General features: G+C 72.7%; 78 protein-coding genes, 5 pseudogenes and 1 riboswitch. Of the genes and pseudogenes, 54 read left to right on the forward strand and 29 right to left on the reverse strand.

Going from position 1 to position 99,206, the window contains the following annotated elements; genetic code table 11:
* Together ABZZ79_RS31395 and ABZZ79_RS31400 are read left to right on the forward strand one after the other, a co-directional pair.
* Positions 1-354, forward strand: a 354-nt coding sequence (locus ABZZ79_RS31395; protein ID WP_356694548.1) for a methionine adenosyltransferase domain-containing protein, incomplete at its 5' end; no start/stop codon positions are given.
* A 655-nt stretch (positions 355-1,009) separates the two neighbouring features.
* Entirely contained in the window at positions 1,010-3,157 is a 2,148-nt protein-coding gene (locus ABZZ79_RS31400; RefSeq protein WP_356694550.1) for a primosomal protein N', read from the forward strand.
* A gap of 165 nt (positions 3,158-3,322) precedes the next feature.
* On the opposite strand, the gene ABZZ79_RS31405 is transcribed toward ABZZ79_RS31400, so the two are convergent.
* Complete coding sequence (locus tag ABZZ79_RS31405; RefSeq protein ID WP_356694552.1) at positions 3,323-3,862, reverse strand: hypothetical protein; 540 nt, start codon at positions 3,860-3,862, stop codon at positions 3,323-3,325.
* Positions 3,863-4,145: 283 nt separating this feature from the next.
* Between ABZZ79_RS31405 and fmt the strand changes: the two genes are divergently transcribed.
* Together fmt and ABZZ79_RS31415 are read left to right on the forward strand one after the other, a co-directional pair.
* Positions 4,146-5,078 (forward strand): methionyl-tRNA formyltransferase, encoded by a 933-nt coding sequence (fmt, locus tag ABZZ79_RS31410; protein ID WP_356694554.1) that lies wholly within the window; start codon positions 4,146-4,148, stop codon positions 5,076-5,078.
* A gap of 144 nt (positions 5,079-5,222) precedes the next feature.
* Entirely contained in the window at positions 5,223-6,653 is a 1,431-nt protein-coding gene (locus tag ABZZ79_RS31415) for a transcription antitermination factor NusB (RefSeq protein WP_356694556.1), read from the forward strand.
* A gap of 485 nt (positions 6,654-7,138) precedes the next feature.
* On the opposite strand, the gene ABZZ79_RS31420 is transcribed toward ABZZ79_RS31415, so the two are convergent.
* Positions 7,139-9,292 (reverse strand): MMPL family transporter, encoded by a 2,154-nt coding sequence (locus ABZZ79_RS31420; RefSeq protein WP_356694558.1) that lies wholly within the window; start codon positions 9,290-9,292, stop codon positions 7,139-7,141.
* A gap of 134 nt (positions 9,293-9,426) precedes the next feature.
* Between ABZZ79_RS31420 and rpe the strand changes: the two genes are divergently transcribed.
* The 7 genes and pseudogenes from rpe (at position 9,427) to ABZZ79_RS31455 (ending at position 15,838) form a co-directional block, all read left to right on the forward strand.
* Positions 9,427-10,113: a ribulose-phosphate 3-epimerase gene (gene rpe / locus ABZZ79_RS31425; protein ID WP_356694560.1), complete on the forward strand. Its 687-nt coding sequence runs from the start codon at positions 9,427-9,429 to the stop codon at positions 10,111-10,113.
* 107 nt (positions 10,114-10,220) lie between these two features.
* The gene (locus ABZZ79_RS31430) at positions 10,221-11,264 is read left to right on the forward strand and encodes a sugar-binding domain-containing protein (protein WP_356694562.1); all 1,044 of its coding nucleotides are present in this window, start codon (positions 10,221-10,223) and stop codon (positions 11,262-11,264) included.
* Positions 11,265-11,304: 40 nt separating this feature from the next.
* Positions 11,305-11,682, forward strand: coding sequence for a ribonuclease domain-containing protein (locus ABZZ79_RS31435; RefSeq protein WP_356694564.1), 378 nt, complete (start codon positions 11,305-11,307; stop codon positions 11,680-11,682).
* A complete protein-coding gene (locus ABZZ79_RS31440; protein ID WP_356694567.1) occupies positions 11,679-11,996 on the forward strand; it encodes a barstar family protein in 318 nt (105 codons plus the stop codon). The genes ABZZ79_RS31435 and ABZZ79_RS31440 overlap by 4 nt, the downstream gene beginning before the upstream one ends.
* Before the next feature lie 129 nt (positions 11,997-12,125).
* Positions 12,126-13,568, forward strand: a complete 1,443-nt coding sequence (locus ABZZ79_RS31445) for a GuaB1 family IMP dehydrogenase-related protein (RefSeq protein WP_356694688.1) — start codon at positions 12,126-12,128, stop codon at positions 13,566-13,568.
* A gap of 326 nt (positions 13,569-13,894) precedes the next feature.
* Positions 13,895-15,375 (forward strand): annotated as a pseudogene (locus ABZZ79_RS31450) (amino acid permease).
* 10 nt (positions 15,376-15,385) lie between these two features.
* Positions 15,386-15,838 carry an Lrp/AsnC family transcriptional regulator gene (locus tag ABZZ79_RS31455; RefSeq protein WP_356694569.1) on the forward strand — a complete coding sequence of 151 codons (453 nt, stop codon included), beginning with the start codon at positions 15,386-15,388 and terminating at the stop codon, positions 15,836-15,838.
* On the opposite strand, the gene ABZZ79_RS31460 is transcribed toward ABZZ79_RS31455, so the two are convergent.
* Positions 15,827-16,303 carry a hypothetical protein gene (locus ABZZ79_RS31460; RefSeq protein WP_356694571.1) on the reverse strand — a complete coding sequence of 159 codons (477 nt, stop codon included), beginning with the start codon at positions 16,301-16,303 and terminating at the stop codon, positions 15,827-15,829. The genes ABZZ79_RS31455 and ABZZ79_RS31460 overlap by 12 nt on opposite strands.
* A gap of 148 nt (positions 16,304-16,451) precedes the next feature.
* Positions 16,452-16,583, reverse strand: a pseudogene (locus tag ABZZ79_RS31465) (GntR family transcriptional regulator); the annotation flags it as partial.
* 3 nt (positions 16,584-16,586) lie between these two features.
* Between ABZZ79_RS31465 and ABZZ79_RS31470 the strand changes: the two are divergent.
* From ABZZ79_RS31470 to ABZZ79_RS31480, 3 genes are all read left to right on the forward strand, one after another.
* Positions 16,587-16,970: a DUF742 domain-containing protein gene (locus ABZZ79_RS31470; protein ID WP_356694573.1), complete on the forward strand. Its 384-nt coding sequence runs from the start codon at positions 16,587-16,589 to the stop codon at positions 16,968-16,970.
* Between the two features lie 287 nt (positions 16,971-17,257).
* On the forward strand, positions 17,258-18,046 hold the full coding sequence (locus ABZZ79_RS31475) for a carbon-nitrogen hydrolase family protein (RefSeq protein ID WP_356694575.1): 789 nt from the start codon (positions 17,258-17,260) through the stop codon (positions 18,044-18,046).
* Between the two features lie 53 nt (positions 18,047-18,099).
* Positions 18,100-19,815 carry an NAD(P)/FAD-dependent oxidoreductase gene (locus ABZZ79_RS31480; RefSeq protein WP_356694577.1) on the forward strand — a complete coding sequence of 572 codons (1,716 nt, stop codon included), beginning with the start codon at positions 18,100-18,102 and terminating at the stop codon, positions 19,813-19,815.
* Positions 19,816-19,850: 35 nt separating this feature from the next.
* Here the strand turns inward: ABZZ79_RS31480 and ABZZ79_RS31485 are convergent, their stop codons facing one another.
* Positions 19,851-20,567 (reverse strand): DUF5995 family protein, encoded by a 717-nt coding sequence (locus ABZZ79_RS31485; protein ID WP_356694579.1) that lies wholly within the window; start codon positions 20,565-20,567, stop codon positions 19,851-19,853.
* Between the two features lie 161 nt (positions 20,568-20,728).
* On the opposite strand from ABZZ79_RS31485, the gene ABZZ79_RS31490 reads away from it, so the two are divergent.
* Both ABZZ79_RS31490 and ABZZ79_RS31495 read left to right on the forward strand, forming a co-directional pair.
* Positions 20,729-21,871: a glycoside hydrolase family 6 protein gene (locus tag ABZZ79_RS31490; RefSeq protein WP_356694690.1), complete on the forward strand. Its 1,143-nt coding sequence runs from the start codon at positions 20,729-20,731 to the stop codon at positions 21,869-21,871.
* Between the two features lie 93 nt (positions 21,872-21,964).
* Positions 21,965-22,423, forward strand: a complete 459-nt coding sequence (locus ABZZ79_RS31495) for an acyl-CoA thioesterase (RefSeq protein WP_356694581.1) — start codon at positions 21,965-21,967, stop codon at positions 22,421-22,423.
* Here the strand turns inward: ABZZ79_RS31495 and ABZZ79_RS31500 are convergent.
* Positions 22,383-23,603 (reverse strand): MFS transporter, encoded by a 1,221-nt coding sequence (locus ABZZ79_RS31500; protein ID WP_356694692.1) that lies wholly within the window; start codon positions 23,601-23,603, stop codon positions 22,383-22,385. The genes ABZZ79_RS31495 and ABZZ79_RS31500 overlap by 41 nt on opposite strands.
* 183 nt (positions 23,604-23,786) lie before the next feature.
* On the opposite strand from ABZZ79_RS31500, the gene ABZZ79_RS31505 reads away from it, so the two are divergent.
* Entirely contained in the window at positions 23,787-24,965 is a 1,179-nt protein-coding gene (locus ABZZ79_RS31505) for an ROK family transcriptional regulator (protein WP_356694583.1), read from the forward strand.
* An 812-nt stretch (positions 24,966-25,777) separates the two neighbouring features.
* On the opposite strand, the gene ABZZ79_RS31510 is transcribed toward ABZZ79_RS31505, so the two are convergent.
* The 3 genes from ABZZ79_RS31510 to ABZZ79_RS31520 form a co-directional block, all read right to left on the reverse strand.
* Positions 25,778-26,530, reverse strand: a complete 753-nt coding sequence (locus ABZZ79_RS31510) for an SDR family oxidoreductase (protein WP_356694585.1) — start codon at positions 26,528-26,530, stop codon at positions 25,778-25,780.
* 101 nt (positions 26,531-26,631) lie between these two features.
* Positions 26,632-27,522 carry an RNA polymerase sigma-70 factor gene (locus ABZZ79_RS31515; protein WP_356694587.1) on the reverse strand — a complete coding sequence of 297 codons (891 nt, stop codon included), beginning with the start codon at positions 27,520-27,522 and terminating at the stop codon, positions 26,632-26,634.
* Between the two features lie 156 nt (positions 27,523-27,678).
* Positions 27,679-30,060, reverse strand: coding sequence for a chitinase C-terminal domain-containing protein (locus ABZZ79_RS31520; protein ID WP_356694589.1), 2,382 nt, complete (start codon positions 30,058-30,060; stop codon positions 27,679-27,681).
* A gap of 184 nt (positions 30,061-30,244) precedes the next feature.
* A riboswitch (FMN riboswitch) is annotated at positions 30,245-30,375 on the forward strand.
* A gap of 147 nt (positions 30,376-30,522) precedes the next feature.
* Here ABZZ79_RS31520 and ABZZ79_RS31525 point away from each other — a divergent pair.
* The 9 genes from ABZZ79_RS31525 to ABZZ79_RS31565 all read left to right on the forward strand — a co-directional run bounded on the left by ABZZ79_RS31525 (position 30,523) and on the right by ABZZ79_RS31565 (position 37,982).
* The gene (locus ABZZ79_RS31525) at positions 30,523-31,128 is read left to right on the forward strand and encodes a riboflavin synthase (RefSeq protein ID WP_356694591.1); all 606 of its coding nucleotides are present in this window, start codon (positions 30,523-30,525) and stop codon (positions 31,126-31,128) included.
* A complete protein-coding gene (locus ABZZ79_RS31530; RefSeq protein ID WP_356694593.1) occupies positions 31,125-31,763 on the forward strand; it encodes a nicotinamide mononucleotide transporter family protein in 639 nt (212 codons plus the stop codon). Before ABZZ79_RS31525 ends, ABZZ79_RS31530 begins: the two co-directional genes overlap by 4 nt.
* The gene (locus ABZZ79_RS31535; RefSeq protein WP_356694595.1) at positions 31,760-33,073 is read left to right on the forward strand and encodes a bifunctional 3,4-dihydroxy-2-butanone-4-phosphate synthase/GTP cyclohydrolase II; all 1,314 of its coding nucleotides are present in this window, start codon (positions 31,760-31,762) and stop codon (positions 33,071-33,073) included. Before ABZZ79_RS31530 ends, ABZZ79_RS31535 begins: the two co-directional genes overlap by 4 nt.
* A 53-nt stretch (positions 33,074-33,126) precedes the next feature.
* Positions 33,127-33,612 (forward strand): 6,7-dimethyl-8-ribityllumazine synthase, encoded by a 486-nt coding sequence (gene ribH / locus ABZZ79_RS31540; RefSeq protein ID WP_356694597.1) that lies wholly within the window; start codon positions 33,127-33,129, stop codon positions 33,610-33,612.
* A 34-nt stretch (positions 33,613-33,646) separates the two neighbouring features.
* Entirely contained in the window at positions 33,647-33,919 is a 273-nt protein-coding gene (locus ABZZ79_RS31545; RefSeq protein ID WP_031486114.1) for a phosphoribosyl-ATP diphosphatase, read from the forward strand.
* Between the two features lie 50 nt (positions 33,920-33,969).
* On the forward strand, positions 33,970-34,818 hold the full coding sequence (hisG, locus tag ABZZ79_RS31550; RefSeq protein ID WP_356694599.1) for an ATP phosphoribosyltransferase: 849 nt from the start codon (positions 33,970-33,972) through the stop codon (positions 34,816-34,818).
* A gap of 15 nt (positions 34,819-34,833) precedes the next feature.
* Positions 34,834-35,289: a PH domain-containing protein gene (locus ABZZ79_RS31555; protein ID WP_356694601.1), complete on the forward strand. Its 456-nt coding sequence runs from the start codon at positions 34,834-34,836 to the stop codon at positions 35,287-35,289.
* A 258-nt stretch (positions 35,290-35,547) separates the two neighbouring features.
* Complete coding sequence (locus tag ABZZ79_RS31560; RefSeq protein ID WP_356694603.1) at positions 35,548-36,873, forward strand: hemolysin family protein; 1,326 nt, start codon at positions 35,548-35,550, stop codon at positions 36,871-36,873.
* Positions 36,870-37,982, forward strand: coding sequence for a hemolysin family protein (locus tag ABZZ79_RS31565; RefSeq protein ID WP_356694605.1), 1,113 nt, complete (start codon positions 36,870-36,872; stop codon positions 37,980-37,982). Before ABZZ79_RS31560 ends, ABZZ79_RS31565 begins: the two co-directional genes overlap by 4 nt.
* Positions 37,983-38,105: 123 nt before the next feature.
* On the opposite strand, the gene ABZZ79_RS31570 is transcribed toward ABZZ79_RS31565, so the two are convergent.
* Complete coding sequence (locus ABZZ79_RS31570) at positions 38,106-39,974, reverse strand: AAA family ATPase (protein WP_356694607.1); 1,869 nt, start codon at positions 39,972-39,974, stop codon at positions 38,106-38,108.
* A gap of 460 nt (positions 39,975-40,434) precedes the next feature.
* On the reverse strand, positions 40,435-41,028 hold the full coding sequence (locus tag ABZZ79_RS31575) for a hypothetical protein (protein ID WP_356694609.1): 594 nt from the start codon (positions 41,026-41,028) through the stop codon (positions 40,435-40,437).
* Positions 41,029-41,211: 183 nt separating this feature from the next.
* On the opposite strand from ABZZ79_RS31575, the gene ABZZ79_RS31580 reads away from it, so the two are divergent.
* The 3 genes from ABZZ79_RS31580 (at position 41,212) to ABZZ79_RS31590 (ending at position 43,800) form a co-directional block, all read left to right on the forward strand.
* The gene (locus ABZZ79_RS31580) at positions 41,212-42,597 is read left to right on the forward strand and encodes a peptidase C39 family protein (RefSeq protein ID WP_356694611.1); all 1,386 of its coding nucleotides are present in this window, start codon (positions 41,212-41,214) and stop codon (positions 42,595-42,597) included.
* Positions 42,598-42,696: 99 nt separating this feature from the next.
* Positions 42,697-42,840: an SCO1431 family membrane protein gene (locus ABZZ79_RS31585; protein ID WP_356694613.1), complete on the forward strand. Its 144-nt coding sequence runs from the start codon at positions 42,697-42,699 to the stop codon at positions 42,838-42,840.
* 300 nt (positions 42,841-43,140) lie between these two features.
* Positions 43,141-43,800 carry a TetR/AcrR family transcriptional regulator gene (locus ABZZ79_RS31590; protein WP_356694615.1) on the forward strand — a complete coding sequence of 220 codons (660 nt, stop codon included), beginning with the start codon at positions 43,141-43,143 and terminating at the stop codon, positions 43,798-43,800.
* 46 nt (positions 43,801-43,846) lie between these two features.
* Here ABZZ79_RS31590 and ABZZ79_RS31595 read toward each other — a convergent pair.
* Positions 43,847-44,549: pseudogene (locus ABZZ79_RS31595) on the reverse strand (glycoside hydrolase family 18 protein).
* 353 nt (positions 44,550-44,902) lie between these two features.
* Here ABZZ79_RS31595 and ABZZ79_RS31600 point away from each other — a divergent pair.
* Positions 44,903-46,075, forward strand: coding sequence for an acyl-CoA dehydrogenase family protein (locus ABZZ79_RS31600; RefSeq protein ID WP_356694617.1), 1,173 nt, complete (start codon positions 44,903-44,905; stop codon positions 46,073-46,075).
* A gap of 549 nt (positions 46,076-46,624) precedes the next feature.
* Positions 46,625-46,963, forward strand: a pseudogene (locus tag ABZZ79_RS31605) (phosphotransferase family protein); the annotation flags it as partial.
* A 16-nt stretch (positions 46,964-46,979) separates the two neighbouring features.
* Here ABZZ79_RS31605 and ABZZ79_RS31610 read toward each other — a convergent pair.
* A complete protein-coding gene (locus ABZZ79_RS31610) occupies positions 46,980-47,417 on the reverse strand; it encodes a hypothetical protein (protein ID WP_356694619.1) in 438 nt (145 codons plus the stop codon).
* Positions 47,418-47,696: 279 nt separating this feature from the next.
* Between ABZZ79_RS31610 and ABZZ79_RS31615 the strand changes: the two genes are divergently transcribed.
* The 4 genes from ABZZ79_RS31615 (at position 47,697) to fxsA (ending at position 51,778) form a co-directional block, all read left to right on the forward strand.
* Positions 47,697-48,137 (forward strand): Lrp/AsnC family transcriptional regulator, encoded by a 441-nt coding sequence (locus tag ABZZ79_RS31615; RefSeq protein WP_356694694.1) that lies wholly within the window; start codon positions 47,697-47,699, stop codon positions 48,135-48,137.
* A 122-nt stretch (positions 48,138-48,259) separates the two neighbouring features.
* On the forward strand, positions 48,260-49,861 hold the full coding sequence (locus tag ABZZ79_RS31620) for an amidohydrolase (RefSeq protein ID WP_356694621.1): 1,602 nt from the start codon (positions 48,260-48,262) through the stop codon (positions 49,859-49,861).
* A gap of 523 nt (positions 49,862-50,384) precedes the next feature.
* Positions 50,385-51,176 (forward strand): polyprenol monophosphomannose synthase, encoded by a 792-nt coding sequence (locus ABZZ79_RS31625; RefSeq protein WP_356694623.1) that lies wholly within the window; start codon positions 50,385-50,387, stop codon positions 51,174-51,176.
* A 44-nt stretch (positions 51,177-51,220) separates the two neighbouring features.
* Positions 51,221-51,778: an FxsA family membrane protein gene (gene fxsA / locus ABZZ79_RS31630; RefSeq protein WP_356694625.1), complete on the forward strand. Its 558-nt coding sequence runs from the start codon at positions 51,221-51,223 to the stop codon at positions 51,776-51,778.
* A gap of 303 nt (positions 51,779-52,081) precedes the next feature.
* Here the strand turns inward: fxsA and ABZZ79_RS31635 are convergent, their stop codons facing one another.
* From ABZZ79_RS31635 to ABZZ79_RS31650, 4 genes are all read right to left on the reverse strand, one after another.
* Positions 52,082-52,456, reverse strand: coding sequence for an RNA polymerase-binding protein RbpA (locus ABZZ79_RS31635; RefSeq protein ID WP_009187548.1), 375 nt, complete (start codon positions 52,454-52,456; stop codon positions 52,082-52,084).
* Positions 52,457-52,734: 278 nt separating this feature from the next.
* Positions 52,735-54,078 carry an MFS transporter gene (locus tag ABZZ79_RS31640; RefSeq protein ID WP_356694627.1) on the reverse strand — a complete coding sequence of 448 codons (1,344 nt, stop codon included), beginning with the start codon at positions 54,076-54,078 and terminating at the stop codon, positions 52,735-52,737.
* A 52-nt stretch (positions 54,079-54,130) separates the two neighbouring features.
* Positions 54,131-54,901 (reverse strand): glycerophosphodiester phosphodiesterase, encoded by a 771-nt coding sequence (locus ABZZ79_RS31645; protein ID WP_356694629.1) that lies wholly within the window; start codon positions 54,899-54,901, stop codon positions 54,131-54,133.
* Positions 54,898-55,563 (reverse strand): hypothetical protein, encoded by a 666-nt coding sequence (locus ABZZ79_RS31650; protein WP_356694631.1) that lies wholly within the window; start codon positions 55,561-55,563, stop codon positions 54,898-54,900. The genes ABZZ79_RS31645 and ABZZ79_RS31650 overlap by 4 nt, the downstream gene beginning before the upstream one ends.
* A 99-nt stretch (positions 55,564-55,662) precedes the next feature.
* Between ABZZ79_RS31650 and ABZZ79_RS31655 the strand changes: the two genes are divergently transcribed.
* Positions 55,663-57,168 (forward strand): PLP-dependent aminotransferase family protein, encoded by a 1,506-nt coding sequence (locus ABZZ79_RS31655; protein WP_356694633.1) that lies wholly within the window; start codon positions 55,663-55,665, stop codon positions 57,166-57,168.
* 66 nt (positions 57,169-57,234) lie between these two features.
* Here ABZZ79_RS31655 and ABZZ79_RS31660 read toward each other — a convergent pair whose 3' ends face one another.
* Positions 57,235-59,064 carry a hypothetical protein gene (locus ABZZ79_RS31660; protein ID WP_356694635.1) on the reverse strand — a complete coding sequence of 610 codons (1,830 nt, stop codon included), beginning with the start codon at positions 59,062-59,064 and terminating at the stop codon, positions 57,235-57,237.
* A 40-nt stretch (positions 59,065-59,104) separates the two neighbouring features.
* Positions 59,105-59,299 carry a hypothetical protein gene (locus tag ABZZ79_RS31665; protein ID WP_356694637.1) on the reverse strand — a complete coding sequence of 65 codons (195 nt, stop codon included), beginning with the start codon at positions 59,297-59,299 and terminating at the stop codon, positions 59,105-59,107.
* A gap of 262 nt (positions 59,300-59,561) precedes the next feature.
* Between ABZZ79_RS31665 and ABZZ79_RS31670 the strand changes: the two genes are divergently transcribed.
* From ABZZ79_RS31670 to ABZZ79_RS31690, 5 genes are all read left to right on the forward strand, one after another.
* The gene (locus tag ABZZ79_RS31670) at positions 59,562-59,954 is read left to right on the forward strand and encodes an ankyrin repeat domain-containing protein (protein ID WP_356694639.1); all 393 of its coding nucleotides are present in this window, start codon (positions 59,562-59,564) and stop codon (positions 59,952-59,954) included.
* 324 nt (positions 59,955-60,278) lie between these two features.
* Positions 60,279-61,697: a HEAT repeat domain-containing protein gene (locus ABZZ79_RS31675; RefSeq protein WP_356694640.1), complete on the forward strand. Its 1,419-nt coding sequence runs from the start codon at positions 60,279-60,281 to the stop codon at positions 61,695-61,697.
* 230 nt (positions 61,698-61,927) lie between these two features.
* The gene (locus ABZZ79_RS31680; RefSeq protein ID WP_356694642.1) at positions 61,928-63,061 is read left to right on the forward strand and encodes a glycosyltransferase family 1 protein; all 1,134 of its coding nucleotides are present in this window, start codon (positions 61,928-61,930) and stop codon (positions 63,059-63,061) included.
* A complete protein-coding gene (locus tag ABZZ79_RS31685) occupies positions 63,058-64,227 on the forward strand; it encodes a glycosyltransferase (RefSeq protein WP_356694644.1) in 1,170 nt (389 codons plus the stop codon). Before ABZZ79_RS31680 ends, ABZZ79_RS31685 begins: the two co-directional genes overlap by 4 nt.
* On the forward strand, positions 64,224-65,078 hold the full coding sequence (locus ABZZ79_RS31690) for an SGNH/GDSL hydrolase family protein (protein ID WP_356694646.1): 855 nt from the start codon (positions 64,224-64,226) through the stop codon (positions 65,076-65,078). The genes ABZZ79_RS31685 and ABZZ79_RS31690 overlap by 4 nt, the downstream gene beginning before the upstream one ends.
* An 80-nt stretch (positions 65,079-65,158) precedes the next feature.
* Here ABZZ79_RS31690 and ABZZ79_RS31695 read toward each other — a convergent pair whose 3' ends face one another.
* From ABZZ79_RS31695 to ABZZ79_RS31705, 3 genes are all read right to left on the reverse strand, one after another.
* Entirely contained in the window at positions 65,159-66,028 is an 870-nt protein-coding gene (locus ABZZ79_RS31695; protein ID WP_356694648.1) for a biotin-dependent carboxyltransferase family protein, read from the reverse strand.
* A gap of 34 nt (positions 66,029-66,062) precedes the next feature.
* Positions 66,063-66,680: an allophanate hydrolase subunit 1 gene (locus ABZZ79_RS31700; protein ID WP_356694696.1), complete on the reverse strand. Its 618-nt coding sequence runs from the start codon at positions 66,678-66,680 to the stop codon at positions 66,063-66,065.
* A 68-nt stretch (positions 66,681-66,748) separates the two neighbouring features.
* Positions 66,749-67,507 (reverse strand): 5-oxoprolinase subunit PxpA, encoded by a 759-nt coding sequence (locus tag ABZZ79_RS31705; RefSeq protein WP_356694650.1) that lies wholly within the window; start codon positions 67,505-67,507, stop codon positions 66,749-66,751.
* A 475-nt stretch (positions 67,508-67,982) separates the two neighbouring features.
* Between ABZZ79_RS31705 and ABZZ79_RS31710 the strand changes: the two genes are divergently transcribed.
* From ABZZ79_RS31710 to ABZZ79_RS31725, 4 genes are all read left to right on the forward strand, one after another.
* Positions 67,983-68,675, forward strand: a complete 693-nt coding sequence (locus ABZZ79_RS31710; protein WP_356694652.1) for a GntR family transcriptional regulator — start codon at positions 67,983-67,985, stop codon at positions 68,673-68,675.
* 409 nt (positions 68,676-69,084) lie between these two features.
* The gene (locus ABZZ79_RS31715; RefSeq protein WP_356694654.1) at positions 69,085-70,611 is read left to right on the forward strand and encodes a hypothetical protein; all 1,527 of its coding nucleotides are present in this window, start codon (positions 69,085-69,087) and stop codon (positions 70,609-70,611) included.
* 31 nt (positions 70,612-70,642) lie between these two features.
* Positions 70,643-71,521, forward strand: a complete 879-nt coding sequence (locus tag ABZZ79_RS31720) for a hypothetical protein (protein WP_356694656.1) — start codon at positions 70,643-70,645, stop codon at positions 71,519-71,521.
* 38 nt (positions 71,522-71,559) lie between these two features.
* Entirely contained in the window at positions 71,560-76,179 is a 4,620-nt protein-coding gene (locus ABZZ79_RS31725; RefSeq protein WP_356694658.1) for a hypothetical protein, read from the forward strand.
* Positions 76,180-76,300: 121 nt separating this feature from the next.
* On the opposite strand, the gene ABZZ79_RS31730 is transcribed toward ABZZ79_RS31725, so the two are convergent.
* Positions 76,301-76,924, reverse strand: coding sequence for a hypothetical protein (locus tag ABZZ79_RS31730; protein WP_356694660.1), 624 nt, complete (start codon positions 76,922-76,924; stop codon positions 76,301-76,303).
* A 397-nt stretch (positions 76,925-77,321) separates the two neighbouring features.
* Here ABZZ79_RS31730 and ABZZ79_RS31735 point away from each other — a divergent pair, with 397 nt between their 5' ends.
* Genes ABZZ79_RS31735 through ABZZ79_RS31755 form a run of 5 tightly spaced genes read left to right on the forward strand, consistent with a single transcriptional unit; the run spans position 77,322 to position 85,319 of the window.
* Positions 77,322-80,195 carry a nitrate- and nitrite sensing domain-containing protein gene (locus tag ABZZ79_RS31735; RefSeq protein WP_356694662.1) on the forward strand — a complete coding sequence of 958 codons (2,874 nt, stop codon included), beginning with the start codon at positions 77,322-77,324 and terminating at the stop codon, positions 80,193-80,195.
* Positions 80,192-80,626, forward strand: a complete 435-nt coding sequence (locus ABZZ79_RS31740; RefSeq protein ID WP_356694664.1) for a roadblock/LC7 domain-containing protein — start codon at positions 80,192-80,194, stop codon at positions 80,624-80,626. The genes ABZZ79_RS31735 and ABZZ79_RS31740 overlap by 4 nt, the downstream gene beginning before the upstream one ends.
* 9 nt (positions 80,627-80,635) lie before the next feature.
* On the forward strand, positions 80,636-81,031 hold the full coding sequence (locus tag ABZZ79_RS31745) for a DUF742 domain-containing protein (RefSeq protein ID WP_356694666.1): 396 nt from the start codon (positions 80,636-80,638) through the stop codon (positions 81,029-81,031).
* 24 nt (positions 81,032-81,055) lie between these two features.
* A complete protein-coding gene (locus ABZZ79_RS31750; RefSeq protein ID WP_356694668.1) occupies positions 81,056-84,730 on the forward strand; it encodes a hydantoinase B/oxoprolinase family protein in 3,675 nt (1,224 codons plus the stop codon).
* Positions 84,711-85,319 carry an ATP/GTP-binding protein gene (locus ABZZ79_RS31755; RefSeq protein ID WP_356694670.1) on the forward strand — a complete coding sequence of 203 codons (609 nt, stop codon included), beginning with the start codon at positions 84,711-84,713 and terminating at the stop codon, positions 85,317-85,319. Before ABZZ79_RS31750 ends, ABZZ79_RS31755 begins: the two co-directional genes overlap by 20 nt.
* A 349-nt stretch (positions 85,320-85,668) precedes the next feature.
* Here ABZZ79_RS31755 and ABZZ79_RS31760 read toward each other — a convergent pair.
* The 3 genes and pseudogenes from ABZZ79_RS31760 to ABZZ79_RS31770 form a co-directional block, all read right to left on the reverse strand.
* Positions 85,669-87,323, reverse strand: a pseudogene (locus ABZZ79_RS31760) (GGDEF domain-containing protein).
* A 205-nt stretch (positions 87,324-87,528) separates the two neighbouring features.
* Complete coding sequence (locus ABZZ79_RS31765; RefSeq protein WP_356694672.1) at positions 87,529-88,719, reverse strand: lipid-transfer protein; 1,191 nt, start codon at positions 88,717-88,719, stop codon at positions 87,529-87,531.
* Positions 88,716-89,138 carry a benzoylsuccinyl-CoA thiolase gene (locus tag ABZZ79_RS31770; protein WP_356694698.1) on the reverse strand — a complete coding sequence of 141 codons (423 nt, stop codon included), beginning with the start codon at positions 89,136-89,138 and terminating at the stop codon, positions 88,716-88,718. The genes ABZZ79_RS31765 and ABZZ79_RS31770 overlap by 4 nt, the downstream gene beginning before the upstream one ends.
* 255 nt (positions 89,139-89,393) lie before the next feature.
* Here ABZZ79_RS31770 and ABZZ79_RS31775 point away from each other — a divergent pair, with 255 nt between their 5' ends.
* Together ABZZ79_RS31775 and ABZZ79_RS31780 are read left to right on the forward strand one after the other, a co-directional pair.
* The gene (locus ABZZ79_RS31775) at positions 89,394-90,239 is read left to right on the forward strand and encodes a M15 family metallopeptidase (RefSeq protein ID WP_356694674.1); all 846 of its coding nucleotides are present in this window, start codon (positions 89,394-89,396) and stop codon (positions 90,237-90,239) included.
* Positions 90,240-90,277: 38 nt separating this feature from the next.
* Positions 90,278-90,814, forward strand: a complete 537-nt coding sequence (locus ABZZ79_RS31780) for an NUDIX domain-containing protein (protein ID WP_356694676.1) — start codon at positions 90,278-90,280, stop codon at positions 90,812-90,814.
* Here ABZZ79_RS31780 and ABZZ79_RS31785 read toward each other — a convergent pair.
* The gene (locus ABZZ79_RS31785; protein ID WP_356694678.1) at positions 90,805-93,183 is read right to left on the reverse strand and encodes a TIM-barrel domain-containing protein; all 2,379 of its coding nucleotides are present in this window, start codon (positions 93,181-93,183) and stop codon (positions 90,805-90,807) included. The genes ABZZ79_RS31780 and ABZZ79_RS31785 overlap by 10 nt on opposite strands.
* 212 nt (positions 93,184-93,395) lie before the next feature.
* On the opposite strand from ABZZ79_RS31785, the gene ABZZ79_RS31790 reads away from it, so the two are divergent.
* On the forward strand, positions 93,396-95,363 hold the full coding sequence (locus ABZZ79_RS31790; protein WP_356694680.1) for an acetoacetate--CoA ligase: 1,968 nt from the start codon (positions 93,396-93,398) through the stop codon (positions 95,361-95,363).
* Positions 95,364-95,563: 200 nt separating this feature from the next.
* The gene (locus tag ABZZ79_RS31795; protein ID WP_356694682.1) at positions 95,564-96,454 is read left to right on the forward strand and encodes a hypothetical protein; all 891 of its coding nucleotides are present in this window, start codon (positions 95,564-95,566) and stop codon (positions 96,452-96,454) included.
* 79 nt (positions 96,455-96,533) lie between these two features.
* Here ABZZ79_RS31795 and ptsP read toward each other — a convergent pair whose 3' ends face one another.
* Both ptsP and ABZZ79_RS31805 read right to left on the reverse strand, forming a co-directional pair.
* A complete protein-coding gene (ptsP, locus tag ABZZ79_RS31800) occupies positions 96,534-98,204 on the reverse strand; it encodes a phosphoenolpyruvate--protein phosphotransferase (RefSeq protein WP_356694684.1) in 1,671 nt (556 codons plus the stop codon).
* A 79-nt stretch (positions 98,205-98,283) separates the two neighbouring features.
* Entirely contained in the window at positions 98,284-98,733 is a 450-nt protein-coding gene (locus ABZZ79_RS31805; RefSeq protein ID WP_356694686.1) for a PTS glucose transporter subunit IIA, read from the reverse strand.
* Positions 98,734-99,206: the final 473 nt, after the last annotated feature.

Raw genomic sequence — 99,206 nt, forward strand, 5'->3', positions numbered from 1 at the left:
TCCAAGGTCGACCGCTCCGCCGCCTACGCCATGCGCTGGGTCGCCAAGAACATCGTCGCCGCGGGCCTCGCCTCGCGCTGCGAGGTCCAGGTCGCGTACGCGATCGGCAAGGCCGAGCCGGTCGGTCTGTTCGTCGAGACCTTCGGCACCAACAAGGTCGAGACCGAGAAGATCGAAAAGGCCATCGACGAGGTCTTCGACCTGCGTCCGGCCGCGATCATCCGCGACCTCGACCTGCTGCGCCCGATCTACGCCCAGACCGCCGCCTACGGCCACTTCGGCCGTGAGCTGCCCGACTTCACCTGGGAGCGCACCGACCGCGTGGACGCGCTGCGCACGGCGGCCGGCCTGTAAGGCTCCGCACGACCCGGCCGAGGCCCGGTTCCCTTCGGGGGGCCGGGCCTCGGCGCGTGCGTGTCGGGTACGGCGGGGTGGGAGGCGTGTGCCCGGCGTGCGTGTGCGTGTCCGGTGCGGCCGGTTGGGCGGCGTGTGCCCGGCGGGACAGGAAGCGGCGCGTGCTCGGTGGGGCGGGCATCGGCGCGTGCTCGGTGGCGCTCGGCCTCGGGTGGTTCCGGGTGGTTCCGGGTGGTTCCGGGTGGTGCGAAAGGGCTGGCGCGCACCCGGTGGTGATCTCTAGTGCCCCGGCAGGCAGCGTTTGCCCGTCAAGGAGCGGCGTCCGGCGCGTGCTCTCGGTGTGCCGGGTGCAGGCCCTCGTACTGGATGTACTTGGGTCTGTGCCCGGTGCGGCGAGAGGGCGTGCCGGGCGTCGCGACGGGGCGAACGTTGCCTGTCGGGGCACTAGGCTGTGGCCGCTCTCCCGGTGCGCAGGCCGCGGTTCCTTCAGTGGAGTACGCCCGGTGCGTGCGGTGAATCTGGAATTTCTCGACCCGCTGCCGCCCTGATCTCGGGAGAGCCCTCGAACACGGCCCGGCTCCCGGGCCCCTCCGTGAGCGGCTCTCCCGCCCCGGCCGGAGTCCCGCTGTCAGTGGCATTTGGTAAGAATGCAAGCGTGAGCGGGGAGAACAAGCCGGTGGAGGGCGGTGCCGAGGGGGCGCCGCCCGAGCAGCTCGCGCTCATTCGCGAGAGTCTGCGCCAGGCCGGCAAGCCGCGGGCCAAGCCTCGGACCTGGCGCGGGGCCGCGCTCGCCAGGGAACTGCCCGTCGCACGCGTGCTGGTCGACAAGGGCGTACTGCATCTCGACCGGTACTTCGACTACGCCGTGCCGGAGGAACTGGACACCGACGCCCAGCCGGGTGTGCGCGTACGCGTACGGTTCGGGGCCGGGCGGCACCGGGTGCGGGAAGGACGCCGGGAAGGCGGCGGCCTGATCGACGGGTTCCTCGTCGAGCGGCGGGCCGAGTCCGACTACTCCGGGCCGCTGGCCGCGCTGGCCCAGGTCGTGTCCCCGGAGCCGGTGCTCAGCGAAGAACTGCTCTCCCTCGCACGGGCCGTCGCCGACCGGTACGCCGGCAGCCTCGCCGACGTGCTCCAGCTCGCCGTACCCCCGCGCAGCGCACGGGCCGAGCAGCGACCCTCGCCCGCTCCGCTGCCGCCGCCCGCCCGGCCCGAGCCCGGCCCGTGGACGCGCTACGAGCACGGCCCCGCCTTCCTGGAGTCGCTCGCCTCCGGAGGCTCCCCGCGGGCCGTGTGGAACGCGCTGCCGGGGCCGTGGTGGAGCGAGGAGCTCGCGCGGGCCGTCGCCGCGACGCTCGCCTGCGGGCGGGGCGCACTGGTCGTCGTCCCGGACGGACGCGTCGCCGCGCGGGTCGACGCGGCCCTGACCGCGCTGCTGGGCGAGGGCAGGCACGCACTGCTCACGGCGGACGCCGGGCCGGAGAAGCGGTACCGGGAGTGGCTGGCCGTACGACGGGGCAGTGTGCGGGCCGTCGTCGGGACCCGGGCCGCCATGTTCGCGCCCGTCCAGGACCTCGGGCTCGTCGCCCTCTGGGACGACGGGGACGACAGCCACAGCGAACAGCACGCGCCTCAGCCCCACGCCCGCGAGGTCCTGCTCCTGCGGGCCGCACAGGACCGATGCGGCTTCCTGCTCGGCGGGCTCAGCTGCACCGTGGAGGCCGCGCAGCTCGTGGAGAGCGGCTGGGCGAGACCGCTGGTCGCCGCGAGGGAGCGGGTGCGGAGCCTCACCCCTCTGGTGCGCACCGTCGGCGACCAGGACCTGGCCCGCGACGAGGCCGCCCGCGCCGCCCGGCTGCCGACCCTGGCCTGGCAGGCCGTCCGGGAGGGGCTGCGGCAGGGGCCCGTGCTGGTGCAGGTGCCCAGGCGCGGATACGTGCCGCGGATGGCCTGCGCGCAGTGCCGCGCGCCCGCCCGCTGCCGGCACTGTGCCGGGCCGCTCCAGGGGAGCGAGGCCGGGACGACGCGGTGCGACTGGTGCGGCAAGGAGGAGAACGCGTGGCACTGCCCCGAGTGCGGGTCCTTCCGGCTGCGCGCGCAGATCGTCGGGGCGCGGCGCACCGCCGAGGAACTGGGGCGGGCCTTCCCCAAGGTCCCGGTGCGCACCTCCGGGCGCGAACACGTGCTGGACACCGTCCCCGGGACGCCCGCGCTCGTGGTGAGCACGCCCGGGGCCGAACCGGTCGCCGAGGGCGGCTACGCGGCGGCACTGCTGCTGGACGGCTGGGCGATGCTCGGGCGGCCCGATCTGCGCGCCGGTGAGGACGCGCTGCGGCGGTGGATCGGCGCGGCAGCGCTGGTGCGGGAGCAGTCGGCGGGCGGCACGGTGGTCGTGATCGCCGACCCCACGCTGCGGCCGGTGCAGGCGCTCGTGCGCTGGGACCCCGTGGGACACGCGGTGCGCGAGCTCGCCGAGCGGGCCGAACTGGGCTTCCCGCCGGTCTCCCGGATGGCCGCCGTGTCCGGTCCGCCCGAGGTGGTCGCGGGCTTCCTCGGCGCGGTCGACCTGCCCGGCGGGGCCGAGGTGCTGGGCCCGGTGCCGCTGCCGGTCACCCCGCCCGGCCGCCCGCGCCGCCCGGGGGCGCCGCCGCCGGGCGAGCACTGGGACCGCGCGCTGGTCCGCGTCCCCACGGGGAGCGGGGCGGCGCTGGCGGCCGCTCTGAAGGCCGCTCAGGCCGCGCGGATGGCCCGGGGGAGCGACGAGGGGGTCCGGGTGCGGATCGATCCTCCCGACATCGGTTGAGGGCTGTCGGTGCCCTCGTGGGGGAGTGCTCCGCCCCCGCCAGGACGGTGCCGTCGTGGCGGGAGTGCTCCGCGCCCCCGTACCCCGCGGGAGTGCTCCGCGTCCCCGCACGCCGCTGCCCTCCCGGGCCGTCGTACGGCGGGAGGGCAGTCGGAGGCGGGAGCGTCAGCCGTTGCGCGGGCCGGGGAAGGTCGTCGGGCGGGGGTCCTCGCGCAGGGACGGGCTGCCCGCGGTCGGCTGGGTGGGCATGGAGCGGGCCGCGGGGACGGTCGGTACCGCCGGGAGACCGGTGGGGACGTTGACCGTGCGGGTGCCCGACGACTCCGTGTGCTCGGCCTCGGCGGTCGCGGGGGCGGCGGCGCGGCGGGAGCCGTATCGGCGGTGCACGGCCTGCTTGGTGACGCCGAGCGCGGAGCCCACCGCGTCCCAGGAGAAGCCGAGCGAGCGGTCGAAGTCGACCGCGGCCGTGACCAGGGTCTCGACACTGTCCCGCAGTTCCTGGGCGAGGCGGACCGTGGGGGCGGGGGCTCGTCCGTAGACGACGAAGCCCGTGGAGGGGCCGGAGCGGCGCGGGCGGTAGACGTTGCCCAGCTGGGCGGTGAGGGTGCGCAGTGCGTCCACCTGCCGGCGGACCCGCTCGATGTCCCGCACCAGCAAGTGCAGGCTGGCCCGAGCCTGGGCGTCGTGGGTTGCGTGGTCGGCCATGAACAAGCCTCTCGAACCGGCGTTGAGGAGAAGGAATCGGGGCGGGAAAGCGGCCCCTTGTGGTCAACTCTTTCTTGACCAACGCGTCTGCGCCCCGCTGGTCACGGGCTGGGGGCGTACGGGCATATGCGTACGCCGCCCGGCCACCCGCGCACCCCCCGGCCGCCGGTTCCTCCTGAGGGGGCGCCAGGTCCCCGGTGAAATCGCCGCCTGCCTCGCGCGGGCCTCGTCATAGACTTGTGCGTCGCCCGTCCGACCCCGCCCGAGAGGCCCCAACCCACACATGAAGCTTGTCTTCGCCGGTACCCCCGAGGTCGCCGTTCCCGCTCTGGACGCTCTCATCGCCTCCGGGCGGCACGAGGTGGCCGCCGTCGTCACCCGGCCCGACGCACCGGCCGGGCGGGGGCGCAGGCTGGTCGCGAGCCCTGTCGCCGAGCGGGCGGAGGAGTCCGGCATCGAGGTGCTCAAGCCGGTGAAGCCGCGCGACCCCGAATTCCTGGAGCGGCTGCGGGAGATCGCACCCGACTGCTGTCCCGTCGTGGCCTACGGCGCCCTGCTGCCGCGCGTCGCCCTCGACATCCCCGCGCAGGGCTGGGTCAACCTGCACTTCTCGCTGCTGCCCGCGTGGCGGGGGGCCGCGCCCGTGCAGCACTCCCTCATGGCGGGCGACGAGATCACCGGCGCCTCCACCTTCCTGATCGAGGAGGGACTGGACTCCGGCCCCCTCTACGGCACCGTCACCGAGGTGATCCGCCCCACCGACACCAGCGGTGACCTGCTCACCCGCCTCGCCTTCGCCGGTGCCGGGCTGCTCGCCGCGACCATGGACGGCATCGAGGACGGCACCCTGAAGGCCGTACCGCAGCCCGCCGACGGCATCACGCTCGCCCCGAAGATCACCGTCGAGGACGCCCACATCGACTGGTCCGCTCCCGCCCTGCGCGTCGACCGGGTGGTGCGGGGCTGCACGCCCGCGCCCGGTGCCTGGACGACCTTCCGCGGCGAGCGCCTGAAGCTCATCCATGTCGCCCCCACACCCGACCGCACCGACCTCGCGCCCGGCTGTCTCGCCGTCGGCAAGAACAGCGTCCATGTCGGCACCGGCTCCTACGCCGTCGAGCTGCTGTGGGTGCAGGCGCAGGGCAAGAAGCCGATGAAGGCCGCGGACTGGGCGCGCGGCGTGCGCATCGCGGACGGGGAGAGCGTCGGGTCGTGAGGCCGCCGGGGACCCGGCTGCGCGCCCGCGTCGCGAACGGCGGCGCGCTCCCGCGTGCGCCCCGGTCCTCGCGCCCGCGCACCCGCCCCGCGGCCGACGTACGCTGGGCGCAGACCGTATACAGAGATCCGGAGCACCTTTTTCGTGAGCGACACCTCCCGTCGGCCCCGTACGGCCGGCAAGCCCTACCGGCGGCCCCAGAAGGACCCCGTCCGCATCCTCGCCTTCGACGCGCTGCGCGCGGTGGACGAGCGGGACGCGTACGCCAACCTCGTGCTGCCGCCCCTGCTGCGCAAGGCGCGGGAGAAGGAGGGCCCGGAGAAGTTCGACGCACGGGACGCGGCGCTGGCGACCGAGCTGGTGTACGGGACGCTGCGGCGCCAGGGGACGTACGACGCGATCATCGCGGAGTGCGTGGACCGGCCGCTGCGGGAGGTCGACCCGCCGGTCCTGGACGTGCTGAGCCTCGGGGCCCATCAGCTGCTCGGCACCCGCATCCCCTCCCACGCTGCCGTGTCGGCCACCGTGGAGCTCGCGCGGGTGGTGCTCGGCGACGGCCGGGCGAAGTTCGTCAACGCGGTGCTGCGCAAGATCGCGCAGGACGACCTCGACGGCTGGCTGGCCCGGGTCGCCCCGTCGTACGACGAGGACCCGGAGGACCATCTGGCCGTGGTGCACTCGCATCCCCGCTGGGTCGTCTCGGCACTGTGGGACTCGCTGGGCGGCGACCGCGCGGGCATCGAGAAGCTGCTGGCCGCCGACAACGAGCGGCCCGAGGTCACCCTGGTCGCCCGGCCCGGCCGGGCCACGACCGGGGAACTGCTCGGCGAGGAGGCCGCGGTGGCGGGGCGCTGGTCGCCGTACGCCGTGCGGCTCACCGAGGGCGGCGAGCCCGGCGCGATCGAGGCCGTGCGGGAGGGCCGCGCGGGCGTCCAGGACGAGGGCAGCCAGCTCGTGGCGCTCGCCCTGGCGAACGCCCCGCTCGACGGGCCCGACGAGAAGTGGCTGGACGGCTGCGCGGGTCCCGGCGGCAAGGCGGCCCTGCTCGCCGCCCTCGCCGCGCAGCGCGGCGCCGTGCTGCTGGCGAGCGAGAAGCAGCCGCACCGGGCCGGCCTGGTCGCCAAGGCCCTGGACGGCAACCCCGGGCCCTACCAGGTGATCGCCGCCGACGGCACACGGCCGCCGTGGCGGCCCGGCTCCTTCGACCGGGTGCTGATGGACGTGCCCTGCACCGGCCTCGGTGCCCTGCGGCGCCGTCCCGAGGCGCGCTGGCGGCGCCGCCCGGAGGACCTGGACGGCTTCGGGCCGCTCCAGCGGGCCCTGCTGCGCACCGCCCTGGAGTCGGTGCGGGTCGGCGGGATCGTCGGCTACGCCACCTGTTCGCCGCACCTGGCGGAGACGCGGTCGGTGGTCTCCGACGTGCTCAAGCAGTTCCCGGACGCCGAGCTGATCGACGCCCGGCCGCTGCTGCCGGGTGTGCCGGAGCTGGGCGAGGGTCCGGACGTACAGCTGTGGCCGCATCTGCACGGGACGGACGCGATGTATCTGGCGCTGATCCGGCGGACCGCGTCGTAGGCGTCTCCCGGCGGACCGTGCCGTAGGGGTTCGCCGACGGATCGCCCCGTCTACGGGCGGATCGCCCCGTCCACGGGCGGGCCGCTCCGTCCACCGGCGGGCCTTCGCTGTGGGAGTCCACCGGTGGACCGTGCCGTAGGGGTCCCGGCCGGGGCGCTAGTGCGGGTTCACCGTGGTTTCTCGCGTAGTTCCCCGCGCCCCTCGGGGGGCTGTTCCGCCGTCCTCCTTCGATAGCGGACCTGGCCACCACACCTTCGGGTCGACGTCCGGGAACGGGGCCGTGACCAGCACCGACCGGACGTGGCCGCATCTGCACGGGACGGACGCGATGTATCTGGCGCTGATCCGGCGGACCGCGTCGTAGGCGTCTCCCGACGGACCGCCCCGTCCGCCGACGGATCGCCCCGTCCAGGGGCGGGCCACCGGCGGGCCCTCCCCGTGGGAGTCCGCCGGTGGACCGTGCCGTAGGGGTCCCGGCCGGGGCGCTAGTGCGGGTTCACGGTGGTTTCTCGCGTAGTTCCCCGCGCCCCTCGGGGGGCTGTTCCGCCGTCCTCCTTCGATAGCGGACCTGGCCACCACACCTTCGGGCCGACGTCCAGGAACAGGGCCGTGACCAGCACCGACCGGACGATGAAGGTGTCGATGAGCACGCCGAGGGCGACCGCGAAGCCGATCTCGGCGAAGGCGACCATCGGCAGCGTGCCCAGGGCGGCGAAGGTGCCGGCCAGCACCAGACCGGCCGAGGTGATGACCGCGCCGGTGGCCGCGAGCCCCGTGATCACGCCCTGCCGGGTGCCGTGGTGGGCAGCCTCCTCGCGGATGCGTGTGGTGAGGAAGATGTTGTAGTCGATGCCCAGGGCGACCAGGAACACGAACACGAACAACGGGAAGTCCGTCGACTCGCCCGCGTAGTCGAAGATGTGCCGGAACGCGAAGGCGCTGATGCCGAGGGCCGCCGCGAACGACAGGATCACCGTGCCGATCAGCAGCAGCGGGGCGATCAGCGCGCGCAGCAGGGCGCACAGGATCAGCAGCACCACGACCAGCACCAGCGGGATGATCACGATGTTGTCGTGCGTGGTCGCCTTGTCCATGTCGAGCAGCGCGGCCGTGCCGCCGCCCACCTGGGCGTCCGCGTCGGGCACCGCGTGCACGGCGTCCCGGACCCGCTCCACGGTCTGCTTCGCGGCCTCGCTGTCGGCCGGGGCGGTCATCGTCGCCTCGAACAGCACCTTGCCCTCGTGTACGGGTTTGGTGCCCGGTGGCAGCCCGAGCGAGGTCGGCACGACCCCTTCGGTCCCGGCGACGGTCAGGCCCACCTGCCGGGCCTGTGCCTCGTTGGAGATGATGACGAGCGGATCGCCGCTGCCCGCGGGGAAGTACTCCTCCGAGATCTCCTGACCCGTGATCGAGTCCGGTTTCCCGGTGAACGCGTCCGCGTTGGAGATGCCCTCCGCGCGCAACTGGATCAGGCCGAGCGAGCAGACCGCAAGGATCAGCCCCGTGATGACCCAGACCATGCGCGGCCGGTCGGACATCCGGCGGCCCATCTTCGCCCACACGCCCCGCTCATGCGGGTTCGGGGCACCGAGGTGCGGGATCACCGGCCAGAAGATCCACCGGCCGCAGATCACCAGCAGGGCCGGGAACAGCGTCATCATCGCCACCAGGGCGACGGCCACGCCGATGGCCGCGACCGGTCCGAGGCCCCGGGTGGAGTTCATCTCCGCCGCGAGCAGCATCAGCATGCTCAGCACGACGGTCGCGCCGGAGGCGATCACCGCCGGGCCCGCCCGGTGCAGGGCGAGCGCCATCGCCTCGTGCCGGTCCTCGTGCCGGCGCAGTTCCTCGCGATATCGGGCGACGAGCAGCAGCGCGTAGTCGGTGCCCGCGCCGAACACCAGGACGGTCAGGATGCCCGCGCTCTGGCCGTTCACCGTCAGCCCCGCGTACTCGGCGAGGAAGTAGATCAGCGCCTGCGCGGTGAACAGCGCGGCGATCACCGCGACCACAGGCACCAGCAACAGGGTCGGGCTGCGATAGGTGATCAGCAGCATCACGACGACGACGCCCATCGCGGCCAGCAGCAAGGTGGAGTCGATGCCCTCGAACGCCTCGGAGAAGTCCGCCGAGGTGCCGCCCGGTCCGGTGATGTGCACGGCCATCCCGCCGCCGCTCTCACCGACGACGTCCCGGATGGAGTCGACCGCGGGCGCGATCCGGTCCCAGCCCTGCTCGTCCATCGTGATCGGCACGGACACCTGCGCGGCCCGCGGAGCGACCTCGCGGTCGTAGGCCGGCCCGCGCGTCTCGTCCCCGATGATCCCGTGGTCGGTGAGCTGCTTCAGCTGCGCCACGTCGTCCTGGATCTGCGCCCGGTCCTCGACGGTGAGCCCGCTGTCCCGGGCGTAGATCACGACGGCCGGGATCTGCTCGGGCCGGAAGTCCTTGGACGCCTCCAGCACCTGCGTGGACTCCGCGGACCCCGGCAACCAGGAGGCCGCGTCGTTGTCCTGCGCGTCGCCCAGCTTCTGCGCGAAGGGCGCGGCCACGAAGAGCACGATCAGCCACAGGACGAGGACGACCCACTTCGCCCGCCGCCCGCAGACCAGATGCGCGATACCCGGGTTGCCTGTCATTGAGACCTCCCCACCAGCACCCTAGGGGCGCGAGGAACGGCGCGACCAGCCACGGGCAGCCCGCGGTCGGCGAAAAAATTCAGCCGCTCGGCACCCCAACGGCTCAAGCCGAGCGCAGCGCATAGGCTTAGGACATGGCCGCGCAGATCAACCCCAGCATCCTGTCCGCCGACTTCGCCCGCCTCGCGGACGAGGCCAGGGCGGTGGACGGAGCCGACTGGCTCCACGTCGACGTCATGGACAACCATTTCGTCCCGAACCTCACGCTCGGTGTGCCGGTCGTAGAATCCCTGGCCCGTGCGACGGACGTTCCGCTGGACTGTCATCTGATGATCGAGGCCCCCGATCGCTGGGCCCCCCAGTACGTGGAGGCGGGTGCCTCCTCGGTCACCTTCCATGTCGAGGCGGCCGCCGCTCCGGTGCGGCTCGCGCGGGAGATCCGGGCGAAGGGCGCGAAAGCCTCGATGGCACTGAGGCCGGCGACGCCCATCGAACCCTACGAGGATCTGCTGCCCGAGCTCGACATGCTGCTGATCATGACCGTCGAACCGGGCTTCGGCGGCCAGGCGTTCCTCGACATCATGCTTCCGAAGATTCGCCGCACCCGCGAGTTGATCAGCAAGCACGGCCTTGAGCTGTGGCTTCAGGTCGATGGTGGCGTCTCGGCCGCCACCATCGAGCGCTGCGCGGACGCCGGAGCCGACGTCTTCGTGGCGGGTTCGGCGGTGTACGGGGCCGAGGACCCGGCCGAGGCGGTCCGGGCCCTGCGAGCGCAGGCGGACTCGGCGACGGCCAGAGCCTCCTGGGCATGTGACCACTGAGTAGGTCTTCCTTGGCGTGCGACCACTCGGCCAAGGAAACTTGAACGGCGCCCATCAGGGCGGATCAAGTGCGCCGGATCTGCGAGGATGAGCGGCGAATCCAGAGTGTGAACAGCAGTGAGGAGATCGCCGTGTCGGGTATGTCGGCGGGCCGGTCAGCCATGCGGATGGGACCCGCTGAGCTGGTGCAGGCGGCGGCCATGGCCCGCCGCTTCTACCTCGAGGGCAAGTCCAAGATCCAGATCGCCGAGGAGTTCGGCGTCAGCCGTTTCAAGGTGGCCCGGGTCCTGGAAACCGCCCTCGAACGTGATCTCGTACGCATCGAGATCCGCGTCCCGGCCGAGCTGGACGCCGAGCGTTCCGACGCTCTCCGCGCCCGCTACGGCCTGAGACACGCCGTCGTGGTCGAGTCCCCGGCCGAGGCCGAGGAGACCCCCGACCCCGAGAACCTCGGGGAGGTCGCCGCCGACCTGCTCGGCGAGCTCGTCAACGAGGGGGACGTCCTGGGCCTGGCCTGGGGCCGCTCCACCATCCACATGGCGGCGGCGCTGGACCGGCTGCCGCCGTGCACGGTGGTGCAGCTGACGGGCGTGTACGACGCCGGGACCGCCGAGCGCGGCTCCGTGGAGGCCGTGCGGCGTGCCGCACAGGTCTCCGGCGGCGACGCGCACCCCATCTACGCGCCGATGCTGCTGCCGGACGCGGCCACCGCGGCCGCGCTGCGCAACCAGACCGGCATCGCGCGGGCCTTCGAGTACTTCGACAAGGTCACGGTCGCCTGTGTGTCCATCGGCTCCTGGGAGCCGGGCATCTCGACGGTGCACGACATGCTCAGCGACGAGGAGCGGGCGCACTACGCCTCGCTCGGCGTCGCCGCCGAGATGTCGGCGCACCTGTTCGACACGCTGGGCCGCCGGGTGGGCCGGGACCTGGGGGAGCGCTGCATCACGGTCAAGGCCGACCAGCTCCGCCGGATCCCCGAGGTCGTGGCGATCGCGGGCGGGCAGCGCAAGGCCGCCGCGATCGACGCGGTGCTCCGCTCCGGGCTCGTCACCTCCCTGGTGACGGACACCTCGGCCGCGGACTACCTGATGACCGCGGGCCCGGCCCCGAAGCCCGCCCTCAACCGGGCGGACCCGGACGGCGTCTGACGGCGTGTGACCCGGGGACGGCCGTGGCAGCATCGACGACATGCCGCTGCGGTTCGTCCCCCGGGCGCTGCTGTGCCTGCTCCTTCTGCTGACCGGTTGTTCCGGCACCGGGACCGACGCGCCGTCCCGTGCCGACGGCCCGCCGACCGCGCGGGTGGCCGAGCTGCCCGCCGAGGCCCGCGAGACGCCGGCCCTCATCGACCGGGGCGGTCCGTTCCCGTACGACAGGGCCGACGGCGCGGTCTCCGGGAACTTCGAGCACCCGCTGCCCGGGCACGAGCGTGGCTACCACCACGAGTACACCGTCGAGACCCCGGGCTCGCCCGACCGCGGCGCCCGGCGCCTGGTCACCGGGCGCGGCGGCGAGCTCTACTGCGCCGACGACCACTACGACAGCTTCCGGGCGGTGATGAGATGACGGCCTACGTCGTCGAGCTGGACCTCCACGGGGTGACGGACAAGGCGGGCCTGATGGACCGCTGCGCCGAGACCCTCGCCCTTCCCGCGTGGTTCGGCCGCAACTGGGACGCCCTCGCGGACAGCCTCTCCGACCCGGGCGTGTGGCCCGAGGAGGTCGGCGACCGCGATCTGCTGCTGCTCGTGCGCGGCTGGCGGCCGTACGCCCGCACCCGGCCGCAGGAGTGGGAGACCGCCCTCGACGTGTTCACCCAGGCGATGGGCGGGATGCCGGCGCTGACGGTGAGGCTCGCCCTTGGAGGATCCTCCCACTGACTCCCTGAGCAGCCTGGACGAACCGACCGTGTATCGCGAACCGGCTGACATGGGACAATGAAGTACGTGCTCCTTCCCCCTGGCTGACCTGTCCGGGGGCCGCCTCTGATCGACTGGGATGTGCAGCACGTGCGTTTCCTCAACGACATCCAGCCCTCCTACGACCTGACGTACGACGACGTCTTCATGGTGCCGAGCCGCAGCGCGGTCGGCTCGCGGCAGGGTGTGGACCTCAGCTCCCGGGACGGCTCGGGCACCACGATCCCGCTCGTCGTCGCCAACATGACCGCCATCGCCGGCCGCCGGATGGCCGAGACCATGGCGCGGCGCGGTGGTCTCGTGGTCATCCCGCAGGACATCCCGATCGAGGTCGTCACCGAGGTCGTCTCCTGGGTCAAGGGCCGTCACCTGGTGCTGGACACCCCGATCGTGCTGGCTCCGCACCAGACGGTCGCCGACGCGCTGGCCCTGCTGCCCAAGCGGGCGCACAACGCCGGGGTCGTCGTCGACGAGGATCACCGGCCGATCGGCGTGGTCACCGACCAGGACCTGACCGGCGTGGACCGCTTCACGCAGCTCGAGGTCGTCATGTCCAAGGACCTGCTGCTGCTCGACGCGGACATCGACCCGCGCGAGGCCTTCACCACCCTCGACTCCGCGAACCGGCGCTACGCCCCGGCCGTGGACGGCGAGGGCAGGCTGGCCGGCATCCTGACCCGCAAGGGCGCGCTGCGGGCCACCCTCTACACCCCGGCCGTGGACGCCCAGGGACGGCTGCGCATCGCGGCCGCCGTCGGCATAAACGGCGACGTGGCCGGCAAGACCAAGCAGCTGCTGGACGCGGGCGTGGACACGCTGGTGATCGACACCGCGCACGGCCACCAGGAGTCGATGATCAACGCGATCCGGCTGGTGCGGGCGCTCGACCCGCAGGTGCCGATCGCCGCGGGCAACATCGTCTCCGCGGAGGGCGTCAAGGATCTGATCGACGCGGGCGCGGACATCATCAAGGTCGGGGTCGGCCCCGGCGCGATGTGCACCACCCGGATGATGACCGGTGTGGGCCGGCCGCAGTTCTCCGCGGTGCTGGAGTGCGCCGCCGAGGCGAAGAAGTACGGCAAGCACGTCTGGGCCGACGGCGGTGTCCGCCACCCGCGTGATGTGGCGATGGCCCTCGCGGCCGGTGCCTCCAACGTGATGGTCGGCTCCTGGTTCGCGGGCACGTACGAGTCGCCCGGCGACCTCCAGCACGACGCCCAGGGGCGTGCGTACAAGGAGTCGTTCGGCATGGCCTCGGCGCGTGCCGTGCGCAACCGCACCTCCGAGGAGTCGTCCTACGACCGTGCCCGCAAGGCGCTGTTCGAGGAGGGCATCTCCACCTCCCGCATGTTCCTCGACCCGGCCCGTCCGGGCGTCGAGGACCTGGTCGACTCGATCATCGCGGGCGTCCGCTCCTCGTGCACCTACGCCGGCGCCAACTCCCTGCAGGAGTTCGCCGACAAGGCCATCGTCGGCGTCCAGAGCGCCGCCGGCTACGCCGAGGGCAAGCCGCTGCACGCCAGCTGGAGCTGACGCGCCGACATCTTCCACGACGGCCCCCGCCACCTGGCGGGGGCCGTCGTCGTGCGCGCCCGACGGCCCGCGTCACGGACCGGTCGAAAACGCCCCGAACGCAACACTCGACAGCCCTCGTGCAACGAAAGTCCACCGCTGTGCGAGGAACGCAACGATCTTGCGGACATGCGCAAGGTTGCTGCATTACGACGGCAATGCCCCGGCTCATAGGGTGCTGCGCTGTACGAGGTGTGGCGGGGAGTCCACTCGGTGTGATTCCCCGCGGGGCGGGGTGCCGCCGTATCCCCGTCCCCCCCCTGATCGGCAGCGATAAGGAGCCGCGCGTGCTCGACCAAGGCGCACCCACGCAGAACCGCAGAGAAACCGCCCCGCGTCCCCCGGGATCGGTGCGCGCCTGATGCGCAAAAAGCCCGTGGAACACCTGGTCGCCGAGGGTGTTCAGGGCGAAGGGGGCTCGCTGCGGCGCTCCCTCGGGCTGTGACAGCTGACCATGATCAGCATCGGTGCCACTCTCGGCACCGGCATCTTCGTCGTCCTCGGCGACGCCGTCCCCGAGGCCGGTCCGGCCGTCACCCTGGCCTTCGTCATAGCCGGTCTGACCGCCCTGTTCTCCGCGCTCTCCTACGCCGAGCTGGCCGGCTCCATCCCCGTCGCCGGTTCCTCGTACTCGTACGCGTACGCAACGATGGGCGAACTCGTCGCCTGGATCTGCGGCTGGTGTCTGGTGCTGGAGTACGGCGTGTCGGTGGCCGCCGTCGCTGTCGGCTGGGGCGAGTACCTCAACGAACTGCTCGATGGCACGATCGGTGTCACCATCCCCGCCTCGCTGTCCTCGGCACCCGGTGAGGGCGGCGTCATCAACCTGCCCGCCCTGATCGTCGTGCTGCTGGCGATGGTGTTCCTGCTCGGCGGGGCCCGGGAGTCCGCCCGCGCCAACACCGTCATGGTCGCGGTGAAGATCGCCGCGCTGGTGCTGTTCTGCACGGTCGGCTTCATGGGCTTCAAGTCCGGCAACTACGCGGACTTCATGCCGCTCGGCATGGCCGGTGTCAGCGCCGCGGGTGCCACCCTGTTCTTCTCCTACATCGGCTTCGACGCCGCCTCCACCGCAGGCGAGGAGGCCAAGAACCCCAAGCGGGACCTGCCGCGGGCGATCATGCTGTCGCTGGTCATCGTCAGCGCTGTACGTGCTGGTCGCGGGTGTCGCCGTCGGCGCCTGGCACTGGACGAAGTTCGAGGGCTCCGAGGCATCCCTCGCCACGATCATGAACGACGTCACCGGCCAGACCTTCTGGGGCACGCTGCTCGCGCTCGGCGCGGTCATCTCCATCGCGAGCGTGGTGCTCACCGTGCTCTACGGGCAGACCCGCATCCTGTTCGCGATGTCCCGCGACGGCCTGGTGCCCAGGGCGCTCGGCAAGGTCGACGCCCGCACCGGCACCCCGCGCCTGAACACCGTCATCGTCTCCCTCTTTGCGGTGTCCTCGCGGCGATGATCCCGCTCGGCAAGCTCGTCGACGCCACCAGCATCGGCACGCTGTTCGCCTTCGCCCTGGTCAACATCGCGGTGATCGTGCTCCGCGCCAAGCGGCCCGGCCTGGAGCGCACCTTCAAGGTCCCGTTCGGTCCGGTGCTGCCGGCGCTCGGCTTCCTGTTCTGCGCCTGGAACATGTTCAGCCTCGACACCGTGACCTGGGTGGTCTTCGGGTGCTGGATGGCCGTGGGTCTCGTGTTCTACTTCCTGTACGGCATGCGCCGTTCCCGTCTCGCGACGCCCGAGGCGTCCGCAGCTGAAGTGAAGTGAACCACCCGCAGTGCTGAACGATCTCGACGAACGCATCGTGCACGCCCTCGCCGAGGACGCCCGCCGCTCCTTCGCGGACATCGGGCAGCTCGTCGGCCTGTCCGCGCCCGCCGTCAAGCGGCGCGTGGACCGGCTGCGTGCCACCGGGGCCATCACCGGCTTCACCGTACGGGTGGACCCGGCGGCGCTCGGCTGGGAGACCGAGGGGTTCGTCGAGATCTACTGCCGGCGCAACACCTCGCCGGAGACCATCCAGCGGGGCCTGGAGCGCTACCAGGAGGTCGTGGCCGCCTCCACCGTCACCGGTGAGGCGGACGCGGTCGCCCAGGTCTTCGCCTCCGACATGCGTCACTTCGAGCGCGTCCTGGAGCGCATCGCGGGGGAGCCGTTCGTGGAGCGCACCAAGTCCGTGCTGGTGCTCTCGCCGCTGCTGCGGCGGTTCTCCTCCGGCTCACCCGCCTGACCGTTCGCGCACCACCCTCCGCTCCACCTGCGCCAGCATCCGCCGCACGGCGATCCGGTGGCCGCCGGTGCCGATGACCAGCCCCCGGTAGACGGCCCCCGCCGGGCCGGGGAAGCGGGCCCGGGTCTCGGCCCGCACCCGGGTCTGTGCCTCGCCCACCTCGTCGAGCCGGAAGACCAGGGCGTACGACGAGAAGCGGTGCCGTCCCACCAGGGCCAGCTCGTGGCCCGGAACCGCCGCGGCGACCCGGAACCCGGCCAGTGCCGAGCCCTCGGCCAGGGGCCGGGGTCCGCGGGCCGTGCGGTCGGCGCAGCCGAGCAGGCGCGCTACGAGAGAGGTCCGCCCGCCCGAGAAGGAACGGTCCGCCACCCGGCCCAGCTCGCGCCAGACGGCCTCCGGCCCGGCGGCCACGACGGCCGTGTGCGTGTCGACGTACGGCAGGGCGAGGATCTCGGCGCTTTCCACGGCGGGCACCTTTCGGCAGGCGGGCGTTGCGGCTTGTGCACAGCAGTCTCGCGCGCCCGCGCGGCCTCGGCCTCCTGCGCCGGGTGGAGCCCGAAGGGCCGTACGGGGGAGGCGAGCTCCTCCTCAAGGAGGCTCCTCGCGGGCGCGGTCAGTGGGCCGTCTTGCGGGCCAGCGCGTTGTTCCTTGTCGAGTTGTGCACGCTGAAGCTCACCGCGTCCGAGCGGTAGTGGTCGTCCGACCACTCGACGGGGCGGCCCTCCCGGGTCGTCGTCACCCGACGGTCGTGTCCGACGAGCACTGGTACGAGGACGAGGCGGGCGCGCTGGTGCGCCCCTACACGGTCACGCACGGGCGCACCCGGCCCGCGCGGGGCATCAGCGTCGATCTGTTGTCCCAGGTCACGGCCCTGGAGCCGGAGGCGGGCGGCTGGCCCGGCGTCGACCACGCCCGCACCCGGCTGCTCGCCCTGCTCGGGCCCGGCCCCCGCCCGGTCGTGGAGCTCGCCGCGGACGCGGACCTGCCGCTGACTGTCGTCCGGGTCCTGCTGGGCGACCTGGCCGAGGCGGGACTCGTGCGCATCGACGCACCCCGGCGCGCGACCGGCCCCGCCGCACAGGCCGACCCCGCCCTGCTGCGCGAGATCGTGGACCGCCTGCGCGATCTGTGAACCCGGGGCGCCGCTGCCCCCGATTCTCCGGTGGCGTCGCCCCTCGCACCACCTCTGACCAGGCACGTCAGCCGCATCCGGGCGCGGTGGCCCTCGCCGTGCGGGCCCGCTCCCCGCCGGGCGGGGCGAAGGGGGCGGGCGGGGCGCGCAACGAATCGCCGCGAGAGCCCCGACGCACGCAACGATCAGCGCACCGGCGCGCAACGGCTTCTCCTTGTCCGGGCCGCTCGGCCGCCCGTACCTTCTATGTGGCCCCCACACCCATTCGCCCCCGGTGAGGAACACGCATGCGCACCGCCCTGCTCCAGAGCTCCGGCCGCCCCGGCTCGACCGTCGAGAACCTCAAGGTCCTCGACGAGGCCGCGGGCCGCGCCGCCGCCGCTGGAGCCGCGCTGCTCGTCACGGCGGAGATGTTCCTGACCGGCTACGCGATCGGCGACGACATCGCGCGGCTGGCCGAGCCCGCCGACGGCGAGGCCGCCGACGCCGTCGCCGAGCTCGCGGCGCGGCACGGACTGGCCGTCGCCTACGGCTACCCCGAGCGGGACGGCGACACGGTGTTCAACGCGGTCCAGCTGATCTCCGCCGAGGGCACGCGACTGGCCAACTACCGCAAGACCCATCTCTTCGGCTGCTTCGAACGCGACCACTTCACCCCGGGCGACAGCCCGGTCGTCCAGGCCGAGCTGAACGGCCTCACCGTCGGCCTGATGATCTGCTACGACGTGGAGTTCCCGGAGAACGTCCGGGCCCACGCCCTGGCCGGCACCGACCTGCTGCTGGTGCCCACCGCGCAGATGCACCCCTTCCAGTTCGTCGCCGAGTCGGTCGTGCCGGTGCGTGCCTTCGAGAACCAGATGTACGTCGCGTATGTCAACCGGGTGGGGCCCGAGGGCGAGTTCGAGTTCGTCGGCCTGTCCACGCTGGCCGGCCCCGACGGTGTCGCCCGCACCCGCGCCGGCCGTGAAGAGCAGCTCGTCCTCGCCGATGCCGACCCGGTGTTCCTCGCCGCCTCCCGCGAGAACAACCCGTACCTGAAGGACCGGCGTCCCGGCCTCTACGGCTCCCTCGTCTGAGCCGCTCCCCGAGCCTCCCCCCAGTTTCGTTTCGCGCAAGGAGTCCGTACCCCATGACGTCCACCGTGCCCAACGCCGTCGAGCACGCCGACGAGCAGCAGCAGCCGCCGATCACGATGTTCGGCCCGGACTTCCCTTACGCCTACGACGACTTCCTCGCGCACCCGGCGGGCCTGGGCCAGATACCCGCGACCGAGCACGGCACCGAGGTCGCGATCATCGGTGGCGGTCTGTCCGGCATCGTCGCCGCCTACGAGCTGATGAAGATGGGTCTCAAGCCCGTCGTCTACGAGGCCGACCGGATAGGCGGCCGGCTGCGCACCGTCGGCTTCGAGGGCTGCGACGAGTCGCTCAACTGCGAGCTGGGCGCGATGCGCTTCCCGCCGTCCTCCACCGCCCTGCAGCACTACATCGACCTGGTGGGCCTCGAGACCCGCCCCTTCCCGAACCCGCTGGCCGAGGCGACCCCCTCGACCGTGGTCGACCTCAAGGGCGAGTCGCACTACGCCGAGACGGTCGACGACCTGCCGCAGGTCTACCGTGACGTCGCCGACGCCTGGAACCGCTGCCTCGAAGAGGGCGCCGACTTCTCCGACATGAACCGCGCGATGCGCGAGCGGGACGTGCCGCGCATCCGCGAGATCTGGGCGCGACTCGTCGAGAAGCTGGACAACCAGACCTTCTACGGCTTCCTGTGCGGCTCCGAGGCGTTCAAGTCCTTCCGGCACCGCGAGATCTTCGGCCAGGTCGGCTTCGGCACCGGCGGCTGGGACACCGACTTCCCCAACTCCATCCTGGAGATCCTCCGCGTCGTCTACACCGAGGCCGACGACCACCACCGCGGCATCGTCGGCGGCTCCCAGCAGCTGCCGGAGCGCCTGTGGGAGCGCGAGCCGGAGAAGATCGTCCACTGGGGGTACGGCACCTCCCTCGCCAAGCTGCACGAGAACGGCGAGCCCCGCCCGGCCGTGACCCGGCTGCACCGCACCGCGGGCAACCAGATCACGGTGACGGACGCGGGCGGTGACATCCGCACCTTCAAGTCGGCGGTCTTCACCGCCCAGTCCTGGATGCTGCTGTCCAAGATCGCCTGCGACGACGCGCTGTTCCCGATCGACCACTGGACGGCCATCGAGCGCACCCACTACATGGAGTCCAGCAAGCTCTTTGTGCCCGTGGACCGGCCCTTCTGGCTGGACAAGGCCGTCGACGACAGGGGAAATCCGACCGGCCGGGACGTCATGTCGATGACGCTCACCGACCGCATGACCCGCGGGACCTACCTGCTGGACGACGGCCCGGACAAGCCCGCCGTCATCTGCCTGTCCTACACCTGGTGCGACGACAGCCTGAAGTGGCTGCCGCTGTCCGCGAACGAGCGGATGGAGGTCATGCTGAAGTCGCTCGGCGAGATCTACCCGAAGGTCGACATCCGCAAGCACATCATCGGCAACCCGGTGACCGTCTCCTGGGAGAACGAGCCCTACTTCATGGGCGCGTTCAAGGCCAACCTGCCCGGCCACTACCGCTACCAGCGCCGCCTGTTCACGCACTTCATGCAGGACCCGCTGCCCGAGGACAAGCGCGGCATCTTCCTGGCCGGCGACGACATCTCCTGGACGGCCGGCTGGGCCGAGGGCGCCATCCAGACCGCGCTGAACGCGGTCTGGGGCGTCATGCACCACCTCGGCGGCGAGACCGACTCCACCAACCCCGGCCCCGGCGACGTCTACGACGAGATCGCCCCGGTCGAACTGCCCGAGGACTGACCGGGCCCCGTGGACCGAGGTGCGGGCGGCCGGACTCAGACGCCGGCCGCCCGCGCCTTCTCGAAGACCCCCGGCAGCGGGGTGAGCAGCATCCGGCCCGCGAAGCCCACGGCCGCGTCCAGCCGCTCGGTGAACTCCTCGGCGACATCGGGGAGCCGGCGCAGCGCCCACAGCGCACGCGCCGCGGCCCAGGTGGCGTCGCGGGCGCGCTCCAGGCTCCAGGAGCCGATCAGATGGGTGAGCGGGTCGGCGATCTGGAGCAGGTCGGGACCGGGCATCAGATCTTCGCGGACCCGCTCCTCCAGTGTCACGAGGAGATCGCCCACCCGGTCGAACTCGTCCTCCAGCTCGGCGGGTTCGCACTCCAGGCTACGACAGGCGTCCACCACGGCCAGCGCGAGATCGTGCCCGATGTGCGCGTTGATGCCCGCGAGCGCGAACTGCACTGGACGTACGCCGGGATGGCGGCGGAACTGGAACAGCGGCCGCCAGCAGGCGGGCGGACGGCGGTCGTCGGCGGCCGCGTCCACCGCGGCCAGATATCGCCGTGCGAACCGCACGTCCAGCGTGATCGCGGCCGCCGGGTCGGTGAACCGGCCCGCGTCGATCTGCCGGTCGACCTCCTCGGTGACGGCCAGGTAGACACGGTTGAACACGGCGATCCCGTCCCGTTCGGGAAGGGCCGCGTCCAGCGCGCGCATCCGGGAGACGACCGTGTCGACGGGTGTGGTGAACTGTTCTAACTGCGCCATGGGGGCAGGGTCCCAGCCATAGGCTGACCGGAGTGCCGGCGGGCCCGACGCTTCCCCAGAACGGGGGAACGCCTCCCGCCGCGCGGGAGGGGGAGAACACTGTGGCAGGCTCACGCGCCCGCCGGCCGGCCGAGCGCGGACGGGCCGTTCGGCGCCACGCGATGGTGGGGGCCGCGTCGCTGGTGGTGGCGGTCGGCACCGTCACCGGTCTGGTGTCCGCCCTCGACGACCGGAGTGGCCCCGACCAGGCCCGGCCGCCGGAGGTGACCGGCACACCCCGCCCCGAGCGGATATCCGCCCTCCCCTCGCCGTCCCCGTCCGCGTCGCCGAGTCCATCCCCCTCGCCGAGCGGGTCGAAGGAGCGCGCCCGGACGCGGGCGACGACGAAGGCGCCCGCGTCCGTGCGGACCGAGCGCCGGACGGCGAGCGCCGCCCCCGCGGACGCCCGCCTGTACCGGCACCCGGACTCCCAGGTGCTCGAATGGGTGCGCGACAACCCCGACGACCCGCGCCGCCAGGTGATCGAGTCGCGCATCGCAGGCCACCCGTCGGCGGTATGGTTCGCCGACTACACGCCCGGCAACATCACCGACCGGGTCGCCGCCGTCACCTCCGGCGGTGCCGCGCAGGGCCGTGTGCCGGTCGTCGTGCCGTACGTGATCCCGGACCGCGACTGCGGCGGCTACTCCGAGGGAGGGGCGCCCGACCTGGCCGCCTACGACGCCTGGATCGACTCCTTCGCGGCCGGCCTGGGCTCGGGCGAGGTCGTGGTGATCCTGGAGCCCGACTCCGTCGCCCAGTCCGAATGCCTCAGCGAGGCCGAGCGCGCCGAGCGTTTCGCCTCGCTCGCGCGCGCGGGCCGTGTGCTGAAGGCGGCCAACCCCCGCGCACGCGTGTACTTCGACGCGGGCCACTCCGACTGGCACGAGGCGGCGCAGCAGGCGGCCCTGCTGCGCCGGGCGGGCGCGGCCTCGTCGGCGTCCTCGGACGGCGTCTTCAGCAATGTGTCCAACTTCCAGGGCACCGCCGACGAGATCGCCTACGACCGTCAGGTCCTCGACGCGCTGGGCGGCCCGGCGGACCTGGGTGCCGTGATCGACACCAGCCGCAACGGCAACGGCGCCCCGGCGGACGGTGAGTGGTGCGACCCGGCGGGCCGCGCCCTCGGCCGCACCCCGACCCTGGCCCCGGGCGAGTCGCGGATCGACGCCTATCTGTGGGTCAAGCCGCCGGGGGAGGCCGACGGCTGCCAGGGCACCCCGGGCACCTTCACGGCCTCCTACGCCTACGAACTGGCGCGCTGAGCCCCTCCCCGGGGCCGGGCCCCCGAGGAACGGGCGTGCTGAGCGGGCGCTTAGGGTGAGGTGGTTGAACCGTCCAGCACAGGAGACCCCCTCGTGACCGCCGAAGCCCCGACCGCACCCGTCCTGTCGTACGGCCGGCTCATGCCCGTCACCGTCCACTTCGACGACCTCGACGCCCTCGGGCTGCTGCACAACGCCCGCTACCCGCTGCTCGTCGAGCGCGCCTGGGCCGAGTTGTGGCACGGGCACGGCATCACGTTCGAGGGGGACTGGGCGGCGGCCGGGGACGCCTGCAACGCGGTCAAGGAGCTGACCATCGGTTACGACGCCCCGGTCACCCGCCCCGGCGTCTATGCCGTGCATCTGTGGCTGGACCGCCTCGGCACCACGGGCCTCACCTACGGCTTCCGCTTCTGCTCGGCCGACGGCACCACGACCTACGCGCACGGCACCCGCGTCCTGGTCCGGCTCGACGCCGCGACCCTGCGCCCGGCGCCGTGGAGCGAGGGGTTCAGGGCCGCATGTCGCGAACTGCTTCGGCCGGCCGGCTGACCTTCGGCCGGTTGCGGTCCCCGGCGCGCAGCACGCCCGCGAGCGCGGCCAGCGCGCCCGCCAGCACGGTCACCAAGGCGAACGACACCGTCAGGCTGGTCGCCTGGGCCAGGCCGCCCGTCGCGCCCGGCGCGACCAGCCCCGAGGTGTACGTGATCGTCGCGACACCGGCGATGGCCTGGCTGGGGTTGGGCCCGCTGCGCCCGGCCGCCGCGAAGCACAGCGGGACGACGACCGCGATGCCGAGCCCCATCAGCGCGAAGCCCGTGATGGCCACCGCCGGGTGACCGGCCAGGACGATCAGCAGACCGCCGAACCCGGCGACGAAACCGCCCGCGCGGACCGTACGGACGGCGCCGAACCGGTCGATCACCTTGTCCCCGGCGAACCGGGCCAGGGCCATCGTGAGCGTGAAGCCTGTGGTGCAGGCGGCGGCGAGACCCGCCGAGGCCTCCAGCCGGTCCTCCAGATACACCGCCGACCAGTCGAGGCACGCACCCTCCGCGAACATCGCGCAGAAGCCGACGGCCCCGATCAGCAAGGCCGAGCGCGGCGGCAGCGCGAACCGCGGCGGCGGCTCCTCGTCCTCGGTGGGCTGGAGATCCAGTACCCAGGCGCAGGCCGCGAACCCGACCACGGTCAGCACACCCGCCGCCGCCGCGTGGTGCAGACGGGCGTCCACGTCGAGGTGGGCGGCCAGCGTGCCGCCCGCCGAGCCGAGCAGGGCGCCCGCGCTCCACATGCCGTGCAGGCCCGACATGATCGACCGGTTCAGGCGGTTCTCGACCTCCACGCCCTGCGCGTTCATCGCCACGTCGGACATGCCGGCCGCGGCGCCGAACACGAACAGCGCGAGACACAGCGTGGCCAGGTTCGGCGCCTGAGAGGGCAGGACCAGCGCCAGCGTCCACAGCGCGAGCAGTCCGCGCAGGGCGGTGCGGGCGCCGAAGCGGTGGATGATCCGGCCGGCGAGCGGCATCGCCAGCGAGGCGCCGAGTGCGGGAAAGGCGAGGGCCAGGCCCAGCTGGCCCGGGCTGACCGAGGCGTGGTCCTGGACCCAGGGCACGCGCGTGGCGAACGAGCCGGTCACCGCGCCGTGCACGGCGAACACGGCGGCCACCGCGTAGCGGGCGCGCATCACCGCGCGCCGGTCGACGACCCCGGACACCACGTCGTTCATCATCCGTCCCTCCCCGTGAGCCGACCACTTCGGCCCGCTCCGCCGCCGTAAACTATCAGGGACCCTGCCTGATAGATAGGGAATATGACGGGTGGCCGTGCCCCCGGCCCGGGCAGCCCGTGCAGGAAGGCTTGTCAGCCGGCCGTCATCCGTGCGGCCCCGCGCGTCTGGGAGGATCCCGGCATGGCCGCATCCCCGAGCACTGCCCGAGCCCTCAACGACCGGCTCGCCCTGAGCCTGTTGCAGGAGGAGGGGCCGCTGACGGCCCCGCAGCTCAAGCGGCTCACCGGACTGTCCCGGCCGACGGTCGCCGACCTCGTCGAACGGCTCACCGCCGCCGGGCTCGTCACCGTCGTCGGCGAGGCCGGGGAGCAGCGGCGCGGCCCCAACGCCAAGCTGTACGGCATCGTCGCCGACCGCGCCCATCTCGCCGCGCTCGACGTGCGCACCGAGGGCGTCGCCGTGGTCGTCTCCGACCTGCTGGGCCGGGTGCTCGCGGAGGCGGCCGTGCCGATCGGCGAGGACACCGGCACCGGGTCCGCGGTGGAGCAGTCCGTGGCCCTGGTCGAGCGGACGCTGATGAAGGCCGGGGCTGACCGGCTGCACACGGTCGGGATCGGCGCGCCCGGCCTGATCGACCCGGCGGGCGGCGAACTGCGCGACACCACCTCGCTGCCCGAATGGCACCGCCGACTGGTGGCCACCCTCCAGGAGCGGCTGCCCGAGGCCCGGGTCAGCGTCGAGAACGAGACCAACCTCGCGGCCCTGGCCGAGCAGTGTGAGGGGGCAGCCCGCGACCGGGCCACCTTCGTCCTGCTCTGGCTCGGCCACGGCACCGGCGCCGCCGTCGTCCTCGACGGTGCCCTGTTCCGCGGTGCCTCCGGCGGCACCGGCGAGATCGGCTTCCTGCCCGTCCCCGGCACCGACGCCCTGCCCTCGCGCACGGACTGCCGCGGCGGCTTCCACTCCCTGGCCGGGGCCGAGGCGATCGAGCAGCTGGCGGACGAGCACGGGGTGCGGGGGGAGGCCGTGGGGGCGGAGCCGCGGGCCGCGGCGCAGGTGCGGGCGGCCGTGGCCGACGGCGCCGACGCCTTCCTCGACGTCCTCGCCGCGCGGATCGCCCTCGGGGTCGCCTCCGCCATCGCGGTACTCGACCCGGGATGTGTCGTGCTCGGCGGCGAGGTCGGTCAGGCCGGGGGAGAGGAGCTCGCACGGCGGGTCGAGGAGCGGGTCCGGCGGATGTCGCCGTTGGACATCGAGGTCCGGCCCGGTGTGCTCGGCGGCGCCGCCGTCCTGCGCGGGGCCCTGCTCACCGCCCGCGACCGGGCACAGGACACGCTGTTCGCTCCACCGGAGCGGTGAGTCGCGCCGGGCGGTTCAGGCCCACGGAGCGATGAGGCCCGCCGGGCGGACTGGGCCGATGGTGTGGACCTGGTGGCGGGTGAGGCGGACTGGGCCGATGGGGTGGATCTGGTGGCGGGTGAGGCGCACTGGGCCGACGGAGTGGAGCCGGTGGCCGGGCCAGGCGGACCGGGCGGTTCGTTCCCACGGAGCGGCGGGGCCCACAAGCGGTCCAGGCGCCGCGCGCAGCGCTGACGCCCACCGACCGGGTCATACGCCACGGGACAGCGGGGAGCGCCGACCGGTGCGGACCCCGGTAGGCCCTGCGGCCCGCCGACCTGTGCGGAGCCCCTACGCCTCGCGGCCCGTCGGTCCGTGCGGACCCGGTACGCCCCGCGGCTCGCTGACCTGTGCGGAGCCCGTACGCCTCGCGGCCCGCTGGCCCGCTGGCCCGTGCGGACCTGGTACGCCCGTCGACCCCGTTCGGAGCCTGTACGCCCCGGTCAGCCCGTCAGCCCGTCAGCCCTGCGGCCCGCTGGCCCGTTTTGCACCTGGGTCGCCCTGCGGCCTGCTGGCCCGCTGGCCCGTGCGGACCTTGTACGGCCCGCTGGCCCGTTCGGGGCCCGTCGCCCCGCCAGCCCTGCGGCCCGCTGGCCGGTTCGGGAGCATCAGGGCCCGCGGCCCCCCGGCCCGTTCGGAGCCCGCACGCTCCGCGGCCCCCCGGCCCGTTCGGAGCCCGCACGCTCCGCGGCCCCCCGGCCCGTTCGGAGCCCGCACGCCCCGCGGCCCCCCGGCCCGTGCGGACCCGTATGCCCCGCGGCAAGCCGGCCTGCTCAGGCCCCCCGACCGCCGAAGCGGCGCTCCAGGTACTGCTCGAACGTGCCCTTGCCCAAGGCGTGTTCCGGGGTGAGATGGCCGCCCGCGCGGAAGCCGCGGTAGGCGGCGCCCCACAGCGGCACGTTCAGCGGGGCCCGGCGGCGGCCCTTCGCGGCCAGGTAGGCGCGGGCCAGCGACTCCATGGTGCGCACCTCGGGCCCGCCCATGTCCTCGACCCGGCCCGCGGGAGCCCCGAGGGCCAGCTCGGCCAGCCGGTCCGCTACCTCGGCGACCTCCACCGGCTGGGCGCTGATCCGCGCGGGCAGCGGCATCACCGGCGACTTGGCCAGCATCTCGAACAGTTGGACCAGCAGATCGTGGAACTGGGTCGCGCGCAGTGTGGTCCAGCCGAGCCCAGACCGCTCGATGAGCTGTTCCACGGCGAGCTTGGTCCGGTAGTAGGGGAAGGGCACCTGGTCCACCCCGACGATGGAGATGTAGACGAGGTGGCCGACCCCGGCCCGGCGGGCCGCCGCGATCAGGTGGGCCGCCGCCTCCTCGTCACCGCCGCGCGGAGTGCTCGCGCAGTGCACGATCGTGTCCACGCCCGTCACCGCCGCGTCCAGTCCACTGCCGCCCTCGCGCAGGTCGACGGCGTACGGCTGGGTGTGCCGACTGAGTACCCGCACCTCGTGGCCGTCCGCCCGCAGCCGCTCGGTGACGAGCCGGCCTAGGGTTCCGGTACCGCCGGTCACCAGGATCGTGGTCATGCCGTTCAGCCCCTTCGTAGCTCCGGCGCCCCGGTCGGAGCGCCCTTCACCAGCTGGGACCGCGCAGCCCCCGGGAAATGTGACAACCCGGGGCGGCTTTTCTAGGAACGCGTCAGCTGGCGCCGTACGAAGTCCAGCTTCTGTGGGTTCAGCACGTTGCGCACCTCGCCGATCAGCCCGTCGCGCAGCTCGACCGCGGCCACGCCGACGACCTCCTCGCCCGCCCAGGCCACGACTGCGGCCGCGCCGTTGATCTCGGCCGTCCTGAAGGTGATCCCGGTCAGGTACCGCTCGGAGATGCCCAGCAGGAAGCGGACGACCTTGTCCCGGCCCTCGATCGGCCGCAGGGCCGCGGTGACCTTGCCGCCGCCGTCGCTGAAGAAGGTGACGTCGGCGGCGAGGATCTTCTCCAGGCCGGCCAGGTCGCCCTCGCGGGCGGCGTTCATGAAGGAGGTGACCAGCTCGTCCTGGAGGTCGGGCGCCGGCTCGAACCGGTGCTCCTCCTCGGCGATGCGTCGGACCGCCCGGTGATAGAGCTGCCGGCAGTTCGCCTCGCCGAGGTCGAGCACGCCCGCGATCTCCCGGTGGCCGTAGCCGAACGCCTCGCGCAGCACGTACACCGCTCGCTCGGTCGGCGTCAGCCGCTCCAGCAGGACGAGCATCGCCAGCGACACGGCCTCGCGCTGCTCGGCGGACTCCAGCGGGCCGAGCGTGCCGTCGGAGGTGACCACAGGCTCCGGCAGCCAGGTGCCGGTGTAGGTCTCGCGCCGGGCCCGCGCCGAGGTCAGCCGGGTGAGGCAGAGGTTGGTGACGACCTTGGCGAGCCAGGCCCCGGGACGCTCGATCTCCGTGCGGTCGGCGCCGCTGAAGCGCAGCCAGGCGTCCTGGACCGCGTCCTCCGCCTCGTCGGCGGAGCCGAGCAGACGGTAGGCGAGGCCGAACAGCCGGGGGCGATGCGTCTGGAACTCCTCGGCGAGCGCGATGACGGTCATGACTTCACCCTGCCACGAGGGCCCCCCGTCGGGTCGACGGCGAGGCCCAGGGGCTGCCCCGGTCGGCGGGGCGGACTTCGTGGCGCGGGGGCTTGAGGAGACCCGGCGGCGGGGCAAGGGCCGTCGTCACCCGCCGCCGGGCCCGTTCAGCGGGGTTCAGCAGGCGCCGAGGTCCTGCCACACACCCCATTCACCGGTGCCGCCGGGCTCCTCGCCCTGCGTCCACCACTTCGCCTTCCACGAGTGCCCCTTGTGGGCGACCGTAGTGCCGCCGGTGTAGGTGCCGGTCGCGCTCCAGGCCGGGGCCGTGCAGGTGCCGCCCGTCGGTGTGGGCGTCGGGGTCGGCGTCGGGGTGGGGCTGCCCGTCGGCGTCGGCGTCGGCGTGGGGGTCGGGGTCGGGGTGGGCGTCGACGTGCCCGGGTCGACCACGGTCGTGCCGCGTGCCAGGTCGCCGGCCAGTGCGTACGTCTTCCCGCCGAAGGTCACCGTCCAGTTCGACGGCGTGGAGACGGGCAGGTAGTACACGAAGTCCAGCTCCACCGAGGCGCCCGGCGCCAGCGTCTGCCAGCTCGGCAGCTTCAGCGACACACGGTTGTAGACGCCCTTCAGACCGCCGACGTTGCTGCCCGTGTGGTCGCTGCGGATCACCGAAGTGCCCCAGCCGGACTGGTCCTTGGCGTTGGCGGGTGCGGAGGTGCCGTAGTCGAACTGGAACTCCGTGCCGCCCGGCAGCGCCACCGAGGTGTTGTTGGTGATCTTCAGCTTGGGGCTGATGGGGTAGTTGGAGTCACCGAGGGGGAACTGACCGAATTCCACGTCGATGTCGACGGCCTGGGCCGGAAGACCGGTCGTGGAACGCTTGGCTCCGTACGGAGCCGCGGACTTGAACTTCTCGTACATCGCCGTGGTCAGGATCGAGCCCGGCTCGTACTGGCCCTTGGCCGCGTTCCATCCGTAGTCGCCGGCGAGCTCCCAGATCATCGTTCCGCCGATGCCGTTGGCGACGACGTAGTCCGCCTTGGCGTTCACCGACTGCTCGTCCTCGGTGGACAGGAAGACCTTCTTCTCGGCGTTCCACAGCCAGGGCGCGACCAGGGTGGAGTCGTACTTGCGGGCGTAGGTGCCCGTCAGCCTGGTGTCGGCCGGGAAGCCGTACTTGGTGACATAGTCGCCGACGACACCCTTCTCAAGGTTCTTGGCGTGCCACATAGGATTCGAACCAGCCGGCGACTCCTTGCCGTTGGTGTCGAGGTCGTGCCAGAGGTTGTCGATGCCGCCGGCGCCGTCACCGCACTTCGTCAGGCCGGACCCGGCCGGGCAGGTGGTCGTCGCGGCCTTGCCCCACAGGCCGTCCGTGCCGCCGGTGACGTTCTTGAATCCGCGGGTGTAGTACGGCAGGCCGATGTTGATACGGCCGGCCGGCATGGAGCCGCGGAAGTAGTGGACGGCCCAGTCCGTGTTCAGATAGCCGATACCGCCGTATTGGGAGGTGGAATACACGCCGGCCGCGGCGAGTTCGGCATCCTTTCCGTCGTCGAACAGGGAGGCGTTCGGGCCGACGTACTCGTTCCAGGCGCCGTGCAGGTCGTAGGACATGATGTTGACGTAGTCCAGGTATTTCTGGACCTGGAAGGTCTCCATGCCGCGCAGCAGATATCCGGAGGAGGGCGCGGCCACCGAAAGGAGATAGTGCCTTCCGTCGGCGGCGCCCGCGCGGTCGAGCTTCTCGCGCAGGGTCTTCATCAGGGCCGCGTAGCCCTTGACCAGCCCGGCCCTGCGTGCGTTGGAGAGGGACCAGTCGAGCGGGTTGCCCGCGTCCTTCATCGTCGTCGGGTACTCGTAGTCGATGTCGACGCCGTTGAAGCCGTACTTCCTGATGAACTCGACGGATGAGTCGGCGAAGGTGTTGATGCCCGCCTGGTTCACCGAACCGTCGGCGTTGGTGGCCATCGAGTAGAAGCCGCCGGAGTTCACCCGGCTGCCGTCATCGGCGAAATAGCCGCCGGTCTCGGCCCAGCCGCCGACAGAGACAAGGGTCTTGACGTTCGGGTGCTGTTTCTTGAACTTGTTCAGCAGATTGAAGTGGCCCTTGTAGCCGAATGCCGGGTCCATCTCGGCGCCCGCCACGCCCGGCCAGGTCATTCCGGTCGCGGAGTTGTTCGCGCTGTCCGAGCCGACGGAGATCCTGTGGGAGCCGTCGATGTGCGCGAAGGCGTAGTTGAGGTGGGTGACCTTGTCCCAGGGGATGTCGGAGGCGAGGTAGGCGGGGGTGCCGTCCTTGCCGGTGCGCCAGCCGGTGAAGTAGCCGATGACGCGGCGCTGGTGGTCGGCGCCCATCTTCTCGCGCCCGTCGGCGTCGTAGACGGAGCAGTAGGGGACATCGACGCCAGGCGTCCTGTAGAGGCCGTCCGGGCGACAGGAGTCCTGGTCGGCGGCGTGGGAGACGGTGGCCGGGAGGCCGGCCAGCACCAGACCCGCGGCAGCGGCGGCGGCCGCGAACAGGGCGGGTCTCGCTTTGTTGCGTGAGGGGGACAGCAATTCGGTTCCTCTCCACGGAAGTTGCGCAGACCCTAGAGAGGACTAGACCAATGCGTCCATAGGTATGGACCAATCCGGTGCTCCGGTGGATGTCGAGTCCTCGTCGAGCGTTCTGTGAGCCACCCCACAAACATCACCCGCATGGACGAGTGCTCTCCGTGGCAGACTGGGGCTGTACCAGTAGCAGCGCACTCCGGGGTCGGTGAAAGTCCGAACCGGCGGTTACAGTCCGCGACCCGGTCGCCTCCAGCGGCCGGTTGACCAGGTGAAATTCCTGGACCGACGGTTAAAGTCCGGATGGGAGGCAGTGCGCGGCGGGCGAGCACATCTGTGCGCGTCGCCGTACCGGTTCGCTTTTGGGCGAGCTCTGTCCGGCGTCGCCCCCGGTGTATTCGTTCGCTCTCTCTGTCGTCATCGACAGGCCCCGGAGTCCGTGCCCGAAGAGGCAGGAGGACCCGGGAAGTGTTCACCGGAATCGTCGAAGAGCTGGGTGAAGTCACCGGCGTCGAGACTCTCGACGACGCCTGTCGCTTCCGGCTGCGCGGACCCGTCGTCACCGAAGGCGCAAAGCACGGTGACTCCATCGCGGTGAACGGCGTGTGCCTCACCGTCGTGGACCACGAGGGCGACGAGTTCACCGCCGACGTCATGGCCGAGACCCTCAAGCGCTCCAGCCTGGGCGCCCTCGCCGTCGGCTCGCGCGTCAACCTCGAACGGCCCACCGCCGTGGGCCACCGCCTCGGCGGACACATCGTGCAGGGCCATGTCGACGGCACCGGCGCGGTGCTGGGGCGCACCCCCTCGGAGCACTGGGAGATCGTGAAGATCTCCCTGCCCGCCGACCTCGCGCGCTATGTCGTCGAGAAGGGCTCCATCACCGTCGACGGCATCAGCCTCACCGTCGTGGAGGTGGGGGCCGACTACTTCACCGTCAGCCTCATCCCCACCACGCTCGCCCTGACCACGCTCGGCCTCAAGCAGGCCGGCGACCCGGTCAACCTCGAGGTCGACATCATCGCCAAGTACGTCGAGCGCCTGCTCACGACGGGCCGGGGGGAGGGGGCGTGAGCTGGCTCAACTCCGAGGCGTTCGTCCTGTTCGACCAGCACATCATCTGGTCGGACATGGCCGGCAACGTCCTCGGACTGATCGCCCTCACCCTCGGCTGGCGCCGCTCGGTGTGGAGCTGGCCCGTGCAGTTCCTGGCCGGCCTCGTCCTCTTCGGCGCCTTCTACGGCCACCTCACCGGCAGCGCCGGCAAGCAGGTCGTGGTCATGCTCATCGCGCTCTACGGCTGGTGGCAGTGGAGCCACCGGGGACGGACCACGGACGGTCACATCTCCGTACGCTTCGCCACCTGGACCGAGCGCGCCGTCATGGCCGCCGCGGCCGCCGCCGGCACCGTCGCCGTCGCGCTGCTGTTCAAGGCGTACCCGACCCTGTCCTGGGACCCCTGGCCGGACGCCTACATCTTCGTCGGCACGATCGTCGCCATGTACGCACAGGCCCGCGGCATGGTCGAGTTCTGGCTCGCCTGGCTGCTCGTCGACCTCGTCGGCGTGCCGCTCAACTTCGCCAACGGCTACGCCTTCTCCGGTTTCGTCTACGTCATCTACGGCGCGCTCGTCCTGTGGGGCCTGCGCGATTGGTGGCTGCGCTCCCGCACCGGCGCGCGGCCCGCCCTGGAAGGAGCGCCCGCATGAACACCACACCCGTCCTCTACAGCACCGACGACCTCGACGACTTCGTCCTCGACCCGATCGAGCGCGCCATCGCGGACATCGCGGCCGGCCGCCCCGTGGTCGTCGTCGACGACGAGGACCGTGAGAACGAGGGCGACCTCGTCGTCGCGGCCGAGCACGCCACCCCCGAGATCGTCGCCTTCATGATGAGCGAGTGCCGAGGTCTGATCTGCGCCCCCATGGAGGGCGACGAGCTGGAGCGGCTCGAACTCCCGCAGATGGTCGCCGACAACACCGAGTCGATGAAGACCGCGTTCACCGTCTCGGTCGACGCCTCCGCCGTGTACGGGGTGACCACCGGCATCTCGGCCGCCGACCGCGCCACCACCCTCCAGCTCCTGGCGAGCGGCACCGCCCAGGCCGACGACTTCGTCCGCCCCGGCCACATCTTCCCGCTGCGCGCCAGGCCCGGCGGCGTCCTGACCCGCAACGGCCACACCGAGGCCGCCGTCGACCTCGCCCGCCTCGCGGGCCTGCGCCCGGCCGGCGCCATCGTGGAGATCGCGGGCGAGGACGGCACCATGCTGCGCCTGCCCGAGCTGATCCCCTTCGCCCGCAAGCACGGCCTGACGATCATCTCCATCGAGGACCTGATCGCCTACCGCCGCTCCACCGAGCCCACCGTGCGCCGCGAGGCCGAGACCCGGCTGCCCACCGCCCACGGCACCTTCACGGCGTACGGCTACCGCTCCAGCGTGGACGGCGTCGAACACGTCGCCCTCGTCCACGGCGACCTCGGCGACGGCAAGGACGTCCTGGTCCGGGTGCACTCCGAGTGCCTCACCGGCGACATCTTCAGCTCCCAGCGCTGCGACTGCGGCCCCCAGCTCGACGCCTCCCTGCAGCGCATCCAGGCCGAGGGCCGGGGCGTGGTGGTCTATCTCCGCGGCCACGAGGGACGCGGCATCGGCCTGCTGTCCAAGCTGCGCGCCTACGAACTCCAGGAGCGCGGCCGCGACACCCTGGACGCCAACCTGGAACTCGGCCTGCCCGCCGACGCCCGCGACTACGGCGCCGGCGCGCAGATGCTGAAGGACCTCGGGGTCGTCAGCGTCCGGCTGATGACCAACAACCCCGACAAGACGAACGCGCTCGTCCGGCACGGCATCGAGGTCAGCGAGCGCGAGCCGATGCCCGTGAACGCGGGCGAGCACAACCTCCGCTACCTGCGCACCAAGCGGGACCGGATGGGACACGATCTGCCCTGGCTGGACACGCCCGCCGCGGCAGGCTCCGCGGCAGCGTCGACGTCCACCTGCAGCAACCAGTAATTGACCGGACACCTGCGAATTCCAGTTACAGACCAGCGAGGAGACACAAGACCGTGAGCGGCAAGGGCGCACCCAACCTGTCCGTACGCAACGTGGGCGACCTTCGGGTCGCCGTCATCGCGGCGCAGTGGCACGAGAAAGTGATGGACGGACTGGTCGACGGCGCCCTGCGCGCCCTGCACGACCTCGGCATCGACGAGCCGACCCTGCTCCGGGTCCCCGGCACCTGGGAGCTCCCCGTCGTCGCCAAGGTGCTCGCCGGCCGCGGCTACGACGCCGTCGTCGCCCTCGGCGTCGTCATCCGCGGCGGCACCCCCCACTTCGAGTTCGTGTGCCAGGGCGTCACCCAGGGCCTGACCCAGGTGTCCGTCGAGACCGGCGTCCCCGTCGGCTTCGGAGTGCTCACCTGCGACACCGAGGAGCAGGCCCTGGACCGGGCCGGTCTGCCGGGCTCCAACGAGGACAAGGGGCACGAGGCGGTCACCGCCGCCGTCGCCACCGCGGCCACCCTGCGTTCAGTATCTGAACCGTGGCGCTGACCGATGCCGGGGACCGCGTAGGGTGAGGACCACCATGTCCAAGAAGACGTTCGAGGAGCTCTTCACCGAGCTCCAGCACAAGGCCGCCAACGGCGATCCCGCCACCTCCCGCACCGCGGAACTGGTGGGCAAGGGCGTCCATGCCATCGGCAAGAAGGTCGTCGAAGAGGCCGCCGAGGTCTGGATGGCCGCCGAGTACGAGGGCAAGGAAGCGGCCGCCGAGGAGATCTCCCAGCTGCTGTACCACGTCCAGGTGATGATGGTCGCCCGCGGCATCTCCCTCGACGACGTCTACGCCCACCTGTAAGCACCCCGCACCTGCCCGCCGCAAGACATCACGCAAAGGAAGCCGACCTCATGCTGCGCATCGCCGTCCCCAACAAGGGTTCCCTCTCCGGCCCTGCGGCGGACATGCTGCATGAGGCCGGCTACCAGCAGCGGCGGGAGTCCAAGGAGCTGCGGATCGTCGACCCGGAGAACGAGGTCGAGTTCTTCTACCTCCGCCCCCGCGACATCGCGATCTACGTCTCCTCCGGCCGCCTCGACATCGGCATCACCGGGCGCGACCTGCTGATCGACTCCGGCGCCAACGCCGAGGAGATCCTGCCGCTGGGCTTCGCCCGCTCCACCTTCCACTACGCCACCAAGCCCGGCACCGCCAAGGGCGTCGAGGACCTCGGCGGCATGACGGTCGCCACCTCCTACGAGGGCATCGTCGCCAAGCACCTCGCCGACAGCGGCATCGACGCCGCGGTCGTCCACCTCGACGGCGCCGTCGAGACCGCCATCGAACTGGGTGTGGCCGAGGTCATCGCGGACGTCGTCGAGACCGGCACCTCGCTGCGCAACGCGGGCCTGGAGGTCATCGGCGAGCCGATCATGAAGTCCGAGGCGGTGGTCGTGCGACGCACCGGCGCCGACACCGAGGACCCCAAGGTGCAGCAGTTCCTGCGCCGCCTCCAGGGCGTCCTGGTCGCCCGGACGTACGTGATGATGGACTACGACATCCGCGCCGAGCACCTGGAAGCGGCCGTCGCCATCACCCCCGGCCTGGAGGGCCCGACCGTGTCCCCGCTGCACAACGAGGGCTGGGTCGCCGTCCGCGCCATGGTGCCGACCAAGGAGGCGCAGCGGATCATGGACGAGCTGTACGCCATCGGCGCCCGGGCCATCCTGACCACCGCCATCCACGCCTGCCGGCTCTGACGGGGCAGGTTCGGCATGTCGGAACTTCCCGCCCTCCCCGTCACCTTCCGGCCCAGCCGCACCCGCGCGGTGCTGCTGACGGCCGCCACCGCGATCTTCGTGGTCGTCTCGGCGGTCGCCCTGCTGCTGGAGCGCCTCGGCCCCGGTGAGCGCGTCAGCTTCGTCTTCACCGCCGCCCTGCTGTCCGGTGCCGTGCTGATGCTGGCCCGGCCCAGGGTCGTCGCCGACGAGAGCGGGGTCACCGTCGTCAACTTCGCCAGCACCCGCCGCCTGGACTGGCGGGAGATCGTCCAGGTGAACCTGCGCGTCGGCGACCCCTGGGTGTTCCTCAACCTCAGCGACGGCACCAGCCTGCCCGCCATCGGTATCCAGCCGGGCATCGCGAAGGAGCAGGCCATCGCCGACGCGCGGACCCTGCGAGCACTCGTCGAGGCCCGCTCCGGGCACGACCCCGAGGGGTCCCGGAGCTGACATCGGGGGTGATCCCGGGGCGACTCAGGGGCGTTCACCCTTGCCGCACCGGCCCATGTCCTGATTAATCTGGTGGCGGAGGCGTTCTCGCTGCGCCTCCGCCCCTGTCGCACCGCCCGGTGCACAGGGGTTCCTGCTACCCGAGGAGTGACCCCCTCCGGCGATGGACGGATCGTCCTGCAGTACCTGCGCCGCCCCCTGTCGACATAGCACGCACCCCTCGAACGGCGTACGTGCCCATGCGCAGGCGGTGGCATCATGACCACCCCCCTGCTGCTCCTGGCAGCCGCGTTCCTGCTCATCCTGGCCAACGGCTTCTTCGTGGCCGCCGAGTTCGGCCTGGTGACCGTCGAGCGCCCCGAGGCCGAGAAGGCCGCCGCCGAGGGCGACCGCCGCGCCCGTACGGTCGTGGAGTCGCTGAAGGAGCTCTCCTTCCAGCTCTCCGGCACCCAGCTCGGCATCACCATCACCTCCCTCGTCGTCGGCATGCTCGCCGAACCCGCCCTGGCCGAGCTGCTCGACGGCCCGGTCACCGCGCTCGGCGTCCCCGAGGGTGCCGTCTCCGGCGTGGCCGTGATCATCGGCATGCTGTTCGCCTCCGCCGTCCAGATGGTCGTCGGCGAACTCGTGCCCAAGAACTGGGCCGTGTCCCGCCCGATGCAGGTCGCGCGGTTCGTCGCCGGCCCGCAGCACGCCTTCGCCCGGCTGTTCCGGCCGGTGATCGCCGCGCTCAACGCGGTCGCCAACCGGCTGGTCCGCGCCCTCGGCGTCGAGCCCACCGAGGAGCTGGCCTCCGCCCGCACCCCCGGTGAACTGGTCTCGCTCGCCCAGCACTCCGCCCAGGCCGGCGCCCTGGAGCAGGACACCGCCGACCTGTTCGTGCGCACCCTGTCGCTGGCCGAGCTGACCGCCCAGCATGTGATGACCCCGCGGGTGAGGGTCAGCGCCCTGCAGTCCTCCGCCACCGCCGAGGACGTCGTCAACCTCACCCGCGCCACCGGCTTGTCCCGCTTCCCCGTCTACCGGGAGAAGATCGACGAGATCGTCGGCATGGCCCATCTCAAGGACGCCCTCGCGGTGCCCGTGCAGGAACGGCTGCGCACCCCGGTCGCCCGGATCGCCCGGCCCGCGCTGCTCGTCCCCGAGACCCTGCCGGTGCAGCCCCTGCTCGCCCGGCTGCGCAGCGAGCAGCCCATCGCCGTAGTCGTCGACGAGTACGGCGGTACGGCCGGTGTGGTCACCCTGGAGGACATCGTCGAGGAGATCGTCGGCGAGGTCCGCGACGAGCACGACGGCCAGGACACCCCCGAACTGGCCCCCGCCCCGGCGGAGGACGGCCGGCCCGCCTGGGACGTGGACGGCAGTTGCCGCGTCGACACCCTGGCGCGGATAGGCATGGAAGTGCCCGAGGGCCCCTACGAGACCGTCGCCGGACTGGTCGCCGATCTGCTCGGCCGCATCCCGGCCGCCGGTGACCGGGCCGAACTGCCCGGCTGGCGGCTCTCCGTGCGCCGCGTCGGTCACTACCGTGCCGAACGGGTGCGCCTCGTGCGCACCGCCGCCGTACGGGAGGCGGCCCGATGACCGTCCTGCAACTGCTGTTCGCCGCGCTGCTGGTTCTCGCCAACGGCTTCTTCGTCGGCGCCGAGTTCGCGCTGGTGTCGGTGCGCCGCAGCCAGATCGAGCCGCTCGGCACCGCGCGGGCCCGACAGGTCCTGCACGGACTGGAGCGGCTGCCGCGGATGATGGCCGCCGCCCAGTTCGGCATCACCATCTGCTCCCTGACCCTCGGCGCGGTCGCCGAACCGACCGTGGCGCATCTGCTGGAGCCGGTCTTCGAGTGGATTCATCTGCCGCACGGCATGATCCATCCGCTCGGCTATGTCATCGCGCTCGCGGCCGTGGTCTTCTTCCACCTCGTCATCGGCGAGATGGTCCCGAAGAACCTCGCCATGGCGGCCCCCGAGAAGGCCGCGCTCTGGCTCGCCCCCGGCCTGGTCGCCTTCGCCCGGGTCTGCGGGCCGGTCACCCATGCCCTCGGCTCCTGCGCCCAGGCCGTCCTGCGCCTCTTCCGGGTCGAACCCAAGGACGAGGTCGAGGCGGTCTTCACCAGCGTGCAGCTCGGCCGGCTCGTCGAGGACTCCGGCCAGGCCGGTCTGCTCGACCCGGAGGAGCAGGAGCGCCTGGAGGACGCCCTGGAACTGGCCTCCCGCCCGGTGACGGACGTGCTGCTGTGCCGCGAGTCCCTGGTGACGGTGGGCCCGTCGGTCACCCCGGGCCGCATCGTGGAGCTCACGGCCCGGACGGGCTACTCCCGTTTCCCCCTGGCCGCCGACAACGGGGTCTACATGGGTTACGTCCACGTCAAGGACGTCCTCGACCTGGAGGACTCCGACCGGGCCGTCCCGCAGCACGTCTGGCGCCATATGACGACCCTCCGCTCCGACCTGCCTCTGGACGACGCCCTCACGGTCATGCGCCGCGCGGGGACCCATCTCGCCCAGGTGGCCGACGCCTCGGGTCGAGTGCTGGGCCTGGTCGCACTGGAGGACGTCCTGGAGCTGATCGTCGGCGAGGTACGGGACCCGGCCCACCGGGCCCAGGCCCCGGCACCGACCCCAGCACCGGCACCGGACGTACGCGTGACGGAACCGAGGCTGACGGGGGAGCCGGAGGGAGTGCTGGCCACGTAGCCGCTCCGCTCAGGGGGTGCGGACCGGGCCGATGACACCCGTCCGCACCTCACGCGGCGGGACGGCACCGGCCCGATCCGGGCCCGCGCCGCCCGCACCTCGCAGGCCACGGCGGCAACGGCCTTACAGGGCCGACGGATCCTGGGGTCCGCGCCCCGACAGCACCTCGCCGTACGCCTGCATCAGATCCGGCAGCCGCAGCGTCGCCAGGTCGTCCCTGGACAGCGTGCCGGGATAGGCGGACAACCGCAGATCCCGGTACGCGCAGCTCTTCTCGTACAGCGTCCGCAGGAACCGGCCGTTGCCCAGCTCGTCGATCCACCCCTGGTCGACGACGTGCCCGGCGATGGACCGCAGTTCGTCGAGCGCCTCGTCGTCCCAGGCATCGCCGTTCTCCGTGGCCAGCACCTCGCCGATCGCGGTGAGTTCGAGCGGCCGGTAGGACGGGAAGTCGACCCGGGTCGTGAAGCGGGAGGACAGTCCTGGGTTCGCGGCGAGCAGCCGGTCCATGCCCTCCGGGTAGCCGGCCAGGATCACCACGAGATGGTCGCGGTTGTCCTCGGCGCGCTTCAGCAGCACCTGCAGGGCCTCGTCGCCGTACGCGTCGCCCTTGCCGTACCCGGTGTTGGAGAGCGAGTAGGCCTCGTCGACGAAGAGGACGCCCCCGAGCGCGGAGTCGATGAGTTCGTTGGCTTTCACGGCGGTCTGCCCGAGGTACTCGCCGACGAGGTCCGCCCGCTGGGCCTCCACGAGGTGGTCCCCGCCCAGCAGGCCGAGGGCGTAGAAGACCCGGCCGAGGATGCGGGCCACCGTGGTCTTGCCGGTGCCGGAGGGGCCGGAGAAGACGAAGTGCCGCTTGGGCGGCTGGACCGGGAGCCCCTGACCGGCCCGCAGCCGCGCCATGTTCAGCTGTGCGGACAGGGCCTTGACCTGGCGCTTGACCGGGTCCAGGCCCACCATGCGCTCAAGCTCCGCGAGCGCCTCGTCGAGTAACGCGGAGTCCGTCGGCCCCGCGGCCAGCGGTCCGGAGGGCACCACGGTCTTCTCCCGCACCGCCGGGTCGGGCACCGCGGGCATCGGCGCGGCCGGGGGCAGCAGATCGGGCTCGGGCAGCCGCAGATCACGGCTGTCCATGCCGAAGAGCGGGTCGAGCACGTCCAGCCCGTCCACGCTGTCCTGCCCGGCCCCGGCCAGGGTGATGGCCGCCAGGTCGGCCGTCTCGTCGTACCCGTCGCCCTCGGAGATCGCGGCGAGACGGGCGGAGGTGTCCATGAACGCGGGATCGACGCGGTGCACGGCCCGGTACAGCGGCAGCGCGGCCGCCGAGCGGCCGGTGCCCTCGTGCGCGCGGGCCAGCCAGTAGCGCAGCTCCTTGCGCTGCGGCTGCTCGCTGCGGCAGCGCATCAGCGCGGCCGACAGCAGCGGCTCGGCCTGCCCGTACGTCTCCAGCCGCACCCGGGCCATGCCCCCGAACAGCCCGGCCTCGATACCCAGCAGCGGGTCGTCGATCAGCGGGTCGGTGTGCCGGACGAGCTGCTCCCAGTCCTTGACCAGGTAGGAGCGGCAGGCGTGCAGGAACCGCACCTGCGGGTCGGCGTCCACCGGCGGCAGCCCGGCCAGCGCCCGGTCCAGCTCCGGCACATGGCGGCCGTCCAGCCAGTGCGAGGCGTGCGCGAGCAGCAGATCGCGTGGGCTCTCCAGCACCGGCTGCACCCACCAGCCCAGCCAGTACCAGGAGTTGAGGGTGCGCGCGTGCCGGGCGCGCTGTTCGCCGAAGCGGTCGCGGTGCCGGAACATCCGCAGCAGCGCGGTCGTCGTGTCGATCCGCAGTGCGTGCAGTCCGAGCCAGCCGTCCGCCATCCCGGGGTCGAGCCGTACCGCGGAGCGGAATTCCTCCTCCGCCTGCGGATAGGCGCCCATGGTGTAGGCGTCGACACCTCGCAACCAGGCGAGGTCGGCCGGGGCCTCGGGGCCCTGCATGCCGAAGTCCATCACGTCCCCCACAAGCCGTGCCCCCGCTGGTTCACCGACGGGCTGTCGCCCGCCGGCCGTCTTGCTCGAACCGCCTTGCCGCGGACCGGAGTTGCCCGACGCGACCGTCGTACGAAGGTCGCTCCGAGGGCATCGTACCTGCGCGGGTGTCGCCCGCCGAAGGGTGCGGCACCGCCCGTTCGGCGCGCGGGGCGCGGTCGGGGGGCGCACCCGTTTCGGTGACCGAGGGTGAGCGTACGGCGCCTCACAGCGCTCGGCGAGGGGTGGGAGAGCAGAACGAAGCCCCCGGTCACGGGGGAACAACCGGGGGCTTCGCGTAGATGGGGCACCTTTTCGGTGCGCACATTGAGAACGTAAGTCCTGTACGGCCCGTCGGTCAAGCGGAGTTGGGCCGTCGGTCAAACTTCCGGTGCCGCGATCTTCACAGGTTCACCATATTGTCTCAGTCCATCACGGAGTGTCACGCGGCGGTGCCGGCGGCAGGTCCGGGCAGCACCTCGTACCCCTCCGGCACCTGCCGCACCACCAGATCGGCATGAGGTTTCGAAGGGTCGTCGGCGAAGTGCCGCCGCTCCGCCGGGACCCAGCCGTCCCAGAACGCGCGCTGCTCCTCACCGTCGCGCGCCCGTCCGCGGGCCCACGCCTCTTCCGGCGGCATCTCCATCCACAGCAGCCGCGCGAGATACGGCCGCAGCGCCCGGCGACCCGCGCCGACCCCCTCGATCAGCACCACCTCGGCCGACGGCAGGGCCCGCGGCGGACCGAACCGCCGCGCGCGCCAGTCGTACGGCCGGTACGCGGCCGGTTCGGCTCGCTCCAGCGGCTCGACGACCTCCCGCAGGAAGCGGTCCGTCCAGCCGAACAGTTCCTGGTGCGTGGCGATGTCGTCCAGGCGCAGCACCGGTGCCCCGCCCAGCGCCCCGGCCAGCCGGTCGGCGAAGGTCGACTTGCCGGAACCGGCGTGCCCGTCGACGGCGATCAGCCGGACGGGGCCGCAGGACGGCGGCAGGGCGCTCAGACGGCGGGCGAGTTCGGGCAGCGAGGACGGGTGCACCCGCCCATCATCCCTGCCGGCGTCGGCGCGCCGCGGTCCAGGTCATGCCAGTGGTCGAAACCAATATTGGTGGCCGCGGCATGCCCCGAGATGCTGGTGGACGAGGGGGCCTGCGGCCATAGTTGGCGGACGCAGCCATGCATCGGGGCCGCCCCGACTCGGACACCTGGGGGTCACACACCCATGAGCATTGCCGAACAGCCGTCCCGCAGAAGCGTTCTGGCCGCTGCGGTCGCCGCCGCGGTCGTCACCGGCGCGGGCCCGGCGGCGGCGGACACCGCGGCCGAGACCGGCACCGGCACCGGCACCGACGAGGCGGGCGCCGGCCAGGCCACGGCGCGCCTCGTCGACAACCGCGCCTGGACGACGTACACCGAATGGCGCTCGGGCACCGCCCGCGGCACTCAGGCGGTCGCGGGCGCCCGGCCCGGCCTCGTGCTCGCCACCCCGGCCGGCACCGTCGACTACACCGACCCGCACACCGGCACCACCGCCACGTGGGAGTACGCGACCTGGACCTCGGCGCCGCACGCGCTGTCCGTCCCCGCGACCGAGGTCATCGCGTCCTGGAACGCCGACACCCCGGCCGGCACCTGGATCCAGGTCGAACTGCGCGGAACGTACTCGGACGGCGCGGAGACCCCCTGGTACGTGCTGGGCCGCTGGGCCGCGGGCGACCAGGACATCCGGCGGACCTCGGTCGACGACCAGAGCGACGGCCGCAGCAGCATCTGGACCGACACCTTCGCGATCGACGACGCCTCCACCGGTCTGCGGCTGACCGCGTACCGCCTGCGGCTGACGCTGTACCGGCGTCCGGGCACCAAGGCCACCCCGACCGTGTGGCGACTCGGCGCGATGGGCTCCGACGTCCCCGACCGCTTCACCGTGCCCGCCTCCACACCAGGCCTGACCAGGGAACTCGGCGTCCCGCGCTACTCGCAGGAGATCCACAAGGGCCAGTACCCCGAGTACGACAACGGCGGCGAGGCCTGGTGCAGCCCCACCTCCTCGCAGATGATCGTCGAGTACTGGGGCGCCCGGCTCAGCGAGGAGCAGACGTCCTGGGTCGACCCGGCCTTCGCCGACCCGCAGGTGTGCCACGCGGCCCGGTACACCTTCGACTACCAGTACGCGGGCTGCGGCAACTGGCCGTTCAACGCCGCCTACGCCGCCACCTTCCGGGGCCTGCAGGGCGTGGTCACCCGGCTACACTCGCTGACCGACCTGGAGACGCTGATCGAGGCCGGCATCCCGGCCATAACGTCCCAGTCCTTCCGCGCGGACGAACTGACCGGCGCCGGGTACGGCACCTCCGGGCATCTGATGACGGTGATCGGCTTCACCGCCGACGGCGACGTCATCGCCAACGACCCGGCCTCGCCGAGCAACGAGGCGGTGCGCCGGATCTACCGGCGGCGCGAGTGGGAGAACATCTGGCTGAGGACCAAGCGGTACAACACCTCCGGCAAGGTCGTCTCCGGTACCGGCGGGGTCTGCTACCTCTACTTCCCGGCCCACCCGACCCCGCGGCAGCGCCGTGTGCTGGCGGCGGTGGGCGTGCGCTGAGCGCGGCCGGGCGGGCCGCCTCCGGTGAGTGGGGCGGCCCGCCCGCCTGTGAGCAAGCTCTCGGCCGCAAAAGCCGCCTCGGGTGGCAAGGTGGACAACATGACCACGAACGCAGCCACCGCCGCCCGGGTGACCACGGGCGGGCCCACGGACGACGACGGCCCGAAGATCGCCGAGCACCTCATGGGCTGGACCCTCGTCGTGGTCGTCGCGATGCTCGTGACCCAACTCGGTCTGCTCTGATACGCCGCTTGTCCGCTCCGTCCGGGCTCGGTCCGCTCCGACGTGCCCGTCCTGCTCCGTCCCGGCCCGGCCCGGTCTGCTCCGCCCCGGCTCGTCCGCCCCAGCCCGGCGGGCCCTCCCCCGAGCAGGGCCGCCCCCGCCCCGGGTTGCGGCGTTCCGGCATCCGGCCCGGGGCCTTCGTGGCCCGGCTTCGGCCCAACCGCGTCCGTCGTGCCCGGCACTCGGACCTCTGTGACCTGAACCACCCATGAGCTGACATACTGCGGGGGTCCCGCCGCCCGTTGGATATCAGGTTCGAAATTGGACATCAGTCACCAGCGTGACGCCGACCGCCCGAGGGTCCGCGGCACCGACCGCTCGCTGGCGCGTCGCGCCGAACTCATCGCCATCGGGCGGAAGCTGTTCGCCGACACGTCCTACGACGCGCTCTCCATGGACGACATCGCCCGTCAGGCCCATGTCGCCAAGGGCCTGATCTACTACTACTTCCAGTCCAAGCGGGGCTACTACCTGGCCATCGTCGAGGACTCGGTCGCCGATCTGGTCGGCTTCGCGTCGAGCGGGCTCGAACTGCCCGCGGTGGACCGGGTGCAGCGGACCATCGAGGGCTATCTGCGCTACGCCGAGCACCACCACGCCGCCTATCGCACCATCGTCAGCGGGGGTGTCGGCTTCGACGCCGAGGTGCACGCCATCCGCGACGGGGTGCGCGAGGCGATCGTGTCGACCATCGCCGAGGGGGCGTACGGCAGACCGGAGATCGGGCCGCTGGCCCGGATGGGGCTGCTGGGCTGGGTGTGCGGTGTCGAGGGCGCCACGCTGGACTGGATCGACCGGCCCGGACTGTCCCGCGACGACATGCGCGAGCTGCTGGTGAAGATGCTCGGCGGCACCCTGCGCGCCATCGAGGAGATGGATCCCGCCCATCCGGCCCCCGAGCCCGCCCGCCGGCCCGTGTGAGCGGGGCGGGAGACCCGCTCCCGCCCCACCCCGCTTCGGTACCGGGTCAGTTGATCGCCCTGATCAGCTCACCGTTCGCGGTGTCCCCGCTCAGCTCCCAGAAGAAGGTGCCGCCGAGGCCCTGGTTGTTCTTGTACGTCATCTTCCCCGCGACCGTCGCCGGGGTGTCGTAACTCCACCAGTCGCTGCCGCACTTGGCGTACGCGGTGCCGCCGACCGTGCCGGTCGCCGGGCACTTGGTCCGCAGGACCTTGTAGTCCTCGATGCCCTGCTCCTACGTGCCCGCCGCCGGGCCGGTCGCGGTGCCGCCGGGCGCGGACCGGGTCACGCCGGTCCAGCCGCGGCCGTAGAAGCCGATGCCGAGCAGCAGCTTGGAGGCCGGGATGCCGAGGCCCTTGAGCTTGGCGATGGTCGCCGAGGTGTACAGGTCGGCCTTCGGGATGCCGCTGTAGGAGTTCAGCGCCGAGTGCGGGGCGGTGGGGCCCGCGGCGTCCCAGGCGCCGAAATAGTCGTACGTCATCGGGTTGTACCAGTTGACGTACTGCGCGGCGCCCGCGTAGTCGGCGGCGTCGATCCTTGCGCTCGTAGGTGCCCCATTCGGCGAAGTAGCCGACGACCTTCGAGCCGGCGGCCGCCTCGGCGGCGGGGGCGGTGGTCGTCGCGGTGGCGGTGCCCGCGCCGGCGAGCAGTCCGGCGCCGAGCACGGCGCTACAGAGCGCGGCGACGAGGGTACGCAGGGGAGTTCGCATCGGTGTCTCCTCGTGGGGGAGAGGGGGGACATGCGCCGACGCGCCCGCCCACGGGCAGGGCCGCCCGCTTGGCATGGACGCGATAAATACCGAGGATCCGACACCGCAGGAGGACTAGACCATTGCGTCAATGGTGCGTACCAATCTCGCCGGTTGTGCGATTACCGGAAGTAAGCGCTCGTTAACCAGTGACGCGAGGCCGCCGATCGGGCATACTCACACCGCCGAGCCGCTGGTCAGCAGCCTTCCGAGACCCGGAACTGCGAGCATCGTCCGGCACCCAGCCAGACCAGGCGGTGCCGCCCACACGATGGGCAGGGCCGCCCGTGCCCGACAGGGAGGAGAGCGTCGCCATGCCCGACCGCGCCCCGCAGCCGGTGGATCGTCAACTGCCCACCGACGAGGCCCGGGACCTGATCTCGCTCGTCCGTGACATCGCGCAGCGCGAGATCGCTCCGGCGGCGGCCGAGGAGGAGGACGCCGGGATCTTCCCGCGCGAGACCTTCACCCTGCTCTCCCGCTCAGGCCTGCTGGGCCTGCCCTACGACGCCGAGTACGGCGGCGGCGAGCAGCCCTACGAGGTCTACCTGCAGGTTCTCGAAGAGCTCGCCATGGCCCGGCTCACCGTCGGCCTCGGGGTCAGCGTGCACACCCTCGCCTCCTACGGTCTCGCCGCCTACGGCACCAAGGAGCAGCAGGCCGAGCACCTGCCCGCGATGCTCGGGGGCGGCCTGCTCGGCGCCTACTGCCTCTCCGAGCCCGCCTCCGGCTCCGACGCGGCCTCCCTGCGCACCAAGGCCGTGCGCGAGGGCGACGACTGGGTGATCAGCGGCAGCAAGGCCTGGATCACCCATGGCGGCATCGCCGACTTCTACACCGTGATGGCCCGCACCGGCGAGGAGGGACCGCGCGGTGTCACCGCGTTCATGGTGCCGGGCGACGCCGAGGGGCTGAGCGCCGCCCCGCCGGAGAAGAAGATGGGCATGAAGGGCTCGCCCACCGCCCAGGTCCACCTCGACGGCGTCCGCGTGCCCGACAGTCGCCGCATCGGCGAGGAGGGCCAGGGCTTCTCCATCGCCCTGTCCGCGCTCGACTCCGGGCGCCTCGGCATCGCCGCCTGCGCCATCGGTGTCGCCCAGGCCGCCCTTGACGAGGCCGTGGCGTACGCGAAGGAGCGCCGACAGTTCGGCCGGCCGATCGCCGACTTCCAGGGCCTGCGCTTCATGCTCGCCGACATGGCCACCCAGATCGAGGCCGGCCGCGCGCTGTACCTGGCGGCGGCACGGCTGCGCGACGCCGGTCTGCCCTTCGCCAAGCAGGCGGCCATGGCCAAGCTGCACTGCACCGACACCGCCATGAAGGTCGCCACCGACGCCGTCCAGATCCTCGGCGGTTACGGCTTCACCGCCGACTTCCCGGCCGAGCGGTTCATGCGCGAGGCCAAGGTGCTCCAGATCGTCGAGGGCACCAACCAGATCCAGCGGGTGGTCATCGCCCGTCACCTCGCGGGTCCGGAGACCCGCTGAACTGACCGGGCCGCACCACGGGCGCCGCGAGCCGCACCCACTCCGGGTCGTGGCGCCCGGGCAGGGTGCGTCCGCGGCTGGCCCAGGCGCGCATCAGGTCGCGGTAGATGGGCGGGTCCGGGGGCGGCTGCGGCGCGGCCATCGGCGGCGGAACCGATACTGCGAGGGTCGGCACGAAGGGCCGGAGCTGACGCCCGGTGGTGGTGTGGGTGGGGGTCATACAGACCCAACGCCGGGGGAGGGGCAAGGGTCACGGTCGGTGCGTTCGGCCGTCAGTTCACGGCTGACCCGATCGCGACCCGTGGCCGCTCTCGTGCGCGGTTCCTCCGCCGAGCGGCCCCATGATCGCCCTCGCGTGCGGCTCCCCACCCCGGGCGTGCGCCCCCGGTCCGAGCCCGTACGAGGTCTGGTCACCTCACACTGCCTGACGTACCGTCACCTGGGTCCGCCGTCAGGGAGGTGCGGACACCCCCTGCACGCCGTGCGGGCCGGCGACGCCCTCGGTGACGACCGGACGCGGCTCTGCGTCGACCCGCTGCGGACGCCCGGGAGATGGCCGTGCCCGCCCCGCGCGAGGTGGACCTCGGCCGGACGGTCCGGCTGCACCGCTTCCTCCAGGCCCTCACGGTCGCCACCGGACAGCCCGGCCTGCCCGGCTTCCCGCGCCGTGACCGCGTCGAGGCCCGCTGCGCGCCGCTGACCGGCCACACCCCGCGCGACATGGACTCATGCACGCTGTACGCCGCGCTGCGGCACGCGATCGTCATGCTGCGGAACACTTACCGCCGGGTGCACTTCGGCCGGAGGGCCGTACCGGACGATCCGGACACACTGAACCTGCACCACGGCAGCCTGCGTGCCATGGTGCAGGGCAGTTGCTTGAGCTGAACGCGACGGGCGCGTCTCAGGCGGCCTGGCGTCGCATCGAGGGCACCCGCATCGGGCGCGAGCCCGGGCCGCCGACGTGCGAGAAGGGCTGCATCCGCCAGTCGAGACCCTGAGGGAGCGTCAGCAGCAGGGCGGTGTCCTGCTCCTGCGGCTCGAAGGTCTCGTCGGCCGGGCGGGCCTCGGTGGCTCCTCGGCCGGTACCCGGGCACACCGTGAGCCCGAACGGGTTCCACGGCGAGGCGCACAGCGCGTGCTCCGGCAGGGACTCCTCGTCCGCCAGAAGCGCGATGGGCTGCGCGCAGTCCGGGCAGATCACCCGGAACATCTCGAAGGTGTCGTACGCGTCGTCGAAGTCATCGCCGAAGTCGTCGGATTCGACGCCCTCCGGAGCGGGCTCGACGACCGGCTGCTGCCGCTTGGGCGCGGTTCGACCAGGACGCTTAAGACTCTGCATGGGATTCTCCCCCTCGGGCTGGGCCGTGAAGGCGCTGCGGCCTCGACCACAGCAAGCACTTCCCGTCCGGCATCCGAGGTAATCACGAGACCATCACGGACGTCACCCCCGGCCTGTGGCGTTCGTCACACGCCGTCCGTGTGTGCCCGAAAACGGCGTGTCGGCGCCCCCGATCCGCTCCAGCGGGGCTCGGCCGGCCCTCTGTGAGATCACGAACCTGCCATGACCACGGCTGTCGAGGTATCCGAAGAGATCAAGCGCACTGTAGGTTCTTGCGACATGGAGGAGCTGGACCGTCAGATCGTGGAGCTGCTCGTCAAGGACGGGCGGATGAGCTACACAGACCTCGGCAAGGCCACGGGCCTGTCCACGTCGGCCGTGCACCAGCGGGTGCGCCGGCTGGAGCAGCGTGGCGTCATCCGCGGCTACGCGGCCGTGGTGGACCCCGAGGCCGTCGGCCTGCCCATGACCGCGTTCATCTCGGTCAAACCCTTCGACCCCAGCGCTCCCGACGACATCGCCGACCGGCTCGTGGACGTGCCCGAGATCGAGGCGTGCCACAGCGTCGCGGGCGACGAGAACTACATCATCAAGGTCCGCGTGGCCACCCCCCACGAGCTGGAGGGCCTGCTGGCCCGTATCCGGTCACTGGCCGGGGTCTCGACGCGGACGACGGTCGTGCTGTCCACGCCGTACGAGGCGCGCCCGCCCCGCATCTGACGACCGGGCCCCGGGCGTGCGGCGTCGTGCGGCTCGGACGGGGCGACCCTGGCCGGTTCTGCGAAGACGTGTCCGGCGCCCTGCGTGCGGCGCGGGTCCCGTGAGGCGCGAGACTGTTCCCCATGAGTGAGCGCACCGCCCCGCCGAAGACCGTCCTGCTCCGCCGAGGAGAGGTCCACAGCCCCGCCGACCCCTTCGCCACGGCCATGGTCGTCGAGCGCGGCCAGGTCGCCTGGGTCGGCTCGGAGGGCGCGGCCGACGCCTTCGCCGACGGTGTCGACGAGGTCGTCGACCTGGACGGGGCACTGGTCACCCCCGCGTTCACCGACGCGCATGTGCACGCCACGGCCACCGGCCTCGCCCTGACCGGACTCGACCTGTCCGGGGTCGCCTCCCTGGAGGCCGCCCTCGGGCTGGTCCGGGAGTTCGCCGCCGCGCGGCCCGGCGACCGGGTCCTGCTGGGCCACGGCTGGGACGCCGCCCGCTGGCCCGGTGGCCGTCCGCCGACGCGCGCGGAACTGGACGAGGCCGCCGGGGGACGCCCCCTGTACCTCTCCCGGATCGACGTCCACTCGGCGGTCGTCACCACCGCGCTGCTCGACATGACCACCGGCGTCGACCGGGCGGACGGCCCCCTCACCGCCGACGCCCACCACGCCGTACGGGCCACCGCGCTGTCCTCGGTCACCGAGGCGCAGCGCGTCGAGGCCCAGCGCGCGGCCCTCGCGCGGGCGGCCTCCCTCGGCATCGGCTCGGTCCACGAGTGCGGTGGCCCGGAGATCTCCTCCGAGGACGACTTCACCGGGTTGCTGCGCCTGGCCGCCGAACAGCCGGGCCCGCGGGTCGTGGGCTACTGGGCGGAGCAGGACGTCGCCAAGGCGCGTGAGCTGGGCGCGGCCGGCGCCGCGGGCGACCTGTTCGTGGACGGCGCCCTCGGCTCCCACACGGCCTGTCTGCACCAGTCGTACGCCGACGCGGGCCACACCGGCACCGCCTATCTGGACGCGGCGGACGTCGCCGCCCATGTGGTCGCCTGCACCGAGGCCGGGCTCCAGGCGGGCTTCCACGCCATCGGCGACGCGGCGGTCGGCGCCGTCCTGGAGGGCGTGCGCGCCGCCGCCGACAAGGTCGGGCTCGACCGCGTCCGGGCCGCCCGGCACCGCGTCGAGCACGCCGAGATGCTCACGCCCGAGCACATCGCCGCCTTCGCCGAGCTGGGCCTGACGGCGTCCGTGCAGCCCGCCTTCGACGCGCTGTGGGGCGGCGAGGACGGCATGTACGCCCGCCGGCTGGGCGTCGAGCGGGCCCGCACCCTGAACCCGTACGCCGCCCTGCTGCGGGCCGGTGTCCCACTCGCCCTCGGCTCCGACAGCCCGGTCACCCCGCTCGACCCCTGGGGCACGGTCCGCGCCGCCGCCTTCCACCGCACGCCCGAGCACCGCGTCTCAGTGCGCGCCGCCTTCACCGCCCACACACGCGGCGGCTGGCGGGCGATCGGCCGGGACGACGCGGGCGTCCTGGTGCCGGGCGCCCCCGCGGACTACGCCGTGTGGCGCACCGGCGAACTCGTGGTCCAGGCCCCCGACGACCGGGTCGCCCGCTGGTCCACCGACCCCCGCTCCGGCACCCCCGGCCTGCCCGACCTGACCCCCGGTGGTGAGCTGCCGGTATGCCTGCGCACGGTCGTGGGCGGACGCACGGTCCACGTACGGCCGGGCGAGTGATCTACCGCGGCGGGCAGCTTCCAGGCCCTGTCCACCGGCCCGCCGCCCCACCTGCGCGTCCTCCCCGCCGCCCCGCGCGTTCCGCGTGGACGCGCAGGTCAGAGGGGTGTTGACAGGTGACGGCCCGGGGCCGGTAGGTTCGGCGAAGTCCACCACAGGACGCCCGACCGGGGCACGTTCGCACACTCGCCTCCGCGCCGCTGGGTCAGGGACGGTGCGCCGCACGGCACCGCCACTGGGAACCAGGCTCAGCGCACGTGCCGCGGCGGGGGATCGTTCCGGCCGGTCGGGAAGGTGTGACCCGGGTGGGGCCCGGTCGCTCAGTAGACAACGGCTCTCGGTCGATCCGCAGCCAGCGGGTCCCAGGCCGGCCCGAAGGGCGCCGGGCCCGCATCCGCCGTCCGCGCGGGCGGCCGGCTCAGCCCCTCCTGTGACATCGCCGCGAGCATACGAACGCCAGTCACGTCATCGCAGGACGGGGCCACTATGGTGGACGCCTGCGCACGGAGAAGAAGGGGCAGAAGTGAACGACGGCGACGCGACCGGAGCGGCACAGCTCCAGGGCAGGCGTTTCGGCCCGCTCGGGACGGCCTTGGTGATCATTCCGACCTACAACGAGGCGGAGAACATCAAGTCCATCGTGGGGCGGGTGCGGGCGGCGGTCCCCGCGGCGCACGTCCTCGTGGCCGACGACAACAGCCCCGACGGCACCGGCAAGCTGGCCGACGAACTGGCCGCCGACGACGACCAGATCCACGTCCTGCACCGCAAGGGCAAGGAGGGCCTCGGCGCCGCCTATCTCGCGGGCTTCCGCTGGGGTCTCGACCGGGACTACGGCGTGCTGATCGAGATGGACGCCGACGGCTCCCACCAGCCCGAGGAACTGTCCCGGCTGCTGACCGCCCTCAAGGGCGCGGACCTGGTCCTCGGGTCGCGCTGGGTGCCCGGCGGGCGCGTGGTGAACTGGCCCAGGACCCGGGAGCTCATCTCCCGCGGCGGCAGCCTCTACTCCCGTGTCCTGCTCGACGTCCCGATCCGGGACGTGACCGGCGGCTACCGCGCGTTCCGCCGCGAGACCCTCGAAGGGCTCGGCCTGGACGAGGTCGCCTCGCAGGGCTACTGCTTCCAGGTCGACCTGGCCCGCCGCGCGATCAGGGCGGGCTACCACGTCGTCGAGGTGCCCATCACCTTCGTGGAGCGCGAACTGGGCGACTCCAAGATGAGCCGGGACATCCTGGTCGAGGCGCTGTGGCGGGTGACCACCTGGGGCGTGGGGGAGCGGGTCGGCAAGGTCGTGCACAGGCGCCGGCCGTAGCCGGGCTTATCCCGGCCTGAGCCGCGTGGGGGCACACTGGACGCATGACATCAGGTGCCCCGACCCCGACCCGGCCGGAGAGGCCCCGCCGCTCCCGGCTGCGCACGTTCCTGCCGCTGGGCATCGCCGCATGGCTGGTGCTGGAGATCTGGCTGCTGATCGTGGTCGCCGACGCGGCCGGCGGGTTCACCGTGTTCCTGCTGCTGCTCGCCGCGTTCGTGCTCGGCGCGGCGGTCGTCAAGCGCGCCGGGCGCCGGGCGTTCCAGAACCTGAACGAGGCGGTGCAGCGCGGCGGCACCCCCACGGGCAGCGGTGGCAACGGCTGGATGATGCTGGGCGGCCTGCTGCTGATGCTGCCGGGCCTGGTCTCCGACGTGTTCGGCCTGATCCTGCTGATCCCTGTGGTGCAGAGGGCCGTCGGCCGCTCCGCCGAGCGCACCTTCGAGCGCAAGCTGCGCACGGCCGGCGCGGGCTCCTTGGGGGACGCCTTCCAGCAGGCCCGTATCCACCGCCCCGACGGCAAGGTCGTCCAGGGCGAGGTCATCCGCGACGAGCCGCCCGGGGACGCCCCGCAGGAACCGCGCCCGCCGCTGACGCGGTGACGCGGCCCCGCAGGAACCGCGCCCGCCCGCTGACGCGGTGACGCTCTGAGGGGATGAGCGGACTGAGCGGACTGAGCACCCGAAGGCCCCCGGGTCGACCGGGAGCCTTCGGGTGTCCGCCGAGACTTCGAGATCCGGGCATATGTCCGTCCGGACATACGCAGACGGCGATGTTCCTCCGGACATGCACAGACGGCGATGTCCCTCCGGATAAAACGCAGACCGCGGGCGCCGTACGTCGAAACGTACGGCGCCCGCGGTCATAGTCGGCGTGCGCTGCCGCAGCCAGGGTCCAACTGGGATTTATGCGGACTTGCGGCTGTCCCGGGGGTGAACGGCGATGTTCATCGCCCCGGAGCGGAGAACCGCCAGGCGCTCCTCGAGGACCTCTTCGAGTTCCTCACGGGTGCGCCGCTCCATCAGCATGTCCCAGTGCGTACGCGCGGGCTTGGCCTTCTTCTCTTCAGGGCCGTCGCCATCCACGAGGAGTGCGGGGGCCCCGCAGACCTTGCACTCCCACTCCGGCGGGATCTCCGCCTCGACCGAGAAGGGCATCTCGAAGCGGTGCCCCTTCTCGCATGCGTACTCCACGGCCTGGCGCGGGGCCAGGTCGATGCCGCGGTCCGTCTCGTAGCTGGTCACCACGAGGCGCGTGCCGCGAAGAGCTCGCTCACTCATGAATCGTGCCTCCCGGGCTTGTCGCCCACAGGACAGGTGTCGCTGTCGTCGTCATCCGGTCAACGTCCGGTCGGCGGTAAAGATTCCCGTTCAGTTTCCCGTTCCGGGTCGTGCGTCGCCGTCGTAGCCGCAGCCTTGTCAACCAGTGCAGTACCCACCGGCGCCCGGTTTGTCACCTCTGCTAGGAGATGTCACCCGGCGTTCCTGAATCTTTGACGCGCAGTAACGGTACGCCTGGCAGGCCAAAGGCGTACACTACCGCCCTTTCGCCCTGAGCGCTAAATCTTCTCAGGAACGGGGTTGCCCGCGTCGCCGATCGCCCGGCGTACGGGAACCCGGGCCAGCAGGACGAATCCCAGCACGAAGAAGGCGACGAGCGAGATGATCGCGTCCCGATAGCTGCCTGTCAGCTGGAATGTCAGCCCGAACAGCAGCGGCCCCAGCCAGCTCATCCCGCGGTCGCTCAGCTCGTACGCCGAGAAGTACTCGGCCTCCTTGCCGGGCGGGACGAGATGGGAGAACAGCGAGCGGGACAGCGCCTGGCTGCCGCCCAGCACCAGCCCGATCCCGGCGGCCAGCACGAAGAACCACACCGGCTGCCCGGCAGGCAGGAAGTAGCCCGCGGCCAGGGTCACCGTCCAGGCGACCAGCGAGCCGAGGATCGTCCGCTTGGCCCCGTACGTGCGGGCCAGTCGGCCCAGGGCCAGCGCGCCCGCCACCGCCAGCACCTGGACGAGGAGCACCGCCGTGATGAGCGTCGACTGATCCAGATCCAGCTCCTCGGAGCCGTACACGGAGGCCTGGGAGATCACCGTCTGGATGCCGTCGTTGTAGACCAGGTAGGCCAGCAGGAAGCCCAGTGTCAGCGGGTGGCGCCGCATGTCCCGGACCGTGGCCGCGAGCTGCTTCAGGCCGGGGGCGGTCGCCTCGCGCACGGGAGTGCGGCGGTCGCGCAGCCGGCGCAGCGGGATCAGTGCGAAGGCGCCCCACCACAGTCCGGCCGAGGCCAGACAGATCCGCACCGCCATGCCCTCGGACAGGCCGAAGCTGTCGTGGGCGAGATAGAGGACGAGATCGGCGACCAGGACCAGGGCGCCGGCCGCGTAGCCGAACGCCCAGCCCCGGGAGGAGACCGCGTCGCGCTCCTCGGGAGTGGCGATCTGCGGGAGATAGGAGTTGTAGAGCATCATCGCCACGGACTGCGCCGCGTTCGCGACGATCAGCAGGGCGCCGCCGAGCAGATAGCGGTCGCCGCCCAGGAAGAACATCCCGGCCGTCGCCCCGGCCCCGATGTACGCGGCCACGCCCAGCAGCGGCTTCTTGCGGCCCGTGCGGTCGGCGGCGGCGCCCACCAGCGGCATCGCCAGCACGGAGACGATCACCGACAGGGACACGGCGTAGGGGAAGAACGCTCCGGCGCGCACCGGGATGCCGAGCGGGTGCACGAACCCGTCGGCGTCCGCCGCGGACTCGGCCACCGAGGTCAGATAGGGGCCGAGGAACACGGTGAGCACGCTGGTCGAGTAGACCGAGCACGCCCAGTCGTAGAAGTACCAGCCGCGCTGCTCGCGCCGCCGGTCCGCGGCCTCGTCGACGGCCGTCCGCACGGTGTCGGTCCCCACCCGCGCCCTCGCTTCCAAGTTCTCACGCCGCGCGCGGGCGCCGGCCGGGGCGTCAGACCCAGACGCCCCGGTCCTCCATGACCTTGCGCAGTGTTTCGATGTGATCGGTCATGATGCCATCGACGCCCAGGTCCAGGAGCCTGTGCATACGCTCGGGTTCGTTGATCGTCCACACGTGCACCTGGAGCCCCCGCGCGTGGGCCGCGCGCACGAAGCGGTGGTCGACCACCTGGATGCCCGACTGCGACTCCGGAACCTGCGCCGCGACCGCCGAGGCGCGCAGCGCGGCGGGCACACCCCAGGAGCGCAACCGCAGATTCAGCACCCCGCGCGTGCCGTACGACGTGGCCAGGCGCGGTCCGGCCAGCCGCTGGGCACGCACCACGCGCGCCTCGGAGAAGGATCCGACGCAGATCCGGTCCCAGGCGTCGGTGCGCTCGACCAGTTCCAGGAAGGGGTGCAGCGCCGACTCCGCCTTGAGGTCGACGTTCCAGCGCACCCGCGGGAACTCCGCCAGGAGCTCCTCGAACAGCGGTACAGGCTCCTGCCCCGCCACCCGCGCGCGCTGGACCTCACCCAGGGTCAGGTCCCCGATCCGGCCCGCCCCGTCGGTCACCCGGTCCAGCGTGGAGTCGTGGAAGGCCACGATCCTGCCGTCGCGCGTGGCGTGGACGTCCGTCTCGATGTACCGGTAGCCCAGCTCGACCGCACGCCGGAACTGGAGGGTGGTGTTCTCCAGGCCGTCGGCCGCCCCGCCGCGGTGGGCGAACGGTATCGGGCCGGGGTGGTCGAGGTACGGGTGGCGTATGCGCGTGCTGGTCACGGACGCAGTATGGCTCCTCGGGGTTGACCGGTGGCAACGACCGTGCTGCGGTCGGATGCCGGGGGAACGGCGAACACCCGCAGGAAGAGCTGGGCGAGCGGGCCGATGGACAGCGCGTACAGGAGCGTGCCGACCCCGATGGTGCCGCCGAGCGCGAAGCCGCTGACCACGACCGCGACCTCGATCGCCGTCCGCATCAGCCGGATCGACCGGCCGGTGCGCCGGTGCAGCCCGGTCATCAGCCCGTCGCGCGGGCCGGGGCCGAAGCGGGCGGCGATGTAGAGCCCGGTGGCGACACCGTTGAGCAGGATGCCGGCCAGCATCAGCGGCACCCGGACGGTCAGCCCGTGGGCCTCGGGGAGTGCGGCGAGGGTGGCGTCCATGGCGATGCCCACCACGAAGACGTTGGAGACCGTGCCGAGACCCGGCCGCTGGCGCAGCGGGATCCACAGCAGCAGCACCGCCGCGCCCACGACGATCGACACCACGCCGATCGTCAGGCCGGTCAGCTCGGCCAGGCCCTGGTGCAGGACGTTCCACGGCTCCAGCCCCAGGCCCGACTCCACCAGGAGAGCGGAGCTGGCGCCGTACAGGGCGAGACCGGTGTAGAGCTGGATCAGGCGGCGGACGAGCCCGCCCCGTGTGGCGCCTGTGGTGCGCAAGATGTCTCCCTGGTGGTGGAAGTGGCCTGACGCATGACACTCTGTGGCTCGGGAAACCATGCCATCCATGGCCAATTCCGGGAAGGTGGACTGAAAACCATGGCTCAGTGGACCTCGGCCGTCGGGGCGGCCCAGCTCGCCCGGCTCCTCAAGTCGCAGCAGGAGCGCCCCGCGGGCCCCGGCACCCGCCGCCCGCCCGCCTATCGCGCCCTCGCCGACGGCGTCCGGCTGCTGGTGCTGGAGGGCCGCGTCCCGGTGGCCGCCCGGCTGCCCGCCGAGCGGGAGCTTGCCCTGTCGCTGTCCGTCAGCCGCACCACCGTCGCGGCCGCCTACGAGGCGCTGCGCGCCGAGGGCTTCCTGGAGTCCCGGCGCGGCGCGGGCAGCTGGACCGCCGTGCCCGCCGGGAATCCGCTGCCCGCGCGCGGCCTGGAGCCCCTGCCGCCCGAGGCGCTCGGCTCGATGATCGACCTCGGCTGCGCCGCCCTGCCCGCCCCCGAGCCCTGGCTCACCCGCGCCGTGCGGGGCGCCCTGGAGGAGCTGCCGCCGTACGCCCACACGCACGGCGACTATCCCGCCGGGCTGCCCGCGCTGCGCACGATGATCGCCGAGCGGTACAGCACGCGCGGCATCCCGACCATGCCCGAGCAGATCATGGTGACCACCGGCGCGATGGGTGCCATCGACGCCATCTGCCATCTGTTCGCCGGCCGCGGCGAGCGCATCGCCGTCGAGTCGCCCTCCTACGCCAACATCCTCCAGCTGATGCGGGAGGCCGGGGCCAGGCTGGTGCCCGTCGCGATGGCCGAGGGACTGACCGGGTGGGACATGGACCGCTGGCGCCAGGTGCTGCGCGAGGCCGCGCCGCGCATCGCCTACGTCGTCGCCGACTTCCACAACCCCACCGGCGCCCTGGCCGACGAGGACCAGCGCCGTCGCCTGGTGGAGGCCGCCCGCTCGGCCGGGACCGTGCTGGTCGCCGACGAGACCATGACCGAACTGTGGCTGGACGAGGAGATCGCCGGGGTCATGCCGCGCCCCGTGTGCGGCTTCGACCCCGCCGGATCGACGGTCATCACCGTCGGCTCGGCCAGCAAGGCATTCTGGGCCGGCATGCGCATCGGCTGGGTGCGCGCCGCCCCGGACGTCATCCGCAGCCTGGTCGCCGCCCGCGCCTACGCCGACCTGGGCACGCCCGTCCTGGAGCAGCTCGCCGTGAACTGGCTGTTCAGCACCGGCGGCTGGGAGTCCGCCGTCGAGGTGCGCCGCGCCCAGGCCCGGGAGAACCGGGACGCGCTCGTCACGGCCGTCCGGCGGGAGCTGCCGGACTGGGAGTTCGAGGTGCCGCAGGGCGGTCTCACCCTCTGGGTGCGCGCCGGTGGTCTGTCGGGGTCCCGGCTCGCCGAGGCGGGAGAGCGGGTCGGCGTGCGCGTACCGTCCGGACCGCGCTTCGGGGTCGACGGGGCGTTCGAGGGCTATGTGCGGCTGCCGTTCACCGTCGGCGGGGCGGTCGCGGAGGAGGCGGCGGTACGGCTTGCCGCGGCTGCCCGGCTGGTGGAGAGCGGGGGGACGGCGGGGACCGAGGCGCCCCGCACCTTCGTGGCGTGAAGCCGCGTACGACATGAGAGCCGGGACGGGGGGACCCGTCCCGGCTCTCGGCGGTGCCGCGTCCGGTCAGCTCTCCGCTGCCATCGCCTCCGTCGGCACCTTGTTCACGGCCAGTTCGCCGACCGGCACCTTGTCGACCGGCACTTTCTCGATCGGCACGTTCTCGATCGGCACCTTCGTCATGGGCAACTTGTCCACGGGCACGCTGTCCAGGGAGATCTTCGCCACGGGCACGTTCTCCACGGGCACGTTCTCCACGGGCACGCTCTCCGCGGACACGCTCTCCACAGGCCCCTTGTCGAGCGGCGTCACCGGGACCGTCACCGGCTCCGGCGGTGCGTCCACCGGCTCCGGCGGTGCGTCCACCGGCTCCGGCAGGGCGTCCGCATGGGGCGAGCGCGGCGGCAGGAGGTCGAGGACGGCCTGGCGCTGGGCGTCGCTGGTGGCGTCGTCGTAGGGGTCGGGTGTGGCGGGCACCTGGAGGCGGAGCACCGGGCCGGTGCCCAGCCGGGCGTAGCCGCGGCCGGGCGGCACATGCGGGACGGGGGTGGTGTGGGGCGGGGCGCCCAGCACCGACCGCAACTGCTCGGCGGTGGCCGGTCCGAGGACGACACGCGCGCGTGTGTGCTGTCGTACGGCGTCACCGAGCAGATCGAGATGGTCGAACTGTTCGGCCACCACCACGGTCACCTGGGCGGCGCGGCCGTGCCGCAGCGGCAGCTGGAGCAGGGACAGCGGGTCCGGCTGCCCCTCGGCGGGGACATGGCCGAGCGCACCGGGGCGGTCCAGCAGGATCCACAGCGGGCGCCGGGTGTCCTCGGGCGGCGCCTGTCCCGCCTGACGGGCGCGGTTCAGCTCGATGAGCCGGCGCTCGGTCTCGTGCGCGGCCCACTCCAGGGCGGCCAGCGCCCCGGGCGCGCCGCACTCGACCGCGAGGACGCCCTCCCGGCCGGTGAGACAGGCGTACTCGCCGGTGCTGCCGCCCTCGACGACCAGCACGTCGCCGTACTGGAGCGCCTGGAGGGCGATCGAGCGGACGAGGGTGGAGGTGCCGCTGCCGGGCTGGCCCACCGCCAGCAGGTGCGGCTCGGTGGAGCGGATGCCGGTGCGCCACACGACGGGCGGGACGTCGCGCTGCTCCTCCCCGTGGGTGAGGGGGAGCGTGCGCGGCACCTCTCCGGGATCCGTGAAACCGAGGACGGTCTCGCCGGGCGAGGTGACGAACCGCTGGGCGGCGATGTCGGTGGGCAGCGGGGCCAGCACGGTGACCGTGAGCTGGTTGCCCTCCTCGTCCCAGGCGAAGTGGTACTCGCGGCCGCGCCCCGACTTGGCGGTGAGCAGCTGCTCGATCCGCGTTCGGGCGGCCGGTTCGCCGTCCGTGAAGTACGCCGGGTAGCGGACCACGAGGTGGCTGATGCGGCCCGAGTCGTCGAACTCGAAGCCGGACAGCCCCTTCTCCCAGTCGCCGCCGTGGGTGTACAGCGGGTCCGGGTCCTCGGCGGCCGAGAAATAGGGGACCAGGGCCTCGTACAGCGACTGGAGGCGCTGTGCCTGGGACTCGTCGGGGCCCTCAGGGGCGGCCGGGGTGCGGTCCCTGCCGTGCCAGGCCGCGGCCGCCATCAGGGTGATGACGGCCAGCAGCGGGCCGTACGGCACGAGCGCGACGACCAGGATCACCGACGCCACCAGGAAGAGCAGCGGTCCGCGCTTCTCCTTGGGGGTCTCGGCCCATCTGCGCCGCCCGGCGGATGCCAGCCGGCGCAGACCGCGGGTGATCGTGATCAGCGGATGGAGGACGTCGGTGGCGCTGTCGGCCGCCGTCCGGGCCAGCTCCCGGCTCCGGGCGATCTGTGCGCTGCCTGTGCTCAGGATGCGGGGGAGGGGGCGCCGGGCCACTTCTGTCTCCTGAAGGTACGTGCGGACGGGGTCTTCGGCGTCAGAACTTGATGCCGCCGAGCAGGCTCGCCAGGCTCTCGCCGCCGGCCTTGATGCTCGGCGCGATGGCCGTACTGGCCAGATAGAAGCCGAAGAGGGCCGCGACGAGGGCATGCGACGCCTTGAGTCCGTCCTTCTTGAAGAAGAGGAAGACGATGATGCCGAGCAGGACCACGCCAGACATGGACAGGATCATTTGAGTTCTCCTGGTTCGCGGGGACAGTCACCATGAGTACTTCCAGGCTCACAGGATGTATCCATACGATAAAAGGTGCAAATGGGGGAAATTCTCAATATTTCGCCCGGATGGCGGAGTCGTGGAGGCGTCGCCTGAGCAGGGAAGTTGCGTCGAACGGGTCTCGCGCTGATCTTTGCCTCGGGCGGCTCCGGTCATGTGCGCCCGCAGCCAGTACCCTGGCGGTTCACCTGAACGGCTGTAAGGAGAGGTGGACCGGCCGATGAGTGAAGCCCCCGACCCCGAGGTCGTGGAGCTCGCGACCAAGATCTTCGATCTGGCCCGGCAGGGGCGGACCGAGGCGCTCGTGGCGTATCTGGACGCGGGAGTTCCGGCCAGCCTCACCAATGACCGCGGCGACTCCCTCGTGATGCTCGCCGCCTACCACGGCCACGCCGACGCGGTGCGTGAACTCCTCGCCCGCGGGGCCGAGGCGGACCGCGTCAACGACCGAGGCCAGACCCCGCTCGCGGGGGCGGTCTTCAAGGGCGAGGAGGCCGTGATCAGGACCCTCCTGGAGAGCGGCGCCGACCCGGCCGCAGGCACGCCGTCAGCCGTCGACACCGCACGCATGTTCGGCAAGACGGACTTGCTCACACTGTTCGGAACGCACTGATCCGAACACCCTGACCAGGGAATACACGGTCCCTGGCGGGTTACGCAACGGAATACGGGGGAGGCGGTACAGGGCCGCCGGATATTTCGGTCGCGGCATCGAAGAGCGCCGAGTCATCATGACGTCGTGATTTACGGACGCGATGGCTGGGCAGGTGTTGCCGCACCGCGCGGGCCGTGATGCGGCCCGCATGGGCCACCGACGAGAGGCAGAGGAAGATGGTCTACAGCAGGCATGAGACGGCGGGCGCCCCGACGTGTTGTCACGCGGCCAGGTAAAGCACGTTTCCCGGTTGCGTCGACGCTTGATGTGAGGCTGTTTCCCATGTTCGATCCGGTCATAGCGCCCAGCGGTACGCTGCTCGGCCTGCTTCAGCGGGGCCGCGGCGACGGCACTCTGCACGCGCTCACCGCCCCGCGCGCCGAGGCACTCGCGGCGCTCAACCACTGTGTGGTGCGCGACCCCCGCCACGACTGGCAGGTGGAGAACCGCTCCCTGTACTACGCCCGTCTGTACCTCGACCTGGGCGGCGAACTCGACGCCATCGAGGCCCATCTCTTCGACCCCGAGGACATCCTCGACACCGAGGACTGCCGCACCGGCCTCGCCCTCGCGGTCCTCGGCCATCTCGCCTCCTACGGCAGGCGCGACGCGCTCGAACTGCTGCGCAGGTACGCCGCCCACGGCACCAACTGGGCCTGGGCCCTGGACGAGCTCGCCCTGCGCGACGACGACGCCGGACTGCGCTCGCTCGCCGATCCCGTGCTCGCCCGCTTCCCGCGCGATCCCGAGGGCGACGCCGAACTGGCCGCCACCGTGCGCGACGCCTTCGAGCCACGGCCCTGGCGGCTGTGGGCCGACGACTCCCGCGACTGGATCGCCACACGCGTGCGTGCCGCCCACGAGACCGGCTGCTTCGACCGCTGGCAGCGCCAGATGCGGCCGTCCGGACCCCGCCCGGGGTGGAGCGTCCAGGCGGTGTTCGACTGGGCCCAGCAGGGCATCGAACGCGGCACCGCACTGCACGTCCCCGCCGCCCGCTGCCTGAGCGCCGTGGCCGGACCCGAGGACCGCCCCGAGATCCTCGACGCCGCCCGGACCGGCACCGAGGGCGCCCGCTGCACCGCCCTGCGCTATCTCGCCGACAGCGACGACCCCGCCGCCCTCGACCTGATCGAGCAGGCCGTCACCACCGGCCCCACGCCGGTCGTGGAGGCCGCCGTCGAGTCCTACGAGCGCATGCGCAGCCTCGCCGCCGTGGAGCGCGCCCGCCGCTGGGCCCACCGGCCCGACCCGCTCGGCGCCGCCGCCGGACGGATGCTCGCCTGCCGGGGCGGGGCCCAGGACAAGGACCTGGTCCTCGGCGCCCTGCGTGAGGCCGTACGGGGCGAGGGGCCCGACGGGCCGACCCTGTGGACCCTGGTCGACGGAACCGGCCGGCTCGGCATCGCCTGCGCCGCCCCCGTCCTGCGCCACATCTACCGTGAGACGGCGTCCTCCCATCTGCGGGGCCGGGCCGCCCGCGCCCTCGCCGCCACCGACCCCTCCTTCCCCGCGGGATTCGCCGTCGAATGCCTGTGGGACTGCGAGGAGAGCACCCGCGAGATCGCCGCGAGGTACGCCGAGACCGGTGACAACCGCGTCGTCGACCGGCTCCGCCGGCTCGCCGCCGACCCGGCCGAGGAGGCCGAGGTCCAGACCGCCGTACGCAGCCGTATCGGCACCGAGACACCCCCGGCCTGAGCCCGGCCGCACCGGTACGAGGCAAGTGACGCCTTTGGCCGGAAAACCCCGTACGAGCAACACAGCGGGCGGTTCCCCGCCCGCCGGGTGAACAGGGGATGACTCGCGGGTCAGGCGCGCATGGACGCCGCCTGGCCCGCGCGGGTGCGCAGCTCAACGCTCATGGGACGTTCCCGCACCGGAAAGATCCACGTTGACGCGTCCACGTCCGGTACGGCGACAACACCCATATGCGTGTCGTCATCGTGACCGAATCCTTTCCCCCCGATGTGAACGGCGTGGCCCACTGCGCGCTCCAGACCGCCCGGCACCTCGTCGACCGCGGTCACGCACCCCTCGTCGTCGCACCGGCCACCGCCGCCGGTACCGGACCCGAGGCCGACGCCCATGCGCCGTGCCCCGTCGTCCGCATCCCGTCCCTTCCGCTCCCGGGCTACCCCCAGGTACGCGTCGCCCTCCCCAGCCGACGCGTCGCGGGCGCCATCGCCGACCACCGCGCGGACATCGTCCACCTGGCCAGCCCCTTCGTCCTCGGCGTGCGCGGCATGTCCGCCGCCGCCAAGCACGGCGTGCCCGCCGTGGCCGTCTACCAGACCGACCTGGCCGGATACGCCCGCACCTACATGGGCGCCGGCGAGGCGGCCGCCTGGCGGCGCATCCGCTCCGTGCACGCCGCCGCCGACCTCACCCTCGCCCCCTCCAGCGCCGCCCGCAGCGACCTGGAGGCCCACGGCGTGCCTCGCGTGCACCTGTGGCCGCGCGGTGTCGACACGGCCCGCTTCCGGCCCGAGCTGCGCGACGAGAACCTGCGCCGTGAGCTCGCCCCGAACGGCGAGCTGATCGTCGGCTACGTCGGCCGGCTCGCCCCCGAGAAGCAGGTCGAACTGCTCGCCGGGGCCTGCTCCCTGCCCGGCGTGCGCGTCGTGGTCGTCGGCGACGGACCGAGCCGGGCCCACCTGACCGAGGCGCTGCCCGGCGCCGCCTTCCTCGGCCGCCGCACCGGCGATGACCTGGCCCGGATCTTCGCCTCGCTGGACGTCTTCGCGCACACCGGCCCCTTCGAGACCTTCTGCCAGACCGTGCAGGAGGCCATGGCCAGCGGCGTGCCCGTCGTCGCCCCCGCCGTCGGCGGCCCCCTGGACCTCGTGGACCACGGCCGCACCGGACTGCTGGTCCCGCCGCGCGACGTCGGCGCCGTACGCGACGCCCTCGTCACCCTGGCCGCCGACCCCGCCGCACGCGCCGCCTACGGAGCCGCCGGACGGGCCGCCGTCGAGGGCCGCACCTGGGCCGCCGTCGGCGACCGGCTCATCGGGCACTACGAGAACGTGCTGCTGGCCCGGAAGGCGGTGCTGGCGGCATGACCGGTCAGTCGCTGCGGATCGTGCGGGTGGCGAACTTCGTCGCCCCCGCCTCAGGCGGCCTGCGCACGGCACTGCGCGAGCTGGGCAAGGGGTTCCGGGCCGCCGGCCACGAGCCGGTGCTCGTCGTGCCCGGTGAGCGGCACACCGACCAGGACACCGAGCAGGGCCGCGTGATCACCCTGCCCGGCCCGATGCTGCCCGGCACCGGCGGCTACCGCGTCCTCGCCGACAAGCGGCGCGTCGCCGCCCTCCTGGAGGACCTCGCCCCGGACCGCCTGGAGGTCTCCGACCGCACGACCCTGCGCTGGACGGGCCGCTGGGCGCGCCGCGCCCGGGTGCCCGCGGTGATGGTCTCCCACGAGACCGCCGACGGCGTGCTGCGCACCTGGGGCCTGCCGGAGGGCTTCTCCCGGCGCGCCGCGGACTCCCTCAACGTCCGCACCGCGCACGTCTACTCCAAGGTCGTGTGCACCACCGAGTTCGCCGAGCGGGAGTTCGTCCGCATCGGCGCCCGCAACGTCGTACGGGCCCCGCTGGGCGTCGATCTGATCGCCCGCCACCCCGCTCTGCGCTCGGCGGCACTGCGGGCCCGCTACGCGCGCGTGGACGAGACCCTGCTGGTGATGTGCTCCCGGCTGTCCGTGGAGAAACGGCCCGGCACCGCGCTCGACGCCCTGGTGGCGCTGCGCCGCCGCGGGGTGCCCGCGGTGCTGGTCGTCGCCGGGGACGGACCGCTGCGGCCCCGTCTGGAGCAGCGGGCGCGGGAGCGCGGCCTGCCGGTGACCTTCCTCGGCCATGTCTCCGACAGCGGGCTGCTCGGCGCGCTCCAGGCCTCCGCCGACGTGTGCCTGGCGCCCGGACCGGCCGAGACCTTCGGGCTCGCCGCCCTGGAGGCGATGGCCTGCGGCACGCCCGTGGCCGTCAGCGCCACCTCCGCGCTGCCCGAGGTGATCGGCTCCGCCGGAGCCGCCGCCGCCGACCACGGGGACGCCTTCGCGGAGGCCGTCGCCTACCTGCTCGACCGCCCCGACGCCGGGCGCCGCGAGGCCGCACGCGCGCGTGCCGAGTGCTTCGGCTGGGGCGCCGCCGTGGAGGCCTTCCTCGCCGCGCACGAGGCGACCGTCCTCGCGCCCCGGGACACGGTCCTGCCCGGAGGCACGGCATGAGATCCGTCCGCTACGTGGCACTCGGGGACTCCCTCACCGAAGGAGTGGGCGACCGAGTGGCAGACGGGTGGCGCGGCTGGGCCGCGCTGCTCGCCGACGGACTCGACCTGGAGTCCGTCGAGTTCACCAACCTCGCGGTCAGCGGGGCGCAGACCCGCGACATCGTGGACTCTCAGCTCCCCGTCGCACTCGCCCTGAAGCCGGACGTCGCGTCCGTCCTCATCGGCGTCAACGACACCCTGCGCTGCACCTTCGACATCCATGCCGTCGCCGCCCGGCTCGACCGGGCGTACGCGGCCTTCGCCGAGCAGGGCACGGTCGTGCTCACCGCCTGTCTGCCCGACCCCGGCGCCATGCTCGGACTGCCCGGCTCGCTGGCCCGCCCGCTGGCCCGGCGCCAGCGGGCGGTCAACACCGTGGTGCACGCGCTGTCCGAGCGCTACGGGGCCGTGCATCTGCACGCCAGCGAGGGCGGATGGCTGACCGACCGCGCCCTGTGGAGCGCGGACCGGCTGCACCCGGGCGAGCGCGGGCACCGGCAGATCGCCCTGCGCTTCCACGAACTGCTCGCCGAGGCGGGCCTGGCGAGCGGGAAGCCGCCCGAGACGGAGCCGGAGTTCCCGGAGCCCACCCGGGCGGCCGGCCTGCTGTGGCTGGCCACCGCGGGCACCGCCTGGGTGGCCCGGCGCTGCACCGACCTGCTGCCCCAGCTGCTGCGCCTCGCGGCCGACGAGACGCGTCACCGCGTGCGCGGCACCAGCGCCCGGCTCGACCTGCGCGCCGCCCACGCGGTGGCCATGGCCCTCGCCGCGCTGTCGGTGGGGGACGGGCCCGAGCCGGAGGCGGCGTAGAACGCCGGCCGACGGGGCGCCCGCACCGGTTCGTGCCGGTGCGGGCGCCCCGTGCCGCTCGCCGTTACGGCTTCCGCGGCTCAGCGGCGGCGCACCGGAACGAACCTGACCGGTGTCCCCGGCGCGGCCTGAGCGGCGGCCGGGAGGTCGGCCCGGCGTACGACGGCGACGACCGGGTAGCCGCCGGTGGTGGGATGGTCGGCGAGGAACACCACGGGCCGGCCGTCCGGCGGGACCTGGACCGCGCCGAGCACCATGCCCTCGCTCGGCACCTCACCCGCACGGGCCCGCTCCAGGGCCGGGCCCTCTGTACGCAGCCCGATGCGGTTGCTCGCGGCGGAGACGCGGTACGCGCGCGTGGTGAAGTCGCGCAGCGCCCGGTCGGTGAACCAGTCGTCGCGCGGGCCCGGGGTCACCCGCAGCACCAGCTCCGCGGGCGGGGCGGGCTGCGGGGCCACATCCACGCGCGCGTGGCACCCGGCCGCGGGTCCCAGTGGCAGGACGGCGCCGTCGGCCAGCGGTGCCGGGCCGAGCCCGGACAGCAGGTCGGTGGAGCGGCTGCCCAGCACCGGCTCGACCGCGACACCGCCGGAGACGGCGACATAGCCCCGGACGCCCGCCACGGCCGGACCGACGTCCAGCAGCGCCCCGGCGGGCACGCGCACCGGGGCGCCCCAGGCGGCCGGGCGTCCGTCCACCGTGACCGCGCAGGGCGCGCCCCCGACCGCGACGGTGACCGCGGAGCGGGGCCGCAGGGCGCAGCCGGTGAGGGTGGTCTCCAGGACGGCGGCGTCGGGCGGGTTGCCGACCAGACGGTTGACGAGCGCCGCAGCGGGGCCGTCCAGTGCCCCGGAGCGGGGCACACCAAGATGGGCGTACCCGGGCCGCCCCCGGTCCTGCACGGTGGTCAGCGCCCCGGCCCGTACGACGCACAGCGCACGATCGGTCATACGTCACCGCCGGCAGCCGCGCTCTGCCGGGCGGTCATACGTCCCCCACCGGCACGAACCGCACCCGTGCCCCCGGCGAGAGCAGCGCCGCCGGTACGCGCGCGTGGTCCCACAGGACGCTGTCGGTGGTGCCGATCAGCTGCCAGCCACCGGGGGAGGAGCGGGGGTACACGCCCGTGTAGGGCCCCGCGAGGGCCACCGCGCCCGCGGGCACGGCCGTGCGCGGGGTCGCCCGGCGCGGTACGTCGTAGCGGGGCGGCAGGCCGGTGAGGTACCCGAAGCCGGGCGCGAAGCCGCAGAAGGCGACACGGAACTCGGTGCCCGCGTGGATGCGCGCCACCTCACGTTCGGCCACGCCCCAGTGCGCGGCGACGTCCGCGAGGTCGGGTCCGTCGTAGCGCACGGCCAGTTCGACCACCTCACGCGCGCGTGGCGGTACGGGCGGCAACGGCGTGGCGGCGAGCTCGGCGGCGGTCCGGGACGGATCGTCGAGGCCGTCGAGGAGCACCGTACGGGCGGCGGGCACCAGTTCGCGGACGCTGAGCGAGCCCCGCGCGCGGCGGCGCAGCAGCTCCGCGTGCAGGGCCTCGGCCTCCTCGCCGGAGGCGACCTCGACGAGCAGCGCGTCGTCGCCGACGGGCAGGGCCCTCAAGCGGCCGGCGGGCAGGGCCATCGCGCGGTCGGCGGGCAGGGCCCTCTCGCGGCCGGCGGGCGGGACCTTCATGCGAAGGCCTCCACCCGCACCTCGGCGGCCTCCAGCCGTCGGCGGACCCGGCGGGCCAGCTCGACCGCTCCCGGAGTGTCGCCGTGCAGGCACAGCGACCGGGCCCGCACCTGGATGGGCAGGCCCGAGTGCGAGACGACCCGTCCGTCCCGGGCGAGTCCGACCGACCGTTCGACGACCGCCGTCGGGTCGGTGACCACCGCGCCGTCGGTGCCGCGCGGCACCAGCGTGCCGTGGTCGGTGTAGGCGCGGTCGGCGAAGGCCTCGGTGACGGCGGGGAGCCCGGCCTTCTCCGCGCGCTCCAGCAGCCGTGAGCCGGGCAGCCCGAGCACGGGCAGCGAGGCGTCGGCCAGGAGGACGCCCTCGACCACCGCGCCCGCCTGCTCCTCGTCGTGCACGACCCGGTTGTAGAGCGCCCCGTGCGGCTTGACGTAGGCCACGCGCGCGCCGGCCGCGCGGGCGAACACCTCAAGGGCGCCGATCTGATAGGCCACCTCCGCGGCCAGTTCGGCGGCCGGCACGTCCATCGCGCGCCGCCCGAATCCGGCGAGGTCCCGGTAGGAGACCTGGGCGCCGATCGTCACACCGCGCGCGGCCGCCAGCTCGCACACCCGCCGCATGGTGGCCGCGTCCCCGGCGTGGAAGCCGCAGGCCACGTTGGCACTGGTGACGACCGACAGCAGCTGCTCGTCGTCGGTGAGCAGCCAGCGGCCGAAGCCCTCGCCGAGGTCGGCGTTCAGATCGATCGGGGTCATGCGGTCCTTCCGGGCATACGAGAACGAGGGCATAGCCGCCGGACGCGTCCGCGAACACGCACGGGGGCCGCGCGGCCCCAGGGCGCGCGGCCGGCCCGGCGGGCCGGTGCCGGACGAGGTCTCGGCGGGGTCGGTCGGGCGGCGGTGGCCTCCGGCGGACGGGTCGAGCTCATGGGCACCTCGCAGTGAAGGGTCGGGGGGCGCGGTGCTGAGCCGTTGCGGTGTGCGGCGCGTCGCGTTGGCGGCGGTGCGACGCCGTGCGGTGTGGTGCGACGCCGTGCGGTGTGTGGTGCATCGTGTTGGGCGGTGGCGTGTGGTGCGTCGTGTTGGGCGGTGGCGTGCGGCGCGTCGTGTTGGGCGGTGGTGTGCGGCGCGTCGTGGTGGGCCGTGCGGTGAGGAGCAAGGTAGAGGATCGTTGAACGATCCTTCAATACCTCTGTTGTTTCGCCCTTCTCACTGCGGTTGAATTCCGGGCATGGCAGAACAGTTGACGGGACTGGCCGACGACCGCGCCCTCCTCGGGCGCACCAGCACCGCCGAGCGTGTCGCCGACATCCTCAGGAGCCGTATCGCCGAGGGCTTCTTCCTGCCCGGCACCCGGCTCTCGGAGGACGGCATCGGCGGGGCTCTCGGCGTCTCCCGCAACACCCTGCGCGAGGCGTTCCGCCTGCTCACGCACGAGCGCCTGCTGGTCCACGAGCTGAACCGCGGCGTCTTCGTGAGAGTCCTCGCCGTCGAGGACGTCGAGGACATCCACCGCACGCGCGCGCTGGTGGAGTGCGCGGTGGTCCGGGCTCTCGGCGAGCCGCCGTACATGCTGGACGGCCTCACCGAGGCCGTCGCCCAGGGCCGCCGCGCGGTGGCCGAGGACGACTGGAAAGCGCTGGGCACCGCCAACATCCGCTTCCACCGGGAACTGGTCGCGCTGGCGGGCAGCGCCCGCACCGACGAACTGATGCGCGGCGTGTTCGCCGAGCTACGGCTCGCCTTCCACGTCGTGGACGACCCGCAGCGGCTGCACGAGCCGTACCTGGAGCGCAACGAGGAGATCCTGCGCGCCCTGGAAACGGGGGACAGGGAGGGCGCGGAGCGGCTGCTCGGGGTGTACCTGGCGGATTCGCTGGAACGGGTCGTGGACGCGTACCAGAGGCGGATGGACGCGGAGTAGGGGCGAGCGGTCCGGCGCCCACCGAGGGTGGGTCCGGCCATCGCGTGGCAATCCGTGCCCGGCGTCGGACGGGGCGGCCGGGAACCCCGCTCGGGGCGGGTCCGGGCATCCCGTGACACCCGGGACCGGCGGTTGAGGACGTCGGGGCCCTGGCCGGAGGTGGTGGCGGTCAGGAGGCGGTTGGGCACGTCGGGCCGCACGTCGGGCCCGAGCGGACTCGGGCGTGCCCGGGCGGACTCGGGCGGACTCGGGCGCGGGCCCGCGCGGACCCCGGCAGCCCGAGGGGGACCCGGGCGGGCCCGGGCGGAGCCCGGCAGCCGGTGACAGCGCGCTGTCGCCGTGCCACCCGCAGCTCTCCCGGACCTTCCGATTTGGGTCGTTGTCAGACCCAGGACCTAATCTGTGCACCGTGACTTCGCCTGCCCCGACGGACCTCGTTCCGCCCCAGCTCAGCGCGGGGCCGCGCCCCGCCCTGGGCCCGGCCGCCGACGAAGGCCTGGCGCGGCGCCTGCGCGCGCTCGCGTGCACCGCGCCGCTGCACGACCTCGACGCCCGCAAGGCCAACCTCGCGGGCGAGTACTCGGTGTACGGCATGGCGGAGGTCGCCCTCTCGGCCATCGACCTCGTCACACTCAACATGGACTTCGACACCGGCGCCGACCACGACCAGGTCGTCGCCCGCCTCGTGCCCCGGATCGCCGCCCAGGCCCCGCAGCGCCCCACCGCCGAGCACGAGCGCGTGGCCCGCTGGGTGCTGGAGAACCTGATCAACGTCGGCAGCGTCGACCGCGGCTTCCGCGCGGTGTACGGCACCTTCACCCCGGACGGCACCTACGTCCGCCGGGACTACGACTTCAAGCTGATCGAGGAGGTCCCCGGCCCCGGCGGCAGCGTCTACCTCCGTACGACGGACGAGGCGGTCAACGTCCTGGTCGGCGCCCTCGACACCGATGTCACCAGCGCCCAGATCGCCGCCGAGGTCAAGCTGGAGGTCCTGATCAGCCGTGGCCGGCTCGCCGACGCCCAGCTCGCCGCGGAGCAGGCCCGCTACCGCACCGTGCAGTACTCGGAGACCCTGCGCAGAGCGCTCGACGCCACCCGGCGCAACGTACGCGCGGTGGACTGGCTCAACGCCGTGCCCGACATGATCGCCGAGGCGCTCGACCACGTCGCCGACCGGTACCGCCACGAGAACGCGATCCTGACGAACATCCGCAGGGCCCGAGACGAGTCCGAGGACCCCGAGCACAAGCGCCGCGCCGCCGAACTGGTCGACATCGTCAAGGACTGCATCCGGCGCCACACCCAGCTCCAGTCCCGTCTGCTGGAGGCCGGCCCGCTGTTCCGCGCGGAGCAGGACCGGCAGGCCTTCGCCACACCCCTGGCCTCCTCGGGGATCGACCTCTACGGCCATCTCGTCGCGCCCGTGCTGCCGCTGCCGCTGGAACAGGCCGTCCGGGTCACCGACGCGTACTTCGCGCGCGGGACCGGGTTCCGTACGCCGGTGTCGGTACGGGTGGCCGACCTCGTGGACATACTGCTGACACCGCCCGTGGAGCGGGACCACCTCGGCGCGGAGATGCCGGAGCCCGATCTGATCGCCACGCCGGACGACAGCCGGTTCAGCGAGGAGCAGCTGGCCGCGGCGATGGAGCTGCTGGACCTGCCCCCCGACGCCCCGCGCAGACTGTCGGGGCTGCTGGCGCAGGCCCGGCGCTCCGACCCCGAACTTCCGTATCTGGTCGCCCTGCTGGCCGTGCACGCGGCCAGTCCCGCCGTCGGCACCGCCTACCGGCAGGGCGAGGAGAAGCTCCTGTTCGCCGTGGACGACGGGACGCAGCTGGAGGATCCCGAGTTCGGCGGCGCCGACCTGATCGTGGGCACCGCCCTGCTGGACTCCGCGGGCATGGCGGCGGACCGGACGGAAGCAGCATGAGTGAGCAACAGCGAGGCAAGGAGCCCAAGCCGTGACCGAGCACGTCGAGTGGAGTGAGCCGGAGACCGCCGCCGCGCCGGCGAACCCCGCCGTCACGCCCGCCGACGCCGCCGACGCGGCTCGGCTCGTCGCCTTCGGACTCCAGCCGAAGCTCCAGCCCGCGCGGGACCAGGAGTACACCGAGCTGCTGCGGCGCTACCGCGAGGACCCGCCGTTCGCCCGGCTCGCCGACGCCGTGGCCGCCGGACTGGGCCTGATCGTGCTGGAGGTGTCCCCGCGCGCGGGCATGGCCGTGACCGCGGCCGAGGACTCGGTGTTCGCCGTCCGTATGGGCGACTACTCACGTCGTACGTCCGCCGACGGCGGCGACCGGTTCCTGCACGGGCTCGCCCACCTCGCGGTCGCCGCCCTGGCCTTCCCGCGCGCCGAGGACCTCGCCGACGACGGCTACATCGGGCGCGTCAGCGTCAACGGCGTCGACGTGTTCGTCCGCCAGGCGTGCCGCCGTCTGGAGGAACGGGCCGAGCAGACGGGTGAGAACACCGACCCCGCCACCGACGCGCCCGGTCTGGAGGCCGCCTGGCGGATCTGGGCCAGACGCAGCGCCACCGGCGCCACCAAGGACGCCCGCCGCCTCGCCGGGTCCACCACCGGCATCGTCGGTAAGGCCGTAGCCTTCCTCACCGACTCCGGGTTCCTCCAGCGCACCGGCGACGACCACGGCGGCACCTACCGCACGACCGCCCGCTACCAGCTCCAGGTCCGCGACATGGCCGGCAGCGCCGCCATGGCCGAACTGCTGGAACTGGGCGTCGTCCCGGTCACCGACGGCACGCCCACGCTCCTGCCCGCCGAGGACGGCGACGACCTGGAACTGGTGGCCGACGCCGGGCTGCCGTTCCACTCCTGAACCTTTCTGATCTGCAAGAAGACTGACGAGAGTCCGCCATGTACGAGCTGTCCCGGGTCCGCCTCTACTCCATCGGACCCGCCGGTGCGCGCTACGCCGACACCGTGCTTGACCTGCGGGGCGTGGGCGCCGTCGTGCCCGACCCCGCGCCCACGCAGGCGGAGTTCTTCGAGGAGGAGCCCGTCGGCCCGCCGCGCCGCCCGGCACCCGCGGGCGTGCTCTTCCTGGAGAACGGCGGCGGCAAGTCCGTCCTGCTCAAGCTGATCTTCTCGGTCATGCTGCCCGGCCACCGCAACACCCTCGGCGGCGCCAGCTCCGGCGTGCTGCGCAAGTTCCTGCTCGCCGACGACTGCGGCCATGTGGCCCTGGAGTGGCAGCACGTGCAGACCGGCGAGTGCGTCGTCGTCGGCAAGGCCAGCGAGTGGCGCGGCCGACAGGTCTCCAACGACCCCCGCAAGTTCGCCGAGGCCTGGTACTCCTTCCGGCCGGGGCCCGGACTCAGCCTGGACAACCTCCCCGTCGCCGAGGCCACCGCCGTACGCCCGTCCGCGGAAGGCACCTCCGGCGCGCAGGGCAGGCGCCGCACCATGAAGGGCTTCCGCGACGCCGTCACCGAGGCCGGCAAGACCTACCCGCACCTGGAGGTGCACTGGGAGGAGATCCACGAGCGCTGGACCGAACACCTCGGCGACCTCGGCCTCGACCCCGAACTCTTCCGCTACCAGCGCGAGATGAACGCCGACGAGGGCGAGGCCGCCGGCCTGTTCGCGGTCAAGAAGGACTCCGACTTCACCGACCTGCTGCTGCGCGCCGTCACCGACACCCGCGACACCGACGGACTCGCCGACCTCGTCAGCGGCTTCGGCAACAAGCTCGGCCGCCGCGCCGAGCTGATCGCCGAACGCGACTTCACCGCCGGGTCGGTGGACCTGCTCGGCCGGATCGTCGAAGCCGCCGAGGGCCGGACCCGCACGCGGGACGTCCACGCGAGCGCCGAGCGCCGCACCCGCGCCCTGGCCAGGCGGCTGTCCGCGCGAGGCGTGCAGGAGCGGATGCGTGCCGCCGACCTCGCCCAGCGGGTCACCGCCACCGCCTACGCCGTCACCCACTCCGAGTCCGCCCGCGGCCGCAGCGCCCTGATCGCCGCCGAACTCGCCTACCGGCACGCCTCGCTGGCCCTCGCCGGAGCCGAGAAGTCCGCCGCCGCGCAGAAGCGTGAACTCGCCGACGCGCGCACCCTGCACTCCGCCTGGCAGGCCGCCGAGGCCGTACTGCGCCACCGCGCCGCCGCCGACCGTGTCTCCCGGGTGGCCGCCGCCATCCAGGAGGCCGAGCGGGACGCCGCCCCCGCCCTCGCCGCCCGCACCAAGGCCGCCGTCGACCTCGTCCGGGCCCTGCACGCGGCCGCCGAGCGCGCCGAGGCCCTCGCCAACGAGGAGGAGGAGCGCTCCGCCGCCCTCCAGGAGGCGGGCGACTCGGCCCATCGCGACGCCACCGCCGCCGCCACCGAGGCCCAGCGCGCCCGCAGCGAGGTCGGCCATCTGCGCCAGCGCCTGAGCGAGGTCGAGCAGGAGACCGCCGAGGCCGTCCGCGCCGGCTGGCTCGACAACAGCACCCCGGACGCCGACCCGGCCCGCGCCGCCCTCGCCGCCAGCGACGCCGAGAAGACCACCGTCGCCGCCTGGGACACCGCCCGCGAGATCTCCCGCCGGGCCGCCGAACAGGCCCGCGAGACCGCCTCAGCGGAGTCCCGCGCGGAGCTGACCGCCGCCCGCGCGGCCGACGCCGCCGTCGCCGCCGAGCGTGCCCACGACGGCGAACGCCGCACCGCCCAGGCGCTCGCCGCCGAGGAACGCCTCGCCGAACTCCTGGGACTCGCCGGACACGACGTACGCCCCGCGGTACCGCACCCCCGCCGCGACGAGGACGCGCCCGACGAGACGCCGCTGAGCGCCGAGGAACTCGACCGGTTCGCCGACGAACTGCGCGAACTGCTCGACGACGCCGTCTCCTCCGCCGAACGCACCCTGTTCGAGCTGCGCACCGCTGCCGCCGACGACTCCCGCATCCTCGGCGCGCTCGGCGACGGCGGGCTGCTGCCGCCCGGCCCCGACGTGCTGGCCACCGTCGAGTACCTCGGCGAGCAGGGCATCCCCGCCCTGCCCGGCTGGCGCTACCTCGCCCAGGCCGTCGACCCCGTCGACCACGCGCGCGTCCTGGCGGCCCGGCCCGAGCTGGTCGACGGCGTGATCATCACCGACCCCGCCTCGCACGCCCGGGCCCGTGAGGCGCTCGGCGACGCCGCGCTGCTGCCCCGCTCCGCCGTCGCGGTCGGCACGGCGGCCGCCCTGCTCGCCCCCACCCCGGCCCCGGCAGCGGACGACGGCGACGTCTTCCTCGTCCCGCCGAACCCCGCCATGCACGACGAGCACGCGGCCGACGAGGAGCGCCAGGCACTGCGCGCCCGCGCCACCGAGCGCGACGGCGAGATCCGCGCGCTGGCCGCCCGGCTCGGCAAGGATCGCGAGCTGAGCGCCCGGCTCGCCTCCTGGCGCACCGGCTGCCCGGCCGGACGCCTGCTGGAGCTCGCCGAGACCGCCCGCGAGGCCCGCGCCTTCGCCGAGGAGACCGAGGCCGAGCTCGCCGAGGCCCGCCTCGCCCGCGCCGAGGCCGAGGAGACCGCCAACGAGGCGGCCCAGGTCCGCGACGAACGCCAGGAGGCCGCGCAGAAGGCCCGCCGCGCCGCCGACGCCCTCGCCGGACTCGCCTTCCGGCTGCGTGAACGCGCCGGCTGGCAGGCCCGGCTGCGCGAACTCGCCGACGAGGCAACCGAGTCCGAGGCCCGCGCCCAGACCTGCCTGGAGCGCGCCCGCGCCGCCGACGAGGACCGCCGCGCGGCCCAGCGCGCCGCCGACGACGCCCGTCGCACCGCCCGCGCCCTGCGCGCCGAGCGCGCCGAGATCGCCGGTGCCCCCGACGACCTGCCGGACACCGACGCAGCCGGCCCCGAGACCTCGCTGCCCGCCCTGCGCGAGGCCTACCGCGCCGCCTCCCAGGTGTACGAGAAGGTCGGTGTCGGTGCCGACCTGCGGGCCGAGCAGGCCCGCGCCGAGAGCGACGAGAGCGCGGCCCGCGCCGACCTGGACCGGCTGAGCAACAAGGTCCGCACCCGCGCCGAGCAGCTCCTGCAGTCCCCGGACGGCTCCGACGGCCCCTCCCGGCAGGCCGCGGCCGCCCGCGCCGAAGAGTGGGTGCAGCTGCTGGAGACCCGCGTGTCCACCGCCAGTGAGCAACTCGGCCGGCTGCGCGGCGAGGCCGAGCGGCACGCTCCCGAGGACGGCGACGCGCACACCGAGCTGCCCGGGGAGATGGAGCCGCGCGACAACGACCACGCCCAGGCCCTGCTGCGCACGGCGACCGCCGAACTGGCCTCCCGCACCGAAGCCCTGAACCGGGCCCGCGAGGCACACGCCGAACTCCTCGACGCCCACCGGGCCGCCGAGGACGCGGCCGGCGGCTTCGACGAGATCGCCGCCCTCCTGCGCGACCTGCTGCGCGAGAACGTCACCGAGGAGGAGCAGGACGCCCCCGAGCCCTACCCCGGCGGCCTGGAGGAGGCCCGGCAGTCCGCATCCGAGGCCCGCCGCTCCCTGCGCGGCTGCGCCGCCGACCTCTCGGCCGCCGAGGCAGCCGTCCGCGAGGCAGGAGACGTGCTCGTTCGGCACGCCAACTCCACCCGCTACGAGCAGGTCCGCACCCCCGCCCGCCAGCAGATCCGCGAACTGCCCGCCTCCGCCCTGCCCGAGCACGCCCAGAAGTGGGCCGACGCCTTCGCGCCCCGCCTGCGCGTCCTCACCGACGAGCTGGCCCAACTGGAGCGCAACCGCGACTCGATCGTGGACCGGCTGCGCGGACTGGTGGAGTCCGCGCTGGCCACGCTCAGGGCCGCGCAGCGTCTGTCCCGGCTGCCGGAGGGCCTCGGCGAGTGGTCGGGGCAGGAGTTCCTGCGCATCCGCTTCGAGGAACCCGACCAGGCGACCCTCGCCGAGCGCCTCGGCGAGGTCATCGACGAGGCGACCCGCGCGGCCGTGAAGAAGAACTCCGACCTGCGCCGCGACGGCATGTCCCTGCTCCTGCGGGGCGTAGCCGCAGCCCTCCAGCCCAAGGGCGTCGCGGTGGAGATCCTCAAGCCGGACGCGGTGCTGCGGGCCGAGCGGGTGCCCGTCGGCCAGATGGGCGATGTCTTCTCCGGCGGGCAGCTCCTCACCGCCGCCATCGCCCTCTACTGCACGATGGCCGCCCTGCGCTCCAACGACCGCGGCCGTGACAAGCACCGCCACGCCGGAACGCTCTTCCTCGACAACCCCATCGGCCGCGCCAACGCCACGTACCTCCTGGAACTCCAGCGGGCCGTCTCCGACGCGCTGGGCGTCCAGCTCCTGTACACCACCGGCCTGTTCGACACCACGGCCCTGGCCGAATTCCCCCTGGTCATCCGCCTGCGCAACGACGCGGACCTCAGGGCGGGGCTGAAGTACATCAGCGTCGAGGAGCACCTCCGTCCGGGCCTGCCGCAGCAGTCCCACACGGGGGAGGCGGTGCACAGCGAGATCACGGCGACGCGCATGTTCAAGCGTCCTGCACCGGCGACGCCGTAGGGGGCTCGTCCCCTCGTGCCACGGCGTCCGCCCACGGGGGCGCGCCGTTCAGGGGCGCGCCGTCAAGGCGTGCGGCTCAAAGATGCACGGTGCAGTGCTGCGCGGCTCAGTGGTGCGCAGCTCAGGGGTGGGAAAGCCGCCCGGCTCGACCGGGCCGGCGTATCCGCCCTTGGGCTCGTGCGGCGGATCGCTCCTGCCGACGCGCCCGACGCCGCTCGCGGCGCAGCGCACGAGCCGTGCTGCTGGGTTCCGAGACCACGCCGTTGCGCTGGCTCCAGACCTGGCGGGTCACCCAGACGTCGAGGGCGCCCCAGGTCGCCACCACCGTACTGGCGACGCTGCTGAGCACCATCGGGAACGCCAGCCATGATCCGGCCAGGGCGCACAGGAAGGCGATCATCGCCTGTATCAGCGTCAGGGCGATGATCAGCACCGCCCGCACCGCGGCTCTGCGCACCGGATCCGCCAGCCTGCGCCGCTTCGCGGGCTCCTCCATCCAGAGCTGCCTGTAGGCGGGCAGCTGCCGGGTGCCCTGATGGCCGTCGGGCAGCCCCGCGCCCCCTCCCTCCAGGGTCCTGCGCACCGCACCCGCTGCGGCGCCGGAACCGTCTGTCACCTGGTCCGTCCGCACCGCGATATCGCGATCCGGCGCCTTGGCGCTTCCGGGCGCCGACATCTGTGCCACCGCGCCCTGTCCGGGTGTCCCGCGCCGCTCCGCCGTGCCCATCACCGAGTCACTCCCCATCGCCGGCAGACCCTTGCCCGGACCGAAGCCCGGTTCCCCTGTGCCTGCCCGGCTTGCGTCCTTTTACGCCGCCAGGGTGCGGGATGCGGCTCCTGTGGCCGATTCCGTCCCCGTTTCCCGTAGAGAAAGACGAACGGCGTGCCCCGAAGATTCCCAAGCGCCGAAAGTTTCCAGCCAATTGGCCTGGTGTCCTGATCACATGCGGACCCGGCCACCCTGCGGCTTTCGGGGTGGCAATCTCCCGCAATGAGTGGACAACAGGCCATCTCTCCCCACCAGTGCGGATGTTCAGCTTCCGGATGGCCCTTCGAGTTAACTGTGTGTCGGTAGTAGGCTCGCGCCGTTTGTTGACGCACATGTGTGCCCCCTGCCGGTGGGGGCCGAGCTGGGGGAGGCCATGCGCTTTCGCGGGAAATCCATCCGCCGGAAGATCGTGGCGCTGCTGCTCGTGCCGTTGCTGTCCCTGACCGCGATCTGGGCCTTCGCCACCGTACTGACAGGACGGGAAGCGAGCCGGCTGTTCAGCGGGGCGTCCGTCGTCGAGAAGATCGGCTACCCGGCCGAGGACGCCGTGCGCGTCCTTCAGGAAGAACGCCGCCAGAGTCTCGCCTACCTCGCCGATCCCAGGGCCTCCGACGCGCTCGCCGCGCTGCGGCGCAGCAGAGCCGCCACCGACCGGGCCGTCGCGGAGATCCGGGAGAACGCCCGGGACTCCGATCTGGGCGACGCCGTCGGGCCGGACACGGACGAGCATCTCACCACCGTCCTGGACGCCTTCGACGGTATCGAGCCCCTGCGCCGCAGCATCGAGGACGGCACCGTCGACCGAGCCCACGCCCTCGACCTCTACAACCGCCTGGTCGACCCCTGCTACGAACTCCTCGGCGACCTCCAGGCCTTGGACAACGCGGAGATGGACAAGCAGTACCGCGCCCTCGTCAACCTCAGCCGAGCCCGCGAACTGCTCTCCCGTGAGGACGCCCTGCTCGGCTCCTCCCTGGTCGTCGGCGAGATCACCCGCGGCGAGGCCCGGGACATCTCCGACCTCGTGGCCCAGCGCACGCTGCTCTACGACCTCAACCTCCCCCTGCTGCCCTCCACCGAGCGGGACCGCTACACCCGCTTCTGGAAGAACGCCGCGACCGCCCCGCTGCGCGTGGCCGAGCAGGCCGCCGTCGGCGGGTCCGGGCAGCCGCGTGGTGTCACCGTCTCCGGCTGGGACACCGCCGCGGGCGATGTCCTCGACGAACTCGCCTCCCTCAACGACCAGGCCGGCAACCGCTACCAGGACCGCGTCGGCCCGTTCGTGACGAACGTGATCGTCCAGGCCGTCATCGCCGCCGTCCTCGGCCTGATCGCCCTGCTGGCCTCCCTCGTCGTGTCCGTGCGCATCGGCCGCGCCCTCATCCGCGATCTGCGGCAGCTGCGCCTGGACGCCCACGAGGCGTCCGGTGTCCGCTTGCCCAGCGTGATGCGCCGCCTGTCGTCCGGCGAGCAGGTCGACGTGGAGACCGAGGTCCCCCGCCTGGAGTACGACAAGAACGAGATCGGCGAGGTCGGCCAGGCCCTCAACACCCTCCAGCGCGCCGCCGTCGAGGCGGCCGTCAAGCAGGCGGAACTGCGGGCCGGCGTCTCCGAGGTGTTCGTCAACCTCGCCCGCCGCAGCCAGGTCCTGCTGCACAAGCAGCTCACCCTGCTCGACACCATGGAGCGCAGGACCGAGGACACCGAGGAACTCGCCGACCTCTTCCGCCTCGACCACCTCACCACCCGCATGCGCCGGCACGCCGAGGGCCTGGTGATCCTCTCCGGTGCCGCCCCCTCCCGGCAGTGGCGCAAACCCATCCAGCTGATGGACATCGTCCGCGCCTCCGTCGCCGAGGTCGAGGACTACGAACGCATCGAGGTGCGCCGACTGCCCCGGGTCGCCGTCACCGGCCCCGCGGTCGCCGACCTCACCCACCTCGTGGCCGAACTCCTCGAGAACGCCACCGTGTTCTCGCCGCCGCACACCGCCGTCCATGTCCTGGGCGAGCGGGTCGCCAACGGCTTCACCCTGGAGATCCACGACCGCGGCCTCGGCATGGCGGCCGACACGCTGTTGGACGCCAATCTGCGCCTCGCGGAGACCCCCGAGTTCGAACTGTCCGACACCGACCGTCTCGGTCTGTTCGTGGTCAGCCGGCTCGCCCAGCGCCAGAACGTCAGGGTCGCGCTCCAGCCGTCGCCGTACGGCGGCACCACGGCCGTCGTGTTCATCCCCGACGCCCTGCTGACCGACGACGTCCCCGACACCAACGGCATCGGCTTCCGGCTCGACCGCCCCCGCAGCGCGAAGGAGGCCGACTCGGCGGGAGGCCGCAGGACCGCGCTCTCCCAGGTGCCGGTCCAGCTCCCCGGCCTGGCGGCGTCGCTGCTGGACGGCCCGGTCGAACTCGAGGCCCCCGTCGGCCTGGACGCCATCGGCGACTTCCCGGGCACGCTAGCCGACGAGGACAGCGAACGCGGCGGACTCTTCCGCCCACGCCGCTCGATCGCCGGCCCGGAGGCGGACACCGAGGGCGGCGCCCTCACGCCGTACCCCGGCCCCGCACCCCTGGACGCAGTCGACCCCACGGACGGCGACGATTTCGGGGCGCCCGTGCCGCTGCCCCGTCGTCGCACGCCCAAGCTGGTCAGCTCGCACGGCCGCCCGGTAACCGGACCGCGCTCCCGCCGCACGGGGCCGGACGAGGAGCGCTTCACCACCGCGGGCCGCGTGGATTCGAGCGAGCCTTCCGGGCGACTCCAGCAGGACGAGCCGGCCCCGCTGCCCACGCGCCGGCGCACGGACCGGGGCGGCGCCGAGGACCACCCCCGTGGCATCCCTACGGGCGTCCGCGCGGAGTCCACCCCGGAAGCGGCCACTCCAGGCACGCCCGGAACGCCTCCCGAACTGCCCCGCCGCTCCCGTCCGGCCGCGCCGGCCGCGCCCACGAGCAGCACACCGGACGACTCCCCGCGCCTGACCGGTGCCGAGGAGCCCCCGGCCGCCGCCACCGCCCTGCCCCGCCGCGTCCGGCAGGCAAACCTCGCCCCCCAGCTGAGGCAGGAACCGGAGCGGCGCACCGAGGACCGGGCCGACCCGGCCGACCGGGACGCCGACCAAGTCCGCAGCCGTATGGCCTCGCTCCAGCGCGGCTGGCAGCGCGGCCGCCAGGAGAACGCCGAGGGCAACGACGCCCACAGCGGCGCAGCATCGCAAGGAACGACTAAGGGGGACGGTCGATGACCGCACCGAACACGACCGGCCACACGGAGATCGGCAAGGGCGGGCTCAACTGGCTCCTCGACGAGCTGGTGGACCGGGTCGCGAGCATCCGCAAGGCTGTCGTGCTGTCCGGCGACGGTCTGCCGACCGGGGTCTCCAAGGACCTCACCCGCGAGGACGGCGAGCACCTGGCCGCCGTCGCCTCCGGCTTCCACAGCCTGGCCAAGGGCGTGGGCCGCCACTTCGAGGCGGGCAGCGTCCGGCAGACCGTGGTCGAGCTCGACGACGCCTTCCTGTTCGTCACGGCCGCCGGGGACGGCAGCTGCCTCGCCGTGCTCTCGGACGCCGACTCCGACGTCGGCCAGGTCGCCTACGAGATGACCCTGCTCGTCAAGCGGGTCGGCGTGCATCTGCGGACCGCTCCGCGCACCGATCTGCTCGCCGGCGGGTAGTGGGATGGCATGAGCGCAGACGGTCAGGCACACAGCCACTGGTTCGACGACGAGGCCGGCCCCGTCGTCCGTCCGTACGCCATGACGCGCGGCCGGACCAGACACGCGGCCCAGCACCGCCTCGACCTGATCGCGGTGGTCGTCACCGAACCCCACGCGGACGATCCGGAAACGGACCCGACGCTGTCCCCGGAACACACCGAGATCGTCGACCTGTGCCGGGACACCCCGCAGTCGGTCGCCGAACTCGCCTCCGAGCTGAACCTGCCCATCGGGGTCGTACGCGTCCTCGTCGGCGATCTCGTCGACGGGGAGTTCGTCCATGTGACGCGCCCCGTCCCGCCGGCCGAACTGCCGGACGAGAGTATTCTGCGCGACGTGATCAACGGCCTCCGGGCGCTGTGAACGGTGCGGAAGCGGGGTGAAGACGTGGCGGGCTGGCAGTTCTGGGTCGACCGGGGCGGCACCTTCACGGACATCGTCGCGAGGCGCCCGGACGGCCGCCTGCTCACGCACAAGCTGCTGTCGGAGAATCCGGCACGCCCCCACGCTCGGCTTAGCTCGCGCGGGGGAACCCCCATCCCCGACGCCGCCGTCGCGGGTGTGCGCGAGCTCCTCGGCGACTCGCCGGAGACCGTCGAAACCGTCCGCATGGGCACCACCGTCGCCACCAACGCCCTCCTGGAACGCAAGGGCGAACGCACCGTCCTCGTCGTCACCCGCGGCTTCCGCGACGCCCTGCGCATCGCCTATCAGAACCGGCCGCACATCTTCGCCCGCCACATCGAACTGCCCGAACTGCTCTACGAACGCGTCATCGAGGTCGACGAACGCATCGCCGCGGACGGCACCCTGCTGCGCGCACCCGACCTCGACACCCTCGCCGACGCCCTCCGGCAGGCCTACGACGACGGGTTCCGCGCGCTCGCCGTGGTGTGCCTGCACAGCCACCTCCACCCCGCCCACGAACAGGCGGTCGGCGAGCTCGCCACCCGCATCGGCTTTCCGCAGATCTCGCTCTCCAGCGAGGTCAGCCCGCTGATGAAGATCGTCCCGCGCGGTGACACGGCCGTCGTCGACGCCTACCTGTCGCCGGTGCTCCACCGCTACGTGCGCCAGGTCGCCGACCGCCTGCACGGCGTACGGCTGATGTTCATGCAGTCCAACGGCGGACTCGCCGAGGCCGGACAGTTCCGCGGAAAGGACGCCATCCTGTCCGGACCCGCGGGCGGCATCGTCGGGATGGCCCGCATGTCGCAGCTGGCCGGCTTCGACCGGGTCATCGGCTTCGACATGGGCGGCACCTCCACCGACGTCTCCCACTTCGCCGGCGAGTACGAGCGTGTCTTCACCACACAGATCGCCGGTGTCAGACTGCGCGCGCCCATGCTGGACATCCACACAGTCGCGGCGGGCGGCGGCTCGGTGCTGCACTTCGACGGCTCCCGCTACCGCGTAGGCCCGGACTCGGCGGGCGCGAACCCTGGCCCCGCCTGCTACCGGCGCGGCGGCCCGCTCGCCGTCACCGACGCCAACGTCATGCTCGGCCGCATCCAGCCCGCTCACTTCCCCGAGGTGTTCGGCCCCGACGGCGATCAGCCCCTGGACGACGCACTCGTCCGGGACCGATTCACCGCCCTCGCGCGTGAGATCCGCGAGCGGACCGGCGACGACCGCACCCCGGAACAGGTCGCCGAGGGCTACCTGAGCATCGCGGTCGCCAACATCGCCAACGCCGTCAAGCGCATCTCCGTCCAGAAGGGCCACGACGTCACTCGCTACGCCCTGACCACCTTCGGGGGCGCGGGCGGACAGCACGCCTGCATGGTCGCCGACTCCCTCGGCATCCGCACCGTCCTCGTACCGCCCATGGCGGGGGTGCTGTCCGCACTCGGCATCGGCCTGGCCGACACCACCGCCATGCGCGAACAGTCCGTGGAAGCCCCGCTGACGGCCACCGCCATGCCCGGCGTGCTGAAGACGGCCGAGGACCTGGAGACGGCCGCCCGCGCCGAACTCCTCGCCGAGGACGTCCCCGACGAGCGCATCCGCGTCACCCGCCGCGCCCAACTGCGCTACGACGGCACCGACACCACCCTCGTCGTCGAGCTGACCGACCCCGACGCGATGAGGCACACCTTCGAAGAACGGCATCGCGCCACCTACTCCTTCACCCTCGACCGGCCGATCGTCGTCGAAGCCCTGTCCGTGGAAGCCACCGGCATCACCGAACCCCCCGATCTGTCCGCCCTCGCCCCGTACGAGGGCCGCACCGCCGCACCCGAGTCCGTCCGCCTCCACACCGGCGGCGCCTGGCGCGACGTACCCCTGCACCGCCGGGAGAACCTGCCTCCCGGCGAGCCCGTCACCGGGCCCGCGATCATCAGCGAGGCCGGCACGACCACGGTCGTCGACGAGGGCTGGCGGGCCACGGCCACCGACGGCGGGCATCTGGTCATGGAACGCGCGGCGATCACGCAGAGTTCCCAAGCCGACACGAAAGTGGATCCCGTCCTGCTGGAGGTCTTCAACAACCTCTTCATGTCCATCGCCGAACAGATGGGCGCCCGCCTGGAGTCCACCGCCCAGTCCGTCAACATCAAGGAGCGCCTGGACTTCTCCTGCGCCCTGTTCGACCCCGACGGAAACCTGGTGGCCAACGCCCCCCACATCCCCGTCCACCTGGGCTCGATGGGCACCAGCGTCAAGGAGGTCATCCGGCGCCGCGGCCCACGGATGCGGACCGGCGACACCTACGCCGTCAACGACCCGTACCACGGCGGCACGCATCTCCCCGACGTCACCGTGATCACGCCGGTCTTCGGCCCGGCCCCGGACGGCGACACGGACAGTGACCGCATCCTCTTCTTCGTCGCCTCCCGCGGGCACCACGCCGAGATCGGCGGGATCGCCCCCGGCTCCATGCCCGCCGACAGCCGCACCATCGACGAGGAGGGCGTCCTCTTCGACAACTGGCTGCTCGCCGAGAACGGCCGCTTCCGCGAGGAGGAGACGCTCCGCCTGCTCACCGAGGACGCGCCCCACCCCTCCCGCAACCCCGGGACCAACCTCGCCGACCTGCGCGCCCAGATCGCCGCCAACCACAAGGGCGTCGACGAAGTCACCCGCATGATCGACGACTTCGGCCTCGACGTCGTCCAGGCCTACATGCGCCACGTCCAGGACAACGCCGAAGAAGCGGTGCGCCGCGTCATCGACGCCCTCGACGACGGCAGCTACGCCTACGAGACCGACTCGGGCGCCGTCATCCGGGTCCAGGTGCGTGTCGACCGGGAGAACCGCTCCGCGACCGTCGACTTCACCGGCACGTCGGCCCAACTGCCCGGCAACTTCAACGCTCCCTACGCGGTGGTCAACGCGGCCGTCCTGTACGTCTTCCGCACCCTGGTCGCCGACGACATCCCCCTGAACGACGGCTGCCTGCGCCCCCTGAGGATCGTCGTGCCGCAAGGCTCCATGCTCGCGCCCGAACCGCCCGCCGCGGTCGTCGCCGGCAACGTCGAGACCTCCCAGGCCATCACCGGCGCCCTCTACGCCGCGCTCGGCGTCCAGGCCGAGGGCTCCGGCACGATGAACAACGTGACGTTCGGCAACGCCCGCCACCAGTACTACGAGACCGTCGCCTCCGGCTCCGGCGCGGGCGACGGCTTCCCCGGCGCGAGCGTCGTACAGACCCATATGACCAACTCGCGCCTGACCGACCCCGAGATCCTCGAATGGCGCCTGCCCGTCCGGCTGGAGGAGTTCTCCGTCCGGCGCGGCAGCGGCGGTCCCGGCCGCTGGCCGGGCGGCGACGGAGCCCTGCGCCGCATCCGCTTCCTGGAGCCCATGACCGTCTCCACCCTGTCCCAGCACCGCCGCGTGCCGCCCTATGGCATGTCCGGCGGCGGGCCCGGCACGCTGGGTGCCAACCGGGTGGAGCGCGCCGACGGGACCGTCACCGAACTCGGCGGAAGCGATGCGACCGACGTGGGCCCCGGCGACGTACTGGTTGTCGAGACCCCCGGCGGCGGAGGCTACGGGCCGCCGTCTCCCCACCCCCATCGAGCAGGAGAAGAGAGCGATGATCTTCGGGCGTTCTGAGCGCGCCAAGCCACCGGTCGAGCCCGTCACGCTCAAGATCCTCGTGGCCGGCGGCTTCGGCGTGGGCAAGACGACCCTCGTCGGCGCGGTCAGCGAGATCAAGCCGCTGCGCACCGAGGAACTGCTCACCGAGGCAGGCCGCCCGGTCGACGACCTCAGCGGCGTGGAGGCCAAGCACACCACCACCGTCGTCATGGACTTCGGCCGGATCACCCTGCGCGAGGACCTGGTGCTCTATCTGTTCGGCACGCCCGGACAGGAACGCTTCTGGTTCATGTGGGACGAGCTCTCCGAAGGCGCCCTCGGAGCAGTGGTGATCGCCGACACCCGTCGGCTGGAGGACTGCTTTGCCGCCGTCGACTACTTCGAGCGCCGCTCCATACCCTTCGTCGTCGGCGTCAATTGCTTCGAGGGCTCCGCACGCTACCCGGTCGGCGATGTCCGACGCGCCCTCGACCTGGACGACGCCGTGCCCGTGGTGCTGTGCGACGCCCGCGAGCGCGAGTCGGTCAAAGAGGTCCTCATCGGTGTGGTCCAGCACGCGATGACCTTCGCCGCGAGCCACCGCGCCGAGACCGTCGCCACCTGAATCCGGCGCAGCGGCCCGAGAGCTCCGACGGCCGCGCACGGCCCGTACCCCCGCCGACCGGGGTACGGGCCGCGGTCCCCGAGAGAATCGCCAGCCGCCAGCCGCCAGCCGCCAGCCGCCAGCCGCCCGCCGCCAGCCGCCCGCCGCCCGCCGAGAGCCCGCCCGTCTCGCCTCGGTGGTTCGCCGCCGCCACCCCTCGCTGCCGCTTGCAGAGAGCCTCGCCGCCACCCCTCAGTGCCCGCCGCCTACGGCCCTCGGCGGCAGTTCCCGGAGCGCCACGCCGCTACACCCAGCGGTGCACCGCAGCCGGCCCTCGCCGTGGACCACTTGAGCTCCGGGCCATCACCGCTCATCCCAGAGGCTCGGCCACCGCGAACCCCGTATGGCTGGTCGTGGGCCCCGTGCCCCGCCGGATCTCATGGCCGGGCAGCCCGGCGCGGCCCAGCACCCAACTCGCCCCGGTCAGTGACTTCGCGGCCTTCTTCAGCGGTGCCAGACAGGCCGCCGCCTGCCGGTGGTCCATCACGGACCCAGGAGCGCACAGCACTGTGGCCAGCGACAGCGTGACCGGCCGTCCGCCCGCCGACCAAAGGGCGTCCAGCACCGAGGCCGCGAGCGGATCGAGTCCGTCGGGGTCGGCCAGGACCAGGAAGTCGTCCCCGCCGATGTGGCCCACGCGAGTGCTGCCGGAGGCCGCGTGCTGAAGCGCGCGGCCGACGGAACGGTACGGATGAGATCGTCGCCCGCCGCGAACCCGGCCCCGTCGTTGACCTGCTTGAAGTGATCCACGTCCAGCCAGCTCAGCGCGAAGGGCCGGCCCTCCGTGATCCGCCGGTCGACCTCGCCGGTGATCGCGTCGGAGCCGGGCAGCCGGGTCAGCGGATTGAGCCCGGCCGCCTCCTCGACCCGGGACTCCGCCAGCGCCCGCACCAGGTCGGCCAGCCGTACGACCCCGACACAGCGCCCGTACCGGTCGACGACGGCCACGTCGTCCGACGTACGGTCCGGGCCGCCGTCGGCGACCACGTCCAGCACCTCCCAGGCCGTGGCGTCGACCCCCACGGTCCGCGGCACGTCCCCGAGCCGGGCCGCAGGCCGGTCGGCGTACAGGGCGTGTCCGTAGCGCCCCGACAGCGACAGCAGAAAGCGGGAGCGGTGCAACGACCGCACCGGCACCCCGTCCCGGTCCACGAGCAGCACCCCGGACACGTCCGGTGAGCCGGTCAGCAGGGCCCGCACCTGCCCGGCGGAGGCGTTGTCGGGCAGCAGCACGGCGGGCCGTACGAACTCCCGCACGGACGGACCCGGACGCGATCCCGGCGAGGCCTCGGGGGAGCGGGGCGGAACGTATACCTCCGAGGCGGGCAACCGGGCCGGCGGCGCGAAGAGCTCGCCCTGGCCAAGCTGGGCTCCGGCGGCCACGGCCCGCCGGTACTGCAGTTCGGTCTCCACCCCCTCGACGGACAGCAGCGCGCCGAGCTGATCGCACAGCGTGCGCATCGCCCGGATCGCCGCGGGCCGCGCCAGCAGGGAGCCGTCGAGCTTCACCAGGTCGGGCGCGAGGTCGACGAGCGAGCGCACGGGCAGATCGCCGTCCCCGACCCCGTCGACACTGATCCGGAAGCCCGCGCCGCGCAGCACGGCCACCGCGTCGAGCAGGGCCTGCCGCGGCACGTGCGTGAAGGGCGGCCCGATGTCGAGCGTGACCTCCCAGGGAAGCCGTCCCGCCTGGCGCACCGCCTCGTCCAGCGGCCCGAGGCCGCCCAGGTCGGCGAGGGTGCCGGCGAACACGTTGAGGTGCAGCGGCAGCAGTGTCTCCTTGCGGGCCGCGGAGCGGACGGCCAGCACGGCCAGCCTGCCGTCCAGTTCGGGGTCCCGACGGGCCTCGGCCAGGACGGCTCCCGCCTCCGGGCGTGCCAGAACCTCCAGTGCCGCGATCCCGCCGGTGGTCAGATTGACCACGGGCTGGAAGGCGAAGCGGAGAGTGTCCGTCCAGGAGTGCACGGGAGCATGATGGCGCCGCCCGCGAAGCCCCAGGCCCAGTTCATGAGACGTTCACGCATCCTTTCTGGCCGCTCACAGAGCGTAGACATTGCTTTCGGGAAGGACCGCGCGCGTGTGAGGACGCGGGGGCGGACCGGCCCGCCGTCCGGTGCCCGGCTCAGGGCACGGCCACCACCGCCGAACCTGGACCGGCCCGCGTTCCGGCTCAGCGCACGGCCACCACCGCCGAACCGTGTCCGAACAGGCCCTGGTTGGCGGAGATCCCGACCCGCGCCCCGTCGACCTGCCGCTCTCCCGCGGCTCCCCGCAACTGCCAGGTCAGCTCGCACACCTGGGCGATGGCCTGAGCCGGTACCGCCTCCCCGAAGGAAGCCAGTCCGCCGCTCGTGTTCCCCGGTATGCGCCCGCCCGGCGCTGTCTCACCGGCTCCCAGGAGCTTGGCGCCCTCGCCCTCACGGCACAGCCCGAGGTCCTCGTACCACTGCAGCTCCAGCGCGGTGGACAGGTCGTAGACCTCGGCCAGCGAGAGGTCCTTGGGCCCCACGCCCGCCTCCTCGTAGGCCGCGCCGGCGATCGACGCGCGGAACGTCTCCTGGGCGGGCGCCACGGCCGCCACGCAGTCCGTCGCGAAGTCGGGCAGGTCCAGGACGGTGTTGGGATACCGCGGAGTCACCGTCGACACGGCCCGGATCCGCACCGGCCGCGCGACTCCGCGCCGGCGCGCGACATCCATGTTGGACAGCACCAGCGCCGCCCCGCCGTCGGAGGTCGCGCAGATGTCCAGCAGCCGCAGCGGATCGGCCACGACCGCCGAGGCGGCCACCTCCTCGGCGGTGACCGGTGCGCGATAGCGCGCGTACGGATTCAGCGCCCCCGCCGCCGAGTTCTTCACCTTCACCTGGGCGAAATCCTGCGGAGTATCCCCGTACACGGCCATCCGCCGCCGCGCGTACAGCCCGAAGTACAGGGGATTGGCCGCCCCCAGCACCCGGAACCGCAGCCAGTCCGGATCGTCCGGCCGGTCCCCGCCCGCCGGGCGGAAGAACCCTTTGGGAGCGCAATCGGCCCCCACCACAAGGACGACCTCCGCGAACCCGGAGAGGATCTGCGCCCGCGCGGTGTTCACCGCCTGGGCCCCTGACGCGCACGCCGCGTACACGCTCGTCACCCGGGCCCCCTGCCAGCCCAGCGCCTTGGCGAAGGCGGCCCCCGCCACATGCCCCGGATACCCGCCGCGCACTGTCCCCGCGCCGACGACCGAGCCGATGTCCCGCCAGCGCACCCCCGCGTCGGCGAGTGCCGCCCGCGCGGCCGCCGCCCCGTACGCGACGAAGCCGCGCCCCCACTTTCCCCAGGGGTGCATGCCCGCCCCCAGTACCGCCACGTCCGCCGTCATGTCCTCACCCCCGTCGGCCGCCAGTGCCACGTCGTCCAGGTCGTCCCGTCGTCCTCATGGAGCACGCCGGGCACGACCTCCACCTCCATGCCCACCGCCAGATCCGCGACGGTGACTTCTGGGGCCGCCTGGTCCAGCACCACCATCCGCTCGGATTCCAGCTCCACCGCGATCAACGCGTACGGGACCCACGGAAGTTCCGGATCGGTCACATAGGGTGACGGTGGCCGGTAGCGCGCGTCCGTGTACGACCAGACCCGACCGCACCGCGAGAGCGGGTACTCCGCCAACTTGCCCCTGGCGCAGTCGGGATTGCGGCAGTGCGTGTCCTCCCTGGGGAAGAACACGGACGAGCAGACGGAACATCGAGTTCCGAGCAGCCGGAAGGAACCCTCGCCGGTGAACCACCCGGCGACCACAGGTGCGCGTGTACGCGACAAAGACCCTCCCGGTATCCAGAACTGATGAAGCGTCAGAAGTGTGCCACGGGCAACCAGGAACCGGCAGGCCGAAAGCGTGAACCAAACGCGCCACATCGGCGTCGTGGATACGGGAGGGACGGGCGAGGCCTACGGGGGTGGCCCCGGCCGTCCCTCCGCCGCGGCCGCCCGATCGTGTCCGGACCGCACCGACCGCTTCCCCGCAGGCACAGCCTCCTGATAGAGGCAGCAGACATGACACGACTCTCCGCAGCAGGACGCCTCCCCACCGCATTACGCGGGATCGTCACCGCCGTCACCGCCGTCACCGCCCTCGCGGCCGCGACCGCCGCACCCGGCACCGTCCACGCGAGGACCGAACCCCACGCCCCCGCCGACTTCGTGACACTGAGAAGCGTCGACCGGACGATCATCCAGGAGATGCGCTACTTCACCCCGCACAACTTCGTGGGCGAGCGCGTCGACGGCTACCGCCAACCACTGTGCATCCTCACGCGCCCCGCCGCCGCAGCCCTCCACACGGCACAGCGGCGCCTGCTGCGCGAGGGATACAGCCTCAAGGTCTACGACTGCTACCGGCCCCAGCGCGCCGTCGACCACTTCGTCCGCTGGGCCGAGGACCTCGACGCCGAGGACATGAAGGCCGAGTTCTATCCCGACGTGGACAAGAGCCGGCTCTTCGACGACGGCTACATTGCCGCGAAGTCCGGCCACAGCCGCGGCTCCACGGTGGACCTCACCCTCGTCAAGCTCCCCGCCCGGCCGACCCGGCCCTACCGACCCGGCGAGGCCCTCGTGCCCTGCTACGCGCCCCAGCAGGAGCGCTTCCCCGACAACTCCGTCGACATGGGCACGGGCTACGACTGCTTCGACACCAGGAGCCACACACTCGACCCCCGTGTCCAGGGCGCCCAACGCGCCAACCGGCTCCACCTCAAGTCAGCCCTGGAAGACCTCGGCTTCGTGAACCTCGCCGAGGAATGGTGGCACTACACCTACAAGCCCGAGCCGCACCCCGACACCTACTTCGACTTCCCCGTCAGCGCCGGATCGCTCACCGAGTACCGCTGGAACTCCTGACCGCGACGCCCTCTCCGTGATCAGATACAGTCCGCGACGTGTCAGAGAACCAACACTTCGCCCCCAACTCCGGTCAGGGCTCCCACTGTTCGAGCTGCGGATCGCCCTACGGAGAGGGCATCTCCGGCTGGCCCCGCACCTGCCCCGCCTGCGGCACCACGGCCTACCGCAACCCGCTGCCCGTCGCGGTGGCCCTGCAACCCGTGTACGACACCTTGGGCACCGCCCTGGTCGTCATCACACGGACCGTGCCTCCCGCGCGCGGGGGCATCGCACTGCCCGGCGGCTACATCGACGACCGCGAGGACTGGCGGCAGGCGCTCGTGCGCGAGCTCAGGGAGGAGACCGGCATCGACGCGGCAGGCCGCGACGTCCGGCTCGTCGACGCCATGAACTCGCCCGACGGCCACCTGCTGCTGTTCGGCGTCCTCCCGGAACGCCCCGCCGACCGCCTGCCCCCGTCGGCCGCCACCGACGAGACCGAAGGCTGGCAGCTGCTGCGCAGGCCCGACGAACTGGCCTTCCCCCTGCACACCCTGGCCGTAAGGGCCTGGTTCGAGGGCCGCTACATCTGACGCTCACCGTTCGCGACACCACGCACACGCACCGGGTGGGGCGGCTCGCTCAGGCCGTCCTCCCCCTCGCGCCGAACCACCACCCGACGCCCCTCCCAGCGACTGACGTAGTACTCGGTCTCGAGTTCCTCCCAGCCGTCACCCGTGTCCGGCACCACCAGCCCGCTGCCCGTCCGGCCACGGGCCGGCGCCCACGCCTCCAGCTCCAGCCCGCCGTCCGCCCCCCGCACCGGAAGCACGGCACCCGCGCGCGCGAGCACCGGAATCCTGGACAGCGGCGCGTCCACCAGCACCTGCCCCGGCCCCTCGTACGCCCGCTCCGTCGCCGTGTCGTACCAGCGGCCCCGCGGCAGCTGCACCGCACGCCGGTCCGTCCCAGGGTCCACCACCGGCGCCACCAGCAGCGAATCGCCGAGCAGGAACGCGTCCTCGCAATCGCGCAGCACCCGGTCCTCCGGCGCACGCCACCACAGCGGCCGCACATACGGCGCTCCCGTACGCCGGGCCAGATGCGCCAGCGTCATGAAGTACGGCAGCAGCCGCCGACGCTCCGCCAGCGCCACGCGCGCGTGCTCCAGCACCTCGGGCCCGAACTCCCAGGGCTCCCGGCGCCCCGCCCGCAGACTCGCGTGCGTGCGGAACAGCGGGAGATACGCGCCCAGCTGGAACCAGCGCAGGAACAGCTCCGGCGACGGTATGCCGTCGTAACCGCCCACGTCCGGCCCCGAGTAGGGCACCCCGCACAGCCCGAGCCCCATGACCAGCGACAGTGAGGCGCGCAGCCCGGGCCATCCCGTGGCCACATCACCCGACCAGGTCCCGCCGTACCGCTGCATGCCCGCCCAGCCCGACCGCGAGAACACGAACGGCCGCTGCTGCGGCGTCAGCTCCCGCAGCCCCTCGTACGCCGCCCGAGCCATGCACAGCGCGTACACGTTGTGCGCCTCCCGATGATCACCACCCCGCCCCTCCAACGCGTGCCGGGCCGACCGAGGCAACGTCGTCTCACCGAACGCCGCGAACGAAGTCGGCTCGTTCATGTCATGCCAGAAACCGGAGAAACCCTCGGCGAGCCGCTCCTCGTACCGCCGCCCCCACCACGCACGCACGCGCGCGTCCGTGAAATCGGGGAAGACCGCCTCCCCGGGCCATACGACCCCGCGCACCACCCTGCCGGATGCGTCCCTGACAAACGCGTCCTCGACCGTGCCGCTGTCGTACACCGCGTTCCCCGGAGCGGCCTTCACCGCCGGATCGACGATCGACACCAGCCGGACACCGTCCCGCCGCAGATCCTCCGCCAGCCCCGGGAGCTTCGGGAAGCGGTCCCGGTCCACGGTGAACACCTGGTGCTCGTCGAGATGGTCGATGTCCAGATGCACCGCGTCCAGCGGCAGCCCGCGCTCCTGGTAGCCGGAGACGATCCGCCGCACCTCCTGCTCGCTGCCGAAACCCCACCGCGCGTGCTGGTGACCGAGCGCCCACGCGGGCGGCAGCGCGGGCGCGCCGGTCAGCGCGGCCCACGCCATCAGCACACGCGCGGGAGTCCCGACCATCACCCAGCAGCGCAGCGGACCGCCCTCCATCCGCAGCTCGCTCGTCCCGGCACGGTCATGACCGGAACCCGCGCCCTCCTCGCCCTCCCGCAGTCTCACCGTGCCGTCCCACGAGGTGTCGTGGAAGACCAGATGCGTCGCCGCGTCTGCCACCACCATCTGCACCGGCATCGTGATGTACAGCGGATCGTCCCCGGGCCCGAAGGCACCGCCCGGATCGGTGTTCCACAGCCGGTACACACCGTCCCGCAGCCGCGGCCCCGAGGCCCGCCCGCCCAGACCGAAGAACCGCGCGTCCGCCGACACCTCCGACCGCTGCATCCACCGCGCCGGACCACCCCCCACCGGCTCCCACCACCGAGGCGGCAGATCGCGGCGCAGCAGGACACCGCCGGGCGTCTGCACCTCGATTCCCCCGTGCCGCGAGACCACCACCGTCACCCGCTCGGCCACCACCCGCCAGCCGCCGTCCTTGTCGGGCTCCAACACGGCCCGCGGATCGGGCTCCGGACAACGCCCCGCCAGCGCGTACGACGGCTCGGGACCGGTGCCGTCCCAGCCCCAGAAGACAGCCCCGTTCACCGCGACCAGGATCCGCAGCTCGGAACGGCCGAAACGGAGCACGCCCCCGCCAGGGCCCGGCTCGGCCTCCCGCACAGCCCCCGGGACACGCGCGCGCTCCACGCCACGCGACGGCAGCGCAGCCGCGTCGGCCCGCCTCCTGCGCCACGCCGCCCGCACGGTACGCAACCCCTGGGCCCCTCCCACAGAACCGACCGCCTTCATCGAACGCACCAGGTCACGACCGTCCATGGTGATCACCCTGCCATCGACCCACCCACGCGCGGGTGTCGTTCAACTCCCGTTCACCCGTGCCGGGACCACATCTTCATGACGCCGACTATGTGGGGTGGCCCCTGGTATCGGAGTCGATCACATGGCATCGTCCCTGTCACCGCGTCACGCGCACACCCCGCCCGTGCGCGGACGACGCACACGACGCGCACAGTCCGGGAGCCCCCCCCATGCCGACCGAGAACGCCCAGCCGCTCTGGCAGCCCGATTCCGAACGTATCGCCGACGCCCGGATCACCAAATTCCAGACCTGGGCCGCGGATCAGCACGGAGCCCCCGCCGACGGCGGCTACGCCGCACTGCACACCTGGTCCGTCGCCGAACCGGAGGTGTTCTGGAAAGCGGTCACGGAATGGTTCGACGTCCGCTTCTCCACGCCCTACACGCGCGTGCTCGGCGACCGCTCGATGCCCGGCGCCTCATGGTTCCCCGGAGCGACCCTCAACTACGCCGAACACGCGCTGCGCGCCGCCGCGACCCGCGCCGACGAACCGGCCCTCCTCCACGTCGACGAGACCCACGACCCGCGCCCGGTGACCTGGTCGGAGCTGCGCCGGCAGGTCGGCTCCCTGGCGGCCGAACTCCGCGCCCTGGGCGTCCGGCCCGGCGCCCGCGTCAGCGGCTACCTCCCGAACATCCCCGAGGCCGTCGTCGCCCTCCTCGCCACCGCCGCCGTCGGCGGCGTCTGGACATCCTGCGCCCCCGACTTCGGCGCCCGAAGCGTCCTCGACCGCTTCCAGCAGGTCGAACCCGTGGTCCTGTTCACCGTCGACGGCTACCGCTACGGCGGCAAGGAGCACGACCGCCGCGACACCGTCACCGAACTGCGCGCCGAACTGCCCACCCTGCGCGCCGTCGTCCACATCCCGGTCCTCGGCACCGAACCCCCCGAAGGCGCCCTCGACTGGTCCGCCCTGACCGGCGCCGACGAGGAACCCGTCTTCGAGCAGGTCCCCTTCGACCACCCGCTCTGGGTCCTCTACTCCTCCGGTACGACCGGTCTGCCCAAGGCCATCGTCCAGTCCCAGGGCGGCATCCTCGTCGAACACCTCAAGCAGCTCGGCCTGCACTGCGACCTGGGCCCCGAGGACCGGTTCTTCTGGTACACCTCCACCGGCTGGATGATGTGGAACTTCCTCGTCTCCGGTCTCCTGACCGGCACCACGGTCGTGCTGTACGACGGCAGCCCGGGATACCCCGACACCGGCGCCCAGTGGCGCGTCGCGGAACTCACGCGCGCCACCCTGTACGGCACCTCCGCCGCCTATGTCATGGCCTGCCGCAAGGCCGAGGTGCACCCCTCACGCGACTACGACCTCTCCAGCGTCCGCTGCGTCGCCACCACCGGATCGCCCCTGCCGCCCGACGGCTTCCGCTGGCTCCACGACGAGGTCCGCGACGACCTCTGGATCGCCTCGGTCAGCGGCGGCACGGACGTGTGCTCCTGCTTCGCCGGAGCCGTCCCCACCCTCCCCGTCTACATCGGCGAACTCCAGGCCCCCGGCCTCGGCACCGACCTCCAGTCCTGGGACCCCAGCGGCGAGCCCCTCATCGACGAGGTCGGCGAACTGGTCGTCACCAACCCCATGCCGTCGATGCCGGTCTACTTCTGGAACGACCCCGACGGCAGCCGCTACCACGACAGCTACTTCGACACCTACCCCGGCGTGTGGCGCCACGGCGACTGGATCACCGTCACCTCCCGGGGCTCCGTCGTCATCCACGGCCGCTCCGACTCCACCCTCAACCGCCAGGGCGTACGCATGGGGTCCGCCGACATCTACGAGGCCGTCGAGCGACTCCCCGAGATCAAGGAATCCCTCGTCATCGGCCTGGAGCAGCCCGACGGCGGATACTGGATGCCCCTCTTCGTCCACCTGGCCCCGGGCGCCACCCTCGACGACGCCCTGCTCGGCCGTATCAAGCAGACCATCCGCGAACAGCTCTCACCCCGCCATGTCCCCGACGAGGTCATCGAGGTCCCCGGCATCCCGCACACGCTGACCGGCAAGCGCATCGAGGTCCCGGTCAAGCGCCTGCTCCAGGGCACCCCCCTCGACAAGGCGGTCAACGCCGGCTCCATCGACAACCTCGACCTGCTCCACTTCTACGAGGACCTGGCCCGCAAGCGCGCCTGACCCGGCACTCCGGCCGGCCGCGGACCCATTCGCGAGACACCCACGGCCGGCACCGCGCCCACCGCCCGGTGTCGGCGTGCGCGCAGGCGCGGACCGCCCCCTTCCAGCGCCTGACCTGCGACGACAGCACTCACGGAGCCCGTTGTCAGTGGTGCCGGTTACTGTGAGTGAGCATTGATCGACCGCGCACAGGGGGAAACATGGCGCACACCGACCACCAGACCATGCGGCGCGTGCTGCGCCGCGAAATCGCCGGCACCATCGGCCTGCTGACCGACGAGCAGGACTTCAGGGCCATGCGCCGCTACCGGACCTTCACCTTCGCCGACCACGCCACCTACCTACGCGAGGTGGAAGCGCTCCTGCGCACCCGCGCCCGGCAAGGCGGCCACACCACCGTGGCCCTCTTCGACCCGCAGGAGTACGCGGACTTCTGCGCCCACGCAGGACTCGACCCCGACCAGGCATCGAGCCGCACCCGCTTCACCGCCGAACTCGCGACCACCGGACCGGCCGTGCCCTACGAAGGCCAGCCGCTGACCGACCTCCTCCCCGCCCTTGTCGACGAGGCCGTACGCCAGGCGACCTGGGAGTACGCCTCCACACTCCTGGCCCGCCTCGGTGCCTGCGCCTCCTGCGGCGAGGATCTCGGACGGGCCGCCTTCACCCGCGCCGCGGACCTCGTCGTCCGCATCCTGGAGACAGCACCGCCCGGCTCCCACCACCTCGTGTGCAGCGTCTCGACCACTCCCGAAGCCCTCGTCGCCGCCCTGCACGCCGACCGGAACCGGGCCGAGCTCGAACTGCACGAGCCCGAGGCCCTGGAGTTCACCACCGTCCTCGCCGTCGGCATGGCCACGGGCAGCCCCGGCGGACTCGTCATGCGGACCACAGCCCCCGACACCGCCGACCAGGTCTACGGATGGCGCCTGCGCGGCGGCGGCCTCCAGCCGCTCACCGCGGCCGAGGTCTTCGACGCCTACTGCACCGACGCCGAGTCCGGGGACCTCATCTCACCCGAATCGAACGTGGACTACTGCGAGCCGCCCTCCCTCGGGCCCGGGGGAACCACGGGCGGACACGGCCACTGAACGCGCGAAAGGCGCCCCACCCTTCGGATGGAGCGCCCCTCGCCGGGAACCGGAGAAACCGGCGGCCGATGCCTTGCGGTCACTCGCCGGACAGCACCGCCTGCGCGGCGGTCCGGGCCTCCTCTGCGCTGTCCGCCGCCCGAGCGGCCGCGGCGGCCCGCTCGCACTGGGCGAGCGTGTACTTCGCCAGGGTCGCGCGGACATAAGGAATCGACGCGGCGCCCATGGACAGGGAGGTGACACCCAGACCCGTCAGCACACACGCCAGCAGCGGATCGGAGGCGGCCTCACCGCACACACCACAGCTCTTGCCCTCGGCCTTCGCGCCCTCCGCGGACAGCGCGACCAGGTCGAGCAGCGCCGGCTGCCACGGGTCCTGCAGCCGGGACACCGCACCCACCTGACGGTCGGCCGCGAAGGTGTACTGGGCGAGGTCGTTCGTGCCCAGCGACAGGAACTCGACCTCCTGAAGGATCGAGCGCGCCCGCAGCGCGGCGGAGGGGATCTCCACCATCGCGCCGAACTTCGCCCGCAGCCCGGCCTCGCGGCACGCGTCCGCGAACGCCTTGGCGTCGGCACGGTCCGCCACCATCGGGGCCATCACCTCTAGATAGACCGGCAGACCCTCGGCCGCCTTCGCCAGCGCGGTCAGCTGGGTGCGCAGCACCTCGGGGTGGTCGAGCAGCGTCCGCAGGCCGCGCACGCCCAGCGCCGGGTTCGGCTCGTCGGCCGGGGTCAGGAAGTCCAGGGGCTTGTCCGCTCCCGCGTCCAGGACACGTACCACGACGCGGCCCTCGGGGAAGGCTTCGAGGACCTTGCGGTAGGCCTCGACCTGCTTCTCCTCGGACGGCGCGTTCTTGCTGTCGTCCAGGAAGAGGAACTCGGTACGGAACAGACCCACACCCTCGGCCCCGGCCTCCACGGCAGCCGGCACGTCCGCCGGACCGCCGACATTGGCCAGCAACGGCACCTTGTGCCCGTCAGCCGTGGCACCCGGGCTCGTGGACGCCGAGAGAGCCGCCCTGCGCTCCGCCGCCGCGGCCTCCAGCTTCGCCTTCTTCTCCTCGCTCGGGTGCACGAAGATCTCCCCGGTGCTGCCGTCGACCGCGATCATGGTGCCCTCGGCCAGCTCGCCCGCACCCGGCAGCGCCACGACCGCGGGGACGCCGAGCGCACGAGCCAGGATCGCGCTGTGGCTCGTCGGCCCGCCCTCCTCGGTCACGAAGCCGAGCACCAGAGTCGGGTCCAGCAGCGCCGTGTCCGCCGGGGCCAGGTCACGCGCGACGAGCACATAGGGCTCGTCGCTGTCCGGGACGCCCGGCATCGGCACACCGAGCAGACGCGCGACGATACGGTTCCGCACGTCGTCGAGGTCGGCCACCCGGCCGGCCAGGTACTCACCCGCGCCGGCCAGCAGCTCGCGGTACGCGGCGAAGGCGTCGTATACCGCGCGCTCGGCAGTGCTGCCGACGGCGATCCGTCGATCCACGTCCGCGATGAGCTCGGGATCCTGGGCCATCATGGCCTGCGCCTCGAGCACCGCCTGGGCTTCGCCCCCCGCCAGGTTGCCGCGCGCCATCAGGTCGGCAGCCACAGCTTCCACGGCCTGGCGGGCCCGCCCCTGCTCACGCTCCGCCTCCTCCGCCGGGATCTGCTTGGCAGGCGGTTCCAGGACCGCCGTTCCCATGTGCCGAACCTCGCCGATCGCCACACCGTGGCTCACGCCGACGCCTCGCAGCGTTGTCTCCATCTCACCCGTCTCCGATAGTGCGGCGGGTCCCGCCGCCGCGGTGGTTGTCCTGCCTGCCGTCATGACGACGGCGCCGATGTCACGCCCAGCCGAAGAGGGCGTCGCCCGCCTTGACGTCGCCGTCCTCGCGGAGATCGGAGAGAGCCTCGGCCGTGGCCTCCAGCGCCACGATCGGGCAGACCGGAGACTTGCCGGCCTCTTCCACGGCGGCCGGGTTCCAGCGCACGACGGCCTGGCCGCGGGTCACGGTGTCCCCCTTGTTCACCAGGAGCTCGAAGCCCTCGCCGTTGAGCTGCACGGTGTCGATGCCCAGGTGGGTGAGGACGCCATGGCCCTCCGCGTCGACGACGACGAAGGCGTGGGGGTGGAGGGAAACGATGACCCCGTCGACCGGAGAAACAGCCTCGGAAGGCTCCCGGGCGGGGTCGATGGCGGTACCCGGGCCGACCATGGCCCCGGAGAAAACGGGATCGGGCACGGCGGCCAGTCCGATGGCGCGTCCTGCGAGAGGGGACGTCACGGTGGTCATGGGAAGCCTCCCAGCGGCGGAGATGCTTACGCGCCGTCACTGACTGTCGATAACGGCGCACTGTTGAGCAGGGTATGTCATATGAAGTCCCGGTTCCGCACGAATGGCCCCGGGGTAAGAGGTCTAGACCACCACTCTAGTCGATTTGCGCGGGCTTCGCGGCCCCGTGTACTGTCGTACCCCTGCCTGACGGTGAGTGACGCAAGCAAAGGTCCGAAGCCAGGCAGCAACCAACTCGTCAGATCCTTTCGCTGGGTCTCCTTCTGCATGCCCGCAGAACGGTGGTCAGCGGAACGGAAAATCGCTGATAAAGTTGGAGCCGCCGGAAAGGGAAACGCGAAAGCGAAACCCTGGAAAGCACCGAGGAAATCGGATCGGAAAGATCTGATAGAGTCGGAAACGCAAGACCGAAGGGAAGCGCCCGGAGGAAAGCCCGAGAGGGTGAGTACAAAGGAAGCGTCCGTTCCTTGAGA

The sequence above is a fragment of the Streptomyces sp. NPDC006458 genome (assembly GCF_040612135.1).
In the GTDB taxonomy this organism is placed as follows: Bacteria; Actinomycetota; Actinomycetes; order Streptomycetales; family Streptomycetaceae; genus Streptomyces.

Excerpts from the sequence above, each read along its gene's own strand:
- ABZZ79_RS31670 (WP_356694639.1), top strand. The coding sequence starts at position 59,562 with ATGAGTGAAGCCCCCGACCCCGAGGTCGTGGAGCTCGCGACCAAGATC.
- ABZZ79_RS31600 (WP_356694617.1), top strand. The coding sequence starts at position 44,903 with ATGCCCGACCGCGCCCCGCAGCCGGTGGATCGTCAACTGCCCACCGAC.
- ABZZ79_RS31565 (WP_356694605.1), top strand. The coding sequence starts at position 36,870 with ATGACCGTCCTGCAACTGCTGTTCGCCGCGCTGCTGGTTCTCGCCAAC.
- ABZZ79_RS31785 (WP_356694678.1), bottom strand. The coding sequence starts at position 93,183 with ATGGACGGTCGTGACCTGGTGCGTTCGATGAAGGCGGTCGGTTCTGTG.
- ABZZ79_RS31570 (WP_356694607.1), bottom strand. The coding sequence starts at position 39,974 with ATGGACTTCGGCATGCAGGGCCCCGAGGCCCCGGCCGACCTCGCCTGG.
- ABZZ79_RS31500 (WP_356694692.1), bottom strand. The coding sequence starts at position 23,603 with ATGAACGACGTGGTGTCCGGGGTCGTCGACCGGCGCGCGGTGATGCGC.
- ABZZ79_RS31555 (WP_356694601.1), top strand. The coding sequence starts at position 34,834 with ATGTCGGAACTTCCCGCCCTCCCCGTCACCTTCCGGCCCAGCCGCACC.
- ABZZ79_RS31685 (WP_356694644.1), top strand. The coding sequence starts at position 63,058 with ATGACCGGTCAGTCGCTGCGGATCGTGCGGGTGGCGAACTTCGTCGCC.
- ABZZ79_RS31620 (WP_356694621.1), top strand. The coding sequence starts at position 48,260 with ATGAGTGAGCGCACCGCCCCGCCGAAGACCGTCCTGCTCCGCCGAGGA.
- ABZZ79_RS31535 (WP_356694595.1), top strand. The coding sequence starts at position 31,760 with ATGAACACCACACCCGTCCTCTACAGCACCGACGACCTCGACGACTTC.
- ABZZ79_RS31680 (WP_356694642.1), top strand. The coding sequence starts at position 61,928 with ATGCGTGTCGTCATCGTGACCGAATCCTTTCCCCCCGATGTGAACGGC.
- ABZZ79_RS31440 (WP_356694567.1), top strand. The coding sequence starts at position 11,679 with ATGACGGCCTACGTCGTCGAGCTGGACCTCCACGGGGTGACGGACAAG.
- ABZZ79_RS31690 (WP_356694646.1), top strand. The coding sequence starts at position 64,224 with ATGAGATCCGTCCGCTACGTGGCACTCGGGGACTCCCTCACCGAAGGA.
- ABZZ79_RS31560 (WP_356694603.1), top strand. The coding sequence starts at position 35,548 with ATGACCACCCCCCTGCTGCTCCTGGCAGCCGCGTTCCTGCTCATCCTG.
- ABZZ79_RS31435 (WP_356694564.1), top strand. The coding sequence starts at position 11,305 with ATGCCGCTGCGGTTCGTCCCCCGGGCGCTGCTGTGCCTGCTCCTTCTG.
- ABZZ79_RS31765 (WP_356694672.1), bottom strand. The coding sequence starts at position 88,719 with ATGACGGCGGACGTGGCGGTACTGGGGGCGGGCATGCACCCCTGGGGA.
- ABZZ79_RS31735 (WP_356694662.1), top strand. The coding sequence starts at position 77,322 with ATGCGCTTTCGCGGGAAATCCATCCGCCGGAAGATCGTGGCGCTGCTG.
- ABZZ79_RS31480 (WP_356694577.1), top strand. The coding sequence starts at position 18,100 with ATGACGTCCACCGTGCCCAACGCCGTCGAGCACGCCGACGAGCAGCAG.
- ABZZ79_RS31695 (WP_356694648.1), bottom strand. The coding sequence starts at position 66,028 with ATGACCGATCGTGCGCTGTGCGTCGTACGGGCCGGGGCGCTGACCACC.
- ABZZ79_RS31790 (WP_356694680.1), top strand. The coding sequence starts at position 93,396 with ATGCCGACCGAGAACGCCCAGCCGCTCTGGCAGCCCGATTCCGAACGT.
- ABZZ79_RS31580 (WP_356694611.1), top strand. The coding sequence starts at position 41,212 with ATGAGCATTGCCGAACAGCCGTCCCGCAGAAGCGTTCTGGCCGCTGCG.
- ABZZ79_RS31485 (WP_356694579.1), bottom strand. The coding sequence starts at position 20,567 with ATGGCGCAGTTAGAACAGTTCACCACACCCGTCGACACGGTCGTCTCC.
- hisG (WP_356694599.1), top strand. The coding sequence starts at position 33,970 with ATGCTGCGCATCGCCGTCCCCAACAAGGGTTCCCTCTCCGGCCCTGCG.
- ABZZ79_RS31795 (WP_356694682.1), top strand. The coding sequence starts at position 95,564 with ATGGCGCACACCGACCACCAGACCATGCGGCGCGTGCTGCGCCGCGAA.
- ABZZ79_RS31420 (WP_356694558.1), bottom strand. The coding sequence starts at position 9,292 with ATGACAGGCAACCCGGGTATCGCGCATCTGGTCTGCGGGCGGCGGGCG.
- ABZZ79_RS31730 (WP_356694660.1), bottom strand. The coding sequence starts at position 76,924 with ATGGGGAGTGACTCGGTGATGGGCACGGCGGAGCGGCGCGGGACACCC.
- ABZZ79_RS31665 (WP_356694637.1), bottom strand. The coding sequence starts at position 59,299 with ATGATCCTGTCCATGTCTGGCGTGGTCCTGCTCGGCATCATCGTCTTC.
- ABZZ79_RS31675 (WP_356694640.1), top strand. The coding sequence starts at position 60,279 with ATGTTCGATCCGGTCATAGCGCCCAGCGGTACGCTGCTCGGCCTGCTT.
- ABZZ79_RS31725 (WP_356694658.1), top strand. The coding sequence starts at position 71,560 with ATGTACGAGCTGTCCCGGGTCCGCCTCTACTCCATCGGACCCGCCGGT.
- ABZZ79_RS31655 (WP_356694633.1), top strand. The coding sequence starts at position 55,663 with ATGGCTCAGTGGACCTCGGCCGTCGGGGCGGCCCAGCTCGCCCGGCTC.
- ABZZ79_RS31515 (WP_356694587.1), bottom strand. The coding sequence starts at position 27,522 with ATGACCGTCATCGCGCTCGCCGAGGAGTTCCAGACGCATCGCCCCCGG.
- ABZZ79_RS31585 (WP_356694613.1), top strand. The coding sequence starts at position 42,697 with ATGACCACGAACGCAGCCACCGCCGCCCGGGTGACCACGGGCGGGCCC.
- rpe (WP_356694560.1), top strand. The coding sequence starts at position 9,427 with ATGGCCGCGCAGATCAACCCCAGCATCCTGTCCGCCGACTTCGCCCGC.
- ABZZ79_RS31475 (WP_356694575.1), top strand. The coding sequence starts at position 17,258 with ATGCGCACCGCCCTGCTCCAGAGCTCCGGCCGCCCCGGCTCGACCGTC.
- ABZZ79_RS31490 (WP_356694690.1), top strand. The coding sequence starts at position 20,729 with ATGGTGGGGGCCGCGTCGCTGGTGGTGGCGGTCGGCACCGTCACCGGT.
- ABZZ79_RS31635 (WP_009187548.1), bottom strand. The coding sequence starts at position 52,456 with ATGAGTGAGCGAGCTCTTCGCGGCACGCGCCTCGTGGTGACCAGCTAC.
- ABZZ79_RS31705 (WP_356694650.1), bottom strand. The coding sequence starts at position 67,507 with ATGACCCCGATCGATCTGAACGCCGACCTCGGCGAGGGCTTCGGCCGC.
- ABZZ79_RS31405 (WP_356694552.1), bottom strand. The coding sequence starts at position 3,862 with ATGGCCGACCACGCAACCCACGACGCCCAGGCTCGGGCCAGCCTGCAC.
- fxsA (WP_356694625.1), top strand. The coding sequence starts at position 51,221 with ATGACATCAGGTGCCCCGACCCCGACCCGGCCGGAGAGGCCCCGCCGC.
- ABZZ79_RS31745 (WP_356694666.1), top strand. The coding sequence starts at position 80,636 with ATGAGCGCAGACGGTCAGGCACACAGCCACTGGTTCGACGACGAGGCC.
- ABZZ79_RS31775 (WP_356694674.1), top strand. The coding sequence starts at position 89,394 with ATGACACGACTCTCCGCAGCAGGACGCCTCCCCACCGCATTACGCGGG.
- ABZZ79_RS31545 (WP_031486114.1), top strand. The coding sequence starts at position 33,647 with ATGTCCAAGAAGACGTTCGAGGAGCTCTTCACCGAGCTCCAGCACAAG.
- ABZZ79_RS31505 (WP_356694583.1), top strand. The coding sequence starts at position 23,787 with ATGGCCGCATCCCCGAGCACTGCCCGAGCCCTCAACGACCGGCTCGCC.
- ABZZ79_RS31510 (WP_356694585.1), bottom strand. The coding sequence starts at position 26,530 with ATGACCACGATCCTGGTGACCGGCGGTACCGGAACCCTAGGCCGGCTC.
- ABZZ79_RS31740 (WP_356694664.1), top strand. The coding sequence starts at position 80,192 with ATGACCGCACCGAACACGACCGGCCACACGGAGATCGGCAAGGGCGGG.
- ABZZ79_RS31805 (WP_356694686.1), bottom strand. The coding sequence starts at position 98,733 with ATGACCACCGTGACGTCCCCTCTCGCAGGACGCGCCATCGGACTGGCC.
- fmt (WP_356694554.1), top strand. The coding sequence starts at position 4,146 with ATGAAGCTTGTCTTCGCCGGTACCCCCGAGGTCGCCGTTCCCGCTCTG.
- ABZZ79_RS31610 (WP_356694619.1), bottom strand. The coding sequence starts at position 47,417 with ATGCAGAGTCTTAAGCGTCCTGGTCGAACCGCGCCCAAGCGGCAGCAG.
- ptsP (WP_356694684.1), bottom strand. The coding sequence starts at position 98,204 with ATGGAGACAACGCTGCGAGGCGTCGGCGTGAGCCACGGTGTGGCGATC.
- ABZZ79_RS31710 (WP_356694652.1), top strand. The coding sequence starts at position 67,983 with ATGGCAGAACAGTTGACGGGACTGGCCGACGACCGCGCCCTCCTCGGG.
- ABZZ79_RS31615 (WP_356694694.1), top strand. The coding sequence starts at position 47,697 with ATGGAGGAGCTGGACCGTCAGATCGTGGAGCTGCTCGTCAAGGACGGG.
- ABZZ79_RS31755 (WP_356694670.1), top strand. The coding sequence starts at position 84,711 with ATGATCTTCGGGCGTTCTGAGCGCGCCAAGCCACCGGTCGAGCCCGTC.